General features: G+C 63.8%; 110 protein-coding genes (1 of these 110 running past the window's edge). 65 read left to right on the forward strand and 45 right to left on the reverse strand.

Translation table 11 applies throughout. The features are described 5' to 3' along the window. The first annotated feature begins 439 nt into the window (after positions 1–439). From RFM41_RS14230 to RFM41_RS14255, 6 genes are all read left to right on the forward strand, one after another. Positions 440–1,690 carry a lanthanide ABC transporter ABC transporter substrate-binding protein PedA1 gene (locus RFM41_RS14230; protein WP_320250134.1) on the forward strand — a complete coding sequence of 417 codons (1,251 nt, stop codon included), beginning with the start codon at positions 440–442 and terminating at the stop codon, positions 1,688–1,690. A gap of 67 nt (positions 1,691–1,757) precedes the next feature. Further along, entirely contained in the window at positions 1,758–2,684 is a 927-nt protein-coding gene (locus tag RFM41_RS14235) for a YVTN family beta-propeller repeat protein (RefSeq protein ID WP_320250135.1), read from the forward strand. A 32-nt stretch (positions 2,685–2,716) separates the two neighbouring features. Further along, positions 2,717–3,160, forward strand: coding sequence for a hypothetical protein (locus RFM41_RS14240; RefSeq protein ID WP_320249532.1), 444 nt, complete (start codon positions 2,717–2,719; stop codon positions 3,158–3,160). Positions 3,161–3,207: 47 nt separating this feature from the next. After that, on the forward strand, positions 3,208–3,996 hold the full coding sequence (locus RFM41_RS14245) for a lanthanide ABC transporter ATP-binding protein PedB/LutE (RefSeq protein WP_320249535.1): 789 nt from the start codon (positions 3,208–3,210) through the stop codon (positions 3,994–3,996). 41 nt (positions 3,997–4,037) lie between these two features. Further along, complete coding sequence (locus RFM41_RS14250) at positions 4,038–4,868, forward strand: lanthanide ABC transporter permease protein PedC (RefSeq protein WP_198541054.1); 831 nt, start codon at positions 4,038–4,040, stop codon at positions 4,866–4,868. After that, entirely contained in the window at positions 4,868–5,497 is a 630-nt protein-coding gene (locus tag RFM41_RS14255; protein ID WP_320249538.1) for a hypothetical protein, read from the forward strand. The genes RFM41_RS14250 and RFM41_RS14255 overlap by 1 nt, the downstream gene beginning before the upstream one ends. Positions 5,498–5,530: 33 nt before the next feature. Here the strand turns inward: RFM41_RS14255 and RFM41_RS14260 are convergent, their stop codons facing one another. Next, positions 5,531–5,731, reverse strand: a complete 201-nt coding sequence (locus tag RFM41_RS14260; protein WP_040983863.1) for a hypothetical protein — start codon at positions 5,729–5,731, stop codon at positions 5,531–5,533. A 227-nt stretch (positions 5,732–5,958) separates the two neighbouring features. Further along, positions 5,959–6,948, reverse strand: a complete 990-nt coding sequence (locus RFM41_RS14265) for a LysR family transcriptional regulator (RefSeq protein ID WP_320249543.1) — start codon at positions 6,946–6,948, stop codon at positions 5,959–5,961. A gap of 119 nt (positions 6,949–7,067) precedes the next feature. Between RFM41_RS14265 and RFM41_RS14270 the strand changes: the two genes are divergently transcribed. The 10 genes from RFM41_RS14270 to gph are packed head-to-tail and all read left to right on the forward strand — an operon-like array spanning position 7,068 to position 16,952. Then, positions 7,068–8,117 carry a class 1 fructose-bisphosphatase gene (locus RFM41_RS14270; RefSeq protein ID WP_320249546.1) on the forward strand — a complete coding sequence of 350 codons (1,050 nt, stop codon included), beginning with the start codon at positions 7,068–7,070 and terminating at the stop codon, positions 8,115–8,117. A gap of 9 nt (positions 8,118–8,126) precedes the next feature. Then, complete coding sequence (locus RFM41_RS14275; RefSeq protein ID WP_041006074.1) at positions 8,127–8,999, forward strand: phosphoribulokinase; 873 nt, start codon at positions 8,127–8,129, stop codon at positions 8,997–8,999. 10 nt (positions 9,000–9,009) lie between these two features. Beyond that, positions 9,010–11,016 (forward strand): transketolase, encoded by a 2,007-nt coding sequence (tkt, locus tag RFM41_RS14280; RefSeq protein ID WP_320249550.1) that lies wholly within the window; start codon positions 9,010–9,012, stop codon positions 11,014–11,016. Between the two features lie 11 nt (positions 11,017–11,027). Beyond that, positions 11,028–12,107, forward strand: coding sequence for a class II fructose-bisphosphate aldolase (gene fba / locus RFM41_RS14285; RefSeq protein ID WP_320249553.1), 1,080 nt, complete (start codon positions 11,028–11,030; stop codon positions 12,105–12,107). 33 nt (positions 12,108–12,140) lie between these two features. Further along, entirely contained in the window at positions 12,141–13,601 is a 1,461-nt protein-coding gene (locus tag RFM41_RS14290) for a form I ribulose bisphosphate carboxylase large subunit (protein WP_320249555.1), read from the forward strand. Between the two features lie 11 nt (positions 13,602–13,612). Then, complete coding sequence (locus RFM41_RS14295; protein WP_320249557.1) at positions 13,613–14,032, forward strand: ribulose bisphosphate carboxylase small subunit; 420 nt, start codon at positions 13,613–13,615, stop codon at positions 14,030–14,032. Between the two features lie 24 nt (positions 14,033–14,056). Continuing rightward, positions 14,057–14,995 carry a CbbX protein gene (cbbX, locus tag RFM41_RS14300; protein WP_320249560.1) on the forward strand — a complete coding sequence of 313 codons (939 nt, stop codon included), beginning with the start codon at positions 14,057–14,059 and terminating at the stop codon, positions 14,993–14,995. Next, positions 14,992–15,678 carry a ribulose-phosphate 3-epimerase gene (gene rpe, locus RFM41_RS14305; RefSeq protein WP_320249563.1) on the forward strand — a complete coding sequence of 229 codons (687 nt, stop codon included), beginning with the start codon at positions 14,992–14,994 and terminating at the stop codon, positions 15,676–15,678. Before cbbX ends, rpe begins: the two co-directional genes overlap by 4 nt. An 18-nt stretch (positions 15,679–15,696) precedes the next feature. Continuing rightward, positions 15,697–16,254, forward strand: a complete 558-nt coding sequence (locus RFM41_RS14310; RefSeq protein WP_320249565.1) for a thioredoxin family protein — start codon at positions 15,697–15,699, stop codon at positions 16,252–16,254. Next, a complete protein-coding gene (gene gph / locus RFM41_RS14315; RefSeq protein WP_320249568.1) occupies positions 16,251–16,952 on the forward strand; it encodes a phosphoglycolate phosphatase in 702 nt (233 codons plus the stop codon). The genes RFM41_RS14310 and gph overlap by 4 nt, the downstream gene beginning before the upstream one ends. A 95-nt stretch (positions 16,953–17,047) precedes the next feature. On the opposite strand, the gene RFM41_RS14320 is transcribed toward gph, so the two are convergent. Beyond that, positions 17,048–17,428, reverse strand: a complete 381-nt coding sequence (locus RFM41_RS14320; RefSeq protein WP_320249570.1) for a c-type cytochrome — start codon at positions 17,426–17,428, stop codon at positions 17,048–17,050. Positions 17,429–17,968: 540 nt separating this feature from the next. On the opposite strand from RFM41_RS14320, the gene RFM41_RS14325 reads away from it, so the two are divergent. The 3 genes from RFM41_RS14325 (at position 17,969) to RFM41_RS14335 (ending at position 20,491) form a co-directional block, all read left to right on the forward strand. Next, the gene (locus tag RFM41_RS14325) at positions 17,969–18,958 is read left to right on the forward strand and encodes an ABC transporter substrate-binding protein (protein WP_320249572.1); all 990 of its coding nucleotides are present in this window, start codon (positions 17,969–17,971) and stop codon (positions 18,956–18,958) included. 77 nt (positions 18,959–19,035) lie between these two features. Beyond that, positions 19,036–19,782, forward strand: a complete 747-nt coding sequence (locus tag RFM41_RS14330) for an ABC transporter permease (RefSeq protein ID WP_320250137.1) — start codon at positions 19,036–19,038, stop codon at positions 19,780–19,782. After that, positions 19,751–20,491, forward strand: a complete 741-nt coding sequence (locus tag RFM41_RS14335; RefSeq protein ID WP_320250139.1) for an ABC transporter ATP-binding protein — start codon at positions 19,751–19,753, stop codon at positions 20,489–20,491. The genes RFM41_RS14330 and RFM41_RS14335 overlap by 32 nt, the downstream gene beginning before the upstream one ends. Positions 20,492–20,543: 52 nt before the next feature. Here RFM41_RS14335 and RFM41_RS14340 read toward each other — a convergent pair whose 3' ends face one another. Then, positions 20,544–20,897 (reverse strand): hypothetical protein, encoded by a 354-nt coding sequence (locus RFM41_RS14340; RefSeq protein WP_320249574.1) that lies wholly within the window; start codon positions 20,895–20,897, stop codon positions 20,544–20,546. A 696-nt stretch (positions 20,898–21,593) separates the two neighbouring features. On the opposite strand from RFM41_RS14340, the gene RFM41_RS14345 reads away from it, so the two are divergent. From RFM41_RS14345 to pqqE, 8 genes are all read left to right on the forward strand, one after another. Beyond that, positions 21,594–23,513 (forward strand): methanol/ethanol family PQQ-dependent dehydrogenase, encoded by a 1,920-nt coding sequence (locus RFM41_RS14345; protein WP_320249577.1) that lies wholly within the window; start codon positions 21,594–21,596, stop codon positions 23,511–23,513. Between the two features lie 155 nt (positions 23,514–23,668). Continuing rightward, positions 23,669–24,193, forward strand: a complete 525-nt coding sequence (locus tag RFM41_RS14350) for a c-type cytochrome, methanol metabolism-related (protein ID WP_320249580.1) — start codon at positions 23,669–23,671, stop codon at positions 24,191–24,193. After that, complete coding sequence (locus tag RFM41_RS14355; protein WP_320249584.1) at positions 24,165–25,067, forward strand: substrate-binding domain-containing protein; 903 nt, start codon at positions 24,165–24,167, stop codon at positions 25,065–25,067. The genes RFM41_RS14350 and RFM41_RS14355 overlap by 29 nt, the downstream gene beginning before the upstream one ends. A gap of 184 nt (positions 25,068–25,251) precedes the next feature. Next, positions 25,252–25,347, forward strand: a complete 96-nt coding sequence (locus RFM41_RS34400) for a hypothetical protein (protein WP_116390075.1) — start codon at positions 25,252–25,254, stop codon at positions 25,345–25,347. A 126-nt stretch (positions 25,348–25,473) separates the two neighbouring features. After that, positions 25,474–26,412, forward strand: a complete 939-nt coding sequence (pqqB, locus tag RFM41_RS14365; RefSeq protein ID WP_320249590.1) for a pyrroloquinoline quinone biosynthesis protein PqqB — start codon at positions 25,474–25,476, stop codon at positions 26,410–26,412. Further along, positions 26,409–27,167 carry a pyrroloquinoline-quinone synthase PqqC gene (gene pqqC, locus RFM41_RS14370; RefSeq protein WP_320249593.1) on the forward strand — a complete coding sequence of 253 codons (759 nt, stop codon included), beginning with the start codon at positions 26,409–26,411 and terminating at the stop codon, positions 27,165–27,167. Before pqqB ends, pqqC begins: the two co-directional genes overlap by 4 nt. Beyond that, positions 27,164–27,460 carry a pyrroloquinoline quinone biosynthesis peptide chaperone PqqD gene (gene pqqD, locus RFM41_RS14375; protein ID WP_320249602.1) on the forward strand — a complete coding sequence of 99 codons (297 nt, stop codon included), beginning with the start codon at positions 27,164–27,166 and terminating at the stop codon, positions 27,458–27,460. The genes pqqC and pqqD overlap by 4 nt, the downstream gene beginning before the upstream one ends. Continuing rightward, a complete protein-coding gene (gene pqqE, locus RFM41_RS14380) occupies positions 27,457–28,593 on the forward strand; it encodes a pyrroloquinoline quinone biosynthesis protein PqqE (protein ID WP_320249605.1) in 1,137 nt (378 codons plus the stop codon). Before pqqD ends, pqqE begins: the two co-directional genes overlap by 4 nt. A 155-nt stretch (positions 28,594–28,748) precedes the next feature. Here pqqE and RFM41_RS14385 read toward each other — a convergent pair whose 3' ends face one another. The 13 genes from RFM41_RS14385 to uxuA all read right to left on the reverse strand — a co-directional run bounded on the left by RFM41_RS14385 (position 28,749) and on the right by uxuA (position 43,323). Continuing rightward, on the reverse strand, positions 28,749–29,597 hold the full coding sequence (locus RFM41_RS14385; RefSeq protein WP_320249608.1) for an SMP-30/gluconolactonase/LRE family protein: 849 nt from the start codon (positions 29,595–29,597) through the stop codon (positions 28,749–28,751). A 10-nt stretch (positions 29,598–29,607) separates the two neighbouring features. Continuing rightward, positions 29,608–31,395 carry a CoA-transferase gene (locus RFM41_RS14390; RefSeq protein ID WP_320249609.1) on the reverse strand — a complete coding sequence of 596 codons (1,788 nt, stop codon included), beginning with the start codon at positions 31,393–31,395 and terminating at the stop codon, positions 29,608–29,610. Beyond that, positions 31,392–32,405, reverse strand: coding sequence for a hypothetical protein (locus RFM41_RS14395; RefSeq protein ID WP_320249611.1), 1,014 nt, complete (start codon positions 32,403–32,405; stop codon positions 31,392–31,394). The genes RFM41_RS14390 and RFM41_RS14395 overlap by 4 nt, the downstream gene beginning before the upstream one ends. Then, positions 32,402–33,187, reverse strand: a complete 786-nt coding sequence (locus tag RFM41_RS14400) for an enoyl-CoA hydratase/isomerase family protein (protein WP_320249614.1) — start codon at positions 33,185–33,187, stop codon at positions 32,402–32,404. Before RFM41_RS14400 ends, RFM41_RS14395 begins: the two co-directional genes overlap by 4 nt. Next, positions 33,187–34,392 (reverse strand): CaiB/BaiF CoA transferase family protein, encoded by a 1,206-nt coding sequence (locus tag RFM41_RS14405; RefSeq protein ID WP_320249616.1) that lies wholly within the window; start codon positions 34,390–34,392, stop codon positions 33,187–33,189. The genes RFM41_RS14400 and RFM41_RS14405 overlap by 1 nt, the downstream gene beginning before the upstream one ends. A gap of 18 nt (positions 34,393–34,410) precedes the next feature. Beyond that, complete coding sequence (locus tag RFM41_RS14410) at positions 34,411–35,196, reverse strand: SDR family NAD(P)-dependent oxidoreductase (RefSeq protein ID WP_320249619.1); 786 nt, start codon at positions 35,194–35,196, stop codon at positions 34,411–34,413. A 1-nt stretch (position 35,197) separates the two neighbouring features. Then, positions 35,198–36,193: an ABC transporter permease gene (locus RFM41_RS14415; protein WP_320249622.1), complete on the reverse strand. Its 996-nt coding sequence runs from the start codon at positions 36,191–36,193 to the stop codon at positions 35,198–35,200. A gap of 63 nt (positions 36,194–36,256) precedes the next feature. Next, entirely contained in the window at positions 36,257–37,789 is a 1,533-nt protein-coding gene (locus RFM41_RS14420) for a sugar ABC transporter ATP-binding protein (protein WP_320249625.1), read from the reverse strand. Continuing rightward, positions 37,779–38,762, reverse strand: coding sequence for an ABC transporter permease (locus tag RFM41_RS14425; protein WP_320249628.1), 984 nt, complete (start codon positions 38,760–38,762; stop codon positions 37,779–37,781). Before RFM41_RS14425 ends, RFM41_RS14420 begins: the two co-directional genes overlap by 11 nt. Before the next feature lie 224 nt (positions 38,763–38,986). Next, positions 38,987–40,018: a sugar ABC transporter substrate-binding protein gene (locus RFM41_RS14430; RefSeq protein WP_320249630.1), complete on the reverse strand. Its 1,032-nt coding sequence runs from the start codon at positions 40,016–40,018 to the stop codon at positions 38,987–38,989. 27 nt (positions 40,019–40,045) lie between these two features. Continuing rightward, positions 40,046–40,897 (reverse strand): IclR family transcriptional regulator, encoded by an 852-nt coding sequence (locus RFM41_RS14435; RefSeq protein ID WP_040983826.1) that lies wholly within the window; start codon positions 40,895–40,897, stop codon positions 40,046–40,048. Then, positions 40,897–42,039 (reverse strand): ABC transporter substrate-binding protein, encoded by a 1,143-nt coding sequence (locus RFM41_RS14440; RefSeq protein ID WP_320249636.1) that lies wholly within the window; start codon positions 42,037–42,039, stop codon positions 40,897–40,899. Before RFM41_RS14440 ends, RFM41_RS14435 begins: the two co-directional genes overlap by 1 nt. A gap of 99 nt (positions 42,040–42,138) precedes the next feature. Beyond that, the gene (uxuA, locus tag RFM41_RS14445; protein WP_320249638.1) at positions 42,139–43,323 is read right to left on the reverse strand and encodes a mannonate dehydratase; all 1,185 of its coding nucleotides are present in this window, start codon (positions 43,321–43,323) and stop codon (positions 42,139–42,141) included. A 188-nt stretch (positions 43,324–43,511) separates the two neighbouring features. On the opposite strand from uxuA, the gene RFM41_RS14450 reads away from it, so the two are divergent. From RFM41_RS14450 to RFM41_RS14465, 4 genes are read left to right on the forward strand one after another with little or no spacing between them, the layout of a single operon-like run. Beyond that, complete coding sequence (locus RFM41_RS14450) at positions 43,512–44,246, forward strand: FadR/GntR family transcriptional regulator (protein ID WP_320249639.1); 735 nt, start codon at positions 43,512–43,514, stop codon at positions 44,244–44,246. Positions 44,247–44,259: 13 nt separating this feature from the next. Then, positions 44,260–45,045, forward strand: a complete 786-nt coding sequence (locus tag RFM41_RS14455; protein WP_320249640.1) for an SDR family NAD(P)-dependent oxidoreductase — start codon at positions 44,260–44,262, stop codon at positions 45,043–45,045. Positions 45,046–45,047: 2 nt separating this feature from the next. After that, on the forward strand, positions 45,048–46,163 hold the full coding sequence (locus RFM41_RS14460) for a mannonate dehydratase (protein ID WP_320249643.1): 1,116 nt from the start codon (positions 45,048–45,050) through the stop codon (positions 46,161–46,163). Continuing rightward, positions 46,163–46,864, forward strand: coding sequence for an RraA family protein (locus tag RFM41_RS14465; RefSeq protein WP_320249645.1), 702 nt, complete (start codon positions 46,163–46,165; stop codon positions 46,862–46,864). The genes RFM41_RS14460 and RFM41_RS14465 overlap by 1 nt, the downstream gene beginning before the upstream one ends. 118 nt (positions 46,865–46,982) lie before the next feature. Here RFM41_RS14465 and RFM41_RS14470 read toward each other — a convergent pair whose 3' ends face one another. Both RFM41_RS14470 and RFM41_RS14475 read right to left on the reverse strand, forming a co-directional pair. Beyond that, positions 46,983–47,351 carry a monooxygenase gene (locus RFM41_RS14470; protein ID WP_320249647.1) on the reverse strand — a complete coding sequence of 123 codons (369 nt, stop codon included), beginning with the start codon at positions 47,349–47,351 and terminating at the stop codon, positions 46,983–46,985. Between the two features lie 127 nt (positions 47,352–47,478). Continuing rightward, entirely contained in the window at positions 47,479–48,552 is a 1,074-nt protein-coding gene (locus RFM41_RS14475) for a class I SAM-dependent methyltransferase (protein WP_320250141.1), read from the reverse strand. 125 nt (positions 48,553–48,677) lie between these two features. Here RFM41_RS14475 and RFM41_RS14480 point away from each other — a divergent pair, with 125 nt between their 5' ends. After that, positions 48,678–49,781: an AraC family transcriptional regulator gene (locus RFM41_RS14480; protein ID WP_320249649.1), complete on the forward strand. Its 1,104-nt coding sequence runs from the start codon at positions 48,678–48,680 to the stop codon at positions 49,779–49,781. Positions 49,782–50,035: 254 nt separating this feature from the next. Here RFM41_RS14480 and RFM41_RS14485 read toward each other — a convergent pair whose 3' ends face one another. The 8 genes from RFM41_RS14485 to RFM41_RS14520 all read right to left on the reverse strand — a co-directional run bounded on the left by RFM41_RS14485 (position 50,036) and on the right by RFM41_RS14520 (position 61,407). Next, on the reverse strand, positions 50,036–50,944 hold the full coding sequence (locus RFM41_RS14485) for a DMT family transporter (protein ID WP_320249652.1): 909 nt from the start codon (positions 50,942–50,944) through the stop codon (positions 50,036–50,038). A gap of 210 nt (positions 50,945–51,154) precedes the next feature. Next, positions 51,155–52,948, reverse strand: a complete 1,794-nt coding sequence (locus tag RFM41_RS14490; protein WP_320249655.1) for a hydantoinase B/oxoprolinase family protein — start codon at positions 52,946–52,948, stop codon at positions 51,155–51,157. Positions 52,949–52,974: 26 nt separating this feature from the next. Then, entirely contained in the window at positions 52,975–55,035 is a 2,061-nt protein-coding gene (locus RFM41_RS14495) for a hydantoinase/oxoprolinase family protein (protein WP_320249658.1), read from the reverse strand. A 26-nt stretch (positions 55,036–55,061) separates the two neighbouring features. Next, a complete protein-coding gene (locus tag RFM41_RS14500; protein ID WP_320249661.1) occupies positions 55,062–56,051 on the reverse strand; it encodes an ABC transporter permease in 990 nt (329 codons plus the stop codon). Further along, a complete protein-coding gene (locus RFM41_RS14505) occupies positions 56,048–57,073 on the reverse strand; it encodes an ABC transporter permease (protein WP_320249664.1) in 1,026 nt (341 codons plus the stop codon). The genes RFM41_RS14500 and RFM41_RS14505 overlap by 4 nt, the downstream gene beginning before the upstream one ends. Beyond that, positions 57,070–58,557, reverse strand: a complete 1,488-nt coding sequence (locus RFM41_RS14510; protein ID WP_320249667.1) for a sugar ABC transporter ATP-binding protein — start codon at positions 58,555–58,557, stop codon at positions 57,070–57,072. The genes RFM41_RS14505 and RFM41_RS14510 overlap by 4 nt, the downstream gene beginning before the upstream one ends. A 163-nt stretch (positions 58,558–58,720) precedes the next feature. After that, positions 58,721–59,779 (reverse strand): TMAO reductase system periplasmic protein TorT, encoded by a 1,059-nt coding sequence (torT, locus tag RFM41_RS14515; RefSeq protein ID WP_320249669.1) that lies wholly within the window; start codon positions 59,777–59,779, stop codon positions 58,721–58,723. Positions 59,780–60,030: 251 nt separating this feature from the next. Next, positions 60,031–61,407: an aspartate aminotransferase family protein gene (locus RFM41_RS14520; RefSeq protein ID WP_320249672.1), complete on the reverse strand. Its 1,377-nt coding sequence runs from the start codon at positions 61,405–61,407 to the stop codon at positions 60,031–60,033. Between the two features lie 163 nt (positions 61,408–61,570). Here RFM41_RS14520 and RFM41_RS14525 point away from each other — a divergent pair, with 163 nt between their 5' ends. The 3 genes from RFM41_RS14525 (at position 61,571) to RFM41_RS14535 (ending at position 65,743) form a co-directional block, all read left to right on the forward strand. Beyond that, positions 61,571–62,260 carry a GntR family transcriptional regulator gene (locus tag RFM41_RS14525; RefSeq protein WP_320249675.1) on the forward strand — a complete coding sequence of 230 codons (690 nt, stop codon included), beginning with the start codon at positions 61,571–61,573 and terminating at the stop codon, positions 62,258–62,260. Between the two features lie 2 nt (positions 62,261–62,262). Beyond that, the gene (locus RFM41_RS14530) at positions 62,263–63,384 is read left to right on the forward strand and encodes an NAD(P)/FAD-dependent oxidoreductase (RefSeq protein ID WP_320249678.1); all 1,122 of its coding nucleotides are present in this window, start codon (positions 62,263–62,265) and stop codon (positions 63,382–63,384) included. A gap of 172 nt (positions 63,385–63,556) precedes the next feature. After that, on the forward strand, positions 63,557–65,743 hold the full coding sequence (locus RFM41_RS14535) for an alpha-ketoacid dehydrogenase subunit alpha/beta (protein WP_320249680.1): 2,187 nt from the start codon (positions 63,557–63,559) through the stop codon (positions 65,741–65,743). A 2-nt stretch (positions 65,744–65,745) separates the two neighbouring features. Here RFM41_RS14535 and RFM41_RS14540 read toward each other — a convergent pair whose 3' ends face one another. Together RFM41_RS14540 and RFM41_RS14545 are read right to left on the reverse strand one after the other, a co-directional pair. Next, positions 65,746–66,516, reverse strand: coding sequence for an SDR family NAD(P)-dependent oxidoreductase (locus RFM41_RS14540; RefSeq protein ID WP_320249682.1), 771 nt, complete (start codon positions 66,514–66,516; stop codon positions 65,746–65,748). Beyond that, complete coding sequence (locus RFM41_RS14545) at positions 66,513–67,433, reverse strand: aminotransferase class IV (RefSeq protein WP_320249683.1); 921 nt, start codon at positions 67,431–67,433, stop codon at positions 66,513–66,515. Before RFM41_RS14545 ends, RFM41_RS14540 begins: the two co-directional genes overlap by 4 nt. Before the next feature lie 134 nt (positions 67,434–67,567). Between RFM41_RS14545 and RFM41_RS14550 the strand changes: the two genes are divergently transcribed. Together RFM41_RS14550 and RFM41_RS14555 are read left to right on the forward strand one after the other, a co-directional pair. Then, the gene (locus RFM41_RS14550) at positions 67,568–68,122 is read left to right on the forward strand and encodes a VOC family protein (RefSeq protein WP_320249685.1); all 555 of its coding nucleotides are present in this window, start codon (positions 67,568–67,570) and stop codon (positions 68,120–68,122) included. A gap of 81 nt (positions 68,123–68,203) precedes the next feature. Next, entirely contained in the window at positions 68,204–68,884 is a 681-nt protein-coding gene (locus RFM41_RS14555) for a GntR family transcriptional regulator (RefSeq protein WP_320249686.1), read from the forward strand. Positions 68,885–68,899: 15 nt separating this feature from the next. Here RFM41_RS14555 and RFM41_RS14560 read toward each other — a convergent pair whose 3' ends face one another. After that, positions 68,900–70,333, reverse strand: a complete 1,434-nt coding sequence (locus RFM41_RS14560) for an NAD-dependent succinate-semialdehyde dehydrogenase (RefSeq protein WP_320249688.1) — start codon at positions 70,331–70,333, stop codon at positions 68,900–68,902. A 42-nt stretch (positions 70,334–70,375) separates the two neighbouring features. Then, the gene (locus tag RFM41_RS14565; protein ID WP_320249689.1) at positions 70,376–71,743 is read right to left on the reverse strand and encodes an aminotransferase; all 1,368 of its coding nucleotides are present in this window, start codon (positions 71,741–71,743) and stop codon (positions 70,376–70,378) included. Between the two features lie 103 nt (positions 71,744–71,846). Between RFM41_RS14565 and RFM41_RS14570 the strand changes: the two genes are divergently transcribed. The 3 genes from RFM41_RS14570 to RFM41_RS14580 all read left to right on the forward strand — a co-directional run bounded on the left by RFM41_RS14570 (position 71,847) and on the right by RFM41_RS14580 (position 74,610). Next, complete coding sequence (locus tag RFM41_RS14570; RefSeq protein ID WP_320249690.1) at positions 71,847–72,734, forward strand: transketolase; 888 nt, start codon at positions 71,847–71,849, stop codon at positions 72,732–72,734. Continuing rightward, complete coding sequence (locus tag RFM41_RS14575; RefSeq protein WP_320249692.1) at positions 72,731–73,708, forward strand: transketolase family protein; 978 nt, start codon at positions 72,731–72,733, stop codon at positions 73,706–73,708. The genes RFM41_RS14570 and RFM41_RS14575 overlap by 4 nt, the downstream gene beginning before the upstream one ends. Positions 73,709–73,932: 224 nt before the next feature. Then, positions 73,933–74,610, forward strand: coding sequence for a GntR family transcriptional regulator (locus RFM41_RS14580; RefSeq protein WP_041005993.1), 678 nt, complete (start codon positions 73,933–73,935; stop codon positions 74,608–74,610). A gap of 12 nt (positions 74,611–74,622) precedes the next feature. Here the strand turns inward: RFM41_RS14580 and RFM41_RS14585 are convergent, their stop codons facing one another. Next, the gene (locus RFM41_RS14585) at positions 74,623–75,849 is read right to left on the reverse strand and encodes an aminotransferase class III-fold pyridoxal phosphate-dependent enzyme (protein ID WP_320249694.1); all 1,227 of its coding nucleotides are present in this window, start codon (positions 75,847–75,849) and stop codon (positions 74,623–74,625) included. Between the two features lie 109 nt (positions 75,850–75,958). Here RFM41_RS14585 and otnK point away from each other — a divergent pair, with 109 nt between their 5' ends. The 10 genes from otnK (at position 75,959) to RFM41_RS14635 (ending at position 86,930) form a co-directional block, all read left to right on the forward strand. Then, complete coding sequence (gene otnK, locus RFM41_RS14590; protein ID WP_320249695.1) at positions 75,959–77,236, forward strand: 3-oxo-tetronate kinase; 1,278 nt, start codon at positions 75,959–75,961, stop codon at positions 77,234–77,236. After that, positions 77,236–77,886, forward strand: a complete 651-nt coding sequence (locus tag RFM41_RS14595; protein ID WP_320249697.1) for a class II aldolase/adducin family protein — start codon at positions 77,236–77,238, stop codon at positions 77,884–77,886. Before otnK ends, RFM41_RS14595 begins: the two co-directional genes overlap by 1 nt. Positions 77,887–78,021: 135 nt before the next feature. Then, on the forward strand, positions 78,022–78,732 hold the full coding sequence (locus tag RFM41_RS14600; RefSeq protein ID WP_320249699.1) for a GntR family transcriptional regulator: 711 nt from the start codon (positions 78,022–78,024) through the stop codon (positions 78,730–78,732). A 254-nt stretch (positions 78,733–78,986) separates the two neighbouring features. Then, entirely contained in the window at positions 78,987–80,474 is a 1,488-nt protein-coding gene (locus RFM41_RS14605; protein ID WP_320250142.1) for an ABC transporter substrate-binding protein, read from the forward strand. A 30-nt stretch (positions 80,475–80,504) separates the two neighbouring features. Continuing rightward, on the forward strand, positions 80,505–81,518 hold the full coding sequence (locus RFM41_RS14610) for an ABC transporter permease (RefSeq protein WP_320249700.1): 1,014 nt from the start codon (positions 80,505–80,507) through the stop codon (positions 81,516–81,518). Beyond that, positions 81,515–82,351, forward strand: a complete 837-nt coding sequence (locus RFM41_RS14615) for an ABC transporter permease (protein WP_140803201.1) — start codon at positions 81,515–81,517, stop codon at positions 82,349–82,351. Before RFM41_RS14610 ends, RFM41_RS14615 begins: the two co-directional genes overlap by 4 nt. Continuing rightward, a complete protein-coding gene (locus RFM41_RS14620; RefSeq protein ID WP_430691541.1) occupies positions 82,351–83,334 on the forward strand; it encodes an ABC transporter ATP-binding protein in 984 nt (327 codons plus the stop codon). Before RFM41_RS14615 ends, RFM41_RS14620 begins: the two co-directional genes overlap by 1 nt. Next, on the forward strand, positions 83,331–84,356 hold the full coding sequence (locus tag RFM41_RS14625) for an ABC transporter ATP-binding protein (protein WP_430691542.1): 1,026 nt from the start codon (positions 83,331–83,333) through the stop codon (positions 84,354–84,356). The genes RFM41_RS14620 and RFM41_RS14625 overlap by 4 nt, the downstream gene beginning before the upstream one ends. Before the next feature lie 26 nt (positions 84,357–84,382). Beyond that, positions 84,383–85,228: an SMP-30/gluconolactonase/LRE family protein gene (locus RFM41_RS14630; protein WP_320249707.1), complete on the forward strand. Its 846-nt coding sequence runs from the start codon at positions 84,383–84,385 to the stop codon at positions 85,226–85,228. Positions 85,229–85,262: 34 nt separating this feature from the next. Then, positions 85,263–86,930: a N,N-dimethylformamidase beta subunit family domain-containing protein gene (locus RFM41_RS14635; RefSeq protein ID WP_320249708.1), complete on the forward strand. Its 1,668-nt coding sequence runs from the start codon at positions 85,263–85,265 to the stop codon at positions 86,928–86,930. Positions 86,931–87,011: 81 nt separating this feature from the next. Here the strand turns inward: RFM41_RS14635 and RFM41_RS14640 are convergent, their stop codons facing one another. Genes RFM41_RS14640 through RFM41_RS14665 form a run of 6 tightly spaced genes read right to left on the reverse strand, consistent with a single transcriptional unit; the run spans position 87,012 to position 94,405 of the window. Beyond that, positions 87,012–87,488, reverse strand: coding sequence for a sarcosine oxidase subunit gamma (locus RFM41_RS14640; RefSeq protein WP_320249710.1), 477 nt, complete (start codon positions 87,486–87,488; stop codon positions 87,012–87,014). 31 nt (positions 87,489–87,519) lie between these two features. Then, a complete protein-coding gene (locus RFM41_RS14645; RefSeq protein ID WP_320249711.1) occupies positions 87,520–90,462 on the reverse strand; it encodes a sarcosine oxidase subunit alpha family protein in 2,943 nt (980 codons plus the stop codon). Then, a complete protein-coding gene (locus RFM41_RS14650) occupies positions 90,459–90,755 on the reverse strand; it encodes a sarcosine oxidase subunit delta (protein ID WP_320249712.1) in 297 nt (98 codons plus the stop codon). The genes RFM41_RS14645 and RFM41_RS14650 overlap by 4 nt, the downstream gene beginning before the upstream one ends. Before the next feature lie 10 nt (positions 90,756–90,765). Beyond that, complete coding sequence (locus tag RFM41_RS14655) at positions 90,766–92,022, reverse strand: sarcosine oxidase subunit beta family protein (protein WP_320249713.1); 1,257 nt, start codon at positions 92,020–92,022, stop codon at positions 90,766–90,768. Between the two features lie 17 nt (positions 92,023–92,039). After that, positions 92,040–93,227 (reverse strand): M24 family metallopeptidase, encoded by a 1,188-nt coding sequence (locus tag RFM41_RS14660; RefSeq protein WP_320249714.1) that lies wholly within the window; start codon positions 93,225–93,227, stop codon positions 92,040–92,042. A gap of 11 nt (positions 93,228–93,238) precedes the next feature. Next, positions 93,239–94,405 carry a M24 family metallopeptidase gene (locus RFM41_RS14665; protein ID WP_320249716.1) on the reverse strand — a complete coding sequence of 389 codons (1,167 nt, stop codon included), beginning with the start codon at positions 94,403–94,405 and terminating at the stop codon, positions 93,239–93,241. A 251-nt stretch (positions 94,406–94,656) separates the two neighbouring features. Here RFM41_RS14665 and ehuB point away from each other — a divergent pair, with 251 nt between their 5' ends. Genes ehuB through RFM41_RS14690 form a run of 5 tightly spaced genes read left to right on the forward strand, consistent with a single transcriptional unit; the run spans position 94,657 to position 98,455 of the window. Further along, positions 94,657–95,514: an ectoine/hydroxyectoine ABC transporter substrate-binding protein EhuB gene (gene ehuB / locus RFM41_RS14670; RefSeq protein ID WP_320249717.1), complete on the forward strand. Its 858-nt coding sequence runs from the start codon at positions 94,657–94,659 to the stop codon at positions 95,512–95,514. A 55-nt stretch (positions 95,515–95,569) separates the two neighbouring features. Further along, positions 95,570–96,298, forward strand: a complete 729-nt coding sequence (gene ehuC / locus RFM41_RS14675) for an ectoine/hydroxyectoine ABC transporter permease subunit EhuC (RefSeq protein ID WP_320249718.1) — start codon at positions 95,570–95,572, stop codon at positions 96,296–96,298. Beyond that, complete coding sequence (gene ehuD, locus RFM41_RS14680) at positions 96,295–96,954, forward strand: ectoine/hydroxyectoine ABC transporter permease subunit EhuD (RefSeq protein ID WP_320250144.1); 660 nt, start codon at positions 96,295–96,297, stop codon at positions 96,952–96,954. The genes ehuC and ehuD overlap by 4 nt, the downstream gene beginning before the upstream one ends. Then, positions 96,951–97,730, forward strand: coding sequence for an ectoine/hydroxyectoine ABC transporter ATP-binding protein EhuA (ehuA, locus tag RFM41_RS14685; RefSeq protein WP_320249719.1), 780 nt, complete (start codon positions 96,951–96,953; stop codon positions 97,728–97,730). Before ehuD ends, ehuA begins: the two co-directional genes overlap by 4 nt. Then, positions 97,727–98,455: a GntR family transcriptional regulator gene (locus RFM41_RS14690; RefSeq protein ID WP_320249721.1), complete on the forward strand. Its 729-nt coding sequence runs from the start codon at positions 97,727–97,729 to the stop codon at positions 98,453–98,455. Before ehuA ends, RFM41_RS14690 begins: the two co-directional genes overlap by 4 nt. Before the next feature lie 83 nt (positions 98,456–98,538). Here the strand turns inward: RFM41_RS14690 and RFM41_RS14695 are convergent, their stop codons facing one another. From RFM41_RS14695 to RFM41_RS14715, 5 genes are all read right to left on the reverse strand, one after another. Next, on the reverse strand, positions 98,539–98,766 hold the full coding sequence (locus RFM41_RS14695; RefSeq protein ID WP_320249722.1) for a hypothetical protein: 228 nt from the start codon (positions 98,764–98,766) through the stop codon (positions 98,539–98,541). 111 nt (positions 98,767–98,877) lie between these two features. Continuing rightward, positions 98,878–99,045, reverse strand: a complete 168-nt coding sequence (locus RFM41_RS14700; protein ID WP_320249725.1) for a hypothetical protein — start codon at positions 99,043–99,045, stop codon at positions 98,878–98,880. A gap of 474 nt (positions 99,046–99,519) precedes the next feature. Continuing rightward, positions 99,520–99,801, reverse strand: coding sequence for a hypothetical protein (locus RFM41_RS14705; protein WP_320249727.1), 282 nt, complete (start codon positions 99,799–99,801; stop codon positions 99,520–99,522). 117 nt (positions 99,802–99,918) lie between these two features. Beyond that, entirely contained in the window at positions 99,919–100,350 is a 432-nt protein-coding gene (locus RFM41_RS14710) for a hypothetical protein (RefSeq protein ID WP_320250145.1), read from the reverse strand. A gap of 491 nt (positions 100,351–100,841) precedes the next feature. Further along, positions 100,842–101,408, reverse strand: coding sequence for a sigma-70 family RNA polymerase sigma factor (locus RFM41_RS14715; RefSeq protein ID WP_320250146.1), 567 nt, complete (start codon positions 101,406–101,408; stop codon positions 100,842–100,844). A 264-nt stretch (positions 101,409–101,672) separates the two neighbouring features. Between RFM41_RS14715 and RFM41_RS14720 the strand changes: the two genes are divergently transcribed. Next, entirely contained in the window at positions 101,673–101,810 is a 138-nt protein-coding gene (locus RFM41_RS14720) for a hypothetical protein (RefSeq protein ID WP_320249728.1), read from the forward strand. A 170-nt stretch (positions 101,811–101,980) separates the two neighbouring features. Here the strand turns inward: RFM41_RS14720 and RFM41_RS14725 are convergent, their stop codons facing one another. Both RFM41_RS14725 and RFM41_RS14730 read right to left on the reverse strand, forming a co-directional pair. Beyond that, on the reverse strand, positions 101,981–102,487 hold the full coding sequence (locus RFM41_RS14725) for a YciE/YciF ferroxidase family protein (RefSeq protein ID WP_320249730.1): 507 nt from the start codon (positions 102,485–102,487) through the stop codon (positions 101,981–101,983). A gap of 351 nt (positions 102,488–102,838) precedes the next feature. Next, positions 102,839–103,816 carry a DMT family transporter gene (locus RFM41_RS14730; RefSeq protein ID WP_320249732.1) on the reverse strand — a complete coding sequence of 326 codons (978 nt, stop codon included), beginning with the start codon at positions 103,814–103,816 and terminating at the stop codon, positions 102,839–102,841. Between the two features lie 354 nt (positions 103,817–104,170). On the opposite strand from RFM41_RS14730, the gene RFM41_RS14735 reads away from it, so the two are divergent. The 9 genes from RFM41_RS14735 to RFM41_RS14775 all read left to right on the forward strand — a co-directional run. Then, on the forward strand, positions 104,171–105,148 hold the full coding sequence (locus RFM41_RS14735) for an NAD(P)H-dependent flavin oxidoreductase (RefSeq protein WP_320249734.1): 978 nt from the start codon (positions 104,171–104,173) through the stop codon (positions 105,146–105,148). 144 nt (positions 105,149–105,292) lie between these two features. Then, the gene (locus RFM41_RS14740) at positions 105,293–106,321 is read left to right on the forward strand and encodes an ABC transporter substrate-binding protein (protein WP_320249736.1); all 1,029 of its coding nucleotides are present in this window, start codon (positions 105,293–105,295) and stop codon (positions 106,319–106,321) included. Between the two features lie 132 nt (positions 106,322–106,453). Then, positions 106,454–107,551, forward strand: coding sequence for an ABC transporter ATP-binding protein (locus RFM41_RS14745; RefSeq protein WP_320249737.1), 1,098 nt, complete (start codon positions 106,454–106,456; stop codon positions 107,549–107,551). A 2-nt stretch (positions 107,552–107,553) separates the two neighbouring features. Next, a complete protein-coding gene (locus RFM41_RS14750; protein ID WP_320249739.1) occupies positions 107,554–108,471 on the forward strand; it encodes an ABC transporter permease in 918 nt (305 codons plus the stop codon). 10 nt (positions 108,472–108,481) lie between these two features. Continuing rightward, complete coding sequence (locus RFM41_RS14755) at positions 108,482–109,288, forward strand: ABC transporter permease (RefSeq protein WP_320249741.1); 807 nt, start codon at positions 108,482–108,484, stop codon at positions 109,286–109,288. Then, complete coding sequence (locus RFM41_RS14760; RefSeq protein ID WP_320249743.1) at positions 109,281–110,108, forward strand: enoyl-CoA hydratase-related protein; 828 nt, start codon at positions 109,281–109,283, stop codon at positions 110,106–110,108. The genes RFM41_RS14755 and RFM41_RS14760 overlap by 8 nt, the downstream gene beginning before the upstream one ends. Before the next feature lie 42 nt (positions 110,109–110,150). Then, positions 110,151–110,939, forward strand: coding sequence for an enoyl-CoA hydratase/isomerase family protein (locus tag RFM41_RS14765; protein ID WP_320249745.1), 789 nt, complete (start codon positions 110,151–110,153; stop codon positions 110,937–110,939). A 10-nt stretch (positions 110,940–110,949) separates the two neighbouring features. After that, entirely contained in the window at positions 110,950–112,110 is a 1,161-nt protein-coding gene (locus RFM41_RS14770) for an acyl-CoA dehydrogenase family protein (RefSeq protein WP_320249747.1), read from the forward strand. A 35-nt stretch (positions 112,111–112,145) separates the two neighbouring features. Beyond that, positions 112,146–112,484, forward strand: the 5' portion of a protein-coding gene (locus RFM41_RS14775) for a TetR/AcrR family transcriptional regulator (protein ID WP_320249749.1). The gene runs 333 nt beyond the window's last position; 339 of the gene's 672 nt are visible here — the first part of the coding sequence; it begins with the start codon at positions 112,146–112,148; its stop codon lies off the right edge, out of view.

The raw sequence follows: 112,484 nt of genomic DNA on the forward strand, positions 1-112,484 counted from the left end.
ACCAGAACCTCGCCCTCGCGCGGGCCCTCGAGGTCCACCTCCATGATCTCCAGCGGCTTTCCAGCGCCAACGGCTACAGCGGCACGCGTCTTCATGAGGCACTCCTCCCAAGCAGTCGAAAAACTTCATGTCCCGGCGGGCCTGAGGTCCGCCTCGCAACAAAAATACCGTTTCCAAGCCGTAGTGAGGTGGCAATAATCGAACGGTCTCCCTGATAAGTCTATTCTACCAAGGTCCTCATCCGCACAGTCTCGGCATGCGGTGGTCCGCTCGATCGCCGGCCTGCTTTGCCGGCGGCAAATAGGACTAAAGCAGAAGTGGCAGGTCAGCTCACAAGGTTTGATAAATCCAGCACTTCCGCTAAGTTTCTCCGCGGGCACCTTGGCTTGGCGCTGGTCCGACAGGATTGGACTGGGCACGAGAGTGGGTAATGTTATGGATGACGAGCGCGGTGCCGAGCACTCTCACGACCTTTTTGTGCTTTCTTTTCCTGGCCGCCAATTTTTCCGGTGCGGTGGCTCAGGAATCGGCGAGCAAGCAACCGGCTGCAACGGCCAAGCCGGAAAAGAAGATCGCTGAAATCAAGATAGGCTATTTGCGGGCATATGCGCCGCAACTGACGCTTTCCCTGCTTGATCTGCCGCCTAGGGACGAGGGTGTTGCCAGCGCCAAGGTGGCGATCGGCGACAACAACACGACGGGAGCGTTCCTCGGCCAGAAATTCAGCCTCGATATCACTGAAATAAAGCCGGACTCCGATGCGGTTCAGGCATTCGACGGCCTGATCGCCAAGGGCGACCGCTATGTGGTCGCGGACCTCTCGGCCAAGCAGTTGCTGTCCATCGCCGACATCGCGCGCGACAAGGGCGTGCTGATCTTCAACATCGGCGCTACCGACGACAGCCTGCGCGAGGAGGACTGCCGCATAAACGTATTTCACATCGCGCCGACGCGCAGCATGCTGGCCGACGCGCTGGCGCAATACCTCATGGTGAAGAAATGGCCGAACTGGGTGCTGCTCTACGGTTCGCATGAGCAGGACCATCTCTACGCCGATGCGTTGCGCCGCGCGGCTGCCCGTTTCGGCGGCCAGATCGTGGCGGAGAAGGAGTTCAAGGACAGCGGCACCGCCAGACGCACCGACACGGGCGCCACGCAGATCCAGCAGCAGATTTCCGTGTTCACGCAGGACCTGCCGGAGCACGACGTGGTGCTGGTCGCCGACGAGAGCGAGGTATTCGGAACCTATGTGCCCTACCGCACCTGGACGCCACGGCCGGTCGCCGGCACGGCCGGGCTCGTCGCATCGTCATGGCACCCCGCAAGTGAGCAGTGGGGCGGCATCCAGATGCAGAGCCGTTTCCTGAGGACGACGGGTCGCAGAATGTTGTCCAAGGACATGTCGGCCTGGACGGCCGTGCGGGCCGTCGGCGAAGCCACCACACGCACCAATGGCGACGATCCGAAAAAGATCAGCGACTACATCCGCTCGGACGATTTCTCGGTCGCCGCCTTCAAGGGCCAGAAGCTGACCTTCCGCAAATGGAACCTTCAGCTGCGCCAGCCGATCCTGCTCAGCGACGCCAAGTCGGTCGTCTCGACCTCGCCGCAGGAGGGCTATCTCCATCAGGTTTCCGAGCTCGACACGCTCGGCGTAGACGAACCGGAGACCAAATGCGCCCTTAAGTAGAAAGCAATCGGGAGGAGTTTCGGTGCAAGGACGAGCTTGTGCACTCGCCATTCTCGCGGCCGGCCTCATGGCCGGTCCGGCATCGGCCTATACGGCCTATGTCTCCAACGAGAAGGACAACACAATGACCGTCGTCGACACGGCGACGATGAAGGTGATCAAGACCGTCGATGTCGGGCAGAGGCCGCGCGGCATCACGATCTCGCCCGACGGCAAGTTCGTCTATCTGTGCGCCAGCGACGACGACACCGTCCAGATCATCGATACGTCGAGCCTTGACGCCGTTGGCGATCTGCCCTCGGGGCCTGATCCTGAATTGTTCGTGCTCTCCCCCGACGGCAAGACGCTTTACATCGCCAACGAGAACGACAATCTGGTCACCGTCGTCGACGTCGCGAGCAGGGCGGTGCTTTCGGAGATCCCGGTCGGCGTCGAGCCGGAAGGCATGGGTGTCAGCCCCGACGGCAAGACCATGGTCAACACCTCCGAAACCACCAGCATGGCGCATTTCATCGACACCCAAAGCCATGAGGTGACTGACAACGTGCTGGTCGATACGCGCCCGCGCTTCGCCGAATTCAAGCCCGACGGCTCCCAGGTCTGGGTCAGCGCCGAGGTCGGCGGCACCGTCAGCGTCATCGACAACGCCAAGCGCCAGGTGGTGAAGAAAATCCAGTTCGCGATCAATGGATTGCGGGCTGAGACCATCCAACCCGTCGGCATCGCCATAACCGCCGACGGCAAGAAGGCCTATGTCGCGCTCGGTCCGGCGAACCATGTCGCGGTGATCAACACCGAAACCTACGAAGTGGAAAAATACATCCTCGTCGGCCAGCGCGTCTGGCATCTGGCCTTCACCCCCGACCAGAAGACGCTGATCACCACGAACGGCAACTCGAACGACATCACCTTCATCGACACGGCGACCGATGAACCGGTCCAATCGCTCACCGTCGGCCAGCAGCCGTGGGGCGTGGCCATATCGCCCAACTAGCGATGCCCCAAGCAAGCCGGGAGGTTCATTCCATGAAGATCAACCGCACGATTTTCTTCGCCGTCCTGGTCGGACTGGCGGTTGCTCCGCTCGCGGCGAGTGCCGACGACGATGCCCCGAAGGTGACGCGATCCAGCAAGCCCCTCCCCGAGCTGGTCCTGGGTTCGGACAAATCCAGCTATGACGTCAACCGGACGGATTTCGAGCTGGTCGCCGGCCAGGGCTATCGCTGGAAGATCACGTCTCACGGCGGCTTCGAATACAAGTTCATGACCGACCTCTGGCGAAACGTCTGGATCGACCAGATCGTCATAAACGATCTCGAAGTGCATATGGCCGGCGCGCCGGCCTGGCTCGAATTCGACGAAGCGGGAACCATATTGGTTCAGTTCCACACCGTGCGCCCCGGCGAGTACACTTGGTCCGTCCCCGACCTTGCCGACAAGGGACTCAAGGGAAAGATCACGATCAAATGAGAACTGGCAATTGAGAACGGCGCACATATGAGAACAGGGTGATCGGCGTGCAGCACGTACGGACCGGCGGATCGGGAAATGAGGTGGCGGCGCTCGACGTCGCCGGCGTCAGCCATTCCTACGGTCCCAAACGGGCGCTGAACAACGTATCCTTCTCGATCGCGCCGGCGACTTTCACAGTTCTGCTCGGCCTCAACGGGGCCGGCAAGACGACCTTGTTCTCCCTGATCAGCCGCCTTTACGACACGCGCCATGGATCGATCCGCATCTTCGGCCACGACATCCGCCGCGCTTCCGGCGAAGCGCTCAGATGTGTCGGCATCGTGTTCCAGGCACGGACCCTCGACCTTGACCTCAGCGTGCACCAGAACCTCTCCTACCACGCCTCGCTGCACGGTATTGGTGGACGCGAGGCCCGGCAGCGCATCGCCGCCGTACTCGAAACGGTCGATATGCAGGGCCGTGAGTATGACAAGGCCCGCTCTCTCTCCGGCGGCCAGATGCGACGGATCGAAATAGCCAGGGCGCTGCTGCACCGCCCCTCCCTGCTGCTGCTCGACGAGGCAACCGTCGGTCTCGACATCCAGTCGCGCGCCGGCATCCTTGCCACCATCCGCAGGCTCGTCGAAACCGAAGGCATCGGCGTTTTGTGGGCCACGCATCTGATCGACGAGGTCGAGGACGGCGATCATGCCGTCGTGCTGCGACAGGGCAACCTTGTCGCCAGCGGCACGGTCTCCGATCTTATCCGGGCCAACGGCGCCGATTCGATCCGCGACGCCCTCTCGAAGCTCAACCGCGCAGAGACAGCCGGCATTGCGGAGATTTCGCCATGAGCACTTCCGCAATGCCGCAGCAGGTCGCCTCCGTCACGCCGATGAGGTCCGGCGCGTTCGGCCTCCGTCACTATCTCATCTGCCTCAAGGGCGTCGTCCTGCGCGAGTGCCTGCGTTTCCTGCATCAACGCGAGCGTTTCATCTCCTCGCTGGTCAGGCCTCTCGTATGGCTGTTCATCTTCGCCGCCGGCTTTCGCCAGGTGCTCGGCGTCTCGATCATCCCGCCCTATAAGACCTACGTGCTCTACGAGGTCTACATCACGCCCGGCCTGTGCGGCATGATCCTGCTGTTCTCGGGCATGCAGTCTTCGCTGTCGATGGTCTACGATCGCGAGATGGGCAATATGCGCACCCTGCTCGTCAGCCCGTTTCCGCGTTGGTTCCTGTTGGTGTCGAAGATGCTCGCCGGCGTCGCCGTGTCGATCGCGCAGGTCTACGCGTTCCTGATCGTGGCGTGGTTCTGGGGCGTCAAGGCGCCGCCCCTCGGCTACCTGTTCGTGCTGCCGGCGCTGTTTCTGTCGGGCATGATGCTTTGCGCCCTGGGCATGCTTTTGTCCTCCATGATCAAGCAGCTCGAAAACTTCGCCGGCATCATGAACTTCGTCATATTCCCTGGCTATTTCGCCTCCCCGGCCCTCTATCCGTTGTGGCGCATCCAGGAGGCTAGCCCCCTCCTGTACAAGATCTGTCTCGTCAATCCGTTCACCTATGCGGTCGAGCTGATCCGCTTCGCTTTTTACGGGCAGGTCGACTGGGTGTCGCTGGGCGTCGTCGCCGGATGCACACTGCTGTTTCTGGCCGGAGCCATCATCGCCTACGACCCCTCGCGCGGCCTGATGACCCGCAAGCAGGATACGGGAGGAAATGCCTGATGACGCGATTGGCCTTTGCTCGCAGCCTGCTTGTGGTCGCCGTGCTCGCGACGGGCACGAACGCCGGGGCGGCGACCGCCGATCCGGACTGGCCTTGCGTCCAGCGCAAGGTGCCGCAATTGTCGCTCGGCCAGGTCTGGAACGGGCCGGACCTTCCGCCCTCGGCCAAGGACTGGTCAGACGACGCATCGGTCTCCGCCCTTGTCGAGGACGTCGCGGCGCGGCGTCTGCCGCTCGGCGATGCTCAGAAGAAGATCCGGGATTTTGCGGCGTCCCTGCCGGCCGAACAGCTTGCGCCGAAAATGGCGATGGTCATGCAAGGCATGTTCGACCACATGGACGCCGAGCGCTCGCACGTGATTTCCGGCATTTCCCGTTATGCCCACAGGCAGCTCGAAATGGCCGCCGACTTGCGCAAGCAGGCGTCCGATGTCGATGCGTTGCGCGCAAAACCCGACGCGGATCCGGACGAGGTCGAGCGGCGGACCGACCAGCTGAATTTCGCGACGCGCATCTTCACCGAGCGCGCGCAATCGCTGACCTACGTCTGCGACGTGCCGACGATCATCGAGCAGCGGCTTTATCAGCTAGCCAAGACCGTCTCGGAAACGCTTGCCGCCAAGAAATAACGCATGTCGCAGCGGTCTCGAAACGAGTCCCGTTCAGCTGCTTCGTCCGGGCAGCACGCGCCAGCGCTGCACGAAATAGCCGGGATGTGTTTCCAGCCAATGCGCGACCAGCGGCTGCGCCTGCATGAAGGCAACTCCGGGATTCATGGCCAGGCCGTCCGCCATTTCCTCGCGTTGCTCACAGGTATGCGGCATGGCCGACATGCAGACCATCATCACGATTGTATAAAGCATTGCCCCTTCCCCTTCGAAATCCCGAACCCCACGCCGGAACGCATAGCGATCCACCGGCAGGGTTGGCTACCCTTCCGCCTTGCTGAGAGTGCGAATTGCCGCCCCACACTTCTATTAGCAATATGCAATATAACATGCGAACCGGCCGATCGCCATGACGGAGACCCATTGCTCACGCCCTTTTCGAACCTTTTCGCACGATCTCGACGGTCGATATGTCAGGCGTTTCACTTGAGCCGCCTTGCAGGCGTTCTCGCTTGCCGTGTCGGCGCTGCTTCATCCGCTTCGGCGTGCGGATACAGCTTGCCGAACAGAGGCAGGTAAGTCGCGCCCTTGCGCATCAGGAAATCGTTGAAGGTCGCCATGGCCGGCGAGATCACATGATCGGTGCGCATCACCGAAAACCATTGCCGGCGGATCGGCATGCCGGCCACGTCGAGAATGACGAGCCGGCCGGCCTCCGTTTCCGCGGCGATGGTGTGGGCGGAGATGAAAGCGATGCCGAGCCCTGCCATCACCGCCTGCTTGATCGTCTCGTTCGAGCCCATCTCGACGCCGAGATCGTCGATCCGGCCGGGGACGTCGCTCAGGAATATCTCCAGCGAGATGCGCGTGCCCGAGCCTGGCTCGCGGATAAGGAAATGCTCCTCGGCGATCCTTTCCTTGGAAATGTCGCGTGCCGAAACCAGCTTGTGCTCGGGCGGCGCGATGATGACCAGCGGATGGTCGCCGAAGACGGAAGCGCGCACCGAAACTTCCTTGGGCGGACGGCCCATCAGCGCGATGTCGATGTCGTGGTTCTTCAGCCTGTCGATCGTCTCGGCGCGATTGCCGATGGCCAGCCGCATGTCGATATCGGGATGCTCCTTCATGAAGCCGGCCATCAGCCGCGGCGCGAAATACTTGGCGGTGGAAACGACGCCGAGCCTCAGGCTGCCGGTGCGCACGCCCTTGATGGCGTCCATGTCGTCTTCGAGCAGGCGCAGCCGCTCCTCGATAGCTTGAGCAGCCTCGACAAAGGCCAGCCCTGCGGCGGTCGGACGCATGCCGTCCGACGTCCGGTCGAACAAGGCCAGCTGGAACTCCTCCTCCACCTGTCGCAACTGGATCGTAACCGCTGGAGGAGAAAGGCCTAACACCTTGGCTGCGTTCACGATTTTCCCGTGGCTGACGATGGCCTGCACAGTCTTGAATTGCTTGAGCGTGAGATTCCTCATAGGGCATACTAAATTAATTTTAGTGTCTGGGTAAAGTTATTGAATTTTACTTAGCACCGATCGTTTGGTTTCATCGCTCCATCCGGCGCCTGGAAGATACGCCGGACCGGGAGGTTACGATGCCAGCGGCAACGCTCGACGCTTTTTTGAACTCCTATCTCGGCGACCAGCCGGACGAACGCCGCTCCGCGGTCGTTGCTACCATCCGTCAGTTCACGCAGGCCGCCACCAAGGTCCGCAATGCCATCAACCAGGGGGCGCTCGGCGTCGCTTTTGCCGGAACCCGCGGCGCCAATGCCGGCGGCGATGTCCAGAAGGATCTCGACGTCTTCGCCGACGAGATCTTCCTCGACGCCATGCGTCGCGCTCCGGTCGCGCTCTATGCTTCCGAGGAGCTGGAGCAGCCGGTCCTGCTCGACAGGCAAGCCCCCCTCGCAGTGGCCATCGACCCGCTGGACGGCTCTTCCAACATCGACACCAACGTGTCGGTCGGAACGATTTTCTCGCTCCTCCCTGCAACTGGCGCGCCGGATGCCGATCCGGCCGCCCCTTTCTTGCAGGCAGGCGCGAACATGCTTGGCGCCGGCTTCTTCATTTACGGGCCGCAGCTGGCGCTCGTTCTGTCGCTCGGCAGCGGCACGCATGTCTTCGTGCACTCGACCAGGCTGGGCACGTTCGTCCAGGCCTATGAAAGCCGGATCATCCCGGAGCGGACCCAGGAGTTCGCCATCAACGCCGCCAACTACCGACACTGGGACGAGGCCGTGCGCCTCTATGTCGACGACTGCCTGGAAGGCAGCGAAGGCCCAAGGGAGAAGGATTTCAACATGCGCTGGATCGCCTCGCTGGTTGCCGAATGCTATCGCGTATTGATGCGCGGCGGCGTGTTTCTGTATCCCGGCGACCAACGCCGGGGTTACAGCCAGGGCCGGCTTCGTCTGGTCTATGAGGCCAATCCGATTGCCTATCTGGTCGAACAGGCGGCCGGGGCCGCGACCGATGCGATCACCCGCATCCTGGAAATCGAACCCGAAAGCCTGCACCAGCGCGTGCCCGTGGTCTTCGGATCCGCGCGGGAAGTCGCGCGGATCGCCCGCTACCACACCGAACCCAGCGCCATCGGCGAGCGTGCGCCGCTATTCAGCCGCCGCGGACTCTTCAGGGCTTGAGCGGGAACCATGTCGGCGAAGCACCCCATCATCACCATCACCGGATCGTCGGGCGCGGGCACGACCTCGGTCAAGCGCATCTTCGAGCAGATCTTCCGGCGCGAGAACATCGAGGCTGCCTTCATCGAAGGCGATGCCTTCCATCGCTACGATCGCGCCGCGATGAAGGCGGAGGTCGCCGCGCAAGAAAAGGCGGGCAATCCGAACTTCACGCACTTCCATGCCGAGGCCAACGAGCTCGGGATCCTCGAAGGCGTCTTCGAGGAATATGGCCGTCGGGGAAGCGGAAGGACCCGCACCTACGTCCATGACGAGGACGAGGAGAAGCAATACGGCACGCCGCCCGGCAATTTCACCGAATGGCGCGAATTCGCGCCGAGCGACCTGCTCTTCTACGAAGGCCTGCATGGCTGCGTCGTCACCGACAAGATCAACCTGGCCAGGCACGCGGACCTCAAGATCGGCGTGGTGCCGGTCATAAATCTCGAATGGATCCAGAAGATCCATCGCGACCGCGCCACGCGCGGCTATTCCACCGAGGCGGTCATGGATGTGATCCTGCGCCGGATGCCGGACTATGTCCGCTACATCGTCCCGCAATTCTCGCAGACCGCGATCAACTTCCAGCGCGTGCCGATCGTCGACACGTCGAACCCGTTCATCGCGCGCTGGATCCCGACCCCCGACGAATCGATGCTGGTCATCCGCTTCGCCAATCCTCGCGGCATCGATTTCCCCTACCTGCTTTCGATGATCCACGACTCCTTCATGTCGCGGCCGAATTCCATAGTGGTGCCGGGCAACAAGCTGGACCTTGCCATGCAGCTGATCCTGACGCCGCTCATCCTGCAATTGATCGAACGCAAGAAACGTGTGTCGTGAGGAGGATGCCATGACCAGCCTGGCAGCATTGAAGTCCGTCGCCGCCGCCGTCGCCGAGCGCGACATGGCCAACGCCATCCGCGCCCTTGCCATGGACAGCGTGCAGAAGGCCAATTCAGGACATCCGGGCATGCCGATGGGCATGGCCGATGTCGCGACGGTCTTGTTCGGCCGCTTCATGAACATCGACCCGACGGCGCCGAACTGGCTCGATCGCGATCGCTTCGTGCTATCGGCCGGGCATGGCTCGATGCTGCAATATGCGCTGCACTACCTGCTCGGCTACGAAGACATGCCGATCGAGGAATTGCAGCGGTTCCGCCAGCTGGGCAGCCGTACCGCCGGGCATCCCGAGCATGGCCACGCGCTCGGCATCGAGACGACGACCGGTCCGCTCGGGCAAGGCATCTCGACCGCTGTCGGCATGGCGCTGGCGGAGCGCATGCTTGCCGCCCGCCACGGCGCCGATCTCGTCGACCATTACACCTATGTGATCGCCGGCGACGGCTGCCTGCAGGAAGGCATCAGCCACGAAGCGATCGACCTCGCGGGTCACCTGAAGCTTTCCCGCCTGATCGTGCTTTGGGACGACAACGCGATCTCAATCGACGGGCCGACCTCGCTGTCGACATCGATGGATCAGCCGACCCGGTTCAAGGCCGCCGGATGGCATGTGCAGTCGGTGGACGGCCACGACATGGAAGCCGTCGCCGCGGCGATCGAGGCCGCGCGGCGGTCGGACCGGCCGTCGCTGATCGCCTGCCGCACGGTGATCGGCAAGGGCGCCCCCAATCTGGGCGGTTCGGAAAAGATGCATGGCGCGCCGCTGGGCGATGCGGAGATCGCCGCTACCCGCGAAAACATCGGCTGGGCCCACGCGCCGTTCGAGGTTCCGGATGACATCCTTTCAGCCTGGCACGAGGTTGCCGCACGTGGCCAGGCGGCGCGGCGCGCCTGGGAGCGGCGGCTTGCCGCCGCGCCGCGGCGCGAGGACTTCGAGCGCGCGCTTTCGGGCAAGCTGCCCGATGCAGTCTTCGAAGCACTGGACGCCTTCCGAAAGGAGCATGTCGAGAAGGCAACCAAGGTCGCAACGCGCAAGGCCTCCGAAATGGCGCTTGCCGCGATCAATGGCGCGACCGAGCTTACGGTCGGCGGCTCCGCCGATCTCACGCATTCGAACCTGACGATCACCAAGGGCATGGATCGCATAGCGCCTGACGACTACGCAGGCCGCTACATTCACTACGGCATCCGCGAGCATGGCATGGCCGCGGCCATGAACGGCATCGCGCTGCATGGCGGCTTCGTGCCCTATGGCGGCACCTTCCTCTGCTTCGCCGATTACGCGCGTGGCGCGATGCGGCTCTCGGCGCTGATGAACCAGCGCGTCGTCTATGTGATGACGCATGATTCCATCGGCCTCGGCGAGGACGGCCCGACACACCAGCCGGTCGAGCACCTGGCGATGCTGCGGGCGACACCGAACCTCAACGTCTTCCGCCCGGCCGACATCATCGAAACGGCGGAATGCTGGGAGCTGGCGCTGAGGAGCGAGGCACGGCCCAGCGTGCTGGTGCTCTCGCGGCAGAACCTGCCGATGCTGCGCCAGGCACACGGCCACGAGAACCAGACGGGCCAGGGCGCCTACGTCTTGCGCGAGCCGTCCACGCACCGCGCCGTGACGCTGATCGCCACCGGCTCGGAAGTCGAGATCGCCGTTGCCGCCGCCGAACGTTTGGAGGCCGAACACGGCGTCGCCGCCGCTGTCGTCTCGATGCCGTGCTGGGAACTGTTCGAGGAACAGGACGCAGACTACCGCAAGTCCGTTCTCGGCTCGGCGCCGCGCGTCGCCGTCGAGGCCGCCGCCCGCCTCGGCTGGGACCGCTGGATCGGCGAGACGGGCGCCTTTGTCGGCATGACCGGCTTCGGCGCAAGCGCCCCGGCTCCGGACCTCTACAAGCATTTCGACATCACACCCGAAGCCGTCGCCGCGGCGGCGCTGAAGCTCATCTTCTAGGAGGACCGACAATGGCCCGTATCACCCTTCGCCAGCTTCTCGACCATGCCGCCGAGCACGGTTACGGCGTGCCGGCATTCAACATCAACAACATGGAACAAGGCCTCGCCATCATGGAAGCGGCCAGAGCCTGCGATGCGCCTGTCATCATCCAGGCCTCGCGCGGCGCCCGCTCCTATGCCAACGACATCATGCTGGCCAGGATGATGGAGGCGTTGACCGAGATGCATCCGGCCATTCCGCTGTGCATCCACCAGGATCACGGCAACAACGAAGCCACCTGCCTTTCGGCGATCCGCCACGGCTTCACCTCGGTGATGATGGATGGGTCGTTGATGGCGGACGCCAAGACCCCGGCGAGCTACGACTACAACGTCGCCATCACCGAACGCGTCGCGCGCATGGCGCATTGGGTCGGCGCTTCCGTCGAAGGCGAGCTCGGCGTGCTCGGCTCGCTGGAAACCGGCCAGGGCGAGGCCGAGGATGGTCACGGCGCCGAAGGCGCGCTAGCCCATGACCAGCTTTTGACCGACCCCGATCAGGCGGTCGACTTCGTGACAGCCACCAAGGTCGATGCGCTGGCGATCGCCTGCGGCACATCCCACGGCGCCTACAAGTTCACGCGCAAGCCGGACGGCGACATCCTGGCCATGCAGGTGATCGAGGCGATCCACGAGAAGCTGCCGAACACGCATCTGGTCATGCACGGTTCGTCCTCCGTGCCGCAGGAGCTGCAGGACATCATCAATGCATATGGCGGCGAGATGCCCCAGACCTTCGGCGTTCCGGTCGAGGAGATCGAGCGCGGCATCCGCCACGGCGTGCGCAAGGTCAACATCGACACCGATTGCCGCATGGCCATGGCCGGACAGTTCCGCCGTGTCGCGACACAGGATCCGCGCGAATTCGATCCGCGCAAATTCCTGAAACCCGCCATGGACGCCCTGCGCGACCTTTGCCGCGATCGTTTCGAACGCTTCGGCACCGCGGGCAACGCCTCGAAGATCAAGGTCATCGCCATGGACGAGATGGCCAAACGCTACGCCGCGGGAAAGCTCGACCCGCAGATCGCAACCGCGAAAGCCGCCTGAGCGGCGGTCCGCCAAAAGGAAAGGACCAGCGTCATGTCCAACAAATCCGAAACCGTGACCGGCAAGGAACGCTACAGATCCGGCGTCATGGAATACAAGAAGATGGGCTATTGGGAGCCCGACTACGAGCCGAAGGACACCGACATAATCTCGGTGTTCAGGATCACGCCGCAGGACGGCGTCGACCCGATCGAAGCTGCTGCAGCCGTCGCCGGCGAATCCTCGACCGCGACCTGGACGGTGGTCTGGACCGACCGGCTGACGGCGTCGGAAAAATACCGCGCCAAGGCCTATCGGGTCGACCAGGTGCCGAACGCGCCCGGACAGTACTTCGCCTACATCGCCTACGACCTCGACCTGTTCGAGCCGGGCTCGATCGCCAATCTTTCGGCCTCGATCATCGGCAACGTGTTCGGCTTCAAGCCGCTGAAGGCATTGCGGCTGGAGGACATGCGCTTTCCCGTCGCCTATGTGAAGACCTTCCAGGGTCCGGCAACCGGCATCGTCGTCGAGCGCGAGCGCCTCGACAAGTTCGGCCGCCCGCTGCTCGGCGCCACCGTCAAGCCGAAGCTCGGCCTTTCCGGCCGCAACTACGGCCGTGTCGTCTACGAGGCGCTGAAGGGCGGGCTCGACTTCACCAAGGACGACGAGAACATCAACTCGCAGCCCTTCATGCATTGGCGCGAGCGCTTCCTCTACTGCATGGAGGCGGTCAACAAGGCGCAGGCCGACACGGGCGAGATCAAGGGCACCTATCTCAACGTCACGGCGGCCACCATGGAGGACATGTACGAACGGGCCGACTTCGCCAGGGAACTCGGTTCCAACATCGTCATGATCGACCTCGTGATCGGCTATACGGCCATCCAGTCGATGGCGAAATGGGCGCGCAGGAACGACATGATCCTACACCTCCATCGCGCGGGACATTCGACCTACACGCGCCAGAAGTCGCACGGCGTCTCCTTCCGCGTCATCGCCAAATGGATGCGGCTTGCCGGCGTCGACCACATCCATGCCGGCACCGTGGTCGGCAAGCTGGAAGGCGATCCGGCGACGACTAGGGGCTACTACGACATCTGCCGCGAGGATCATAACCCGATGAAGCTGGAGAACGGCATCTTCTTCGACCAGCACTGGGCCTCGCTCAACAAGCTGATGCCGGTGGCGTCCGGCGGCATCCATGCCGGCCAGATGCATCAGCTCATCGACCTGCTCGGCGAAGACGTCGTGCTGCAGTTCGGCGGCGGCACAATCGGCCATCCAATGGGCATCGCCGCTGGCGCCACCGCAAACAGGGTGGCGCTCGAATGCATGATCCTCGCCCGTAACGAAGGCCGCGACTACCTGCGCGAAGGCCCCGAGATCCTCGAGCACGCCGCCCGGTCATGCCTGCCGCTGCGACAGGCGCTCGATGTCTGGAAGGACGTGACCTTCAACTACGCCTCGACCGACACGCCGGACTTCGTCCCGGTGGCGACGGCAGCCGAATAAGGAGAACAATCATGCGCATCACCCAAGGAGCCTTTTCCTTCCTGCCCGACCTCACCGACGACCAGATCCGCGCGCAGGTGCAGTATTGCATCGACAACAAATGGGCCGTCAGCCTCGAGGTCACCGACGACCCGCACCCGCGCAACACCTATTGGGACATGTGGGGCCACCCGATGTTCGACAATCCCGACGCGGCGGCGCTGATGATGGAGCTGAACGCATGCCGCAAGCTCTATGGCGACCGCTATATCCGCGTCGTCGCCTTCGATTCCTCGCATGGCTGGGAATCGGTGAAGCTCTCCTTCATCGTCAACCGCCCGGCCGAGGAACCCGGCTACCGGCTCGAGCGGCAGGAGGCTGCTGGCCGCATGACCCGCTACACCACCAGGCCCTACGCCGCCGACAAGCCGGCCGGAGCGAGGTACGGCTGATCATCGGGACAGGAGGAAAATGCCATGCCGGCGCCAGCCTTTGTCGAAACGGACGTGCCTAAAGCCGCCGCCCCAGCGGCGATCGATCTGCGCGAGGAATTCGAGACCTCCGGCGTCAAGGACGTCCTGGCCGAGCTCGACCGCGATTTGATCGGGCTTGCCCCGGTCAAGCGGCGCATCCGCGAGACGGCGGCGCTCCTGCTGGTCGAGCGGGCTCGCCGCCGCATGGGCCTCGCGCATGAAACGCCGACGCTGCATATGAGCTTCACCGGCAATCCAGGCACCGGCAAGACCACCGTTGCGCTGCGCATGGCCGACCTGCTGCATCGGCTCGGCTATATCCGCAAGGGCCATCTGGTTTCGGTGACACGCGACGACCTGGTCGGCCAGTATATCGGCCACACCGCGCCCAAGACCAAGGAGATCCTGAAGAAGGCGATGGGCGGCGTGCTGTTCATCGACGAGGCCTATTACCTCTACCGCCCTGAGAACGAGCGCGATTACGGCCAGGAGGCGATCGAGATCCTGCTGCAGGTGATGGAGAACCAGCGCGACGACCTCGTGGTGATCCTTGCCGGCTATGCGCAGCGCATGGACCGCTTCTTCGAAAGCAACCCGGGATTCCGCTCGCGCATTGCCCATCATATCGACTTTCCCGACTATTCCGACGCCGAGCTTCTCAGGATCGCGGAACAAATGCTCGAAAAGCAAAATTACCTGTTCGACACCAAGGCAACGACCGCGATGGCCGACTACATTGCACGCCGGCGCGCGCAGCCACATTTCGCCAATGCCCGCTCGATCCGCAACGCGCTCGACCGGGCTCGGCTGAGGCAGGCCAACCGCCTGTTCGAGAGCGCCAAGGGACCGCTTGATCCGAAGGCGCTGTCGACGATCTCGGCAGAGGACATCACCGCCAGCCGGGTCTTCGCGCTGAAGCGTGGGGAAGGAGAAAGCAAATGACCGCAAAGACCATCATCGCCCCGTCCGTCCTGTCGTCCGATTTCTCGCGGCTCGGCGACGAGGTCGAATCGGTCGCACGCGCGGGCGCCGACTGGATCCATCTCGACGTGATGGACGGGCATTTCGTGCCCAACATCACCTTCGGCCCGCCGGTGATCAAGGCGATCCGCGATCGAACGGACAAGGTCTTCGACTGCCATCTGATGATCGCGCCGGCCGATCCCTATCTGGCCGCCTTCGCCGACGCCGGTTGCGACATCATAACGGTGCATGCCGAGGCCGGGCCGCATCTCGACCGTTCGCTGCAGGCCATCAGGAACCTCGGCAAGAAGGCCGGCGTGTCGCTCAACCCGTCGACGCCGGAAAGCGTCATCGAATATGTCCTCGACCGGCTCGATCTGGTGCTTCTGATGACGGTCAATCCGGGTTTCGGCGGCCAAGCCTTCATTTCGGCGGTCATCGACAAGGTCAGGCGTGTCAAGGCGCTCGTCGGCCAGCGTCCGATCGACATCGAGATCGACGGCGGCGTCACGCCCGAGACAGCTCCCCTTGTCACCGCGGCCGGCGCCAATGTGCTCGTCGCCGGATCCGCCGTCTTCAAGGGTGGCGCCGAGGCCGCCTATCGCGCCAATATAGGCGCGATCAGACAGGCGGCCGACGGCGCGGTCCGGCGGGCCGCATGAACCACGTGCGAGGATGACATGGCGGCAATCCCACCGGTCTGCGATTTCGGGTGGCACGGCGTCGACGCCGTCTTGCCAGGCATCGACGGCGGATCGCATTCGATCCTCGGCCAGGCCGGGCCCAACGGGCTGGTCGTCGCCTTCATCTGCAATCACTGCCCCTATGTGAAGGCGGTGATTTCGCGCATCGTGCGCGACGCCGACGACCTCAAGGCCGAGGGGATCGGCTTTGTCGCCATCAACGCCAACGATGCCGAAGCCTATCCGGACGATGGCTTCGACAATATGAAGCTCTTCGCCAGGGCGAACGCCTTCACCTTCCCGTATCTTCACGACGACTCGCAAGCGGTAGCGCGCGCCTATGGCGCTGTATGCACCCCGGATTTCTTCGGCCTCAACAGCGCGTTGACGCTGCAATATCGCGGCCGGCTCGATGCATCGCGACGGGAGGCCGGACTGCCTGGGCTGAGACGCGATCTGTTCGAGGCGATGAAGCAGGTTGCCCGAACCGGCAACGGACCGGTCGATCAGATCGCTTCGATTGGCTGCTCGATCAAATGGAAGGAGGCCATATGAACGTCGGCGCAAGCAAGCGGTTTCGGTCGCCGAGAGCGATCCTGTTCGATCTCGACGGCACGCTGATCGATTCGGCGCCCGATATCGCGGCGGCCGTGAACGAGCTGCTGGCCGGCCGCGATCTGCCGCCGCTCAAGGTGGACCAGGTCAGGGCGATGATCGGCGGCGGTGTCATGAAATTGGTCGAGCGGGCCTTCGCAGCTTCAGGGTCGCCGCTTCGGGGCGGCGCCCTCGAGGAGGCCAACCGCGACATGGCGCCGATCTACCGCAGGCATCTGACCGGCCTGACGCGGCTGATGCCTGGCGTCAGGCAGGTCCTCACCCACTTTCACCTGAACGGAACGGCCATGGGCGTCGTCACCAACAAGCCGCAATTGGCGACCCGCGAAATCCTGCTGCACTTCCACTTGACGGAATATCTCGGCGCGATCGTCGGCGGAGACGCGGTGACGAAGCTGAAACCGGCGCCCGACGCTCTGCTTTTGGCGCTCGACCAGCTTCAGGTCGAACCGCACCAGGCGCTGATGGTTGGAGACAGCATCAGCGACGTCGGCGCCGCGCGCGCGGCCGGCATGCTGGTCGCTCTGCTGCGCGGCGGCTACACTCAGGTCCCCGTCGAAGAGCTTGGCGCGGACCTCGTCTGCGACAGCCTGCTCGATCTGCCTTCCGCGATGCAGAGGCTGCAAGCCGCTGCCTGACAGGTGGCGTCGATTGCGGAGGCTTCGCCGGCCGATCGAAAAGCGAACGGCCTGCGAACCCGTTACTTCGAGAATTGCCTATTTTGAGAACTGCCCTACTTCGAGAACTGCTTGAGATAGGCGATGACGTTAGCCACGTCCTTGTCGTCCTTGAGGCCGGCAAATGCCATCTTTGTGCCTTTCACCATGGCCTTCGGATCATGGAGATAGGTCGTCAGCGTCGGTTCGTCCCATTTGACGCCGGACTTTCCAGCCGCGACCATCGCCTGGGAATAGCTGAAACCAGGATGTGTGCCGGCCGTGCGGCCAATGACGCCATTCAACGACGGACCGACCTTGTTCTGGTCCTTGTCCGCGACGTGGCAGACCTTGCATTTGGTGAAGACTTTCTCACCTGCCGCCGCATCCTGCGCGTAGGATTGGTCCGTGATGAAAGTAACCAGGAATGTGACGGCGAAAAACGCGATAGCGCGCATGGCAATTCCTCATTGATCGTCAAATGCCCGGTGCCTGAAAAAAAGCTAACCGGAGGACGGCGGAAGTCAATCATACGAAGGTCCAGACTCCGGCATCGACAGATGCCCATCCTGTACTTTCGCCTTTGTTGACGGTTTTGGGACTAGCGCGTAGCTTCGGATCGTTCTGGATTTCCAAGGGCACCTCGGGACGTCGGCCAGGCTGGCTTCATCCAGGCTGAGAATGGCCCAGGCAACGGGGTCGGCGGCATTTCGCCGGAGCGGGCATCTTCGCGCGCGAGAGGTGCTGAATGAATATGGTCGACCTCATCTTGACGGTTTGCCTGAGTGCCAATCCCGGCGATTGCCGAGACGAGCATCTCTATTTTGAAAGCCGCGGCTCCCTGTTCCAATGCATGATGCTGGCGCCAAGCGAAATCGCGAAATGGTCGCAGGAACATCCGGCCTTGAAGGTCAGGCGCTGGAAATGCGCTTTCCCAACGAAGGACCGGGCGATCTGACCGGCGCCCTTGGTTTGTTGCAGCCCCGGGAGGACGCGTCATGATTTCGCGGCGGGAAGCGCTCCGTTTGGCGGCCCTTGGAACGGCGACGATTCTCGGCGCACACCCTATTGCTGCTTCCGCCGCGTCCAAGCTTCGCATCGGCGTGCTGAAGTTCGGCACGGTGAGCTGGGAGCTTGACACGCTGAAGCATCACGGATTCGACGCGGCTAACGGGATCGAGCTGGACGTCATCTATTTCGCCGGGGAGGATGCGACCAATGTGGCGATGCTGGCGGGCGCGATCGACATGATCGTCACCGATTGGCTGTGGGTGTCGCGCCAGCGCTCGGATGGCGGCGATGTCACATTTGCCCCTTATTCGACGGCCGTCGGAGCGATCATGGTGAAAGACGCGTCGCCGATCCGCACGATCGCCGACCTCAAGGGAAAGAAGCTCGGCGTCGCCGGCGGAGCGCTCGACAAGAGCTGGCTGCTGATACAGGCGCTGGCCAGGCGCGATCACGGCCTCGACCTGCCGTCGGTGAGCGATGTCGTCTTTGGCGCGCCGCCGCTGATTTCGCAAAAAGCCATCCAGGGCGAGCTCGATGCGGCGCTCAACTTCTGGCATTTCTGCGCCCGGCTCGAAGCCGGCGGCTTTCGCCGGCTGATCGGCGCCGACGACGCGCAGACAGCGCTCGGAGCCTCGGGGCCGGTATCCGCGCTTGGCTATGTATTCCACGACAAATGGGCGAACGAGAACCCGCAAGCCGCCCGCGGCTTCCTCAAGGCTTCCGCGCAGGCCAAGGATCTGCTGGCAAGGTCCGACGAAGAGTGGCTGCGCCTCGCGCCGATCATCCGCGCGGAAGGGCCGGAGCTGGCAAAGCTGCGCGACCGCTACCGCGAGGGCATCCCCAGGCGGCCGGTCGCCGAGGAGGCGGCCGATGCCGGCAAGCTCTATCGGGTGCTGGCCGGGATCGGCGGTGAGAAGCTGGTCGGCAGCGCGCCGGAGATGGCGCCCGGCACATTCTGGCTGGAGCCACCGCAATGACCGTGGGAGATGGCAGCGAGCACACGCTTGGTGAAACGGCCGGCATTTCCAGGCATTCCGCCCCCGCGGCGGCACTGATGCCCACGCTGACGGTGACGATCTCCCTGCTCGGGCTCGGCCTGCTGTGGAGCCTGGCTGCGAATGCATGGCCGAGCCGCGCCTTTCCGGGACCGGGACGGGTCTGGCAGGTGTTGCTGAGAGAGGCGGCGAGCGGCGACCTTTTCTACCACCTCGGCGCGACCCTCGGCCGGGTCGCCGCCGCCTATATCGTCGCGATGATCGTCGGATCGGTGATCGGCATCCTCCTCGGCAGCTACCGTCGCGCGGACCGGTTCTTCAACCCCTGGGTCATCCTGTTCCTCAATATTCCCGCGCTGGTCATCATCGTGCTGGCTTACATCTGGTTCGGCCTCAACGAGGTGGCGGCGATAGGCGCGGTGGCCGTGAACAAGATCCCGAATGTCGTGGTGACGATGCGCGAGGGCGCCAGGGCACTGGACCCGAGCTACGCCGAAATGGCGGCTGTCTATCGCTTCGGTCCGCTCGAGCGCCTTCGCCACATCCTGCTGCCGCAACTGCAGCCCTATCTGGCGGCGGCCTCGCGCTCCGGTATCGCTCTCATCTGGAAAATCGTTCTGGTGGTCGAACTGCTCGGCCGCTCCAATGGCGTGGGCTTCCAGATCCATCTCTATTTCCAGCTTTTCGACGTCGCCGCCATTCTTGCCTACACGCTGGCATTCGTGGCGGTGATGCTCGTGATCGAACTTCTTCTGGTGCAGCCCGTTGAACGACATGCAACCCGTTGGCGCCGTCGCCCCGCTTAGGGTCGACATTGCCGAGAAGACCTTCAGGTCCGCGCAGGGCGTCTCGGTCACGGCGCTCAAAAACCTTTCCTTCGAGGTCCGGCAAGGCGAATTCGTCTGCCTGCTCGGGCCATCGGGCTGCGGCAAGACCACGACGCTGCGCATCCTGCTTGGGCTAGACAGGCAGTTCTCCGGTTCTTTCCAGTTGCCTGAAGGCGGCTCGAACCGCATAGCCGCCGTATTCCAGGAACCCACCTTGCTGCCCTGGCGTACAGTGGAGCAGAACGTCAGGCTGGCGCTGCCGAAAGACCTACGCATGAAAAATCTCGACGCGCTGTTTGACACGCTCGGTCTCAGCGGCATGCGCTCGCTCTATCCGGCCGAGCTCTCGCTCGGTCTTGCCAGAAGGGTAGCCCTTGCGCGGGCCTTCGCGATCGAGCCGGCGGTGCTGTTCCTTGACGAGCCCTTCGTCTCGCTCGACGGACGGACCGCCGGGCAGCTCCGGCGCCTGCTTCTTGACGTCTGGTCGGCCCGGCCTACGACCGCCCTGATGGTGACACACAACCTGACCGAGGCCCTGGCGCTGTCGGATCGCATCATCGTGCTTGCGCCGCGGCCCTCGCATGTGCTCGGCGTCTTCGACATAGGATTGCCAAGGCGACACCGCAGCCCGGAGGCGACGAACGACCTTTTGCGATCGTTCCATCAGAAATTTCCAGGCGTGGCCTGATCATCCTGATCCATGCAATTGCGGACGGAAGACCGCTGCCGGCTTTCCTGCTTCAGAAGCAACGCACGTCGGCTTCCGCCTGCGCTTGCTTCAACTCCGTGCGCGCGGCTTTCGCCGGCGCGCTTTCGCGGAACAGACCTGCATTCTCCCCTGTCGTCAGGGACATGCTCTTGAAGGTCTCGGCCCTCTCATAATGGTCGTAGGGCAGGATCGAGGCGATGACATCGATCGAGCATGAACAACTCTCCAGCGCCTGGCGCGTCTGGCCGTTCGTCCGCATGCAGCCGAGCACATAGTCGACGACCGTCGCCGTCGGATAGTCTCCTGCGGCGCCGGCAGGGTTTGCAACGACCGTTGCCGACGAAAAGAGGAGCGTCAGGATCGAAAATCCAGCATATCTGACCATGAGAAATTCCTCCTATTGCCCGCGCGTGCCGCAGCGGGGCAGCACGATCGATCCCAGTTGGCGGCATGTGGCCATCCCGGTCAAGTTCCCACCGCCCCGGTATAGGACCAAAGGAGGAATGCGTTGGCCGCCGACAGCAGCGCTCCAAGGCGGCTTCACGGCTCGCCCCAGCGCCCATCTTCGCGAGTACTGTTTCATGACCGCATCAATACGGGGAACCAAGAGTGTCAATTGCAGAAATTTTAAAGAATATCTAAAAATACAACCCGATATCAATCCGCCTCACAATACACATCTATAAGATTTTATATATACAATCTCTCAATATTACACTCAACGACGGCACGAAATCTCGAAATTATTTTATATCATGATTTTGTATTGCAGTGCATTAAATTTATGTTGCACCGCACAATTTCAGCGGGGGTTTTTCCTTGCCTGACATTTTGCAATGACATAGCCTTACCCTGTTTCCGGCTTCAAGGACTTCGCTGTAATTAGGGAGCGGCGGTAGTCTTTCGTAGGCCAACCGGGCGGGTGCAGGCTAGGCTGATTTGGTGGAGGACAGAAACGTTCCTCTGCTATTTGCAGCTTAGGTCGTGACAGCTGCCGGAAATACTTCCCACGATGAATCACTTGAGCAAGCTCTTGCGAGCTTGTGTACCGGTTTCTTGTTGTCAACTCGGGAGGAATTTGATGCGCGCACTTACGCAAGCTACCTACATCGCAACAACCACTGCGCTACTGTCGTTAGGCGCGCTCTATACAGCGTCAGCCAACGAAGAACTCGCGAAAATGGCTAAAAACCCGAAAGATTGGGTGATGCAGACGGGTGATTACGCCAACACCCGTTATTCCACGCTCAAGCAGATCACCAAGGACAACGTGAAGAACCTGCAGGTCAAGTGGACCTTCTCGACCGGGGTGCTGCGCGGCCATGAGGGCGGGCCGCTGATCATCGGCGATGTGATGTATGTTCACACGCCGTTCCCGAACACCGTTTATGCTTTGGATCTCAACAAGGACGGAAAGATCCTCTGGAAGTACGAGCCCAAGCAGGACACGAACGTCATTCCGATCATGTGCTGCGACACGGTCAATCGTGGCGTTGCCTATGCGCCTGCCGATGGTGACCGCCCGGCGCTGGTCATTCTCAACCAGGCCGACACCACCGTCGTCGCGCTCGATGCCAAGACCGGCAAGGTCGCTTGGTCGGTCAAGAACGGCGAAAACATCGACGGCGGTAAAGGCGAATCCGGCACGTCCGCGCCGGTTGTCGTCAAGGACAAGGTCCTCGTCGGCGTCTCGGGCGCGGAGTTCGGCGTCCGCGGCTGGCTGGCCGCCTACGATCTGAAGGACGGCAAGCTCGCCTGGAAGGCCTATTCGGAAGGTCCGGACGCGGACACCCTGCTCGATCCCGAGAAGACCACGCAGCTCGGCAAGCCGGTGGGCAAGGACTCCGGCACGAACACCTGGGAAGGCGAGCAGTGGAAGACGGGAGGCGGCACGACATGGGGATGGTATTCCTATGATCCCAAGCTGAACCTCATCTACTACGGCACCGGCAATCCCTCGACCTGGAACCCCGTCCAGCGCCCCGGAGACAATCGCTGGTCGATGACCATCTTCGCCCGAGATGCCGATACCGGTAAGGCCAAATGGGTCTACCAGATGACCCCGCATGATGAATGGGACTATGACGGCATCAACGAGATGATCCTCGTCGACGGCATGGAGGTCAAAGGCAAGAAGCACGACGTGCTGGTGCATTTCGACCGTAACGGCTTCGCTTACACCATGGATCGCGCCACCGGCGAACTGCTCGTCGCCAAGAAGTATGACCCTGCGGTGAATTGGGCGACCGAAGTCAATATGGACCCCAACAGCAAGGAATACGGCCGTCCGCAGGTCGTGGCGAAATATTCGACGCAGCAAAATGGCGAGGACACCAACTCGTCGGGTATCTGCCCCGCGGCGCTCGGAACCAAGGACCAGCAGCCGGCCGCCTACTCGCCGAAGACCGGCCTGTTCTACGTGCCGACCAACCATGTCTGCATGGACTATGAGCCGTATAAGGTGAGCTACACGGCCGGCCAGCCTTATGTGGGCGCCACCGTGTCGATGTATCCCGCGCCCGGCGGCGACGGCAACATGGGCAACTTCATTGCCTGGGATGCCGCCAAGGGTGAGATCGTCTGGTCGAAGCCCGAACAGTTCTCGGTGTGGTCGGGCGCATTGGCGACCGCCGGCGACGTCATCTTCTACGGGACGCTCGAAGGCTACATCAAGGCAGTCGATGAGCACGGCAAGGAACTCTACAAGTTCAAGACCCCGTCCGGCATCATCGGCAACGTCACGCCCTTCGAGCACAACGGCAAGCAGTACATCGCCGTTCTGTCCGGTGTCGGCGGATGGGCAGGTATCGGCCTCGCCGGCGGACTGCTGTCACCCGACAACGCCGCTGCCTGGCACGGCGCCGTCGACCAGGGCCGCGCGCAAGGCGATCAGGCCGCGGTCGTTGGAACCGCCGGTCTCGGAGCGGTCGGTGGCTACGCAGCACTCGCCGACTATACGACGCTGGGCGGCCAGCTCACCATCTTCGGTCTTCCGGATTGATCTCCGGAAACCTTAAGACCGAAGGCTGAAAGATCGAGAGCCCGGACATCCCCAGGCAACAGCCGGGCTCTCGATCTGAAGCACCCCCGAACACCGGTCGACGCCGCTTCGCAACGGCACCCCTTCGTCCTTTGGCAAAACAAGGAAGCGTCTGAATGTCCATCCGCATCGCAATTTCCATTCTCGCCCTGGCCATTCTGCCCTTGGCTAGCCTGACTTCGGCGCAAGCCGAGGACAGTGCTGACAAAGCCAAGGCGGTGAAGGACGAGGGTGGCAAATATTTGGATGCGGATGGAAATCCAACCTACAAGATCGAGAACGGAACCGTGGATTGGTACACATTCAGCGGCTATCGCCGCTATCACTCGGACTGCCATGTCTGCCACGGACAGGACGGGATGGGTTCGACCTATGCCCCGGCCCTGGCGAACAGCCTTAAAACAATCGACTACCCGACCTTCCTCTCGATCGTCGCACAGGGCCGCAAGAACACCGCCAACGGCAAGGAGAATGTCATGCCTGCCTTTGGCGACAACAAGAACGTCTACTGCTACCTGGATGACCTCTACGTCTATCTGCGTGCCCGCGCCGACGGCGCCGCGCCGCGCGGGAGGCCACCCAAGCACGAAGATAAACCCCAGGCGGCCAAGGATGCCGAAAAATCCTGCATGGGGGGATGACGTGACCGGCCGGGTTGCATCGAAGCCACGTTTCATTCTGCCCCTGCTCGGCGCGCTCGCCTTGCTGCCGTCGGCAGCCTGGGCGCAGGGCGCCGGCCTCGGCGCCGCGGGAGAGCTGGTCGATCCCGACATCCTGCGGGTCTGCGCCGATCCTTCGAACATGCCCTTCACCGACCAGAACGGCCAGGGATTCGAAAACAAGCTGGCCGAGCTGGTCGCCAGGAAGACGGGCCGGAAATCGGTCGCCTACACATGGTTTCCGACGGTCATGGGCTTCGTGCGCAACACGCTTGCCGCCAACCGATGCGACATCATCATGGGCTATGCCCAGGGCGACGAGCTGGTGCAGAACACCAATGCCTATTATCGCTCGTCCTACGTGCTTGTGCACCCGAAGGGCGACGACCTCGAGGGTGTGGAGACGATCGAGGATCCGAAACTCACCGGCAAGCGGATCGGCGTCGTCGAGCGCACGCCGCCAACCGCCAACATGGCCGCCAACAAGCTCTTGCGGACGGCGAAGATCTATCCGCTTGCCGTCGACACGCGCGTCACCCCGTCGATGGGAGAAGTCGTGCTCAAGGACATGCTTGCCGGCAAGATCGACGCGGCGATCCTGTGGGGACCTATGGCAGGCTATTACGCCAAGCAGCTCAACGCGAATGTCACGATCGTTCCGCTGGTCAAGGAAAAGACCGGTTCGCGCATGTCCTACCGCATCACCATGGGAGTGCGTCCATCCGACCAGGAATGGAAGCGCACGCTCAACAAGGTGATCCGTGAGAACCAGGCGGAGATCAACAAGCTCCTGCTCGACTACAGCGTGCCGCTGATCGACGAGCATGACAACCCAATCACGGCGACGCCGGGGTGAGCGCGAAAACGAGAGGCGATGGAGGAAGGAACCGATTTTTGATGCGGATAGTTTCTTTTAGTTGTTTGAAAACCCGGTGTTTCATTTGTCCATTTGTGAAGTGATGGACGAGCCATTGCACCCGCCCGCAATGGCACCAACGAGATGACCAGCCCCCTTCGGGTTGGCAGAAGAGGAGAATGCGATGAAGAAAAGCTGGAAGAAACCGACCATGTGCCAGGTTGCTGCGGGCTTCGAAATTTCGCGGTATCTGCCTGCTGAAATTCCTCCCAGGAAGTAGGCCGCAAGGGTGCATGTCCCTGGCAGCAGGGGCATGCACCCCGCCGCATGTGAGGGCTTTGCAGCGGGAAACACCGATACGAATCTGTCTGCCGCCGAAAAGCCGGCCGCGGGGCGGGCATTTGCTATGCGCATGAAGATCATCGGATCGGCGGCGGGAGGCGGCTTTCCGCAATGGAACTGCAATTACCGCCTGAGCCGCGCGGCCCGCGCCGGTATGCCCGGCGTGCATTCGCGTACCCAATCATCCATCGCCGTATCGGCGGACGGGACAGGTTGGGTTCTCTTTAACGCATCGCCCGACATCCGCCAGCAGATTGCGCAAGCGCCGGAGCTGCAGCCCGCGGCGGACGCGCCGCTGCGCTCTACGCCGATCCGCGCTGTGGTGCTGACCAATGCCGACGTGGATCATGTCGCCGGCCTGCTGAGCCTGCGTGAGCGACAGCCTTTCGCGATCTATGCGACGGCGCAGGTGCTGGCGACGCTGGAGGCCAATTCGATCTTCAATGTTCTCGATCCGGCGATCGTGCCCCGGCGCCTGCTGGCGCCGACGGAGGAAACGGCGATCTGCGGCGCGGACGGCCGCCCGACCGGCGTGGTCGTCGTCAGCTTTCCTGTGCCAGGCAAGGTCGCGCTCTATCTTGAGCAAAGAGACGATTCCAGCGCCGATTTCAGCTCCGACACGGGCGACACGATCGGCGTCCGTATCAGCGGGACCGACGGTCGTGGCGCCGTTTTCTACGTTCCGGGCTGCGCGCGCGTCGATACCGCGCTGCGCGCGCGCCTGGCGGATGCCGCCTGCCTTCTGTTCGACGGCACCGTCTATACCGACGATGAGATGATCATTGCCGGCGTCGGCCAGAAAACCGGCGTGCGCATGGGGCACATCGCAATGTCCGGAGAAGCGGGGTCGATCGCCGGCCTGGCCGATGTGAAGATCGCTCGCCGTATCTTCATCCATATCAACAACACCAATCCGGTTCTGGACGAGAATTCCGCCGAACACGCGGCGGTCAAGGCGGCTGGCTGGGAAGTTGCCAGCGATGGCATGGAGATGGAATTTTGAGCGATTTCCACGACGCGGCCCGAGGCGGACTGTCGAAGAGCGGGCTCGAGGCCGTGCTGCGGCAGGTCGGTGACGAGCGCTACCACAACCGCCATCCTTTCCATCACAGAATGACCGGCGGCGCGCTGTCGAAGGCCGAAATGCAGGCCTGGGCGCTGAACCGTTATTGCTACCAGGCCGTTATTCCGCGCAAGGACGCCATGATCCTGGCACATGCCGAAGATCCGGCGTTCCGAGCCGCCTGGCGCAAGCGTATCGAGGACCATGACGGCGAGGACGGCTGGAGCGGCGGCATCGCGCGCTGGCTGCATCTGGCGACCTCGCTCGGGCTTGATGCCGAAGCGGTGAAGAGCGAAAGGCTGGCGCTGCCGGCGACCCGTTTCGCCGTCGGCGCCTACCTGTCCTTCTGCACGAACCGTACACTGATCGAGGCGGTCGCGTCGTCGCTGACGGAAATGTTCTCGCCGCTTATCATCGGCGAGCGGGTACCGGCGATGCTGGCGAAATACGACTACATCACCGAGGACACGCTGGCCTATTTCAGCCGGCGACCCGAACAGGCGTCGCGCGACGCCGACTTCGCCCTCGCCTATGTGCTCGCCCATGCCGACACACCCGAGCGCCAGCAGCAGGCGATCGATGCGCTGGTGTTCAAATGCGATATACTATGGGCCATGCTCGATGCGCTCCAGCATGCCTATGGCGCGCCGGGAAACATACCGCCCGGCGCCTTCCGCCCGGAGGCGGCGTCATGACGGCGCTGCGCGAAAGAGCCATCGTGTCGTTGCGGTCGGCGCCGTCGCTGCCGAAGCATGTGCGCATCCAGTACGATCCCGTGCGGCAGGCCTTCGCCGTGCTTTCGCCGGAGAAGGTCTTCTGGCCGAACGAGATCAGTCTCGACATACTGCGCCGCTGCGATGGGCAGGCCAGCGTCGAGCGCATCATCGCCGGTCTTGCGGCCGATTATGACGCGGATCCGCAGGACGTGGCGACCGACGTAGTCGCCTTCCTGCAGGAATGGTCGGACAAGCTTTTGGTGAAGCTATGAGCGCCCCTCTCCTGCCCCCGATCGGCATGCTGGCGGAACTGACGCATCGCTGCCCGCTGCAGTGCCCTTATTGCTCCAACCCGCTTGTGCTGCTGAAGGCCAACCGCGAATTGGACACGCAGACCTGGCTCGATCTCTTCTCGCAGGCTGCCGATCTCGGTGTCCTGCAGGTGCATCTTTCCGGCGGTGAACCGACACTCCGCCGCGACCTCGAGCAATTGATCGCCGGGCTTTCGGCGCGCGGCGTCTACACCAACCTCATCACCGCCGGCGTCGGCATTGCCGAAGGCCGCATCGAGGCCTTTGCCGAAGCCGGCCTCGACCACCTGCAACTGAGCTTCCAGGGCGCCCGCCCGGTGACCACCGACCGTATCGGCAACCACCAGGGCAGCCACGAGAAGAAGCTGGAGACGGCGCACCGCGCCCGCGCGGCCGGGCTGCCCCTCACCATCAACGCGCCGGTCCATCGGCATAACATCGAGGAAGTGCCCGAATTCATCGATCTCGCCCTCTCCTTGGGCGCGGAGCGGCTTGAGATCGCGAACGTCCAATATGCCGGTTGGGCGCTGGCCAACCGCGACAGGCTGATGCCCGACCTGGCGGCGGTCAACCGGCAGGCGGACATCGTCGCGGCGGCGCGCGAAAGGCTTGCCGGCATCATGACCATCGATTTCGTCACGCCGGATTATTTCGCCATCTATCCCAAGCCATGCATGGGCGGCTGGGCGCGTGACGCCTTCATGGTGGCTCCTGACGGCACCGTGTTGCCGTGCCATGCCGCCCAGACGATTCCTTCGCTCCGCTTCGAGCGCTTCGGAGAACGCAGGCTGGCTGAAATCTGGACCGACTCAGAGGCATTCAACGCCTTCCGCGGCACCGACTGGATGCAGGAGCCGTGCCGGAGCTGCGAGCGCCGCGAGGTCGATTGGGGCGGTTGCCGGTGCCAGGCGATGGCGATTGCCGGCGATGCCTCGGCGACGGATCCGGCCTGCGTCAAGTCGCCGATCCACGCCCGAATGGCGATGCTGACCGACGCGGCGCAGGCAGAGGCAGCGCCGGAGGGAAATGAAAGCTTCATTTATCGGCGGACAGGCGCCACGGCCCGACTTGCGCTTGAGCCTGCCGACCGATAACGGCCCGAAGGATATCCTCGCCCTTCGCGCCGGCGCGATTGTGTCTTTCGCCGGTTAGAGCAATTCCAGGAAAAGTGTGAGCGGTCTTCCGTCCGGAATTGCGCAAAAACAAAGAGATAGGGCGTTTCGCCGTTTCCGCGAAACGGTGAAACGCCCTAGGCGCCGCTCAAACCCGGAATCGTTGCCAGATCGATCTCGGTAATGTGCCAGCGGCCGAGGTTCGCGGTGTAGAGCTTGTCCCCTTTGAAGGCGATGTTGGTGGGATGCGCCAGCGTCGTCGCCGCCGGATCCTCGATCAGCACCTCGAGACCTCGGTCCTTTCGCCAGCGATAGATCCGGCTTGGCTCGTAGCATGAGATGAGCAGCGAGCCGTCGGGCGCGAAGGCGAGCCCGTCGGGAACATTGCGCACATCTTCGACGACGACCTGCCGGGCCCCTGCCGCACCATCGGCGAGGATCGGCACATAGCTGATGCAGGGCGCATCGCTCTCAACCACATAGAGCCCGCTGCCGTCCGGCGCCATGGCCATGCCGTTGGCGAAGGACATCGCGTCCCGGCACCACAGGCCGCCCTCGCCCGTTCTGAGATCGTAGCGGAAGATGCCCGAGCGTTTGTCCTCTCCGACGCTGTCCGACACGTAGAGCCAGCCTCTCGCCTCGTCGATGACCGGATAGTTGGGCACGCGGATGCCGGATGAAGCGAAGCGCTCCATGTGGCCTGTCGCGGCGTCCCGGCGAAAGATCGCGGCATGCTTCAGATCGCAGGCAAAACAATTGCCGGCGCTGTCGAAGGCGATGCCGAGCAGAAAACCATCGGTGCCACCCATGCACTCGACCGAACCGCCGTCTGCGGCGAGCCGCAGGAGATCGCCCGTTTCGGTGCCGCACCAGATCGATCCGTCGCGGTGGACAGCCACGCCCTCCGGATGCGCGACGCGCGGATTGGTGAAGATGCCGTCGAAGAAGACGCGGGCGGCGGACATGTCGAGCAACGGCTTTGCCATGGAACGCTCCTCAGCTTGCGGCAGGCGACCTTTGCGCGGCGATACAGCGCTCGACCATGGCGCGGTCGGCCGCGAGGATCTCGGCGATGAGCACGCCACGCTCCTTGGCGCTGACGAATTCCAGGCGACGCAGGCCGAGCGGGTCGATGCGATCTCGAAGCACCGCAAGCGTATCGCTGGAGGGCACCGGCAACTCCCGGCAATCGGCGTCGAATGTGACTTCGAATCCGGTGGCGTCACGGACCTGCTGCCGGGTAACGCCCGGCATGGTCTCGATGACGATCAATTCCCGTGTTGCCTGATCGAGCCGAAAGATACAGAGATCGGTGAAGACCAGCGCCTTGCCTGTCCGATAGCCCATCGGCTCGCGTTCGGCCGGCGTCAGCAGACCACGCGCCGAGCTGACGATTTCGACCTCCCCAACCAGCGACTGGACCGAATGGCGGGGGACATAGAGCAGGTAGTCGCGATGCATATTGGCGACATCGGCCATGCCGCCCTGCCCGGGGAGCCGGATAAGGCCGCCGCTCGGCTTGCGCAAGGCGATGGTGTTGACACGGCCGTGCCGGTCTACCTGCGCGGCGCCCACGATCTCATGCGTCACGGCGCCCGCCTGATAGTAGGTCGAATAGGTGTCGTCGCCGCCGGCATACGCCACCGCCGTCTCGCAATCGAGGCTTTCGATCAGCGACAGCACCATCGGGCTCGGCGCGATGTCGAGGTGGCCGCAGCTCATCGTCGCGATGATCATGTCCGGCGCGTGCGTCGCCTTGGCCAGCCGGTAGGCGACGTTGGCGAGTGGCGACACCGCGCCGGCGCTGGCGAAGCTCTCATTGTCGAGCTCGGCGGCTATCCGCGCGGCGATGATCTCGTCGACGGATGCTTTCTTCTCGCCATGCGCGAGCGCCGGCATCGCGAGGACTGTTTCGGCGCTAACTTTGGCCGCCTTTCGAAGCCGCTCCGGCAGGCCGGCCGCGGGCAGGCGGAGCTTGTCCGGTAAGGGTGCCTCCCTCGTCGCGAAGGCCTCCGACAATGCCTGATAGTCGGTGACGTAGAATGGCAGGCACGAGGCCGGATAGGCGCCGCCCGGCGCCAGGGCTATCGCCGAAACCTGGTTGCGGGTGAAGATGCTCTGCCGGCCGTCCCGCCGCAGCGCCCCGACCGGCACGATCTCCTCGACCGTGACCAGCACCTGGCGTGCCGCGCCCGCCATGGCGAAGTCCAGCGCCCGAGGCCCGATGATCTCGACATTGCCGCTTTCATCGGCGCGCTGGGCGTGGACGATGAAGGTGTCGAGTCTGAGCGGCGGGACAAACCCGGTATCGGTCCTGGCAAGCGGATCGGGCCTGGCGAACGCACCCGGCACGCGCGCCAGCATGTCGGAGCCCTGAGGCAACTGGAACGGCATCGAGGGCAGGTTCTGCTGCGCCGCCCGCAGCGCCTGGATCATGGCCAGGGCCGTCCAGTCACGGACGGGGATTGCGCCGCCTTCGGCCGCCGCGCGGAACTTCGGCGGCAGGCCGAAGATGTCGAGGCTGGAAAAGCAGAGCTCGATCTCCGCCACCGCATCCGCTTCGAGCAGCAGCTCGAGCGGCAGCCCGCCGGCCCAAGAAACGTAACGCAAATTCTTGGCGCCTGACCCGGCGATCGCGCGCAGCAAGGCGATCGGCAACCTGGCGAAGTGATGGCCGCCGACGCCGAAAGCGTCGCCGTGGCCGACCATCGCCGCCAGACCCTCGATATCGGTGAAGCGGGGCCGGTTTGGCTTGACCAGGGAGACGGACCTGCGATTTGTCACAGCGCGGATGCCTCGATGCGGTAGCGGGTGACGAAGGGTTTTTCGGGCGAGAATTCCAGCGCCGTCGCAATGCCGGATTGCGCGATGGGATTGTCGGCCAGCGCGGTCGCCGGGCCGAGACCGAAGGCCGAGCAGATCGGCTCGATGCCGATGGCGACATGACGCCCATTCCAGGGTGCCGCCTTGCGTCCGCGATTGGAGTACCAGAGCAGAAGGCTCGGGAAATGTTCCTTCTGCCAGGAAAGCTCTACCCGATATCCGTCTTCGTGGTTGGCAAGCGCCGCCATGCCGCCGACGCCTTCGATCTGCAGCAACTCCTCCGTGGCGGCCGCCAGAGGCAAGCGGGAGGCGTCGATCGTATTCCCAGAGCGCGCCGGCACGGCTGTCAGTTCGAAGAACGTCTTGTTCCTGGCAAACAGCTCCGCCCCTGGTTCGACGTCGTGCGGATAGGTGCGACCTTCGTCGAAGCCGCCAAGCTCCAGTGTCGCGGCACCCCTCTCGAAAGGCAGCCGGAACACGGGATGCAGGCCGATCGGCAGCCGGCAGGCGTGACGGACGAATATCCTGAATTCGATGTCGACGGCCGGCGCCGACGGATCGGGCGTTATCGTCCGCTCCACGCGCTCGACCGGGCTTGTCTCAGGATAGGCAAGCGCCAGCGAAAGCGACCCAGGCTGGCTGTCGCTCCAGGTCCAGTCATTGTTGGAGCTGTGGCCATGAACTTCTTCGTCAGGACCCGGCGGTCCCATGACGCGCGTCCAGCTCTCGGGCCATCCCTCGACAGCCACCGAATAGCCGAAGGGCACGCAGGGCCATTCGCCGCGCAGCTTGCGCAGGATGCCGGGCAGCGCTTCCGATTCCGGCTCATTCGCCCAGGGCGCGACATGCATCGGCGAAACCTGCCGGCCATCGGCCAGCACGAATGTGACCGGCGCCAGCATGGCGCCGAGCCGCTGCACGGTCAGCGCGCCATGCGCCCAGCCGAGGCCGCGATAGTCCTCGCCACTCATGAGCCGGCCTTCTTCACGGCGCTCCTCTCGGCGAACTCCTTGACGCGCCGTTGGCCGATCTCGCTGCGATAAAGGCCGCCCAATATGTTGCGCTCCATGGCGAGGCCTTCAGCCAGGTCGCCCGACACGGCATGCGCCGTCAGGGCTTTCAGGCCTTCGATCGCGGCGGCGGGTTCGGCGGCGATCATCCCGGCCAGTTCCAGCGCGCGCGGCATCAGCCTATCGACATCGACGATCTCATTGACCAGGCCGGCGCCGACGAATTCGGAGGCCGGCACGATCGCGCCTGTCATCAGCAACAGATTGGCGCGGTTGCGGCCGAGCTTGGCAACGCTGCGCTGGGTGCCGCCGCCGCCGGGGATCAGCCCGAGCTTGATCTCCGGCAGGCCGAGCTTGGCGAACTGGTTGGCGATGACGATGTCGCAGCACAGCACCAGCTCCATGCCGCCGCCCAGCGCGAAGCCGTTGACCGCCGCGATCACCGGCTTGCAATTGTTCTCGATCGCCGCATACATGCGCGTGCCGGCAGCCTGGAACGTGTCGAACTCGGCGGCCGTCTGCGCGGCATATTCCTTGATGTCGGCGCCGGCCATGAAGCCGCGCCCCTCGCCTGTCACCACGATCGCGCCAACATCGTCGTCGCCCGACAGCGCCTCGAAGACCTCGGTGATCTCGCCCTGCATCAGCCGGTTCATGGCGTTGAGCTGGTCGGCGCGCCGGAAGGTGACGACCGCGACCCGGCCCTGGGTTTCGACCGTGAGTGTCTGGTAAGAGCCCATCATCAGGCCGCGTCCACGGTCATGTCGCCGGACGCCTCGAGCGCCGCGATCTCATCCTTCGACAGGCCGAACTCGGCTAGGATCTCGCGGCCATGCTGGCCGACCAGCGGCGCCGGCCGTTCGATGGTCGCGGGCGTCTCGCTCATCTTGACCGCGGGCGCCACCACCCGCACCTTGCCGCCGCGCGGATGATCGTAGCTGGTGATCATGCCCATATGCGTGACCTGCGGGTCCTCCGCCGCGCGGCGGATGTCCTTCACCTCGGCGCACCAGATGTCGGCCTTGAGCAGCCGCGCCAAGAGATCCTCCGTGCCGAATTTCTTCGTCTCTGCGTTGACCTTCTCGAACACCTCATCGCGCTTGTCGAACAGGGTCTTGAGATCGTCATAGACGGCGAGCTGCGGCGCCTCCAGCACCTCGTAGAGCGTCTTGAACGGGCTCATGGCGATCGACACGTAACCGCCATCCTTCGTCTCGTAGATGCCGAACGGCGCCTGCATGCCGGGATGGCCGATGCCGGAATTCGGCCGCACGAAATCCTCGCCGAGATTGAGCACGGCGACATATTCCTGGTTGAGATGCGCCAAGAGGCCAGCCAGCAGATTGACCTCGATCTTCTGCCCCTTGCCCGTCTTCTCGCGATAATAGAGCGCCGACAATATGCCGTAGACCATGTTCATGGCGCCGATCTGGTCGGCGAGCCCGGCGCCTGCCGGAACCGGCGCTTGGTCGCCGCGGCCGGTGTTGGCGATCAGCCCGGCAAGCCCCTGGATCAGCATGTCCTGTCCGGGGCGTTCGACATAAGGGCCTTCCTCGCCATAGCCCGAACCCGAGCAGTAGATGATGCGCGGATTGACGGCCTTGAAGTCCTCGTAGCCATAGCCAAGCTTGGCCAGCACACCCGGACGGAAATTCTGCACCACCACGTCGGCACTCTTCGCCATCTCCATGATGATGGCATGCACCTTGCGGCTCTTCAGGTTGAGCGCGATCGAGCGCTTGTTGCGGTTCCAGGCGAGGAAGTTCGGGCTCTCGGAGCCGCCGACCCATTTGGCGAAGAAGGTCATGCCGCGGAACATGTCGCCGGCACCGGCGCGCTCGATCTTGATGACATCGGCGCCCATGTCGCCGAGCAGCTGCGTGGCGAACGGCCCCTGCAGCAGATGGCTGAAGTCGAGGATGCGGACGCCTTCGAGGGCCTTGTTCATTTCATGTCTCGTTTCGTTTCAAAGCAGTTCGGGAACGTAGCGCGGCGCGGCGGTCAGCCCGCCATCGACGCGCAGATCGGTGCCGGTGGTGAAGCCCGCCGCATCCGAGGCAAGGTAGACCGCCGCCTCGGCCACTTCGGAAGGCTCGCCGATGCGGCCGAGCGGATGCATCTTGACCCAGGCCTTGGCGAGGCTGCCGCCGATCTCCTTGATCAGCCGATCGTTCATCGGCGTGTTGATGGTGCCCGGCGAGATCGAGTTGACGCGGATGTTCATCGGGCCGAACTCGACCGCCATCTGGCGCGTCATCGCCATCACCGCGCCCTTGGCGCCGGCATAGGCGGTCCAGCCGTCGAGGCCGATATGGCCCTGCGCCGAAGCCATGTTGATGATCGATCCGGACTTCTGCGCGATCATGTGCGGCAAGGCGTATTTGCAACCGCGGAAGACGCTGGTCAGGTTGACGGCGATCAGCCTGTGCCATTGCTCGTCGGTCATCTCGTGCACCGGCATGCCGCCGATGGCGATCGCGGCATTGTTGACCAGGATGTCGAGATGTCCGGTCTTCTTCGCCGCGCTGTCGATCAGGCCGGCGATGTCGGTCTCCTTCGAGACGTCGCAATGGAGATAGTCGGCGCGGCGGCCGGCCGCGCGCAGTGCTGCGGCGAACTTCTCGCCGGCCTCATCGGCGATGTCGCCGAGGAAGACATGCGCCCCTTCCCGCGCCATCGCCTCGGCGATCGCGTGCCCTATGCCGTCGGCCGCACCGGTGATGACGGCGGTTTTCCCTTCGAGACGAGCCATGTCAGCCTCCATTCGCGCGCCGGCGCTTCGCCTCGTCGAAGGCGACCGCGGCGATGATGATCATGCCGGTGATGACCAGCTGCCATTCGGTCGGCAGGCCAAGACCGCGCAGGCCGTTGGACAGGAACTGCAGGATCAGGACGCCGAGCGCCATGCCGGTCAGGCTGCCGATGCCGCCGGCAAGGCTCACGCCGCCGAGCACGGTCGCCGCAACGACCTGGAATTCGAAATTGAGCCCCGCCGTATGCTGCGCCGAGCCGACACGCGCCGCCAGGATGATGCCTGCAACCGTTGCCAGCAGCGCGCTGATGATGAAGCAGATGAACTTGACGCGCCGCACGTCGTAGCCGGCTAGCCGCGCCACTTCCTGGTTGCCGCCGACGGCATAGATTTGCCGCCCGAACGGCCGGTGCTGCATCATGTAGCCGAAGACGGCGAGCAGCACGATGGCGATCACCGCCGAATACGGGATGATGTTGAACAGGCGCCCGTCGGAGAGCGCGATGAAGCTATCGAGGCTGGCGTCGTCGGGGATCGCGCGCTGGCCGGTGTAGAGATAGACGCCGCCGCGCATGATGAACATCGTGCCCAGCGTCACGATCAGCGAATTGATGCCGGCATAGGCGACGAGATAGCCGTTCACCACACCGATGATCAGGCCGAACAGCAGCGCGCCGCTGACGCCGAGCAGCAGAGAATTGGTGTCGTTCATGATGATGATCAGCGGCAGCGCGATGGTCGCCAGCAGCGAGCCGATCGAGATGTCGACCTCGCCGGAGATGAAGACGATGGCGCAGCCGATGCCGGCGGTGAGCGCCAGCGAGGCTTGGCCCAGCACGTTGGTCATGTTGCGCAGGGAGAGGAAATTCTCGACGGTTGCGGAAAAGAACGCCAGCACCACAACGAGGCAGACGAGCAGCGCCAGCTCCTGCCGGGCAAAAAGGCGCGCCAGCAGCGATGGCTGGTCTTTTGCGGAAGCCGTGCTTGCAATACTCATCGCTTGCCTCCTCCGAAGGGATGGCGCGTATCGCAAGGAATGCCGAGACGATGTGCCATGGTTCTATCCGATCGCCGCATTGAGGATCTTCTCCTGCGTGGCTTCCTCGCGCGGCATGACCGCAGTCAGGCGGCCCTCGCACATCACAGCGATACGGTCGGCGAGGCCGAGCAGTTCCGGCATTTCCGACGTCATCATGACGACCGCCAGGCCTTCACCGGCGAGCCGGTCGATCAGCGCAAAGATTTCCGACTTGGCGCCGACATCGATGCCGCGCGTCGGCTCATCGACGACGATGACCTTCAGGCCGCGCATCAGCCAGCGTGAGATCAGCACCTTCTGCTGGTTGCCGCCCGACAGGTTCTTGATCTGCTGGAACAGGCTGGGCGTCTTGATGCGGAAGCGGTTGACATAGTCTTGCACCGCCTGATGCTCCTTCGCCTTGTCGACGAAGCCCAATCGGGCGAATGCGCCGAGCGAGGCGAGGCTGGCATTCTGGTAGACGGGCAGTTCGCCCATCAGGCCTTCGCTCTTGCGATCCTCGGTGAGCAGGCCGATGCCAAGCCGGACTCCCGTGCGCGTGTCGTGCGGCGCTAAGCGCTGACCGTCGACCGTGATCGTGCCAGACGTAATCGGATCGTAGCCGACGATCGCCTTGGCGAGCTCGGTCCGGCCGGCGCCCATCAATCCGAAGAAACCGAGCACCTCGCCGGCGCGCGCCTCGAAGGACACGTCGATGAGCTTCTTCGCCGTGCTGAGCTTGTCGACGGACAGCGCCACCTTGCTGCCCGCAGCGCCGCGCTGGCGGGGAAAGAGGTTGTCGATGCGGCGACCGATCATGTCCTGGATCAGCGTGTCGTTGGTGTGCTCGCCGATCGGCCTGGTCGAGATGTGGCGTCCGTCGCGCAGCACCGTCACCGTGTCGGCGATCTCGAACACTTCGTCGAGCTTGTGGCTGACATAGACCACGGCGATGCCGAGGGCCGCCAGGCGGCGAATGACCGTGAACAACAGCGAGACTTCGTTCGGCGTCAGCGAGGACGTCGGTTCGTCCATCACCACGACGCGCGCCTCGTGGGCGAGCGCGCGGGCGATCTCGACCATCTGTTGCTGGCTGACCGGCAGCGATCCCGTGCGCGCTGCCGGATCGACGTTGAAGCCGATGCGGTTGAACAGCGCCGCCGAGTCCGCGCGGATCTTCTTCCAGTCGATCGAGCCGGTCCTGCCGGTCGGATAACCTTCGAGGAAGATGTTTTCCGCCACGGTGAATTCGGAGATCAACGCGATCTCCTGGAACACGACCTTGATGCCTTCCTTCAAGCTGTCGCGTGGCGACTTGATGTCGACCTCGCGTCCGCGCATGCGGATGGTGCCGGCGTCTTTGCCGTAGACGCCGGCCATGATCTTGATCAGCGTCGACTTGCCGGCGCCGTTCTCGCCCATGAGGGCGTGGATCTTGCCGGGCTCCAGGGTGAAGTCGACATTGTCCAGCGCCACCACGCCCGGAAACCGCTTGCCGATGCCGCGCATTTCCAGCGCCGGCACATTCGTGTCGATGGCCGCGTCTTCGCCGGGATGAAGGAAATCAACGGACATTGGCTTTGTTCCGGATGATGTCGAGATAGGTCGCCAGGATGATGACGATGCCCGGCACCACCATCTGCAGGTCCTGGTTCCAGCCGAGGATGATGATGCCGTTGTCGATCACCTTGAGCACCAGCACGCCGAGCAGCGTGCCGAACAGCGAGCCGCGGCCGCCGAGCAGGCTGGTGCCGCCGAGGATGACGGCGGCGATCACCGTCAGCTCGAAACCGCGCCCGGCGGTCGGCTGGCCGGCATTCATCAGTGAGGACAGGATCATGCCGGCGACGCCGACGCACAGCCCCGTGACGACGAAGGCAAGCAGCTTCAGCCGTTCAGACCGCAGGCCGGACAGGCGCACCGCCTTCTCGTTGGCGCCCACCGCGTAGAGGTAGCGGCCGAGCGTGGTGAAGCGCAGCGTCACATAAGCGAAGACGAAGATCAGTGCCGCGATAATGACGGGGACGGGCACGGCGCCGACGTAGCCTGCGCCGAGGTCGGTGAAGCTTGCCAGTTGATTGTGGTTCTGCACCGCCTCACGCGTGAACAGATAGACGCCGCCCTGCAGCATCATCATGGTGCCGATGGTGGCGATCAGCGAGTTCACCCTGAGCCTGGTGACGACGAGCCCGTTGAACAGGCCGACGCCGCCGGCAAAGGCAAGCGCGGCCAGCATGCCGAGCGCAAGGCTGTGGGTGGAATTGAGCACCGCCATGCCGATGCACCCGACAAAGGCAAGCGAGGCGCCGACCGAGAGGTCGACCTCCGCCGTGATGATGAGCATGGTCATGCCCGAGGCGACGATCAGCACCAGCGCGCATTGGCGCAGGATGGCGATGATGTTGGCCTCCGAATAGAACTGCGGCGCCGCGATCGAGATGGCAATGCAAAGCACCGCCAGGATGGCGCCCAGCACCAGCTGGCTGCTGCCGAGAAGCTGGCCGCCGATAGGACGCTTCTGCGCGGAAGCGTGTGTAAGCTCGCTCATGTCAGTCCGTTCCCGTCGCTAGAGCATGATGCCAAAAAGTGTGAATCGGTTTTCGGACGACATCATGCTCTATCTCTTGGATTTAGAGACGGATTCAGATTTCAGGTCGAACAGACCTGAAATCATCCGGCTCTAAGGTCAGGCGCCGGCGCCGTATCCTTGCCGGCCATCGGCGCCTGGCAGGTAGCCCTTCCCGCGTCGCGGGAAGGGCCGTGTCGGTCGACCTACTTCTTCAAGTCGGCGGAGGTCTTCATGCACTTTGCCGGCGGCTGCAGCGCATTGACGGCATCCCATTTGATGGTGCGGGTCTTGCCGTCATAATCATAGTATTTCTTCCAGTCGTCGCCAGTCATCGGCGCGGTCGGGCTGACGATGTGTTCCGGCACCTGCTCGTTGTTGAACAGCTTGACCGCCGCATCGATGGTGGTGAAGCCTTCCTTCTCCGGGAACATGGCGGCCTCGATGCGGTAGGACGGCTCGTTCTGCATGGCGTTGATGAAGGCAAGCCCTTCGCCGCCGGTGCCGACCGTCAGCAGGCCGTCCTGCGACTTGCCGGCGGCCTTCCAGGCCTGCAGACCGCCGAGCGAGGAGGAGTCGTTGATGCCGTAGATGATGTTGACGTCGGAATTCTTGGCGAGCGCCGCCGAGGAGACTTCCAGCGCGCGGTCCGGATTGCCACCGCCGTCGAGGTCATGCACCATGACCGCGTCGGGGATGATGGTCTTCAGCCCATCCATGAAGCCGTGCGAGCGCAGCACCGTCGCCGACAGCAGCGGCAGGCCGACATTCATCACCTTGGCGACGCCGCCGAGCTTTTCCTTGGCATATTTGCCGGCCTCGACGCCGGAGAAGTAGCCGGTGTCGTAGTCGCAGATGGCGACCATCGTGGTCATGCCCTTGACGGGGTTGCCCTCGAGCACCACCGGGATGTTGGCGGCTTTGGCCTGACGCAGCAGCGGCACCACGCCTTCCTCGTTCACCGGGGTGATGATCAGCACGTCGACGCCCTTGGCGATGAAATCTTCGGCCGCGGCGACCTGCTTGGCAATATCGAGATTGGCGTCCTGCACCTCGACGTCGATTCCAAGTTCCTTGCCGTGCGCCTTCATGCCCTTGATGACGTTCTGGTACCACTCATGCGTGGCGTAGTTGGTGACATAGCCGATGTGCTTGGGCATGTTCTCGGCATGCGCCGCCACCGCGCCCATGGCCAGCATGGCCGCGGATGCGAGCAGGATTGATTTGGACCAGTGCATTTTTCTCTCCCAGGGTTTTCGTTTGTCTCAGTCGCTGAACGGGTAATCCCGCCGTTCCGGGTCGGCACGTGAAGAGCTATTGGCTTCGCCCCAACCGAGCGCGGCCGATATCTTCTCGGCGGCGGTCCGGGTCCGTTCGAAGACGGTTTGGCGGTCGAAGCGCGCCGCCTTCTGCGGCAGCAGCGGGACCGTGAGCGCGGCGATGACGGCGCCAACATGGTCGCGCACGGGCATGGAGATGTTGGTGCAGCCCTCGACGGCCAGCGACGCGCGCATCTCATAGCCGAGCCTGGCAACCTCGTTCAGCCGCGCCTCGATTTCCTCGCGCGTCCCCTGCCCTTCGCCGGCAGCGACGATCCGCTCGACGATGCGGTCGCGCTCGGCCCGGTTCGAATGGGCGAGCAGCACCGCGCCGGAACTGGTTTCGAGGATCGGGAAATGCGATCCGAGCGCAACCGAGTAGCGCATCGGCAGCGGCGAATCGATTTGCAGCACCACCAGCGCATTCTGCCCCTCGCGCACCACCAGGTGGCAGCTCTGGTCGGCATTGGCGGTCAGTTCGCGCATCACCGGCAGCGCGCATTCGACCAGCCTGTTCACCGGCGGATGCATATGCGCCAGCTCGAACAGTTTCAGCGACAGCCGGAATCGGTCCGATTGCGTACGGAACAGGTAGCCGCGCTTCTCCAGCAAGAGCAGGATGCGATAGATCTCGTGGATGGACCTGCCTAGGCCGGTCGCTATCTCGGTCTGGGTCATCGCATCGGCGCTTGCAGCCATGAACTCCAAGACGTCGAGCGCCTTCTCCACCGCCGGCACGCGATATCCGTTGCGGCCGCTTTCGCTTTCCTCGAGCGTTTCGGCAATACCGGCAGCCATCACGCGGCGCTCCGTTCCGGTTGCCTGGTTTCGCGATAGAGGCGGTTCAAATGGTCGGCGAGTTCCGTGGCCGAGATATCGCCGGCGATGGCAGCGGCCGCGCGCGGCGCGCAGTCGCCGAAAAAGGCGATGAAGCCCGGATGCGTCGGACGCAGATAGGACGAGCCGATCGTGCGCAGCGTCGAGGAGAAAAAATCGCCGGAAAGGCGATTGACCTCGGCGTCCGTCCAGGCCGCCAGCGATCCCGGCTGTCCGCCCGCCTTCACATAGTCGCCGCGCTGATAGTCGGGCGAGCACAGGAACAGGGCGTAGTCGATCGCCTCCTGCTTATGCTTCGACTGGGCGCTGACGCCGATGCCGGCGCCGCCGAGCAGCGCCCCGGCAGATCGCGCGGTCGGCACATCGGCAAAGCGCAGGTACGGCCTGTCGGTTTTCGCGGCGTAGTTCACATAGCCGAAGGCGAACGGCACATAGATGACGTCGTCATGCGCGATCATGTGGTCGTAGCAGCGGATCGGATTCCATTTGGGCGAATTCGGATGCGACAGCGCGGCAAGCTCGCGCAACTGCTCGACCACCTTCTCGACCATGTCCGGCGCGATGAAGTGCTCGCCGTCCTCCTGTGGATCGCCAAGCGTCAGAAGCAGGCACATCGCGTCCGTCGGCACGGAAGGCAGGCCGAGCCACTTGCCGTCCTTGCGCGCGAGGCGTCCGAGCTCGACCACCTCTTCATGCTTGCGCGGCACCGGACCGTAGCGCTCCAGAAAGTCCGGGCGATACGAGGCGACGTGGCAGGCGGCATCGATGGGCAATGCCCATTGGCGCCCGTTCTTTGCGTAGGACCGCCAGGACGGACCGACCGAATCCTGTTCGAAGAAACGGACCTGCTCCGCCGACAGATACGCGTCGAACGGCACCATCAGCTCGTCCTGCGCGATGTCGCCGATGAAGGGATGGTCGAACACCACAAGATCGTAGGCCGAGAGCACGGGGCCGAGCGCGCCCTCGCCGAATTCATAGAGGCTGCGGCGGTCCCATTCGATTTCCAGGCCGGGATTGGCTGCGCGATAAGGCGCCACGCTGGCATCCAGCGGCCCCCAGCAACGTCGATGATCCCACGCAAGACCGCGCAGTCTTGTCATATCCGGCAATTCCTCCCTGGGACCGGGCATGTGCCCGGCCCGCAGACCACTAGCAGGTATTTTTACCTGGGCAAATAGTTTTTACATACGCAAAACAGCCTAAGCCAGCCCGAACCGCTCGACGGCGCGCATAATGCCGCGCAACTCGGCGAGGCCCTTCAGCCGCCCGATCAGCGAGTAGCCAGGATTGATCCTGGTCTTGCCGATGTCGTCGGCGAGCAGATGCCCATGATCGGGCCGCATCGGAATGCGCCAGTCGGCGCGGCCTTCCTTGCGGCGGCGCGCCTCCTCCCGCATCAGCGCGAGAATGACATGCGCCATGTCGGTGCCGCCTTCGAGATGCTCAGCCTCGTGAAACGAGCCGTCATCCTCGATGGTGACGTTGCGCAGATGGACAAAATGGATGCGGTCGGCAAACTCCTTGACCATGGCGACAATGTCGTTGTCGGCGCGCGTGCCGTAGGAGCCGGTGCAGAAGGTCAGCCCGTTGGCCGGGCTGTCGACGGCCTTGAGGATGAAGCGCGCATCCTCGGCGGTCGAGACGATGCGCGGCAGGCCGTAGAGCGAGAAAGGCGGATCGTCGGGATGGATGCACATGCGCACCCCTTCCTCTTCGGCCACCGGAATGATCTCGCGCAGGAACCAGGCGAGGTTTTCGCGCAATTCCTTCGGCCCGATCGAATCATAGTCGGCCAGGGCCTCGCGAAAGCTGTCGCGGTTGTAGGCGCGTTCGGTGGCGGGCAGTCCGGCGATGAGGTTGCGCTCGATCCTGTCGATCTTCTCGTCGCTGAGTTCCTTCAGCCGCGCTTCCGCCTCGGCGATGCGGGCGGGCGTATAGCCGTCCCGGGCATTCCGGCGCTTCAGCACGAACAGGTCGTAGGCCGCGAAATCGATCGCGTCGAAGCGCAGAGCGTAACCCGTGGTCGGCAGGCGGTAGGCCAGATCCGTGCGGGTCCAGTCGACCACGGGCATGAAATTGTAGCAGATCGTCGCGATGCCAGCCTTCGCCAGGGCGCGGATCGTGTCCTTATAGAAGCCCACGTAGCGGAGCCGTTCCGGCGAACCGATCTTGATCGAATTGTGGACTGGAATGCTCTCGACCACCGACCAGGTCAGCCCCGCTGCCTCGATGATCCGCTTGCGCTCCAGGATGTTTTCAAGCGGCCAGACGCGGCCGTCATAGATGTCGTGCAGGGCCGAGACCACGCCTGTCGCGCCCGCCTGCTTGACCTGATCGAGTGTCACCGGATCGTCCGGGCCATACCAGCGCCAGCACTGTTCCATTGCCGTTTCCCTCTGTGAATGGCCGGAACTTATTGTTGGACCACAATGAGAGTCAAATTAAAAATTTGGGCGCTCCGAAAGGTTCGCTCTCGCCCAAATATCCATGAATTGGCCGGAGCAGCGCCTGAAACCTGTTGTTTTCCTCGATCCTTGCGATATGTTGGTCCAACAATTCAGGAGGATCGACGTTGGAAGACACTCAGGCCGCGCACGACAACGCCATCGCCCGCCGCGCCGGCGGCAGGTCCGCGGTCGACACGGCTGCGGGACGTATCCTCGAGCTTATTCGCGCGCGGCAACTCAATGTCGGCGACGTGCTGCCGACAGAGCGCGAGCTCAGCGAGATCACCGGCGCCAGCCGCAACACCGTGCGCGAGGCGCTGCGCACCATCCGCACCTACGGGCTGATCGAGCCCAAGCCGCGCGTCGGCGCGGTGCTCGCCGACGGGCAGAGCATCGCCATCCAGAATTTCTTCGCCGCGCATATGGATGTCTCGCGCTCGTCCTTCGCCGACATCCAGGGTTTCAGGCGCATCATCGAGGTCGGCATCGGCGACCACATCGTGCTGAACGCCACAGGCGAGCAGATCGAGGCGCTCGACGAGATCAACGCCCGGATCGTCGAGAGCCGCTCGATCGAGGAGGCCGCTGAGAACGACTTCAATTTCCACATGGCGCTCATCGGGCTGGCGGACAACCGCATGCTCACCGACATGTATTCCTTCCTCTCACCCGTGATCCTGCGGATCATGACCATCGGCAAGGAAATGCGGCCCGTGCTGGCCGACACCCGCGCCGCGCATGGCGAGATCATCGCCGCCCTGCGTGCACGCGACAGGCTGGCTTACGCCTATCTGATGAGTCGCCATCTCGATTTCGCCCTGCGCTTCCTGCCGGAAGAGCCGGCTTCCAACAGCGACTGAAGGAGTTCCCGCAATGAAGGATTTTGAAGGCAAGGTCGCGCTGGTGACCGGGACGACCGGGATCGGTCTCGCAACCGCCAGGCGCCTCGCCGCCGGTGGTGCGGCGATCATCGCCTGCGGCATCGACCGCGCGGCCAATGCCGCGATGAGGGCGGAGCTTGGAAACTCTGGCGCCGGCGTTCTGGCCGTGGACGCGGACGTCTCCGTGTCGGATCAGGTCCGCGACGCCGTCGCGGCCGGCGTCGAACGCTTCGGCGGCCTCGACGTGATCGTCAATTCGGCGGCGGTCCATCCCTATGGAACCGCGACGACGACCGACTGGGAGACCTGGAACAAGGCGATGACGGTCAATGTCGGCTCGATCTATCTGACCGCCCATTTCGGCATTCCGGAAATGATCAAGCGCGGTGGCGGCGCGATCGTCAATGTCGCCTCTGTGCAGGGTTTCGCCTGCCAGCAGAACGTCGCGGCCTATGCCACCACCAAGGGCGCCATCCATACGCTGACACGTTCGCTGGCACTCGACTACGCGGGCGCCGGCGTCCGGGTCAATTCGGTCAGCCCGGGCTCGATCCGCACGCCGATCCTGGAGAAGGCCGCGCGCGGCGACAACGGCAGCGATGCCGATGTCGAGGAAGCCTACAGGCGCTTCGGCGCGGCCCATCCGCTCGGCCGCATCGGCGAACCGGAGGAAGTGGCGGAACTCATCGCCTTTCTGTGCTCGTCCAAGGCCGGCTTCTGCACGGGCGCGGACTATAAGATCGATGGCGGCCTGACCGCCGGCATCGGTGTGAAATGACCATGAAGATCGGTCTTGGCCTTTACCGGGAGTCGCTGACACCGGACAATTTCCGCTTCGCCCGCCAGGCGGGCGCCACACACATCGTCGCCCACCTCACCAACTACTTTCGCGGGCGCGATCCTTCCCTGTCTGCCGGCAGCGAGAAGGAGGGCTGGGGCGACTGCTCCACCGACGAGCTATGGAACTATGAGGACTTCGCCGGCCTGGTGAAGACCGTTCGCGACAACGGGCTGGAAATCGCCGCGATCGAGAATTTCTCGCCGCGCTTCTGGTCCGACATCCTGCTCGACGGTCCCGATCGGCCAAAGCAGATCGAGGGATTGAAGCGGCTTATCCGCGATGCCGGGCGCGCCGGCATCCCGTGCATCGGCTACAACTTCTCCATTGCCGGCGTCTGGGGCTGGTCGCGCGGGCCCTTCGCGCGCGGCGATGCGATGTCGGTCGGGCTCGACCTTGCGGCCATCGACCCCGACCTGCCGCTGCCCGACGGCGTGGTCTGGAACATGCGCTACCGCGCCGGCCGGCCGGATGCCGAACCGGTGAGGGTGAGCAGCGATGAGCTCTGGCAACGGCTCGGCGCCTTCCTGCGGGAAGTCGTTCCGATGGCCGAAGAATCCGGCGTCGTGCTCGCCGCCCACCCTGACGATCCGCCGGCCGAAGCGCTGCGCGGCACGGCGCGGCTGGTCAACCGTCCAGAGAAATACGACCGGTTGATGGACATCGTCGAGTCGCCCTCCAACGGGCTGGAGCTCTGCCTCGGCTCGCTGCAGGAGATGCCGGGCACCGACGAGATTTACGGACATGTCCGGCGCTTCGCCCGGCGCGGGCGCATCGGCTACATCCATTTCCGCAACGTGCGCGGCAAGGTGCCGAACTACCACGAGACCTTCGTCGACGACGGCGACATCGACATGGCCGAGATCGTCCGCATCCTGCGCGACGAAAACTATGACGGCGTCATCATCCCCGACCATACACCGGAAATGTCCTGCGACGCCCCCTGGCATGCCGGCAAGGCCTTCGCGCTCGGCTATATGCGCGCGCTGGTGCAGAATGCCGCGGCGCTGGGACCTTCGCGGACCATTCAATCCACCAACATCCGGATGCAAGCCTGATGACCAGATCGCCGCGCCTCTATGCCGACGACTCCGAAATGTACCGCCTGTTCGAGGAGGAGCTCTTCGTCGCTGTGGTCGGCGACGTGATGGACACGATCGGGCTGCAGCATCAGTTCCTGCCGCCGGTGTTTAGGCCGGTCGACGAAAAAACGCGCCTGCTCGGCCGGGCCATGCCGGTGCTCGAGACCGACATCTTTCCGTCCGACGGACCGACGCAGAACCCGCTGATGAGCAAGCCGTTCGGGCTGATGTTCGAGGCGCTGGACGATCTGAAGCCGGGCGAAGTCTACGTCGCAAGCGGCGCCTCGCCCCGCTACGCGCTGTGGGGCGAGTTGATGTCGACGCGCGCGAAGATCCTTGGCGCGCATGGCGCGCTGGTCGACGGCTTCGCCCGCGATACGGATGGCATCAAGGCGCTGGGATTTCCCTGCTTCTGCACCGGCTTTTACGCGCAGGATCAGGGCGTGCGCGGCAAGGTCGTCGACTATCGCTGCGCGCTCGAGATCGGGGGCGTCCGCATAGAGCCCGGAACGCTTCTGTTCGGCGACAAGGAAGGCGTCCTTGTTATCCCAACTGAAGCCGAGGAAGAGGTGGTGCGCCTCGCCCTCGAAAAAGTCCGCGGCGAAAAGCTCGTCGCCAAGGCGATCCGCGACGGGATGAGCGCAGTCGAAGCCTACAAGACCTTCGGCATCATGTGACAGGGGATTGCCGAGACGCGCCGGGTCCACCAGCGAGTTCATGGCGCGGATGTCTGAGGCGACATGGATGACCGGCACCCTAGATCAGGATGACGCTTCGTTGAATCGTCACCCTGATCTATCTCCTTATTGGAGCATGATCTTTTCCGAAAACCGGTTCCCACTTTTCGGGATCATGCTCTAGCGCGGCTCCCGCCATTGTCAGAACCGACAGCTCGGAATTGACGCAGAAGGCGTTTGCCGTGACGCCGCTGAGCCCCATGGCCGAGAGGCGGCGCTCATGCTTCTCGCGATAGCGCTCGGCGGCAGCGGCCTCTTCGAACAGGTAGATCCCGCCAGCATGGCCGGCTGCACGGTCTTCCAGCCAGATCTTCCAGACGAGCCCCGGCTCTGTAGCGATGTCACGGGCGAGCCCGTGGGCTGCTTCGGTCAGTTCCTTTCCCCAGGGACCGGGGAAAGGAAAACGAAACAGGAGTGCGGTCAACATATCAATTCACCTCAGGCAGTGAGCAGCGGCATGGCGTCTATCCGGAACAGCAGCATCAAATTGGAGAGGCGATGCCGAGCCCGCGGCCCGAGGGATTCGCATCGATTTGGGTTGCCGACGCCGCTCGTCAGGGGGTCAGTTCAAGGATCAGGTTAACCGGCGTCTGGGCGGCGCAGCGCAGGCTGGAAAACCCGGCCTCCCGCGCAATCTTGCGCAGGCGCTCTTCGCCCGCCTGGGCCCCAAGGCCGAGCCCGACCTCCTGCGACAGCGAATTCGGCGTGCAGGCCATGGCCGAGGCGGCGTAGTACATGCGGCCGATAGGGTTCAGGTTCTCCTCCAGCCGGTCGCCGGCATAAGGCTCGACCAGCAGCACCTTGCCATCCGGCTTGAGAGCCCCGCGACAGCGAGTGAGCGCGCCGACGGGATCACCCAGATCGTGCAAGCAGTCCATGAAGCAGATGAGGTCGAAGTCGCGCTCGTCGAACTCCGTTGCGGACTTGACCTTGAACGCGGTGTTACCGGTCACGCCCTGCTCGGCCGCGCGGGTGCGCGCGGTCGTGATCGACCCGTGGTGATAGTCGAGGCCGACGAAACTCGACTTGGGAAATGCCTGCGCCATCAGGATGGTGGAGGCGCCGTGCCCACAGCCGATGTCGGCGACCCGGGCGCCGCGCTTCAGGCGCTCGACGATACCGTCCAGCGCTGGAAGCCAGTCGGCGACCAGATGCGTGCGATAGCCCGTGCGGAAGAAACTCTCGGTGCCGCAGAACAGGCGATGGTTATGGGCATGCCAACCCAGCCCTTCGCCTGAGCGGAAGGTTTCGACGATCCGATCTTCGTCGAGCCAGAATGAGGCCGCGACTTCGAAAGCCGGCGCCATGAAGATCGGGCTATGCTCAAGCGCCAGCACCATCGCCTGTGCCGGAGGCAAGGCGTAGGTCTGCTTGTTTGCATCGTAGGCGACATAACCGCCGGCCGCCTGGTTGGCGAGCCACTCGCGGACATAGCGCTCGCGGATGCCGGTGGCCTCGGAAAGCGAATTCGACGTGCAGGTGCCGAGGTCAACCATCGCCTGATACAGGCCAAGTTTGCGGCCGACATTGACCAGCACGCCGGAGAAAGCAGCGCTGAGGTCGGTGACAACCTGGCCGACGAAAGCTTCGACTTCGCTCGGCGCAGGCGGTGGTGTAAATTTGGTCATGATGGATCCCTTCCTTTTCGAATGACACGACCGCGATCGGCCGTCTTTCAGTGCCGCCTGGGTATTCGTCAAAGAAGGGGGGACCGTCTTGATATACCCCGCCAAAGCCTTGCGAGGTCGCGCCAATGACGACGGAAAGACGCGCCGCGGCCAAGCTGGCCACGCCAACCATCAATCTGGCGAGCATCGTCTACGGGCTCGATGCCTATATGCGCTCGCGCGGGGCCGACGTGGGCGAAGCCTTGCGCCGTGCCGGGCTCGAAGCCGAGGATCTGATCGACCCGGATCGGCGCGTGCCGCTCATCCGCTATCTGGAGCTCCTGGAGATTTGCGCCGATATCCTGCCGGATCGGCAGTTCGGCTTGAAGTTCGGCGCGCAGTACGAACCGAGACACGCTGGCGTCGTCGGCAATGTAGCCCTAGCTTCGCGCACGGTAGGCGAGGCCTTCGCAACGGTCGGCCGTTATTTACCGACCATGGTCGACGCGACTGTGCATGGCGTGGAAGTCAGCGACGGGATCGCTTTCGTGTATTCCTATTACATCGATCCGCTGATGATGGCCTACCGGCAGAAAGTCGACTGGGCGATCGCCTTCGGATGCAACCTTATGCGCGTCGGGCTCGGCGATCCGCGTTGGACGCCGCAGGAGGTCCTGCTGCCGCAATTGGCGGACGAGACGCCGGCGGAACGACGCACCCGCACGGAAATCATGGGCAACAACATCCAAGCCGGCCATCCCTGGGCGGGCATCCGGTTTGATGCCGCTCTGCTCGGGCGACCCATGGCGACGGCCGACGGCATGATCGAAAGCCTGATGCGCCACTACGGCGATCTTCGACTCGCCGCTTTGCCGGACCAGCGCGGTGAGATCGAGCAGCTGCGGCGCGAGATCGCCCGCCTGCTGGTCAAGGGCGAAACGGGCATCGAGCACCTCGCCAAGGCGACAGGCACCTCGGTGCGGACGCTGCAGCGCCGCCTTAAGGATGCCGACATGAACTACTCCGAACTTCAAAGCGACGTACGCAAGACACTGGCGCTGAACCTCCTGGAGAACGAGACGCTGGCGCTTGGGGAGATAGCGTTTTCCCTCGGCTACTCCGAAGTCAGCGCGTTCAACCACGCGTTCCGACGCTGGGTCGGCCAGTCGCCGGGCGACTTTCGCCGCTTGCGGGCGGCTCGTTCCACAGCCGCAATGGCCAGGAAATCAGAGCCGTCCGCCACCGAATAGATTTTGAACCACTGGCCTTGGGGTCTCGAGTTCGAGCACCGCGTCGACAGGCCTGAGGCTTGTCGGGTCCGTTCGACACTATCTGCGCGAGCAAGCCTAGAGCAATTCCAGGAAAAGTGTGAGCGGTTGGGCTCGGCGGCTTGGCCGTAGCCTTCCGTCCGGAATTGCGTAAAAACAAAGAGATAGGGCGTTTCGCCGTTTCCATGAAACGGTGAAGCGTCCTAGGCAGCGCACGGTTGGGTAAACGGCAATGGTCAGTCTGGCTTGCGCGACAGCACCAGGTACATGGCTGCAAGCATCAGGAGCAGGGCCAACCAGAACGAGGCGGTCGGTCGTTCGTCGAAGACGGCCAGGCTCCAGAGAATGCCGGCGGCAACGGCCAGATAGTTGAAGATCGAAAAGCGCGCAGGTCCCATCCGAGCGACCAGCTCGAAGAACAGGACGAAGAAGACGGCATTGATCGTCGTGGCGAGAGCGAGCGGCATCAGGGTCCTGCCCGTCCACTCGGAAGGCAACACCGCCCCGCCGAGCGCAAGCATGACGACGCCGGCAACCACGGCCCCTCCCAGCAGCGTTCCGGCCGCCATCATCAAGGAGGACGCACCTTCGGGACGCAGCCATTTGGCGCAATTATTGGCGCCCGCAAACATCACCGGGGCGATGAGCGCCACCAGGAACCAGACGATGCCGTCCGACCTCACAGCGCCCGCATCGGGCAGCGCGAGGACAGCCACGCCGGCCACGCCGAGCAGCATGCCGGCGAAAGTACGCCTATCGAAGCGATCGATGCCCGCCAGCGTGCCAATGGCGAGGGTGAACAGCGGAGAAAGGCAGAGCACTAGGGTCAGCACCGAGGCGTCGACATGCGGAGCGGCCGAGACCAGGATGCCGATCGGCAGGCCAACCACCAGACCGCCTATGATGAGGTATGTGCGCACCTGCCCGGCGGTGACGGCAAACCGACCGCCGGCTACTGCCGCCAGAGCCAGGATCACGCCTGCCGCAAGCGATTGGGCGAAAGCGAAGCCCACAGGCGGCCATTGCGTTTCGGCGGCCAGCCGGTTGACCGGAAAGATGCCGCCATAGATCGCTGCCGCCAGGAGAAGAAGAACAGCGTCCGTCGGCAACAGGCCGCTGCCCGGCGCAGGTCGATCGTCACGCATGGCACATCGCCGGGCAGGCGCTCCCTCTCCAATCAATAGTCCGGAATTCGAGGTCTCTTGCGGACCTGTTCCGCGCCTAGAGCAATTCCAGGAAAAGTGTGAGCGGTTGGCCTCGGCGGCTTGGCCGTAGCCTTCCGTCCAGAATTGCGTAAAAACAAAGGGATAGAGCGGTTCGCCGTTTCCGTGAAACGGTGAAACGCTCTATCGGCGTCAAACCTTCCTGAGGGCGGCTGTACGGGTTTCGTCGACCTTGAGCAGGCCAGGCTCGTCGGCATCGACCAGAACCACCTTGTAGACCGACTCGGCATCCTCGCGGCTCAGCCAGCCGCGATTGACGGTCGCCGCGACCCGCCTCGGATCGCGCTTCAGCGGATCGCCGTATCCGCCGCCGCCGCAGGCAGTGAACTCGATACGGGCGCCATCCTCGATCGTCTCTTCGCTGAAGGCCGGCAGCACGATCTTCTCACCGGCCCGGAGCTTGATCGTCTCGCTTTCCTTGCCATCGCCGCCGCCCAGCACGCCGCGCGGGGGGAAGCTGGTGCCGTCGGCCGCATAGACGATCGTCATGTCGTGGTCGAGCGGATAGAAGACGCCGCCGGTCGCCGGCGCGCCCTCGAATTCGCCGAAACCCTGCGACCCAGGCAGCACGCCGCGGCGCTCGATGACGATCGGATACATCGACTCGTCGACCTCGACCGAGTCGAGCTGGATCAGGCCGGCATTGGCCGGGCCGCAATAGGTCAGCCAGCCGTCGAAGCCATGGCGGGCGCCGCCGCCGGCATAGCCGACGAAGACCTGGTTGACATAGGACTTGCCATGCTTGAACGGATCCTCGCCGGAGATGACGCCAACACCCGCCGGCAGATGCGAGCCGCTCTCGGCCTGGCCGTAAGGCGCGCCCATGCGCGAGAAGACGCAGTTGCCGGCAATCATCAGACGGTCGTTGACATTGGTGGTGGCGACCGAGGTGCCGACCGGATATTTCGGCTTGCCGATGGCGCTGCCTTCGCGCAACAGCACCTTGATCTGCGACTTCGCGCCCTCATTGTGTGGGATGCTTTCGTCGAGATTGTTGAAGACGCCTATGCGGCAGGAGCCGGTTGCGGTGTTTTCCGACAGGTTGAGGCCGCCCGGCACATTGTCGATGTTGTCGCGCGCGTCGACGACGATCTCCCCCTTTTCCGGATAGACATTGATCGTCACTTTGACCGGAATGCCTTCGTCAGCGACGCCGGGCACCGGGTCATGGCGGGTCTCGTAGCTGTAGCTGCCGGCCGGCAGCTTGGCGATCGCCGCCTTGGCGCAGCGCGCGCCATAGTCGAACCAGTCCTCGACGAAGCCCAGGATCGTGTCGCGGCCGTAGCGCGCGAACAATTCGCCGATACGCCTTTCGCCGGTGCGGCAGGCGCCGATCTGCGCGCGCACGTCGCCCAGCCACATGTCCGGCACGCGGTTGCGCATCGTGCCGATGCGCAGGATGTCCTTCTTCTCCTCGTAATTCTGCGCGACGCGCACGCAAGGGAAATGCATGCCCTCCTCGAAGATGTTCTTGGCGAAGGGCAGATAGGTCGAGGGCACCGGCGCGCCGGTGTCGGCGTGGTGCGACAGCGCCACGACCCAGAACAGCGGCTCGCCCTCGAAGAACACCGGCATCGCCATGATCAGGTCGGCATGGTGTGTGCCGCCGGTGTAGGGGCAGTTGTTGAGGAAGATGTCGCCCTGCGTGATATCGTCGAACAAGTCGGTCAGCGGCCGCGTCGCCATGTCCATCGACATGACGTGGATCGGCAGCGCATCCTCGACCGAGACCAGCCTGTGATCGTAGGTCAGGATGGCGCAGGAGAAGTCGCGCGCGTTCTTGATCACCGCCGAGCGGCTGGCGCGCATGACGACCAAGGTCATCTCGCGCACGATCGCCTCGAAGCGGCTTTTCAGAACCGACATCAGGAAGGGGTCGACCCGCCGGTCCGCGACGTCGAGCTCGAGCCTGTTGATGGAGTCCATAGGATCGTTCCCTTGTGTAGATATGACTAGGCGATGTTGACGACGAGATTGCCGTAACGGTCGATCTGGCCCTGATGCTGGTCCTTGAGATAGGCGGTGAAGGTCTCGGCCTCGACCAGGCACGGGCCGGCAAGCTGCGCGCCCGCGCGTAACTGCGCAAGTTCGTAGACCGGCACCGTTTCGACGCGCCCGCTCTCCTGCTGGTAGATGCCGCGCCTGGCCTTCAGGTCGATCGCTCCGACCTGGTCGGGCAGCGTGTTCTTCTGCCAGATGTCCTGGCCCGAGCGCTTGCCGATGGCGCGCAGCTTCCAGGCCGTGAACTCGACGACGTCATTGTCGGCGCGGATCGAATAGATGCGCTCATGCATCTTGTGGAAGGCCTCGACCAGACCCGGAAGATCGTCCTCCGACACGATCCCGTCCTCAGCTTCGAACGGCACCTCGATCTCGAAGGACTGGTATTCATAGCGGCCAAGGAAGGAGAACTCGAACTGGCGGTTCTCTGGCATAACGCCGGCCTCAGCGAGGAAGTTGTTGCCGGCCTGCTTGAGGCGCGCCAGCGCATCGTTGACGCCGCCGACGTTGAAATCGGCATCGGAAGTGAGCAGCACCGCGCTTTCTTCCGAGCGGATGTCGGAGATCAGGCCGCCAAAGGCGCTGAGGCCTGCCATGAAACGCGGCACCATGTAGCGCTTGAGGCCCAGGATGTCGGCCATCTCGGCGATGTGGATGGCGGTGGCGCCGCCGCCGCAGACGAAGAAAGAGTCGCGTGGGTTGATGCCTTCGCGCACGGTGATCTCCTCGATCGCCGCCACCATGTTGTGGTTGCTGGTGGTGTAGATGGCGTACGCCGCCTCCTCGCGTGAAACACCGAGCCGCGCGGCGATCTTGTCGACCGCAGCCTCAGCCAGTTCACGCTTAAGCTGCATCTTGCCGCCCAGGAAGTAATCCGGATCGACGATGCCGAGCACGACATTGGCGTCAGTCACCGTCGGCTCGGTGCCGCCCTGGCCGTAGCAGGCAGGACCCGGCCGTGCGCCGGCGCTGCGCGGACCGACCTGCAGCAACCCGCCTTCGTCGACGAAGGCGATCGAGCCGCCGCCGGCACCGACCGAGCGCACGTCGACCTTGGGAATGCCGAGCGAATCGTCATGGATCATGCTGTCGGGCGTGACGATGATCTGGTGGTCGCGCAGCGCCGAGACGTCGAAGGTCGTGCCGCCCATGTCGCCGACGATGATATCGGGCTCGTCGGAAAGCGCCAGCGCCGCCATCGGCGCCAGCGTCGGGCCGGACATGACGCTGTAGATGGGCTTCCGGATCATGTCGGCCAGCGGCATCATGCCGCCGACGCAATTGGCAAGCAGCAGTTCGCCCTCGAAACCTTCCTCGTCGAGCGCGGTCTTCAGCTTCTCGATATAAGTGCGCACGATCGGGTTGATCGAAGCGTCGATCGCGGCCGCGATGATGCGCTTGTATTCGCGTGGCATCGGGTTGATCTCGTGGCTGAGCGTCACCGGAATGCCCGGCAGCTCTTTCTCCAGAATCTCCCGCACGACAAGCTCATGCGCCGGGTTGACCACCGACCATAGCAGGCCGACGGCGATCGCCTCGACCCCGAGGCCGCGGAATTCGGCGGCGGCCTTGCGCACGTCGTCCAGCGACAGCGGCGCCAATTCGCGGCCGCGCGCATCGATGCGGCCGGCGACCGTCTTGGTGAGATGGCGCGGCACATAGGGATCGGGATAGTTCAGCCGCCACTGGAAAGCGCCTTTTCGCGGACCTTCGCGCAGCACAAGGATGTCCTGGTGGCCAGCGGTCAGGATAAGGCCGACCTTGACCGTCTTGCGTTCCACCAGCGCGTTGGTGGAGACTGTCGAACCGTGCACGATGAGGTCGATCTCTCTCATGAAGTCGGCGCCGCTCAGGCCATAGCCCTCGGCCGCGACATGCAGCACGTTGATGAAACCTTTCTCGAATTCGCCTGGCGTCGTCGGCGACTTGAAGATCGCGATCTCGCCCTTGCTGTTCGAGACGAGGCAATCGGTGAAGGTGCCGCCGATGTCGATGCAAACTTGATAGGCCATACGAGCTTCCCGAAGAGGTTGGAGTATCAGCGCCTGGCTTCGTCGCGATTGACGATCAGGCTGACGATGATGATGACGCCCAGGCAGATCTGCTGCAGATAGCCGTCGATCTGCACCAGGTTCATGCCGTTGGAGAGCACGGTGACGAACAGCGCGCCGAGCACGGCAGCGCCCACGCCGCCCTCCCCGCCCGACAGCCGAACGCCGCCGACGACGGCCGCCGCGATGGCTTCCAGCGTGAGATTGCCGCCGAGGTTCGGCTCGCCCGAGCCCGTGCGCGCGGTGAGCAAAAGCGCGCCGAGCGCTGCCAGCAACGCGCAAAGCATGTAAGCCAGCACCAGCACCGGCATGGTGCGGATGCCTGCCGCCACCGCCGCCTTGGGATTGGCGCCGATGATGTAGAGGCTTCGGCCGAAGCGCGTCGCCTTGAGCGTCAGGAAAAGAAGCACGAATACCAGCGCGGCGATCCAGATCGGCATCGGGATGGCGAGCAGCGAGCCCTCCGCGAATTCGGCGGTGAGGCTCTTCGGCAGGCCGGTGACCGGAAAGCCGCCGCTGATCGTCGAGGCAAGTGCCAGCACCATGTTGGCCATGCCGAGCGTCGTCACCAGCGGATTGATGCCGATGCCGGCAATGAGGAGGCCATTGGCGAGGCCGATCGCGCCGGCGATCAGCACCGCCGCGCCGACGCCATAGAGGATCGAAACGTCGCCGCCGCCCATCGCCACCATCGCCATCGAGGCGGCGACGCTGACCAGCGACACGGTATAGCCCAGCGACAGATCGAAGCCGCGGGTCAGAAGCACCATGGTCTGCGCCATCGCGAAGATGGCGAGGTAGCTCGCCTGCAGCGCGATGTTGCGGAAATTGCCGAAGGAAAGCACGCGCGGCTCGACCAGGCCAAACAGGACAAGCACCACGACAATGGCGATCGGCAGGCGCGCGGCGCGCAGGATCTCTTTCAGCGAGAGGCCGGAAGGCTTGGCCATCGGTTGTGTCTTGGCCTCCGTGCTCATGCCTGCCGCTTTCTCAACAGAAGCCGTTCAATGGCCAAAGCCACGATCAGCACCGCGCCAAGCACCAGCGTTTGATATTTGCTGTCGACCTGCACCAGGTTCATGGCGTTGGCGATCACCGACAGGAACAGCGCCGCCAGCGCCACCAGTTCGGCGCGGCCGACACCGCCGCGCAGCGACACGCCGCCGATCACTGCGGCGGCGATGGTTTCGAGCGCCAGCGTCCCGCCGATGGTGGATTGGCCGGAGCCGAGCCGCGACGTCATCAGGAAGCCGGTGAGCGCGGCGAGCAAGCCGGCGAGCATATAGGCCGCAATCAGCGTGCGGCCTGTGGCAACGCCCGACAGGCGCGCCGAACGCTGGTCGCTGCCCACCGCATAGATATGGCGGCCGAGCGCGGTGAAACGCTGCATGACGATACAGGCGGCAAGGACGCCGAGCGCCACCCAAAGCACGATCGGCAGGCTCAGGAACTGGCCGCGTCCGACATTGGCGATGAAGGAATCGGCCACGCCATAGATCGGGATGCCTTGCGTGAAATAGAGCGCGATGCCCATCAGCACCGACATCATCGCCAACGTCACCATGAAGGGCGAGAGCGAGAAGGCCGAAACCAGACCGGCATTGACGAGCCCGACAAGCGCCCCGACACCGAGAGCAATCACCAGCGAGGCGATGATGAGGGCCAGTTCCATGCCGGGAAAATAGCCACTGCCGACCAGCATCACCGCGGCCGTCACCACCGAGGTCGCCGCCACCACCGCACCGACCGACAGGTCGAAGCCGCCGGCCGTCATCACCAGCATCTGTGCCAGCGACGGGATGAGCAACAGCGCGAAATTGCGCATGACGTTGAGCAGGTTGAGCCGGTTGAGGAAGCGCGGCTCGATCAGCGCCGTCGCGACCACCGCCACGACCAGGAAGGTGATGACGATGCCGCCTTGCATGAGAAAACGGTCGAGCCGGCTCGCGCGATGCGTCGGCGCATTGGCGGCGGTGATGGTCGCCGTCTCCGAACTCATGCGCGCCCTCCGAAATAATGCGACAGCACCTGCGCTTCGCTGAGCTCGTGCTGGGCAAGCTCGGCGACGATTTTGCCTTCATGCATGACATAGACACGCGAGGCGAGATTGATCAGCTCCGGCAATTCGGACGTCGAGACGACGACCGAGGCGCCGGCCTCGACCAGGGACTTGATGAGATTGTAGACGTCGGCCTTGGCGCCGACATCGATGCCGACGGTGGGCTCGTCGAACAGATAGACATCGAACGGCTTCATCAGCCCGCGCGCCAACATCAGCTTCTGCTGGTTGCCGCCGGAGAAAGCGGACGCCTTGCGCTCGGGTGCCATCGGTCTCAGCGCGAGATTGCCGAGCGGTCCCCTGATCACCTCGTTCTCGCGCCAGAACTTCAGCACCGGCCCGGACGACAGTTGCGGCAGGTCGAGCGAGCTCATGGTCGCGTTCTCACGCGCCGAACGCGCCAGCGCCAGGCCTTCCGACCCGCGATCGGCCGGGAAGTAGCAGACATTGGCGGCAAGCATCGACGCCGGCGTCGGCCGCTCGACCGGCTTGTCGCCCAGGCTGATCGTGCCCGCCTCGATCGTCTCCAGGCCGAAGACGGCACGGCAGAGCTCGCTGCGCCCGCAGCCGACAAGGCCGGCAAGACCGACCACCTCGCCCGCACGCGCGGTGAAGGAAGCGCCGATGACGGAGTGCTTCTGCGTCGTGAGATCGCGCACCTCGAGCCTGACCTCGCCGGGCCTGTGCTCGATCTTCGGGAACAGTTGTTCGACGGGACGACCGACCATCATCTCGATCAGCCCCTCGTCCGAAATCTCGGCGGTGACCACCGTGCCGATCTTTTTGCCGCCGCGCAGCACGGTAACGCGGTCGGAAAGATTGCGGATCTCGGTCATGCGATGCGAGACATAGATGATGCCGACGCCGCGCGCCTTGAGCAGCGCAATGGCGTTGAAGAGTTTTTCCGCCTCGCCGTCGGTGAGCGACGCGGTCGGCTCGTCGAGGATGAGCACCTTCGGCCGCATGCGCAGCGCCTTGGCGATCTCGACCATCTGCTTTTGCGCGCGCGACAGGAAGGCGACCTTCTCGTCGAGCGGCAGATGGAAGCCCAGACTGTCCAGCAGCTCGGCCGCGGCCTGGCGCATCTGCTTGCGTTTCAGGAAAAGGCCGGACGACTGCTCCCGGCCAAGGAAGATGTTTTCGACCACGGTAAGGTCGGGCACCAGGCTGAATTCCTGGAAGACTGCGGCAATGCCGATCTCCTGCGCCACCTGCGGCGTCAGACTGGTGATGGTGCGGCCGTTGATGCGATAGACGCCTTCGGCCCAGGGAAACGTGCCGGCAATGAGATTGATGAGCGTCGACTTACCGGCACCGTTCTCGCCAAGCAACGCATGGACCTCGCCCTCGTTCAGGGAGAAGTCGACATTGTCGAGCGCGGCAATGCCGCGGAATCTCTTGGTGAACCCTGTAACTTCCAGCATCTCGTCCAAAGGCCCAAAGCCGGCAGGAGCAACTCCAGGAAACTGCGCGGCGGTTTCGCCCCGGAATTGCATCAAGTCGCCTGACCGCCTTCTGGAAGGCGGTCAGGCCGGGAGGATCGCGATTTGATCGCGAAGCTGAAGGCCGCGGCCAGCGGCCTCGTTACTATTCGACCGAGAACACCGGGCGCCAGTTGTCCGGCGCGAAGATCTGGGTCGTGTCGATCTTATCGACATTGTCCTTGGTGACGATGCCGGGGGCAACCAGCAGGACCTTTTCGTGGTCCTTCTTCTCCAGCGCGCGCACCGCGAGGTCGACGCCGATGCGCCCCATGATGACCGGGTATTCCGTGGCGAAGCCCAGCACCGAGCCGTCCTTGACGGCCTTCAGCATGGTCTGGTTCTCATAGGAGGACATGATGGTGACGTTGCTCAGGCCGGCGTCGGCCACGGCGCCGATCGCGGCTTCAGCCGTCGGCGCGCCACCCCAGATCACGTTGACGTCGGGATGGGTCTGCAATGCGTCTTCGACCAATTTGAGCTGCGCCGGCACGCTGGCCTCGCCGAACATCTCGCCGACCAGCTTGATGTTGCCGGCCTTGGTGCTGTCGCGGAAGCCGTTCATGTAGGTCTCGGCCCAGCCGCTGCCCTGCGGTCCAGGGAACGCCACGGCTGTGCCCTGCTTGTCGCCGAGATATTTCTTCACATATTCGCCGGTCTGAAAACCCTTCTGATAGAAGTCGGGCGTGATGCGGGCGGTGATCGGTGTCTCCAGGATCGGATTGGCGACGGCGATGTTGACGATGCCCTTGCCCATGCCTTCGTTGATCTTGGCGGCCACGCCGGCTTCCGAGATCGCCGAGATCAGGATGGCGTCGGCGCCCGAGGCGACGCAGTCGTCATATTGCGAGATCTGCTTCGGCAGCGCGGTGTATCCACCCGCCTGCAGCACAGTCACCTTGACGCCAAGACGCTTCGCTTCCTCGACGATGCCATAGTCCACCGAAACCCAATAGCTGTCCTGCAGATGCGGGAAGAGTACACAGAGCTTCCAGGGCTTCTCGGCCTTGTCGAGCGGCTTGTACTCGATCTCCCCCACCTTCTTGAGGTCGCCATCCTTCGCCGAAGCGATCTTGAACGGCCACCAGTCGGCGGCATGCGCCATGCCGGCCGACAGCACCGTCGCCGACAGCGCCAAAGCCAGTGTCTTCTTCAATCCACTCATATCGGTCTCCCATTTGAACAAGCTGCCCTGCGAGGGCTTGGAGTTGTCTACTCAATCGATCGGTTAAGCCCGATTCCTCAGTTTTGTATCCAATCTGCCACTTCTTCGTTGGCATTTCAAACGTCAAAGCGGGAATTTCGTATAAATGTATCCATTCATCTCGCTTGTAACAACTTACATCTTATATCTTATGTGTCAATGCGCGATGAGCCCTTCACCCGGCAAGGCGCTTCGACTGCGGTAGCCAGGGTTCAGCCCTGAGCCCGAACCTGCGGCAACGCGGCGTCGAGCGACCGCTCGAACGCATCGACCAGAGCGTCGACCTGCGCCTCGGTGATGATCAGCGGCGGGCAGAAGGCGATGGCGTCGCCCATGTTGCGCGAGATGACGCCGTTCTGCTGCAGGAAGCCGTTGACCAGCGCGCCGAGCGCCGCCGGCTTGCCCCAGGGCGCCTTCGTCGCCTTGTCGGCGACGAGCTCGACGGCGGCGATGAGACCGACGCCGCGCACCTCGCCCACCAGCGGATGCGAGGCGAGCTTGCGCAACCGAGCCTGCAGATGCGCGCCGACCTTGCGCGCATTGCCGACGAGGTCGCGCTCCTCGATCAGCTTGATGTTTTCCAGCGCGACCGCCGCAGCGACCGGATGACCGCCGCCGGTGAAGCCGTGGCCGAACGTGCCGATGCGGTCGCTCTCGTCGGCGATCGGCTCGAACACCTTGTCGTTGATAATCAGCGCCGAGATCGGCAGGTAAGAGGACGAAATCTGCTTCGACAGCACCATGATGTCGGGCTTGATGCCGAAGGTCTGCGAGCCGAACATCTCGCCGGTGCGGCCAAAACCGCAGATCACCTCGTCGGCCACCAAGAGGATGTCGTATTTCGCCAGCACCGCCTGGATCTTTTCCCAGTAGCCGGCAGGCGGAACGACGACGCCGCCGGCGCCCATGATCGGCTCGCCGATGAAGGCGGCGATTGTTTCGGGCCCCTCGGCGAGGATGAGCTTTTCCAGGTCATCGGCAAGCCGCGCGGAGAACTGTTCCTCGCTCTCGCCGGACTCGGCGTCGCGCCAATGATGCGGCGTCGAGGTGTGCAGGATGTTGGCGATCGGCAGGTCGAAGGAGAGATGGTTGTTGGGCAACCCGGTCAGGCTCGCCGAGGCGATGGTGACGCCGTGGTAGCCGCGCTTGCGGCTGATGATCTTCTTGCGCGCCGGCTGGCCGAGCGCGTTCGACCGGTACCAGATCATCTTGATCGCGGTATCGTTGGCCTCTGAACCGGAGTTGGTGAAATAGGCCTTGCTCATCGGCACCGGCGCCATCTGCACCAGCTTCTCGGCGAGGTCGATCAGCGGCGAATGCGCCTTCGAGCCGAAATCGTGATAGAAGGGCAGCTTCGACATCTGCCTTGTCGCGGCGTCCACCAGCCGCTTTTCCGAGAAGCCGACGGCGACGCTCCACAGGCCCGCCATCGCCTCGATGTAGCGATTGCCGGCGATGTCCTCGACATAGACGCCATCGCCCTTTTCGATCACCAGCGGCCCGGTTTCCTGATGCTTGCGGGCGTTGGTGTAGCCATGCAGGTGGTAGCGGATATCGCGGGCTTCGGGGGAATTCGGTCGGGCGTCCATCATGGCTCCTGTCTGCAGGCGTCCAAGCGGGAACTGCCCTGCTTCCCCTCTTCAAAGGGTCCGCAGTTCCCTCTTGCATTGTGCTGTTTGATGCATCATGTTTCTTATAAGATATACTGTCAAGCCCCTTTGGGCGATGACTGAACCGGGGACGGAAAACGGCATGACGGGCTTCAGCTTCGAGACGCTCGAGCGCGAAAATCTCGGCGAGACCGTCTATGCGCGCGTCGCCGAGGCGCTGATCAAGGGGCGCTTTGCGCCGGATGCCAGGCTGACCATCCGCGACCTCGCCCAGTCGCTTGGAACCAGCGTCACGCCGGTCCGCGACGCGATCCTGCGCCTGATCCAGGACGAGGCGCTGGTGCAGAAATCGGTGCGTGAGGTGCGCGTCCCCATCATCACGCTGGAACGCTATCGCGAGATCCGTCAGATCAGGCTGAAGCTCGAAGGTCTTGCCGCGCGTGAGGCTGCGCTCAAGGCGACGACCAGGGATATCGAGCGGCTGCGCGATCTGATCGCCCGCAACGAGCGCGCGATTGCCGACAGGAACTGGACCGAAGCGCTGGAGCTCAACCAGACCTTCCACTTCGCGCTCGCCGACATCGGCGACATGGTGGTCCTGCGCGGCATCCTCAACCGGCTGTGGCTGCAGATGGGCCCGCTGATCGCGGAATCCTACCATGAAGGCGGACGCGCCATGATCGACAATCACCACGCGGTGTTTGCCGCGATCGAAAAGGGGGATGCCGATGCCGCCGAACGTGCGATCATCGCCGACATCACCGAGGGTGGAAACGTGATTCTCGAACGGCTGCTCGGCAGGCGCGCCGCCGACACGGCCAAGGCGGGCTGAGCATGGAACAGGTCGACTGCATCGTCGCCGGCGCCGGCGTCGTCGGTCTTGCAATTGCGCGCAAGATGGCCGCACGCGGCCTGGACACGCTGATCCTTGAGGCCGCGGATGCCATCGGCACCGAAACCAGCTCGCGCAATTCGGAAGTGATCCATGCCGGCATCTATTATCCGCAAGGGTCGCTGAAGGCCCGGCTCTGCGTCGCCGGCCGCGACATGCTCTACCGCTACTGCGCGGAACGCGCGATCCCGCATCGCCGCTCGGGCAAGCTGATCGTCGCGACCGACGCGGCCCAGGAGCCCGTGCTTGCCACGATCCGGGACGGCGCAGCGGCCTGCGGCGTGGACGATCTGCGCTTCATTTCCGCCGCCGAGGCGCAGAACCTGGAGCCGGCGCTTCATTGCACCAAGGCGCTGCTCTCGCCCTCCACCGGTATCATCGACAGCCACGCGCTCATGCTCGCCTTGCTCGGCGACGCCGAGGAAAACGGCGCGATTCTGTCGCTCAACACGCGCATCGCTTCGGGCCGCATCGATGCCGGCCGCATCGTGCTCCAGACGATGGACACGGCGAGCGGCGAGGGTTTCGAGATCGCCACGGCGCGCTTCATCAACGCGACCGGCCTTGGCGCCGTTGCGCTGGCGGGCTCGCTCGAAGGCTTCGACCAGCGGTTTTTGCCGACGCTTCGCTATGCCAAGGGCAATTACTTTTCGGTGGCGGGCCGGGCTCCCTTCTCGCGGTTGATCTACCCCGTGCCTGAACCGGGCGGCCTTGGCGTCCACCTGACACTTGATCTCGGCGGCACGGCTCGGTTCGGGCCCGACGTCGAATGGACGGACACGCTCGACTACCGCGTCGATCCGGCGCGCGGCAAACGCTTCTACGATGCGATCCGCCAATACTGGCCCGATCTGGCCGACGACAGCCTGCAGCCGGCCTATAGCGGCATTCGGCCGAAACTCTCCGGCCCGGGCGAGGCCAACAGCGACTTTGTCATCCAGGATGCGGCGACCCATGGAAGCGCCGGCCTAGTCAATCTCTTCGGCATCGAAAGCCCCGGCCTGACCTCCAGCCTGGCGATTGCCGAACAGGTGACGCGCATCCTTGCGCCTGAGGCGGACTGACGGCGCCGACCCTCGGTATCGAGGGCCGATCGCATCGTGCGCCACCTCGGCGAGAGGCTGGCGATTCCACTGAATGTATCCAACGATAGTTAATAGTGGCAATTTTTGCCTTCCAAACGGCATCTTTCGTCGTTATCGTATCCAATAGCCACGACCTCACCAGGAAGCCCTGATGCCCGACTACGCGACATTGGCCCCATCAGCCCCCTGGCGGGAACTGCGCACGACGCGCGCCGACTGGGACGACGCCGATCCGGCCGCGCTGGAATCGATGCTGGTTTCGGCCCATCTCATCCGCGCCTTCGAGGAGAAAGTGCTGGAGCTCGCCGGCCAGGGCCTGGTGCATGGTCCCGCCCATTCCGCAGTCGGCCAGGAAGGCGGCGCCGTCGGCTCGGCCGCCCTCATGCGCGCGACCGATCAGATCAATGGATCCCATCGCGCGCACCACCAGTTCCTCGCCAAGTCGATCCGCTATGTCGCGCCGAGGGGATTGGCACCCGCCGAAGACTTCTCGCCGGCCATTCGCGGCCTGGCGCAAAGATCTCTGGCCGAGATCCTCGGTCTCGCGCAGGGTTTCTGCCGGGGTCGCGGCGGCTCGATGCATCTGCGCTGGGCCGAGGCCGGCAATCTTGGCACCAATGCCATCGTCGGCGGCGGCGTGCCGCTGGCCGCGGGCGCAGCCTGGGCGCACAAGCGCGCCGGCAAGGGCGATGTGGCCTTTGCCTATTTCGGCGATGGCGCCGTCAACATCGGCTCGGTGCTGGAGACGATGAACATCGCCGCAGCCTGGAAGCTGCCGCTCTGCTTCTTCATCGAGAACAACCGTTATGCCGTCTCGACCCATGTCGAGGAAGCGACCGCCGAGCCCCGCCTCTCGGCGCGCGGATCGGCCTTTGCCATTCCGGCCTGGAAGGTCGACGGCATGGATCCCCTCGCCGTCTATCTTGCGACGAAGGAAGCCATGGAGCTGATGCGCAATGGCGGTGGGCCGGCCATCATCGAGGCCGACGTCTACCGTTACTTCCATCAGAACGGTCCCCTGCCCGGCAGCGCCTTCGGCTATCGCGACAAGGCCGAGGAAACGGCGTGGCGGGCGCGCGATCCGCTCGACCGGCTGGCGAGCGAAATGGAACAGCGTCAGATCATCGGCAGCTCGGGCGTGGCCGCTCTGCGCGAACGCTCGCTTGCGCTGATGGCCGAGGTCGCCCATGAGCTCGTCGAGCAGGCGGACGGCAAGAACCGTATCAAGCCGGCGCTCTGGCCGGACGAAGGGTTTCGCGATCACGGCATCCGCGGCGATCTCTCCGAGCTTTCCGGCCAGCGCACGGAGGAACTCGAAACCTTCAGTGGCGCGATCGACGGCAGCGCCAAATTCATCGACGCGGTCGCCAACGTCATGCAGCGGCGCATGGCGACGGACGACCGCATCGTCGTCATGGGCGAGGATGTGCACCGGCTGAAGGGCGGCACCAATGGCGCGACGCGCGGCCTTGCCGCGGCCTTCCCGGACCGGGTGCTCGGCACGCCGATCAGCGAAGCCGCCTTCACCGGGCTTGGCGGCGGCATCGCCATGGATGGCCGCTATCTTCCGGTCGTCGAGTTCATGTATCCGGACTTCATGTGGGTGGCCGCCGACCAGGTCTTCAATCAGATCGGTAAGGCCCGCCACATGTTCGGCGGCGATATCGACGTGCCACTGGTGCTGCGCACCAAGGTCGCCATGGGCACCGGCTACGGTTCGCAGCACTCCATGGACCCGGCCGGCATCTTTGCCACCTCGCCCGGCTGGCGCATCGTCGCCCCCTCGACGCCGTTCGACTATGTCGGCCTGATGAACAGCGCGCTGCGCTGCAAGGATCCGGTGCTCGTCATCGAGCATGTCGAGCTCTACAATTCCACCGGCCCGGCGCCGGTCGACGATCTCGACTACTTCATCCCGCTCGGCAAGGCCAAGGTCGTGCGCAAAGGCACGGCGATGACCATCCTCACCTATCTCGCCATGGTGCGGCCGGTGCTCGAAGCGGTTGAACGCCTCGGCGTCGATGCCGAGGTCATCGACCTGCGCTCGCTCGACCGCGCCGGGCTCGACTGGCAGGCTATCGAAGCCTCGATACGCAAGACCGGCAATGTGCTGGTGGTCGAACAAGGCGCGCGCGGCACGTCTTATGGCGGCCTGCTCGCCGCCGAGATCCAGAACCGCTGCTTCGACTGGCTCGACCAGCCGGTCCAGCGCGTGCATGGCGGCGAAGCCTCGCCAAGCATTTCCAAGGTACTCGAGGCCGCCGCTTGCGCGCGCCCCGCCGATATCGATCGCGGCTTGCGCCAGGTCATGGCCGACCAAGGTAGGCCGCTGAGCTGAGGTCAGGCCTTCACATCGTCGCGCGGCGTCATGAAGCCGGCGGTCTCGCCGCCGTCGATGCTGAGCACCGCGCCGTTGATGAAGCCGGCGGCGGGAGAGAGCAGCCAGCCGACCGCCTCGGCGACATCTTCCGGCGTGCCGAGGCGCGCCGCGGGAATGCGCTTTTCCAGCTTCTCGCGCCGCCCCGGAATGGCCAGCGTCTTTGCCATCATCTGCGTGGCGATCTGGCCCGGGCAGACGGCGTTGAAGCGCACCTCCGAGCCGTATTCGAGCGCCAGCGCCTGTGTGAGGCCGATCAGCGCCGCCTTGGAGGCGGTGTAGATCGCAAGCCCCTCCTCGCCGACCAAGCCGGCCACCGACGAGATCGTCACCACGGCGCCGCGCGCGGCCCGCAGGCCCGAAAGCGCATGACGCGTGAACAGATAGGCCGAGGTGGCGTTGGCCGTCATCGTCCTGTTCCAGTCGTCGAGCGTCGTCTGGTCGAAGGCGCCGCGCCCGCCGGCGCCGGCATTGTTGACCAGGCCGGCGATACGGCCCTTGCCGAGCTCCAGCGCGACGTCGACCGCGCGCTTGCAGTCGGCCTCGCTGGTCGCGTCGCCGGCGGCGAAGACGGCGCCGGGAACCGCGGCGATCACATCGTCGGCAGCGGCCCGGTCGCGCCCTGTGAAGACGACTCGCGCGCCATCCGACGCCAGCCGCTCGACGCAGGCCGCGCCGATGCCACGCGTGCCGCCGGTCACCAGGAAGACGCGTTCAGCCTCTTTGGCGCTCATGCCGCCGCTCCGTAGTCGACGAGGGTGCAAAGCGGCCCTTCCCTGTGCGCTGCCCAATAAAGATCGTGGATGAGGTTGGTGACCGGTCCGGGCTTGCCGTTGCCGTAGATGCGGCCATCGAGCACCGTCACCGGCATGATGCCGCCGGCGGAGCTGGAGATGAAGATCTCGTCGGCGTCGCGCAACTCCTCGATCGGCAGCGGCCGCACCTCACAGGTCACGCCTGCTTCGCCGGCCATCTCGATCACCGTGCGGCGCGTCATGCCCTCGAAGACGCCGCGGTCCGGCGTGGTGATGACGTTGCCCTTCACCGAAAAGACGTTGAAGCCCGCGCCTTCGGTGACATTGCCCTTGCCGTCGTTGAGCACGGCGACGATGGCGTCGTTGTCGTAGGCCTCGAAGATGCCCATCGTCAGGTCGAGCCAATGGAAGTTCTTCAGGCGTGGATCGAGCGATTCCGGCGGGATGCGTTGCACCGAGCTCACCACCATCTTCAGCCCGTCGCGGCGCTGCTCGTCATTGGCGATCCACACGAACGGTTGCGCGAAAGCATAGAACCGGTTCTGGCAAAGCCGCGGATCGCGCGTGCCGGCCGGCGGCACGCCGCGCGTGCAGGTCATCTGCACATAGGCATCGCGAAGCCCGGTCCGGCGAACGCATTCGACCAGGATGTCGGCTATCTCGGCCTTGGACAGCGGCAGGCTCATGCGCAGGCCGCGCATCGAGGCCAGGAAGCGCTCGATATGGTCGTCGAGCCTGAAGAAACGGCCCTTCCAGACATGGGTGACGTCATAGGTCGCATCGGACCGGACGAAGCCGCGGTCAGTAATTGGAACGGCCGCCTCCGCGAGCGGCATATAGCTGCCGTTGACATAGGCTATGCCCAACGCCGGATCGTAAGCGGTCCTGTGTGTCATGAAATCCTCCACTGATGTTGAATCTTATTATTGGATACAATCGTGCGAATTTATTCGGCCAGATCGCCTAAATAGCTTGCCAATCTCCATCTATTGGATACGGTCACATCGGAATTATAAATACCGAACCAGCAATGCTTCGTGATACCAACCATGCTCGCAACGGCCTTCCGGGCCTGCGCGGCACCGATCATATCGGCTTCACCGTTCCCGATCTCGACGAGGCCGTCCATTTCTTCGTCGAGGTCATCGGCTGCGAGCCCTTTTACGAGCTCGGACCCTTCCGCTCCGACGGCGACTGGATGGAAACCCATCTCAACGTCCATCCCCGTACAGTAATGAAGCGGCTCAAATTCCTGCGCTGCCGTCACGGCTCCAACTTCGAGATCTTCGAATACGCCGCTCAGGACCAGAACGGCACCCAGCCCAGGAACAGCGATGTCGGCGGACACCACCTCGCCTTCTATGTCGACGATATCGATGATGCAGTCGCCTATCTCAGGTCGCTGGGCGTGCGCGTGCTCGGCGAGCCGACGGTGCGCACCGAGGGACCGAGCGCCGGTCAGAGCTGGGTCTATTTCCTGAGTCCCTGGGGCATGCAGCTCGAGCTGGTCTCGTTCCCCACGGGCAAGGCCTATGAGCACGGGACGGACCGCCGGCTCTGGCACCCGGCCAACCCTCATTTGTGAGCGGTTGGTTCGTGCCGATTCCCACCCGCGCGCCGATGCACTAACATCCTGGGGATCAACACGATGCGGGGAACTGAGATCATGGCCGGCAGACGCACAGGCGGCGGAACCGAAGGCAACGGCGCCGCCCTGGCCAGTGGCCGCGTCACCGATGCGCTGCGCGACGCGATCCTGTCGGGGCGGCTGCGGCCGGGCAGCCGCATCCGCCAGGAGGAGCTCGCCGAAGAATACGGCATCAGCCGCATCCCCGTGCGCGAGGCGCTGAGGCAACTGGAAAGCGAAGGGCTGGTCATCCTCGTGCCCAACAGCGGCGCCTGGATTTCCAAGCTCGACCGCGCCGAATGCATCGAGATTTACAAGATCCGCGAGCGGCTGGAGCCGCTGGCGCTTTCCGAAAGCAGCGCCAACCTTTCGCCCGAAACGCTTGCGCGCCTGGAAGACCTCGTCTCGCGTATCGAGGCCGTCGACAGCATCGACGAGTTCCTGCAGCTCGACCGCGAGTTTCATCTCCTGAGCTATGAGGGCGCGCGCATGCCGCAGCTCGTCCAGATGATCCACAAATTCTGGAACACCACCCAGCAGTACCGCCGCGCTTTCGCCGGATCGGTCGGCAAGGCCGGCATGGCGGCGGTGCATCACGAGCATCGGCTGATCCTCGAGGCGCTGAAGCGTCGCGACGGCGAACAGGCTGGTCTCATCCTCTACGGCCACATCCGTCGCACCCGCCTGCAGCTCGAGCAACATAGCGAGATGTTCGCCTAGCCCAGGCGGGAGACACTAGAATCCCGCCTGGCTGATGAACTTGGTGACGAGATAGGCTTCCAGCGCTTCCGAGCCGCCTTCGGAGCCGTAGCCGCTGTCCTTCACGCCGCCGAACGGCACTTCCGGCAATGCCAGGCCGAGATGGTTCGTCGTCAGCATGCCGGTCTCGATCTCGGCGCCAAGCTCGGTCGCCGTCTTCAGCGAACGGGTGAAGGCGTAAGCCGCGAGCCCGTAGGGCAGCCGGTTTGCTTCGGCCACCGCCTCGTCGAACGTCGCGAACGGCATGACCAGCGCCACCGGACCGAACGGCTCCTCGTTCATGATGCGCATGCCGGGGCTGAGGTCGCTGAGCACGGTCGGTTCGAAAAAGGCGCCCTTGTTGACGATGCGCTTGCCGCCGGTCTCAAGCTTGGCGCCCTCGGCCACTGCCTCGGAGATCATCGCCTCGACGGCCTGCAGCCGCCGCTCGTTTACCAATGGTCCCATGCAGGTGCCCTCAGTCAGCCCGTCGCCGACCTTCATCGCGCGCGCATGGCCGACAAGCTTCTCGACGAACGGCGCATAGGATTTCTCCTGGACAAGGAAACGCGTCGGCGAGACGCAGACCTGGCCGCCATTGCGGAACTTGGCCGGCGCCAGCAGGCTCGCGGCGTTGTCGAGGTCGGCGTCGTCGAAGACGATTGCCGGCGCATGCCCGCCGAGTTCCATCGTCACGCGCTTCATATGCTGGCCGGCGAGCGCGGCGAGTTGCTTGCCGACCGGGACGGAGCCGGTGAAGGACACTTTTCGGATCACCGGATGCGGGATCAGGTAGCTCGAAATCTCCGGCGGATTGCCGTAGACGAGGTTGAGCACGCCGTCGGGAAGCCCGGCATCCTTGAACGCGTCGGCGAGGCAGGCCGGCGAGGCAGGCGTTTCTTCCGGCGGCTTGACGATGATCGAGCATCCGGTGGCCAGCGCGGCGCCGATCTTGCGGATCGTCTGCGACACCGGGAAATTCCACGGCGTGAACGCCGCCACCGGCCCGACCGGCTCGCGCACGACCAACTGATGGACGTTGCTGGTTCTCGCCGGCACGATGCGTCCATAGGTGCGGCGCCCCTCCTCCGCGAACCAGTCGAGGATATCGGCCGAGGCCAGGACTTCGGTCGTCGCCTCGCCCAGCGGCTTGCCCTGTTCGAGGCTGAGCAGCCTGGCGATCCTGCCCACACGCTCGCGCATCAGCCGCGCCGCTTCGCGAATCACCTTGCCGCGCTCGAAGGCCGAGACCTTGCGCCAGACCTTGAAGCCGCGTTCGGCCGCTGCCAGCGCACGGTCGAGATCGGCGGCGCCAGCCACGGCAACCGAACCGATGACTTCGTCGGTGGCCGGATTGCGAACCTCGAGCGTCTTGCCGCCGGCCGCCGGGGTCCACTTGCCGTCGATGAAAAGCCCGACTTCCGGATACATGCTTTTGTCCTGTCTGATGGTGATTGTCACGGCAGCCAAGCCTCAGAGTGAGAGGCTCTCCCTTGTGTCTTCGATGGCGAGGAAAAGCGCGCGGACGAGTTCGTCGATCTGGTCCGGCTCGATGATGTAAGGCGGGCAAAGGGCCAGCACGTCGCCCATGTTGCGTAGGATGATGCCGCGTTGCCGGCAGGCGCGTTCGACCTGCGCGCCAACCCTGGCCTCGGTCGGAAAACCCTGTTTCGTGCGCCGGTCCGCGACCAGCTCGACGCCGGCCAGCAGGCCGACGCCGCGGATCTCGCCGACCATCGGATGATCGGCGAGCGCGTTGCGCAGCGCCCCCAGCATCTGCGCGCCCAGCGTCCGGGCGCGACCGACGACATCGATCTCGTGATAGATGCGCAAGGCTTCGGCAGCGACAGCCGAGGCGACCGGATGGCCCGAATAAGTGAAGCCGTGCCCGAAGACGCCGTTCCGGTGCCCCTCGTCGGCGATCGACTGGTAGGTCTTGTCCGACACGACCACCGCTGCGATCGGCAGATAGCCGGAGGACAGGCCCTTGGCGACCGAGAACATATCGGGCTTGAAATCGAAAGTCTGGCTGCCGAACCAGTTGCCGGTACGGCCGAAGCCGCAAACCACCTCGTCGGCCAGAAGCAGGATATCGTATTTGTCGAGCAGCGCGCGCAGCTTCGGAAAATACCCCGTCGGCGGCACGATGACACCGCCCGCCCCCATCACCGGCTCGGCGATCATGGCGGCGACCGTCTCAGGACCGGCCGCCAGGATCATCGCCTCCAGTTCGGCGATCAGCCGGTCGGCGAACGCCTCCTCGCTCTCGCCGTCACGCGCCTCTCGATAGAAGTGCGGCTTGCCGGCAAAAAGGATGTCGTCGGTGTTCATGCCGAACGAACGGTGCATATGCGGCAAACCGCTCAGCACCGCGCCCATCACCGTGCTGCCGTGGAAGGCGCCGTTGCGGCTGATGATGCGGCGCTTCTCCGGCTTGCCGCGCGCCGCCTGATAATACCAGGCGAGCTTGACCATGGAATCGTTGGCTTCCGAGCCCGAATTGGCCAGGAATATCCGGCAGCCCGGAATTGGCGAGACCGCTGCGAGTTGCTCGATCAGGTCGATGCAGGGCTCATTCGAGCGATGGTTGAAGGTGTGGTAGTTGGCGAGCTTGGCGAATTGGGCGGCAGCCGCTGCGGCCAGTCTCTGATCGTTGAAGCCGAGCGACGCCGTCCATAGGCCAGCCATACCTTCGATATAGCGGTTTCCGGCATCGTCGCGGACATAGACACCCTCACCGCCCGAGATGATCAGCGGCCCATCCTGCTCGTGCCGCCGCGGATCCGTCTGCGAATGCAGATGCAGGCTCATGTCGATGGCCCGGGCCGAATTGTGCAGCATTTCCTGTTCCCTAAGCCGGATGATTATTCTTGCGGCTCAACCAAATATCTTATAACTTATAAGTTGTCGAGGGTCAGATAAACGGAAATGGAGGAGATCGACCATGGCGTCCTCAGGCGCAAGCCGGTGGCCGAGCAACAGCGGCAATGACGGGATATCGGACGAGCAGGCAGTCCGCCTGCGCGAGCGCGCACGCTTCGTGCGGCTGGAAACGATCAGGCTGATTTCGATCGCCAAGGTCGGCCACTACTCGTCGGTCTTCTCCTGCGCCGAGATCTTCTCGACGCTCTACTACGACACGATGCGGCTGCGTCGCGGCGAGCCGGACTGGCCGGACCGCGATCGCTTCCTGATGGGCAAGGGCCATGCGGCGGTCGGCCAGTTTCCGATCCTCGCCGATCTCGACTTCTTCGACCGTTCCTGGCTCGACGACTACACCCGCCTCGGCAGTCCGCTCGGCGATCATCCTGATATGCGCAAGGTGCCCGGCGTCGACTTCAGCTCCGGCTCGATCGGCCATGCGCTGTCCAACGGCGTCGGCATGGCGCTCGGCGGCCGCTTCCACGGAAAGGACTTCAACGTCTTCGTGCTCCTCGGCGACGGCGAGATGCAGGAAGGACAGGTATGGGAGGCCGCCATCAGCGCCGCCACCCACCGGTTGGGCAAGCTCGTCGCGATCGTCGATCGCAACGGCTACCAGCTCGACGGCAAGGTCGACGACGTCGCAGCGGTCGAGCCGCTGGACGAGAAGTGGCGCGCCTTCGGCTGGGAGGTGCATGAGGTCGACGGCCATGACGTCGTCGCGCTCGCCAACCTGCTGCGAAAGGCCAAGGCCGACACCGGCCGCGAAAAACCCTGCTGCATCATCGCCAAAACGCTCAAGGGCAAAGGCATCGACTACATGGAAACCGAACCCGGCTGGCACCTCGGCTATCTCGCGCCGGAAGACGAAGCGCGCGCCCGAGACACGATCCTGGAAAGTGCGGAATGAGCGCGGCCCTGCATCCCGACAGCTGGCAGTATCGCGAGCTCAACAAGCGGGCGCCCTCGCTCGCCACTTTGGCCGACACACTGATCGAGCTTGCCGAAGCCGGCCATCCGATTGTCGCCGGCACCGCCGATCTGCAGCACTCCAACGGCCTTGTCGGCTTTGCCCGGCGCTTCCCCGAGCGCTTCACACAGTTCGGCATCTCTGAGCAGAACATGGTCTCGGCCGCGGCCGGCATGGCCACGACCGGGGTCATGCCTTATGTCGCGACCTTCGCCTCCTTCCTGGCGCTGCTTTGCTGCGAGCAGATCCGCATGGACGTTGCCTATTGCGCGCAGCCGGTTCGCCTGATCGGCCACCACACCGGCATCTCGCTCGGCTTCTACGGCACCTCGCACCATGCCACGGAGGACATCGCCATCATGCGCTCGATCGCCGACCTCACCGTCGTCTCGACAGCGGACGGCCCGCAATTCGCCGCGGCGCTGCGCGCTTCCGTCAAGCATCCGCAACCGATCTATTTCCGCATCTCGCGCGGCCACGATCCGGTCGTCTATGCCAAGGATGCGCCGTTCGAATTCGGCAAGGCGGTGGTCCACGGCATCGGCAACGACATCACCCTCATCGCCTGCGGCATGGCGGTGCACTCGGCAAAACTGGCGATGGAAGCCTTGAACGGCAAGGGCCATTCCGTCGGCCTCATCGACATGCACACGATCAAGCCGCTCGACCGCGAGGCGGTGATGGCGGCGGCGCGCAAGTCGCGCATCATCCTGACCGTCGAGGAACACAACATTCTTGGCGGCCTGGGTGGCGCCGTCGCCGAAGTGCTGGCCGAGGAAGGCGGCGGCGCACGGCTTGTGCGGCACGGCATCAAGGACGAGTACAGCCTCATCGCGCCGCCGACCCATCTCTACCGTCACTACAAGCTCGATGCGGCCGGCGTCGAAAGCGTCGCGCAATCCTTGCTTGCTTAGAGCATGATCCCGAACCGCAGGTCAGCGTAGCAAAAAGTGGGAATCGGTTTTCGGGAAAGATCATGCTCCAACAAAGAGCTAGAGCAGGATGGCGATTCAACGAAACGTCATCCTGCTCTAGCAGGCACAGCAATACAGTGAAGGAAAAAGCGTCTATTGGTTATATCTTGTAGAATCACCGCCGGCAGAAGACGCCACACAACAATGCCGAGGAGACCTTTGCCGTGAACATTCAGCCGCTCGAGCAAGGCAACCTGTCCGCACGCGCCTATGTAGCCCTTCGCGAAGGGTTGATCGCGGGGCAGTTCCGGCCGGGGCAGCGCCTGGTGATGCAGGATCTCGCCGACCAGCTCGGCACGAGCGTCACCCCTGCCCGCGAAGCCTGCCTGCGGCTGGTCAGCGAGCGCGGCCTGGAGCTGCGCTCGGGCCGCTTCGTCACCGTGCCGGCGCTGACGCTGGCGCGCTACATGGAGGTCCGCACCATAAGGCTGTCGCTGGAGGGCCTTGCCGCAGGGCTTGCCGCCCAGAATGCGACGAAGGAAGACATAGACAAGCTCACCGCCATCCAGAAGGTGTTCGAGAAGGCCGATCGGGCCGGCGATCCGGAACTCTCATTCCGCTACAATCGCGACTTCCATTTCACCGTTTACCGGCTGTCCGGCATGGAAATGCTGGTCGCCCATATCGAGAGCCTGTGGGTGTCGATGGGGCCGATGCTGACCGTCTTCTTCAAGGAAGGCGAGCACAAATATGTCGGCGCCGCCGAGCATCTGACGGTGATCGAGGGCCTGCGCGAGAAGAATTCGGAAAAGGCGCGCGCCGCCATGGAGCGGGACCTAATCCTGGGCGGCGAGGATTTCCTTCGCTTCCTGCAGGGGCACGAAGGCTTCGTCGCGCCATAACCTTTCTCAGGCTTATAGCCGCGCGACCGCTGCCAGGGCCTCGTCCGTCGCCGCCAGCGCCTTGTCGATATCGGCCTCCTGGTGGGCAGCCGACAGGAACAGCGTGTGTGCCGGGTGCAGGTAGACGCCCCTGGCGAGCGCCTCCAGGCAGAACGTGTCGCCGAGCTTCCGATCCACGTCGTTCTCGAACAAAAGCACCGGCATCTGCACCGGCCCGCTTTGCCGCAGGGGCACGCCGTGCTTCTTCGCCTGCGCGTCGAGACCGTCGCGGAAACGCTGGCCCATGGCCCGCATATGCTCAACCGCATCGACGGCACGCAGCTTCCGGATCGTGGCGATCGCGGCGGCCATCGACACGCCCGCGGTCCAGAAGGAGCCGGTGGTGAAGATGCGTGTTGCTCCCTCGCGAAAACGGTCGTTGCCGGTGACGGCCGCCAGCGCATGGCCGTTGGCGATCGCCTTGCTCCAGGCAGCCATGTCGGGCCGCACGCCGACCGGTTCCCAGCTGCCGCCCATATCGAGGCGGAAACCTGCGCGCACGTCGTCGACGATCAGCGCGGCATCGGCGCTGTCGGCCAGCGCGCGTGCCTTTCGCGCGAACGCCACGGTCGGCAATTCATGCGGCTTGCCAAGATCGTGCTTGAAGGCCGAAACCAGTATCGCCGCGAGGTCGCCCCTGCACAGCTCAGCCGCGGCCTCGAGGCTCTCGACGTTGTTGTAGTCGTAATGGACAAGATGCGCGCGGTCTTCCTCGGTGACCCCGGCGACCGAAGGCGAGCACCACGGAATGGCGCCGTGATAGGCGCCGCGCGCGACCAGGATCTTGCGGCGCCCGGTGCCCGCGCGGGCGATCGTCAGGCAGGCGGTCGTGGCGTCGGTGCCGTTCTTCGAGAACATCGCCCAGTCGGCATGCGGAACGGTCTCGACCATCAGTTCCGCTAATTCGACAAGCCGCTCGCTCGGCCCGTTCATCGCATCGCCAAGCGCCCGCTGCCGGTCCGCCGCGGCCTCGACGTCGGCATCCCCATAGCCCAGGATCATCGGCCCCCAGCCGCAGAGGAAGTCGATATACTCGCGTCCGTCCACGTCCCAGGTGCGGCATCCTCGGGCGCGCGAGAAATATTGCGGATAGCCGGCCGGCAAGCGCGGTGCATTCTGATGCCCCCACATTCCGCCGGGGATGACGCGCTTCGCCCGGGCACGCAAGGCGCCGTCGATGCTCTTCGAATGTTGGTCCATGGAAGGATGCCCCCGTCTGGCGCCGTTCCGCCCGACTCGCCAAGACTTGTTTGCACCATTCGATATATCATGTATCATCCGCGCACAATAGTTCGGGGACGCGGAGAAAATGCAGCCCATCATCGGCATCGTCGCCGACGATCTCACCGGCGGCATGGAAACGGCCGCGATGCTGGTGGCGCTCGGCGTCGACTGTGGTTTCGTGACCAGGCCTGCCTTGGTCCGGCATTTCGCCAACTCGCCCGCTGTGGTCGTCGCGCAGAAGACCCGCGTCGTTCCAGCCGCCGAGGCCGTTCGGAAATCGGAAGATGCGGCGCAGCGGCTGCTCGACATCGGCGTGAGGCGGCTATTCTTCAAATATTGCGCCACCTTTGATTCCACCGACGACGGCAATATCGGCCCGGTGGCCGACAACCTGCTTGCCCTGACGCGGGCCACGCACACTGGCTTCTGCCCGAGTTCCGGCGATCTCGCGCGCAGCGTCTTCCAGGGCCATCTCTTCGTCGGCGCGCAGCTCGTTTCGGAATCGCCGAAACGGTTCGATCCGCTCACCCCGATGACCGATCCCGACCTTGTGCGCGTGCTGCAGCGGCAGTCAAAACTCCCCGTCGGCCTTTTGCCGCATAATGTCGTGCGGGCCGAGCCTTTCACCCGGCAAGCCTATGTCGACCAGCTAATCGCGCAAGGCATTCGGCACGTCATCCTGGACGCGATCTATGCGGAAGATCTTGCCGCCGTGGCGGCGCTCACCGTCGACTGGCCGCTGATGACCGGCAATGCGCCGGTGATCCGCCAGTATCCCGCGCTCTGGCGCGAGCGCGGCTGGCTGGACGACGCGCCGCCGAAGCGGCCGCTGCCGGCGGTGGAAAGCCCGGGCGTCGTGCTGGCAGGCAGTTGCGCCGAACGGACGCTGGAGCAGCTTGCTCAGTTCGAGCTGGCAAGGCCGGTGCATCGCATCGACATTGCTTCGGCCGGAAGCGTCGATGCGGCGGTTGAGCAGGCGCTCGCCTGGGCGGGCACGCATCTCGACGACGGCCCGATCGCGATCGCCACCTCCGCCGGTCCGGAGCAGGTCGGCGCCGCGCAGGCAAGACATGGGCGCGAAGGCGCAGCAAGCTTCGCCGAGGCTATTCTCGGCAGGCTCTCCGTGGAATTGCGCAAGCGCGGCGTCAGGCGCTTCCTCGTCGCGGGCGGCGAGACGTCGGGATCGGTGGTCGAGCAGCTTGGAATAGATCGCTTGAGGATCGGCGCCTACCAGGGTCCAGGCATTGCGCGTGCGACGACGGAAGAAGGCGAGATCGTCGCGCTCAGCCTCAAATCCGGAAAGCTCGGGCCGCCTGACATGTTTTTGCCGACGCTGGAATCCATGAGGCATCCGGAGCACTGATGATCAACGAAGACAATCTGCCCAACGCGATTGTCGAGACGGTCCGCCGTCTTCAGGACAAGGGCTTCAATCACGGCAACAGCGGCAATGTGAGCCGCCGGGTATCGGGCGGCATGCTGATCACGCCAACAGGGGCGAACAGCAGCAATCTCGCGCCGGACCGGCTCGTCCATGTCGATGCCAACGGCACCGTGTTGGGCGAAGGCATCCCGTCCAGCGAATGGCACATGCATGCCGCGATCCTCAATGCCTGCCCGGCCGCCAACGCGGTGATCCACACCCATGCCGATGCCTGCGTGGCGCTGGCATGCCTGCACAAGCCGCTGCCGTCGTTCCACTACATGGTCGCGACCTTCGGCGGCACCGATGTGCGCTGCGCCCGTTACGCCACCTTCGGCACGGTCGATCTCGGGGCGTCGGCGGTCGAGGCGCTCAAGGATCGCACCGCCTGCCTGCTCGCCAATCACGGCATGATCGCCATCGGCAAGACGCTGGAGGCCGCCTTCCAGACTACGGTGAAGCTCGAAACCCTGGCGCGCCAGTATCTGATGGCGCTGCAAGGCGGCGCCCCGGTGCTGCTCCCGGAAGAGGAAATGGCGCGTGTCGGCAAGCGTTACGGCAATTATGGAACGGGTTTGCTGCCCGGCTGACGAGCATGACCGCAAGAAGCGATGGCCGTCGTTATGAACCGGATTTTCGAACGCTCCCCGGGCCGCGATATGGACATGCCTGGCGCTGTATGATCATGAGGGCAGTCGGCCAGATGCAAAAGCGAGTCCGCTGAAATGCAGAACCTGCCTGAGATTCAGGCGACAAGCCTGTCCTCGCAGATCTACCTGCGCCTGCGCCAGGAGTTGATGTCGGCGCGGCTCCATCCCGGCGACCGGCTGAAGATCCGCGACCTCGCCCAGCAGCTCGGCACCAGCGAGACGCCGGTGCGCGAGGCCATCTTCCAGCTCGTCAAGGACGGCGCGCTGGAGATGAAGCCGGGCTACTACATCCGCGTGCGGCGGATCAGCCTCAAGGAATATCTGGAGCTGCGCGACATCCGGCTGGTGCTCGAGCCCTATGCCGCGGCAAAGGCGATGCCGCATATCGACGAGCCGTTCCTGAAAACCCTCGAAGATATCCATAAGAAGCTGATCGAGGCCGAGCGCACCAAGGACTACGCGGCAGCGCTTCAGCACAATTACGATTTCCACTTCGCGGTCCATCGCAAATCGGAAATGCCGCATCTGATCGAGATGATCGAGAGATTGTGGATCCAGGCCGGCCCGTTGCTCAGCCTGCTCTACCCGCACGGCCACCCGACCTATGAAGGCCAGCACCAGCACGTCAATGTGATCGCCGCCCTGCGCGCCAAGGACGAGGCGGCGCTGCGGCGCGCCTTCGAGCAGGACCTGATCGAAGGCGGCCGCAAATTCGTCGAGCACCTCGCCGCCATCGAGAGCAAGGAAGACGCCGAAGACGAGCCTCCGCGGCGGTCGCGGCGCTAATCGGCTACCAAAGAAAACCCCGACATTCAGGTCCCGCTCCATCCGAGGAAAAATCTCTGGATAGGACGTGACGGCCTTGCCTTTCCGACGTGTCTCAACGCCGAGGTTCGCCGCTCGCCACGCGGCGTGGAAACGTCATCATGCGCGCTTGCGACCTTCATCATATATGATATATTCTATTTCCAGCGACCAAAAATAAGGGGAGAACAATGAAGCTTCGCAATGGGATTTTGGGATTGGCGCTCGGCCTTCTGATGGGCGGCGTCTCCTATTCGGCCTTCGCCGACGACGCATCCACCTTCGTCTACGCCGATGCCGGCGAGCCGAGCACCATCGACCCGGCCAAGGCCAACGTGAACTGGGAGTTCACGGTCACCCGCAACATCTATGATCGCCTGGTCGACTTCGACCTCAACGATCCGTCCAAATTGCTGCCGGCGCTGGCGACGGAATGGAAACAGGACGGCAAGGTCTGGACCTTCAAGCTGCGCGACGGCGTCACCTTCCACGACGGCACCGCCTTTGACGCCAACGACGTCAAGGCGACGCTCGACCGGCTGCTGAAGATCGGCCAGGGGCAATCCTATCTGGTCGACGACATCGCCAGCGTCACCGTGGTCGATCCCAAGACCGTCAAGATCGAGACCAAGGCGCCGACCGTCTTCCTCGCCTCCAACCTCAGCCGTATCGAGATGCTGTCCGACGAGGACATAGCCAAGCACAAGGACGACCTCGGCCAGGCGTGGTTCAACGAGAACGCCAACGGCACCGGTCCCTACGAATTCGTGTCCTGGACGCGCGGCACCCAGATCGAGTTGAAGCGCAACGACAAATGGTGGGGCAAGTTCCCGGAAAAGCCGTTCGACCGCGTGCTCGACCGTTTCGTCACCGACGGCGCCAACCGCGCCCGCGGCCTTGAAGGCGGCGAGTTCGACCTCGCCAATTTCGTGCCGCTCGACGAGGCGCTGCGCATCGGCACCAGCAGCGGCTTCCATCTCGTCGAAGGCAACAATCTGTGGGCCTGGCCGGCGATCTATCTCAACATGGATCTGGCGCCAACCGACAACAAGGATTTCCGCGAGGCGCTGGTCAAGGCGTTCGACTACAACGCCATGGTGCAGTCGTTCCAGGGCAAGGCTGAAGTCGGCCGCGGTCCGGTCCCGTCCTGGTTCCCCGGCAGCCCGGAAAAGGAAGAGGCCGAGATCAAGACCGATCTCGACGGCGCCAAGGCAGCGCTTGCCAAATCGGGTCTCGCCAACGCCAAGATGAAGTGCTCGGTGCCTGCCGGCTTCCCGGAATTCCGTTTCGCCGCGACCGTTCTCCAATCGTCGGCCCAGCAGCTTGGCGTCACCGTCGAGATCGAGGAGCAGCCTTTCGTCGAGGCGATCACCGCCATCAAATCCGACAAGAGCAACTGCTTCGTGCTCGGCAATGCCAACCTCAGCCCGTCCGACGCGACCAAGTTCTTCGCGGCCCACTATCTCAAGGGCGGCTTCTACAATTCCGGCAAATTCTTCGACCAGACGCTGCAGGACCTCGTGGCCAAGTTGCCGACGATTTCCGACGCTGCCGAGCGCGGCAAGCTGCTGAAGCAGGCGGCCGATATCGTGGTGGACTCGCACTACATCATCTGGACCGCGCGGCCGAAGACCGTGGTGCCAGAACCTGATCGGATCGGCGGCTATCGCATCGACCCGGCCGAGTACATCAACGCCCGCTTCTGGGAAATGTACAGCAAGTAACAGCGGGGTGAGCATACGGACGGCACGGTTGTGATCGCTTTCCTGTTCAAGCGTCTGGTCTGGGGCCTTGTCGTCCTCATCGCCGTCGCGATCATAACCTTCTTCCTCAGCCGTGTCGTCCCGGCCGACCCCGCCGCCTTCCTGGCCGGCCAGAACGCCTCCGAGGAGACCGTGCAGCGCATCCGCGTCGAGCATGGTCTTGACCGCCCGCTGCCGGAGCAGTTCGCCTCCTACATGATCGGCCTCGCCAAGGGCGACCTCGGCGAGTCCATCCGCACGCGCCGCAGCGTCAGCACCGACCTCAAGCAGTATCTGCCGGCAACGCTGGAGCTGCTGATCGTCAGCTTCGTCCTCTATCTGGCGATCAGCTTCTCGCTGGCGGTGCTCGCGGTCCGCCGCCCCGGCGGCGCGGTGGACGGCGCAATCCGCCTCATCACCATGATCGGCACCGGCATCCCGGTATTCTGGCTCGGCATGACGCTGCAGTTCTTCTTCTTCTACAAATTGCATTGGCTGCCGCTCGGCGCGCGCTTTCCGATCCGCGAGACGGCGCCGCCCGTGGTCAGCGGCTTCCTGCTGGTCGATTCCTTGCTGGCCGGCAGCCTCTCGGCCTTTCTCGCCAGCCTGAAGCACCTGGCGCTTCCCGCCGCGACCATCGTCATCAACCTGCTCGCGGTCGGCACGCGGCTGTCGCGCGCAGCCCTCATCCAGGAGCAGAGCCGGCTCTATGTGCGCACGGCGCGTGGCAAGGGCCTGTCGCCCAACCGCATCCTGTTCAAGCACATCTTGCGCAATGCGCTGTCGCCGATCCTGACGGCGACCACCATGCAGTTCGGCTACATGATCAGCTGGGTGATCCTGGTCGAGGTCATCTTCGACTGGCCCGGCATCGGCCTCTATGCCTACCAGTCTTTCCAGGTCTTCGACTATTCGCCGGTGATCGCGCTGGCGATCGTCTCGACGGCCGGCTTCGTGATCATCAACCTGGTGATGGACCTGCTCTATCCGGTGATCGATCCGCGCGTGCAGAGTGTCGGCTCATGAGCATTTCCACCCAGCCCGCGCGCCGGACCATCGCAAGGCCGAAGGGCGTGCTGCTGCCGCTCGCGCTGCTGGTGCTGGTGATCCTGGCAGCCTTCACGCTTCTGCCCGGCCTGATCGCGCCGCACGACCCGATCGCGCTTGCCATGGCCGACCGGCTGAAGCCGCCGAGCCTCACGCATATCTTCGGCACCGACGAGGGCGGCCGCGATGTCTTCTCGCGCATCGTCTACGGCACCCGCTATTCGCTCGGCGTGGCGATCGCCATCGTCTTCGCTTCCGCCCTGTTCGGCGTGATCTATGGCGCGGTCTCCGGCATGGCGCGCCAGGGCATCGACAATCTGATGATGCGCATCGTCGACCTGTTCTTCGGTTTCCCGGCGCTGGTGCTGGCGCTCGCCGTCGCCGCCTCGATCGGACGCGGGCTCGACAGCGTGGCGCTGTCGCTCGCCATCATCTGGTGGCCGGGGTATGCGCGGCTGGTGCGCGGCGAGGTGCTGCGCCTGCGCGAGCGGCCGCATGTCGAGGCCGCCCGCGCGCTCGGCGTGTCCGAGATGACCATCCTGCGCCGCCACATCATCCCCTTCGTCGTCCAGGAGGTGAATGTGCGTATCACCACCGACATCGGCTACGCGCTGGTCGCCGTCACCGCCCTTTCCTTCCTCGGCCTCGGCGCCAATTCGCCGACGCCGGAATGGGGCTTGCTGATCCGCGACTCGCGCCCCTATTTCGGCTCGGCCTGGTGGTATCTGGTCTTTCCCGGCACCATGATCATGCTGACGGCCACCGCCTTCTCGCTGATCGGCGACGCGCTCGCGTCGAGGCGGGCCGCATGATCCTGTCGGTCCGCGACTTTGCAATCGGCTTCCAGCGCGAGGGTCAGAACCTCGTCGCGGTGGACGGCATTTCCTTCGACGTCGCCGAGGGCGAGACCTTCGTCATCATCGGCGAGTCCGGCTCGGGCAAGTCGCTGACCGGCATGTCGATCGCCGGGCTGCAGCCGCCCACCGCCTTCGTCTCCGGCTCGATCCGCTTCAAGGACCGCGAGATGCTGAAGCGGCCCGACGCCGAACTGCGCAGGCTGCGCGGCCCGGAGATCGGCCTCATCTATCAGGACCCGCTGAGCTCGCTCAACCCGGTCTGGCCCGTCGGCGACCAGATCGCGGAGACGCTTGTCGCGCATAACCTTGCCGGCCGCGCCGAGGCAAGAAAGCGCGCCGTGGAGATGCTGGAGCGCGTCCGCATTCCCGACCCCCGCCGCGTCGCTTCCGCCTATCCGCACGAGATCAGCGGCGGCATGCGGCAGCGCGCCATGATCGCGATGGCGCTCGCCGCCGGCCCGAGCCTGCTGATCGCCGACGAGCCGACGACGGCGCTCGACGTCACCATCAAGGCGCAGATGCTGGAGCTGCTTGCCGAACTGAAGCGCGAGCTGGCGCTGACGATCATCCTGATCACCCACGACATGGGCGTCGTAGCCGAGGTGGCCGACCGCATCCTCGTGCTCTATGCCGGCCGCATCGCGGAACTCGGGCCGGCCGACTCCATCATGCTGCAGCCCTCGCATCCCTACACCGCAGCGCTGATGACCAGCGCCATGATCTCGCAGACGCCGGCCAAGCAGGAACTCAACGCCATCGTCGGCGGCGCGCCAGGGCTGGGCACCTTTCCGTCCGGCTGCCGCTTCCATCCGCGCTGCCCACGCGCGCAGGACGACTGCAAGGCCATTGAGCCGCCGCGGCGCAAATTCGGCGCCGTGGAGCTCGCCTGCCATCATCCGATCGAGGCAGCGGTGCCTCTAACAGCGGTGAGGAGCTGACCATGGCGCTTCTCGAGCTCGACGCCGTCTCGAAAACCTTCGCGCAGCGTCGCGGCGGCCGTGCCGTTCAGGCTGTGGCCGGTGTTTCGCTCACCGTGAGCAAGGGAGAGACGTTGGGGCTGGTGGGCGAAAGCGGATGCGGCAAGTCCACTCTCGCCCGGCTGGCGCTCAAGCTGGTCGACGTGACGGACGGGCGCGTGCGCTTCGACGGCGTCGACGTGACCGGGTTCGCCAGCCGGCGCATGTTGCCGATCCGCCGTCGCCTGCAGGCCGTGTTCCAGGACCCGCTCGCCTCGTTCAACGCGCGCATGACGATCGCCGAAGTGATGCGCGAGCCGTTCGACACGCATGGCGTCAAGTTGGGCGCTGGGCTTGAGCCACGCATCCGCGAGCTTCTCTCCTTCGTCGGCCTGGAGAACATCGACATCCAGAAACTGCCGGGTCAGTTTTCCGGCGGCCAGCTGCAGCGCATCGCCATCGCAAGGGCGCTGGCGCTCGAACCTGAAATCATCGTCGCCGACGAGCCGACCTCGGCGCTCGATCCGTCGATCCAGGCGCAGATTGTCAACCTGATGCTGCAGATCCAGCGCAAGCGCGGCATCTCCTACCTGATCATCTCGCATGACCTAGACGTCATCGGCCATGTCGCCGACCGTATCGCGGTGATGTATCTCGGCACCATCATCGAGCAGGGAACCGCCGACGAAATCATGCGGCGGCCGCTGCATCCTTACACGCAGGCGCTGCTGTCGGCCGCGCCGACGCTTGCCGCGCGCCGCCAGGTCGGCTGGAAGCGCATCATGCTCACCGGCGATCCGCCCAATCCGGCCGACGTGCCATCCGGCTGCCGGTTCCACCCGCGCTGCCATCTGGCGCGCGACATCTGCCGGGAGAAAGTGCCGCCGCTGCGCGCCATGCCCGGCACCGGCCAGTTGGTGGCCTGCCACCTCGCGCCCGACGAGACAGCGCAAGCTGGCGCCGAGGTCGGACGCGCCAGGCGTGGGCTGGCCGTCGCCAGCTAGAAGCACATCGAAGGGAGGCAGGAGTGATGAAACGGTCGAGGGAAATCCATGTGACGGGCCTGGGCTTTCCGGAGGGACCGGTGGCGCTCCCGGACGGTTCGATCGCCTTCGTCGACCTGCTGCACGCCAAGGTCCGCGCCTTCAAGGACGGTGCCGTGCGCGAGTTGGCCACCCTTTCAGGCGCGCCGAACGGCATGCGGCTCGGTCCCGACGGCGCGCTCTACATCTGCAACAATGGCGGCCTTGCGCCGCAATCGCTGGAGACCCTGCATTTCGCCGAACCGATGATCCCCGGCTGCATCCAGCGCCTGCAGCTCGAAGGCCGCTGGGAGAATTTCGCCGACCAATTGCCCGGCGCAAAACCATCGCGGCCGAATGATCTCATCTTCACGCCGGAAGGCGGGATCGTGTTCACCGATCCGCAGAACTGGGAGGTGCTGGGCGCCGACGCCGGTGCCTATCATGGGGGTCAGCTGCTTGCTGCGGGACGGGACCGGAAGGTCAGCTTGCTGGCCAAGATGACCGGCTTCCCGAACGGGCTGGTGTTCCACCCCGACGGCTCGCTGATCGTCGGCATCACCATGGAGCATTGTCTGCTGCGCTTCGAGTGGAAGGACGGCAGTGTCGGCGCGATGACCGAATGGGTCCGTTTCGACGGCCGCTTCAATCCGGACGGCATGGTCTTCCACGAGGGCCTGCTCTACGTCACCGGCAGCACCGGCGACCGGGTCGCCATCCTCGACACCGCCGGCAGGCTGGTCGAGATGATCGATTGCGGCGAGGGCAGCGACCCGACCAATTGCTGCGTCCATGACGGCCGGCTCTGGGTGACGCTCGGCCTGCCCGGCCAGCTCGTCTCCTACACGCTTTGAACCTCCCCTGCTGATGATCTGAGTGAGCAAGCCCATGTCCCGTGAAGACGATTTCGTTCCGCCCGAGCTCGGCCCCGTCAACATCCGCCCGCGCAAGGCCTGGGCCATGTCCGCCGACGAGCATTGGCACTCGAACCCCTGGTACGAGGCGCCGCGCGGCGACCCCGCCATGCCCGAGATCTACACCTATACGGACACGATGTCCTATGACCCGGGCGACGAGGTCGTTTTCCATTCCTCGACCACCGCGCCGCAGTGGACGCTGGAGATCTACCGCGACGGCTATCGGCCGGAGACCGTCCACAAGGTCGAGGACATCGCCGGCGTCTTCGCGCCGACGCCGGCGGATGCATACCGCTCCGGCTGCGGCTGGCCCGTCAGCCACCGCTGGCGCATGCCGGCCGATCTGCGCTCGGGCTTCTACCGGGTCGTCTCGACCTGCGCCCGCGCCAATGGCGGCAAGTTCGTCCAGCATCATTTCTTCGTCGTGCGTCCGACGGCGGCCACGCGCCGCGCCAAGATCCTGATGATCCTGCCGACCGGCACCTGGACCGCCTACAATGATTTCGGCGGCGCCAACCACTATTTCGGCGTTGTCGGTCCGGGCAAGGACCAGCCCTCGCCCGTGCTTTCGCTCGAGCGCCCGTGGACCCGCGGCGTCGTCTGGCTGCCGCCCGGGGCGCCGCGCATTTGCGCCGACCCGCTGCCGGAGTTCGGCGACGCGCCGCGCTACCCGATGAAGGAATGGGCCTATGCCAACGGCTTCGGCCAGTATTACGCCGCCGCCGGCTGGGCGCAGTTCGACCGCCATTTCGTGCTGTGGGCCGAGAAGGAAGGCTACGAGCTCGACATGATCACGCAGACCGACCTGCACTACAGGCCGGAACTGCTCGACGCCTATCCGTGCGTGACCATCGTCGGCCACGACGAATACTGGACCCGCGAGATGCGGCTGGCGATCGAAGCCTATATCGAGCGCGGCGGAAGGCTTGCGCGCTTCGGCGCCAACTTCCTCTGGCAGATCCGCCTGGAGAACGACGGCAAGCGCCAGATCTGCCACAAGTTCAACGCCATCAACAACGATCCGGTCGCCGGCACCGACAAGGCGCATCTGCTGTCGACCGCCTGGGAGGACAAGAACGTCGCCTGGCCGGGCGCCTCGACCGTCGGCGTCAACGGGCTGCATGGGCTCTATGCGTCCTGGGGCGGCTTCGCGCCGCACGGCCAGAAAGGCTTCACTGTCTACCGGCCGGAGCACTGGGTGTTTGCCCGCACCGGACTGCACTATGCCGACATCTTCGGCGACAAGGAGCGCATCTTCGCCTACGAGGTCGATGGTCTCGACTACACATTCAGGCATGGCCTGCCCTACCCCGTCCCCGTCGACGGCCAGCCGGAGACGATCGAGATCCTCGCCATGGCGCCGGCGGTGCTTGCCGAGGACGAGCCGGACGGCGAAGGCTTCCGCTACTACGTCCGCGGCAGCGACCATGAGGGCCTGGTGAAATGCGTCACCGGCGAGGTGACGCCGGAAAGCCTCGCCCGCTACAAATACGGCGCCGGCATGATGGTGCACATGACCCGCGGCAAGGGCGAAGTGGTGACCGCCGCGACATGCGAATGGGTCATGGGCCTCAAGCGCGGCGACCGCTTCACCGAGCAGATCACCCGCAACGTGCTTGATCGGTTCACAAGCTCATAAGGTCAGTTGCCGGAAAACCACGACGCAAGAAAGCCAGGTCTTGCACGGCTGGTTACGAGGCTACCCAGCCACGACGGCCGCTCATTTCAGTTCAAATATTTCAGGAGCGGCTATGTCCGTCAGCCAATCGACCAGGCTGTGCGCAAAGCTGCGCGGCGCAAGAATATCGCAGGCGTCGGCCGCGGTACGCAGGAGGAGGACCGGTACGTGATGGAAGCCGGTCTGCAGCGCGCTCCTCAGCTTCGCTTGCGGTGAATCCCAGTCGATCGCGACGCAGGCTTTCAGGATGTCGAAGGTGCGCGGGCCGCTAAGCCTCAGCCGCATCCGGCCATCGCCGAGCGACAGCGAGCAGCCAAGGGCCGGATCGATCGTCAAACGCGGCCGCGATCCATCCTCTGCGATCAGCCAGAACCGGCGCGGCGCGGTACGAACCGCAAGCCAGCCGCCGGCGGGCACCGCCTCGCCGAAGGCCACCGGCAGCGCGGCGCCCAACTGGCGCGACAGCTCGGCCTCAAATGCCGCTTGCGTGTCCGGCCAAGCCTCGAGCTGCAGGATCATGCAAGCCTCGACGGATATCGTGAAGTCGGCTTCAGCCATGGAGCCGCTCTCCCTCCGGATCGAGAAACACCGGCGAGACGACGTGAGCGCGGACTGCCTCGTTCTTCATCATGTGGACCGCCACCACCTCGTCCCCCATCGCCACATCGCCGGCGAGCAGCGCAAGGCCGACATAGGCTCCGAGCGTCGGGCTATAAGTCACTGAGGTGATGCGGCCGCGGCCGTGCCCCTGCCGGGTCTCGTCCTGCTTGAAAAGAATAGCGCCGCCGCTCAGGCGCGTTCCCGCCTCAAGGCATTTCAGCCCGACCAGGCGCTGACGGTTCGGGTCGCTGAGAGCAGGGCGCCGGCGAAGCACGTCGCCGACGAAGCCGGAGCGCTTTCCAGCCATGCGGCCAAGGCCGAGATCGTCGAGCGTCGTGCGGCCGTCGATCTCGGGGCCGGCGACATGGCCCTTCTCGACACGCAGCGCGCCCAGCGCCTCGACCCCGTAGGGCTTCAACCCGAGCCGCTCCCCAACCCCCACCAGCCGGCGCCAGGCGGCTTCGCCCGCGCTCGCGCCGACATAGACTTCGTAGGCCCGCTCGCCGGAATAGCTCAGCCGGATGATCCGCAGCGCGCGGCCGTCGAACTCCCCTTCAATGAAGCCCATATGCGGCAGGGCCTCGTTGGAGAGGTCGAGCGCAGGAAAAGCGGCGGCGAGAACTCGCCTGCTCCTCGGCCCGGCGACCGACATCGCCGCCCATTCGTCGGTCACCGAGGTGACGGCGACGCGCAGGTCCGGCCAGGCGGTGTCGAGCAGGAATTCCAGCCGCGACATCACGTCGGCCGCCTTGGCGGTCGACGTCGTCATGAAGAAACGATCCTCGCCAAGCCTCGTCGTGGTGCCGTCGTCGAAGACGATGCCGTCGTCGCGCAGCATGACGCCATAGCGGGCGCGGCCGACCGGCAGCTTGGCGAAGCCGTTCGCGTAGACCCGGTCGAGCAGCGTGGCGGCATCGGGACCCTGAATATCGATCTTGCCGAGCGTCGAGATGTCCATCAGTCCGGCGGCTTCGCGCACGAAACGCATCTCCGCGACATAGGCCTCTTTCACGTCGCGGCCGGCGCCGCGATAGAAATAGGGCCGCATCCAGAGGCCGACTTCCAGCATGTCGGCGCCGTTGGCGACGTGCCAGTCATGCATCGGCGTGCGGCGGGTCGGCTTGAAGTGATGGCCGACGGCGCGCCCGGCAAGCGCGCCGATCGCGACCGGCGTATAGGGCGGCCTGAAGGTGGTGGTGCCCGTCTCGGGAATGGTCTTGCCACGCAACGCCGCCATGGCCGAGAGCGCCGGGAAGTTGCTGGTCTTGCCCTGGTCCGTCCCCATGCCGAGCGTGGTGTAGCGCTTCAGATGCTCCACCGATTCGTAGCCCTCGCGGTGCGCAAGCGCGATATCGCCGGTGGTGACGTCCATCTGGATGTCTACGAAGGCCTTGCCGCGCGCCGGCGGAACATTGCGGAACGCGGCCGCGGGCAGCTCCGCGGATTGGAACTGGACAGCGGCCGGTACGGGCTTCGTCTTTCCGCAAGAAGCGGCTGCCTCGATGCCGGCGCGATGGCCGGTCTCGATCGCTTCCGCCGTGGTGTAACCGCCGACCACGGAACCGGCGCCGAACTGGCCGGCCGCGAAGAGGCCGGGGACGAAGCCGTCTATGTCCTCGCGATACACCGGTTTGACGCCAAGCTGGGAGGTGAGATGGACCGTCGGCGACCAGCCGCCGGAAACGCAGACCAGGTCGCAGTCGACCTCGGTCTCCGCGCCCGCACCCGCAAGCCTGGCCGCCTTGACCGCACGGCTGCCGCGCAGGTCGGCAATATGCGTGCCGGCGTGAACGGCGATGCCGAGGCGCGAAGCTTCAGCCTGCAGGGCGGGTGGAACGGTAGTCCGCAGATCCGCAACGGTGACCCGGGCTCCCGCAACGGCGAGATCGAAGGCCGCACGCCAGGCGCCGTCATCCGTCGTGGCCACCACGGCCTTTCTTCCAGGCAGCACGGCGAAGCGGTTGACATAGGTCCTGGCCGCCGACGCAAGCATCACACCGGGACGGTCGTTATTCGAAAACACCAGCGGCCGCTCGATGGCGCCGCTGGCAAAGACGATCGCGCCGGCCCGAAGGATCGTGAAGGCCTGGCGGGCCTGGCCAGCGGCTTGCGCATCGTCCCGCCGCTCGACAAGGCCAAGCACCTTGCCGTCGTAGAGGCCGACGGCGGTTGTCCGCCCCATGAGGTCGACGTTGCCGAAATCCCTCAGCTCGGTTTCCACTCCTTGTAGCCAGGTCGCGGCCTCCGAACCGGGACGCTCGGAGAGAAGCTGTCCGCCGACCTGAAAATCCTGCTCGATCAGCGCCACCCTCGCCCCGGCGTTTGCCGCGGCGCGCGCGGCGGACAAGCCCGCAGGCCCGCCGCCGACAATGGCGACGTCGGCGAAGGCGTGGCGAACCTCGTAGCGGTCGGGATCAGCCTCCAGGCCGGCCTTGCCGAGCCCCGCCGCTCTCCGGATGAAATGCTCGTAGAACATCCAGGCACGACGGGTCGGACCCATGAAGGTCTTGTAGTAGAAGCCGGCGGACAGGAATGGCGCGAACAGGCTGTTGAGGCTCTGCACGTCGAAGGCAAGCGAAGGCCACCGGTTCTGGCTCTCGGCGACCATGCCGTCGGCAAGCTCCAGCATCGTCGCGGGCAGGTTCGGCTCGCGCCGCCCGCCCGCGCCAAGCGTCACCAGCGCATTGGGCTCCTCGTCGCCGGCCGAGAAGATGCCGCGCGGCCGGTGGTATTTGAAGCTGCGGCCGATGAGCGAAATACCGTTGGCGAGCAACGCCGAGGCCAGCGTGTCGCCCTGGAAGCCGGTCAACTTGCTTCCGTCGAAGCTGAATTCAAGCGGCCGGCCGCGATCGATGCGGCCGCCCTCGGCCAGCCGCTTGGAGTTGGAACTCATTGAGTTGGTTTCCTGGCAGGCGATTTCTTCGCAGGCGGTTTCCGGGCGAGAGCGACAGAGGCGATCGAATGGTTGCGGGTGTCACGCTCGACGATCAGCCACTGCCGGCAGCCGAGAACGTGCTGCCAGTGTTCCCGGTGCGCTCCGGCCGGGTTCTTGCGGACGAAGACATAGCGGTACCAGGCTTCTGGATCCGCATCGTCGTGGGCGGGGCGGATGACCGAGGCGTCGCCGCCATAACGGAACTCATCGTGGTCGCGTGGGCCGCAGCAGGGGCAGTCGATACGCAGCATGTCCCGGCCCCTATTGCAGCCACGCGAACGGGCCGACGCCGGCCTCGTCGAGCGTGCGGCCGGTGCGGAAGCGGTCGAGGCTGTAGGCAGCGTTGAGCGGATGCGGCTTGCCGGTCGCGATCGTGTGCGCGAAGCACCAGCCGGAAGCCGGCGTCGCCTTGAAGCCGCCGTAGCACCAGCCGCCATTGAGGTAGAGCCCGTCGATCGGGGTTGGGCAGATGATCGGGCTGGCGTCAGGCGTCATGTCCATCACGCCACCCCAGTGGCGCAGCAGCCTGACCCGCGAGATGCAGGGCATCAGCGCGATCGCCGCTTCCGCGACCTCGCGCACGACACCGAGATTGCCGCGCTGGGCGTAGGAATTGTAGCCGTCGAGATTGCCGCCGAAGACCAGCCCGCCCTTGTCGGACTGGCTGACATAGAAATGGTCCGCGCCGTAGGCGACGACCTGATCGACCATCGGCTTCAGCGGCTCCGTCACGAAGGCCTGCAGCACATGGCTTTCGATCGGCAATTCCAGGCCCGCCTTGTGGCCGAGAACCGAGGTATGCCCGGCCACGGCCAGACCGACCTTGCCGGCGGCGATCGGGCCCTTGGCCGTCTCGACGCCGACGATCCTTTCGCCCTCGCGCAGGAAGCCCGTCACCTCGCAATTCTGGATGATGTCGACGCCGTGGCCGTCGGCGGCGCGGGCATAACCCCAGGCGACGGCGTCGTGGCGGGCCGTGCCGGCGCGGCCCTGCATGATCGCGCCATGGACCGGAAAGCGCGCCGTGTCGGAATAGTCGAGATAAGGCACCAAGCGGCGAAGGTCGTCGTGGCTCAGGATCTCGGCGTCGATGCCGTTCAGCCGCATGACATTGGCGCGGTAGCTGAAAAAGTCGAGCTGGTCGGCCGAATGGGCGGTGACGATCTGGCCCCGCTGCGAGAACATGACGTTGAAGTTCAGCGCATGCGTCATGCCTTCCCACAGCTTCATCGAGAATTCGTAGAACTGGGTATTGCCGTCGAGCAGGTAGTTCGAGCGGATGACGGTTGTGTTGCGGCCGACATTGCCGCCGCCGACATAGCCCTTCTCGATCACCGCGACGTTGCGGATGCCGTGGTTCTCGGCGAGGTAGAAGGCCGTCGCCAGTCCATGGCCGCCCCCGCCAATGATGACGACGTCATAGGAGCGCTTCGGCTCCGGCGCGCGCCAAGCGCGTTGCCAGTGCCTGTGGCCGGCAAGCCCGTTGGCGAGAAGGGAAAGAGCCGAATAGCGGCGCATCGGAGGCTTCTTGGGTTCTATTTGACGAAGAGGCGGCGCGGAAAATCGCAGAAGGCTTCGACGCCGGTCTCGGTGATGCGGATCGATTCCGAAATGGCGATGCCCCAGTCGTCCAGCCACAGGCCCGGCATGAAGTGGATCGTCATATTCGGTTCCAGCACCGTCTCGTCGATCGAGCGCAGCGAGATGGTCCTCTCGCCCCAGTCCGGCGGGTAGCCGAGGCCGATGGAATAGCCGCAGCGCGAATCCTTGAAGAAGCCGTGCCGCTCGATGGCCTTGGTCCATGCCGCGTGCACGTCGCGCGAGCCGGCACCGGGCTTCGCCACGCCGAGCGCTGCCTCGAGCCCCTCGACGACCACGTCCGCGGCCTTGCGCATCTTTTCCGGCGGCGTGCCGAGATAGATCGTGCGCGTCAGCGGCACATGGTAGTGGTGCCTGACGCCGGCGATCTCGACCGTCGTGCCGGCCGGCGACGCGAACGGATCGTCGCGCCAGGTCAGATGCGGACAGGAGGTGCCGACGCCGGTCGGCATCAGCGGCGCGATCGCGGCGTAATCGCCGCCAAAGGCCTCGGTCCCGTGCGTGGCGGTGGCAAGGATTTCGGCGGCGGCGTCGCACTGGCGAACGCCGGGCCCGATCACCTCGATCGCCCGCGCCATCGTCTTTTCGGCGATGCGCGCCGCCTGCTGCATCAGCCCGATCTCGGCGTCCGACTTGACTGCGCGGACCCAGTTGACCAGCGTGCCGGCATCGACGAAGCGGGCGTTCGGCAGTTCCGCCTTCAGCACGTCAAGCGACTTCGCGGTGAAATAGAAGGAATCCGCCTCGACGCCGATCCTGGCGCGCTCGAGGCCGCGCTCGCGCATCACGCGCGCCACCGCCTGCAGCGGGTGCTTCGCCTGCGACTGCACATGGTCGTCGGAATAGCCGACGATGTTTTCCTCCGGCAGGATCGTCGTCAGCCGCGCGCCGTTGACGTCCTGGCCGCGTCCGATCCAGACCGGAAGTGCGGCGTCCTGCGCGACCAGCACGCCCTGATGGACATAGAAGGACCAGCCGTCATAGCCGGTAAGGTAGTTGAGGTTGGCGGGCTCCGAGACATAGAGCGCGTCGAGCCCCGCTCGCGCCATGCGCTCTTTGGTCTTCGCCAGCCTGGCGGCGAACTCCTCCCTATCGAACGGCGTGTTGTTCTTGCCGAACTGCATCGCCAATGTCCTCAGCGCACGGTGACGCCCGAGGGCGTCCTGGTCAGTACCTCCGCGCCCGAGGGACCCAGAAGCACTGCGTTGGACATGAAGAAATCGCCGCGGCCGGTGCCCATCAGCCAGGAGAGCACGTGGAAGCTCATTCCCGTCTTGAGCATGATGTCGCTGTCGCGGCGCAGACCCGTGACCTTGTTGCCGCCGGTCCAGCTCGGCGGCAAGCCGATGCCGACCACATAGCCGCAATGATGCCGGCGGTAATGCGACAGGCCGGCGCGGTCAACCACACCCTGCCAGGCCGCGTAGACGTCGCGGAACAGGACGCCCTCGCGCATCGCGCCGACCACCGCCGCAAAGGCATCGGCCGTGAGCGCGGCCATCTCATAGGTCTCTTTCGCGGCGTGGCCCAGATGGATGAGGCGCCCGAGAGGCGCATGGTAGCGGGCAACGCAGCCGGTCAGTTCCAGGAAGACCGCGTCGCCAGCGCCGAACCGGTCGCTCGTCCACGTCGTATGCTCCTCGCCGAGCCGGCGGGTGGAACGGATGAACGGACCGAAGCCGGGAAACGTGCCGCCCGCCTCGATCATGGCGCGCTCGGCCTCGGCCGCGACATGGCGCTCGCTCGCCCCCTCCGCGATCGCTTCGATGGCCGCCTGCGCGCCGGCGTCGGATACCTTGGCGGTCGCCCGCATCAGGGCTTGCTCGGCCGGGCTCTTGACCATGCGGATGTCGTCTATGATGCCCGAGGCATCGACCCAGCGCGCGGCGCTCAGGCGCTCTTTCAGCGACTCGGCAAGCCCGTGCGGCAGGCCGGACGACCATGCCTCGATGCCGACGGAGCCCAGCCTGCCGGAAAGCACGCGCCCCAAAAGGTCGGCGACCGTCTCGCTATCATGGTGCCCCTCGAAGCGCGCGTTCCTGACCTGGTTGGCAATGGTCACTTTTTCCATCGCGCGCGTCAGCAGGATCATTTCGCCGTCGGCCGGAACGACCAGGATATGCGGCGCGAAATAGCCCCAGTGATCGAGGCCGGTCAGATAGAAGATGTTCTCGGGCGCCGAGACGAGAAGCGTGTCGATGCCCCGCCCGGCCATGGCATGCCGGACGGCATCGCGGCGCCGGTCGAATTCCTCGCTCTCGAAATAGGGCGCGACCGCTTCGCCGCTGCTTTTTTCCAGCATATCTCCCCCTCCGGAGCCGTTGCCCCGCAGCTTCATTTTTGCTCGCCTTCAGTTGAAGCACGTTGTGTACAACTGCCGCCAATATCGATCTCGGATTTCGACTATGTCAAGGATTTTTCGTTTTTAGACCTCCGATGATGTGCACATCTATTGAAACGCATCGAAAAATCTGCAACCATACGTTCAAGCTGCTCAATGCCGAAAAAAGGGGTCGGGTTAGGCGGCGATTTCGCAAAAATGGGAGCAAGATGATGACGATCAGAATTTCGCGCCGCACCGCGCTTGGACTCGGCGCAGGGCTTGTCATGTTGTCCGGCACCGGAGTGGCGCTGGCCGAGACGACGCTGGAGCGCGCCAAGAAGGACGGCTATATCCGGGTCGGCTTCGCCAACGAGGCGCCGTTCGGATACGCCACGCCCGACGGCAAGCTGACCGGCGAGGCGCCGGAAGTCGCCAAGGCGGTGCTGGCCAAGATGGGCATCAAGCAGGTCGACGGCGTGCTGACCGAGTTCGGCTCGCTCATCCCGGGCCTGAAGGCCGGGCGCTTCGACATCATCGCCGCCGGCATGTTCATCAATCCCAAGCGCTGCGCCGAGATCAACTTCTCCGAGCCGTCCTACGGCATCGGCGGGGCGATGCTCGTGCCGAAGGGCAATCCGAAGAAGGTGAAGGACTATTCGACCTTCAAGGACAATTCCGACCTCAAGCTGGCGGTCATGGCGGGAGCCGTCGAGGGCGGCTACGCGAAGGATGCCGGCGTGGCTCAGGGCCAGCTCGTGGTCCTGCCGGACCAGTCAAGCCTGGTCGCCGCGGTCCAGTCGGGCCGCGCCGACGCTGCCGCGCTGACGGCGTTGTCGATCGCCGACATGGCCAAGAAGGCCGACGGCGTCGAATCCACCAAGCCTTTCGGCGAAGTGAACGGAAAGTCGGTGAAGGGCCATGGCGGCTTCGGGTTCCGCAAGGAAGATACCGACCTGCTCAAAGCCTTCAACGCGGAGCTGAAGAAATTCATCGGCTCGCCCGAGCACATCGCCCTCGTCGAGCCGTTCGGCTTCGGCAAGGATTACCTGCCGAACAAGACGACCGCCGAGCTTTGCGCCGGCAAGTAAAAGTCCCAACTCCGGGCGGCGCTTCGGCGCCGCCTCCTTTTCTTCGGAGAGGCCGATGGGCATCCGGACGCTTGTTGGCATGTTGGTTGCCGCATTGGCGGTGATCGGCCTGCTCGCGACGCAGACCTCCTACAGCCTGTTCCTGCCGGGACTGCTGGAGGGAGCGCTGCTGACGATTGAAATTGCCGTGTTGGGCAGCGTGCTGGCCGTGGTCATGGGCGTGCTGGCGGCCCTTGCCCGCCTCTACGGGCCGGCTCCGCTGCGCTGGCTGGCGACGGTCTATGTCGAGATCTTTCGCGGCACCTCCGCGCTGGTGCAGCTCTTCTGGCTGTTTTTCGTGCTGCCGCAATTCGGCTTGCTGATGGATGCCTTCACGGTGGCCGTGCTGGCGCTCGGCCTGAATGTCGGCGCCTACGGATCGGAAGTGGTGCGCGGAGCGATCCTCGCGGTGGCGCAAGGCCAGTGGGAGGCGTCGATCGCGCTCAACATGAGCCGCGCCCAGATGCTGCGCAGGATCATCCTGCCGCAGGCCTTCATCGCCATGATCCCGCCTTGGGGCAACCTGTTCATCGAGCTGCTGAAATCGACCGCGCTGGTGTCGCTCATCACGCTGACGGACCTTGCCTTCAAGGCCCAGCAGATGAACCAGAGCACGCTGAAAACCGTTCCCATCTTCACGCTGGTGCTTCTGATCTACCTCGTCATGTCGCTCGTGATCACGATCGGCATGCGGTTCCTCGAGCAACGGGCGTCCGCCGGGCTCTCGCGAGGGAGGGCCGCCTGATGTGGGATTGGTCCTTCACGCTTGAAATCCTGCCGACGCTGGCAAGCGCGGCGATCATCACCATCGAGGCGACGCTGATCGGGTTCGTCATCGCGGCCCTGCTCGGCCTTGCGCTCGCCCTGGCACGCATCGCCATTCCGTGGACGGCATGGCCGATCTCGGTGCTGGTCGAGCTGATCCGCTCGACGCCGCTGCTCATCCAGATCTTCTTCCTCTATTTCGTGTTTCCGAAATTCGGGGTCGTGCTGGACGCCTTCACCGCCGGCGTGATCGCGATCGGACTTCATTACGCGGCCTACTGCTCCGAGGTGTACCGCGCCGGATTCGACAACATCCCGCGCGGCCAATGGGAGGCGTCGATCGCGCTCAACCTGCCGCAATGGGCGACTTTCCGCGATATCATCATCCCGCAAGTCATCCCGCCGATCGTTCCGGCGCTCGGCAACTACCTGGTCGCGCTGTTCAAGGAGACCCCCCTGCTCTCGGCCATTGCCGTTCTCGAGCTGATGCAGACGGCCAAGATCATCGGCTCCGACACTTTCCGCTATACCGAGCCGATGACGCTCGTCGGCCTATTTTTCCTGGTGATGAGCCTGGTGTCGGCAGCGCTCATCCGTGTTGTCGAACGCTTGCTCAACCGGAGGACCTCACGATGACGGACCAGCCCATGGTGCGCTTCGACAATGTGTCGAAACGTTATGGCGCGTTGACGGTTCTCGACGGCCTCAGCCTCGACATCGCGCGCGGCGAGAAGGTGTCGATCATCGGGCCTTCCGGCTCCGGCAAGACGACGGTGCTGCGCATGCTGATGACGCTCGAGACGATCAATGACGGCGTCATCTGGGTCGAGGGCGAGCCGCTTACGCATATGGACAAGGGCGGCAAGCTGGTTCCTGCCAATCTCGCCCATATCAGGCGGGTGCGGGCCAAGATCGGCATGGTCTTCCAGTCGTTCAACCTATTCCCGCATATGAGCGCGATGGCCAACTGCATCGAGGCGCCGATGACGGTGCTCGGCATGAAGCGCGCCGATGCCGAGGCGCGCGCGGCCGAGCTTCTCGACATGGTCGGCCTGTCGCAGAAGAAGGGCCATTATCCCTCGCAGCTCTCCGGCGGGCAGCAGCAGCGCGTCGCGATCGCGCGCGCGCTCGCCATGCGGCCAAAGGTCATGCTGTTCGATGAGGTGACGTCGGCGCTCGACCCCGAGCTTGTCGGCGAAGTGCTGCAGGTGATAAGGCAGATCGGGCGGGAGCATGACCTCACAATGCTGATGGTCACCCATCAGATGGGTTTCGCGAAGGAATTCTCGGATCGGGTCTGCTTCTTCTACCAGGGCAAGATCTGCGAGCAGGGACCTCCAGGCGAGTTGTTCGGCGCGCCGAAGAACGAACGGACGCGGCAATTCCTGCGCGCGGTGCTGGAGGCGGGATGACCCGCAACGACGATGCGGTGACAGAGCAGGCCACGACCGGCCCAACGCGACCGCCTTCGGCGCGGGAGAGGTCGGAACGCATCTACAGGATCCTGCGCGACCGCATCTGCATGCTGCAATATCCCCCCGGAAGCCACCTTTCCGAAGAAGAGCTCGCTCAGGAGTTCGACGTCAGCCGGACTCCGGTCAGGCGGGTGCTGGCGCGGCTGGAATCGGAAGGCCTAGTCCAATCCGTCCACGGCGTGGGCACGATCGTCACCGACGTGGACATAGAGGAGTTGGAGCAGGTCTATCACTTGCGCATGGAACTGGCGGAGCTGATCGGTAAATTGTCGCCGATCCCGCGCACCGCCGCCGACCTCGACCGCATACGCGCGCTGAAGGAGCGCTGCGACGCCCATATCCTCAGCCCGGACCAAGGCGCGTTCCTGCGGCTCAACATGGACTTCTTCTACGAGCTCAGCGCCATGACCGGCAACCAGCCGTTGCGCGACATCAGCGAACGGCTCTACTTCCAGGTCGCACGGGTCGTGCTGAAAATGATGCCCCGGCTTGGGCTGGCCGAGGAGTTCGCCGCGTTCCGGCGGGAAATCGCGGAGGTGCTCGCGGCGGCCGAGATCGGCGACTGGGCCTCGATCGGACACATTAGGCGGGCGCATATCTCGATGAGCTTCCGGCGCATGATGCTGCATCGGAACGACAAGCGCGAAACCTTGCGTACCTAGGCTTCAATCAAGCCAGCGCCATAAAGCCTGTCCGACTAGTGGCTTCTTTCGGGCGCCTGCCTGCTCGGACTTGGATCGGATGATTAGGTCGCTTCCGGGCAGCCAATCAAAACAATTGCCAAACGGGCGAAACAATAACTCCGGCAGCGTGTTCTGTCTTCGATGGGTGTGGGCATTTTCTTATCTGGAGGCGATGATGAGCGCATAGGCGGCTTCCGCTGCCGGCGTGGGCCTTCTGCGTAGCCGGCGCAGTCGGCAAAGACGATGATGGAGGCCGGATGGTCGATGTTCATCTCGGTGGTCGGCGCCATCCGTGACCGGGAAATCCTGGCGGCGATGGGGGGAGGTTCCACGCGAGGCCTTTGTCGATCCCGGCCACGAGGAATTCGCTGCCTTCGATATCTCCGATTGAGCCGTCCGGCTCACATGCCTCGGTCCGGAACATAGAGGCAGAAGGAGTGCTGGGAACTGGCGTCGCCGCCCGGCTTGCATTCGTGGAAATATTCGTCGCGGGATCGCTTGATGCGGTGATCGGTGTAAGGGATCAGTTCGCCGGTCGAAAGCTGGTAGCCGTATTTCGTCTCCTTCACATCCGAGGGCGGCGCCTGGTAGCAATCCACCCCCGCGCAACAGGAAGGATCGTACTGCCAGCCCGCCGGCGCTTGGTGCGCCGATGCCGGGGCGCAAAGGAAACTTGCGAGGACGCTTGCAGGCAAAACCAGCCATGCCTTCGATCGGCGCCAATTGGGCGAGCGGCGCGTCACCGCCGCGCCCGTCCGTCTCTGGAGGTGCCCGCTCAAGACTGTTCCGTTCATCGCCGGTCCGCCGTGTTTGCCGCAGCCCCGGAAAAATCCGGGGCCCTCACAATCCGCCGCCGGGATGCAGGGATCGCCGGCGGACGGCCTTACCGAACTTGGAAGTCAAAGCTATGTTCCATGTGCCCGGCTGCGCTCATTCCTTCACAAGGGCGCCGGGCTGTCGGCCGCGCCTGTGCGCCTTGCCATCCCCGGCTTGCCATCCCCCGAATGCTGGACGATCACCTGGCCGGGCCGGCTACCAGGTGATCAATTCCCGGTGTTCTCCGCTCCCCGCTTCAGCTTGGCAGCCTCGCGATCGAGAACGTTCGGGTCGTTGCCGTATTTCAGAATGAGGGCCAAGGCCAATCCAATTGGAATACCGGCTCTTTGCGCCAGATTGCGAACACGTTCGGCATTTTTGCGCTCGTTGTCGTCTTCAGAGGCTTCGCCATACGATGTCATGGTGGTGGTTCCCGGCCGACTCCGCCCGGGCACCGAACTGCGGGCCGGCGGAATAGTTCCATGCAGCCCGATCCGATCGATGCGCATGGACGAGACGTCCGGAACGGTTCCGCCATCGCGCGTTCCACTGCCGGCGCTGATGTCGGCGCGGCGTCGCAGGGCACCGTGTTGGCGGCGACCTGCGTTCGCCGGATGACCAGCTTTTCAGTGCGCGAAGCGGCTTCTGAGCCAAGCAAAGAAGGGGTTGCCGTTTATCAGCCTGCGGACCCGCGCCGCGGCCCAATTGGCCTGCATCGTCGCGCCGACATGACAGCTGCAGACGACCTCGTGCAACTGCCAATCGGAAAGCTCGAAGAAACGCTTCGCCTCGCCATAGGTATCCGATTGCAATCCGGCGGCGCGCAGCAGTGGATCCTCGAACGCAACCGTGAGCGGAGATCCGGCCGCCCGCGCTTCCGCGCGAACCTCTGGATCGACATATTCGGTGCCCACCAAAGCCGCCAGGCTCCGGACGGGATTTCGATCGAGCAACGCCGCCCAGCGCTCTATCCGCTGCCTTCTTGTTGCAAGAGGGACTGGTCCAAGCCGGTCGATGACCGCAACCGATTGAAGTTCATGCGCTGTCTGATGCTTCATTGCTGTCTCCTGTGGTTGTGGTGGCGACATTTTCGCAGCGGCGCGGCAGGTCCGGCCGGAGCCTGAAGCCAGCGCCTGCGAGGGACAGGCGCGGACCGATCAGGTGTTGCCCACCGATCTCGACAGATGCCTGTCAGGGCATCTGCAGCAAAACCCGAACTGCGAGCGGTCTCCTATGTTCCAGAGCAGCCTTCGCGACGATGAGGTGGCGCGTGAACCGGCAACAATGGAGCACCGGGCAGATTGCTGGATTAAACACTCTGGCCAGTCGCTTGAACCGCGACGGCATGTCAGCTCACCCGAGAAAAGCGAGCCGCCTCCTCACCCTCTGCCCGCCGCTACCGCCTATTGGCGGCATTCCAAGATCGGCTTCCACCGCCCACCCCGCCAAAGCATGTCTCCCGAAAGTGGGAACCGGTTTCGGGATAAAGACATGCTTAAAATCAAAAACCAAAAGCGCATGGAGCGAATCTGAAAGATCGCGACGCGGTCTAGCGCCGACCTGGCGATTGACCGAAAGGCAATGGGGCATGGGTGGGGGGCTCTACGGCTGCAGCTGAAGACGCCTCTCCCAGGTCTTCAAGCAATGACATTCGTGCACGGTTCAAACGACTTTTGATGGTACCGATGGCGCAGCCGCAAATGCTCGCCGTTTCCTCATAACTTACGCCGAGGATCGCGATCAGCACCAAGACCTCCCGCTGCTGGGGAGGCAATTTGCCGATAGCGGCATGAACCTCTTGGCTACGAATATGCCATTCCTGGTCACCATAGGTGATTGAACGGGCCGATACGCAATCATTCACTCCTGGCGCCTCGCGCGCATAGACCTTGTGCTTCGTGTAGAAGGTATTGCGCATGATCGTGAACAGCCACGACTTGATCCGGGTGCCAGGTTCGAATTGATCGATATGCGCTATCCCCCTGAGCAGGGTTTCTTGCACGAGATCGTCGGCGTCGGTCTTGTCCCTGCAGAAGGTACGCGCGAAAGCTCTCAAAGCCGGGATCAGATCGACGATCGTCGCCTCATTCTGGAGGGCCGACGAGCCGGAATTCATCGTCCGCAAAAATGCCTCCGCAGGGAACAGTTTGGATTGGATGAACAGGGAGCTAATGCGCTGCGAGCGCGTAGGTTCCTGTTGCCTCAACAATCGTTGCTCGTTTCCGGTCATAATTTCGCGCGTCGTCTTTTGCTCCGGGCAGCGGCCGGATCTTCGGCTCTGACGTCAGCCCTCGTCCGAAGCTGACCGCGAAATGTGCTGTCTTGAGATGACCGGAAGGGCACCGCCAGCACCGCAGGGATACCGAACGGGGATGCGTCAATGCAGCTTGCCGTCGGCGTCCTTGACTTTCAGTTGCCCGGCCGCTTCGAGCTCGCGAGCCAGTTCGAACAGCCGTCGAGGAGTTGGTTCGTCGGCAATGGCTTCAAATGCGACAGCCAGGTCCTGATCCAGCGCTGACCGCTTGGGAGCAGCTTTTTGAGGCAATGGCGATATTATGCCGTGTCGACGGAAAGACCTACTCATGACATATGCTAACACAACCGCCGCAACCGACAATCAGGACGAAGTTCCCTTTACTTGCCTTTGGATAACGGCATCGCGGCCGCATTGAACCCGAAGCCCAACAGTCATTCCGCCGCCATGGCGTTGACCTTCCTCTCGGCAATCTCCGACAGCTTGTCATCCGCCGCTTTCTCCTCCTTAAGATTTTCCGCCAGGATGGCGGCGCAGTCGTTTCGACCAAGCTGCTTGGCCCAAGCGATAAGCGTCCCATATCTGGTCATTTCGTAGTGCTCTACGGCTTGAGCGGAAGCGATCAGAGCCGCGTCGAGCACTTCGTTATCCTCGACGTCGGCGCTCACATCGTCGGCCTCCTCGAGAATGCCGTCGATGGCCGGACAGTTGGTGGCCTTGATTTTCTGACCGTGCATTTCGAAGACCTCTTCGACCCGAGCGACGTGGCCTTCCGTTTCGCGCAAATGCTTCTCGAACCCAGCCTTCAAATTCTCGTCTGAAGCCTTATCGATCATCTTGGGAAGCGCTTTTAGGATCTGCCGCTCCGCATAATAGATGTCTTGGAGGGTGTGAACGAACAGGTCGTCCAACGTTTTGATGTCTTTCGAGAAAAAGCCCATGGTGCTCGCCTTCTGTTTGTGATCGCGTTGAAAAGCTCCGGGGCGCCAGCAATCCGGAGGCCAGCCTAATCTCGGAATGGACGGAATGTTCCGGTTGCCCAAAGGCGCCCTCGCCTCAGTTACCGAGGACCGGCTTTTTTGCTTTGGGCGGATGAAACCCCAGCCGCCAAAAGCCGATCGAAGATCAGCGTGCGGCAAGCACTGTGCTCACAACCGCGCCGCGCCCAAGACTCGGGTGGGCTCCGCCGACCGGCCAGGCGGACCTGTTCTTTGATGTCGACCGCAAGGGGCGTCGGTTGGCCGCCGCAATCGCGACCGAGGCGCTCGGCGACTGCCAGCGAACCGGATCGCTCAGGGACAACGTTTGCTACGCTTGGACCTTAAGTGAAAAATGCTGCTGGTGGTGATTATGAATGCGCCGACAAAGGTCCAGACACCCGGCACCATACCCCAGATCAACCATGTCACGCCGAGGGACCAGATCAGACCGAAATATCCGAACGGCGCAAGATTGGAAGCTGCCGTGGATCTGTAGGCGACCGCGCTAAGGCCAACACCAAGACTTGAGCAGAAAGCGGCGCCCACGAAAAGCAGCAGGTCGTCAAATGCGAACGGAGCCCGATCGGAAATAGCCACCGGGGCAACGTAGAGCGCGGAAAAGGCGGCATTGAAAAAGCTGACGGTCCATAGATTGTCGCCTGGAGGTATCCAGCGTGCCGTCAGGGAATTTGCCGCGTAAAGAAAGCTGGAAGCGAAGATGAACAATGAGGCCGGCCTGAATGCGGCCACGCCAGGTTGAATGGCAATCAGAACGCCGATGAAACTGACCAGCACGGCACCCCAGGTGCGCCAGCCAACCGTCTCTTTGAAGATGATGGCAGACGATGCGGTGATGATGAAGGGAGAAGCGTAGAGGATCACCGTTGCCTCTGCAACGCTGAGATACGCCAGTCCTTTGATATATAGATAGGCCGCACTCAGATTGATCGCGCCACGCAGAGCGTAAAACAGGATTTTTCCCGACCATCGGACGCGTTGGTGGCCAATCAGTATGCCCGTGAAAAACAGGAGCGGCATGGCGAACATGCTGCGGACGAATATGATTGTGGTGATGTGATAGTGATTAAGAAGGAACTTCGTCAGCGTATCGTTCAACGTATAGCATAACGACCCCAGGCATATCATAGCTATTGCGCGGATCGTCTTCGATGCATCGGACGTATTGCGGCCACGATCATCCGAAGCGGCGCTTATGCCTTCGGCGGGCTCTGTAGCGCCCGCGCGCGGAACCAACACGACGTTGCCGTCGGGACGAGAGGCCTCTTTCACATCATTTGTCCTAGAAAGACGATGGAACGAGGAAGTGCGCCCGATCGCGCCGTGCCTGTCCCGTCAAGCTGGCGGTCCGCGGTCCTGGTCCATTTCCGATCGGTTCGGTCTCGATGAGCCGGCCTTGGCTCCTGTCCAAATGCAGCCCCGTATTTTTGGAACGGCGCGAGCGCCCTGCCTGCATGGGGCCACGGCGAGCCGGGATCTGCATCATTTTAGCCCCTCAAAAGCACTGTCCCGCCTCTGGCCGACGACAAGTTGTCCAATCGTCCAAAAAATATGTTGAACGTCCAGCCAATGGACGCTAGGGTTATCAAACTTTTCGGTGACTAACAAATAAAAACAATGGGAGGAGTGATGCGGACACGCGTCACGGAGCTTCTTGGTATTCGCTATCCCATCGTACAAGGCGGTATGCAGTGGGTAGGTCGAGCGGAACTCGCTTCCGCCGTCTCTAACGCTGGCGGCCTGGGCATATTGACTGCGTTGACCCAACCGAGCCCAGAGGCTCTTGGCAAGGAGATAGATCGCTGCAGGAGCCTGACGGATAAGCCGTTTGGGGTGAATCTGACGATCCTGCCATCCACGAATCCGCCGCCCTACGCGGAGTACCTGGACTCGGCGCTGGCATGCGGTGTGAAGATCCTGGAAACGGCTGGGCGCAGTCCCAAGGAGTTTATCGCAAAGGCAAAAGCGGCCGGCGCCGTCATCATCCACAAATGCACGGCGGTGCGGCACGCGCTCTCGGCCGAACGCGCGGGAGTGGATGCGATCTCGATCGACGGTTTTGAGGCTGCAGGCCATCCCGGCGAAGATGACGTCGGCGGCCTCGTGCTATTCGCGGCCGCGGCGCGCTCGGTGAAAGTGCCCTTGATCGCCTCGGGCGGCATTGGCTCGGGCCAGGGTATGGCGGCGGCCATGATGCTTGGCGCGGAAGGGGTGAACATGGGGACCCGTTTCTGCGCAACAAAGGAAGCTCCAATCCACGACGCCATCAAGCAGGCGCTGGTCAACGCCTCGGAGCGCGACACGAACCTGATTTTCCGGACCATGCGAAATACGGGGCGCGTTTTGAAGAACCGCGTTTCCGATGAAGTCGTGCAAACGGAAAACCGGGCGGGCGGCTGTGAATTCGCCGATATCCAGCCGCTCGTGGCGGGTGCTCGTGGAAAGGCCGCGCTCGAAGCGGGAGCGGTTGACGATGGCCTCGTATGGGCGAGCCAGGCGATCGGCCTGGTGGACGATATCCCGACCTGCGCGGAGCTTGTCGAGCGGATGGTCGTCGATTGTCGGGCGGCAATGCAAAGGGGGATGGAGGCATTTGTCGCGTAAGGCTCGCAACCTGGTTGCGGGCGCAGCAGAGAATGCAAGGAGGCCCACTCACCCAAAAGAATAAAAATCGAAGGTAGCAAAGGCCGCCACCGGACGGCGACCATTCTGCCTTTCCACAGACGCGTTACTCAATGGGAGGAATCCATGAAGGTAAAAATTGTTGCCGCGGCAATGCTGCTTAGTGCAGCGACGCCATCTCTGGCGGACGAAACTGTAAGCTATGCCTCGTATGGCGGCGCTTACCAGGAGGGCGTGCGAAAGGCCATTCTCGATCATCTTCCGGCCGATCAGGGCATGAAGGTCACGGATTATGTGCTGGCGAACGGCATCCAGGACATCCGCACCAAGGTCAAGGCGAACGCCGTCGACATCGACGTTGCCGAGCTCTACGGCGGGCTGTGCGACCAGGCGGTCAAGGAAGATCTGATCATTCCGCTGGATTACTCGAAAATTCCGAACGCCTCCGGCATCCCGGAAAACCTGCGCAAGAGCCACTGGATCGGATTCACCGCCTATTCGACGGTGCTTGCCTATAACAAGGAAACCTACGGTGCCAATCCGCCGAAGAACTGGGCCGATTTCTTCGACGTTCAGAAATTCCCTGGAACCCGGTCCATGGGCGGAACCTATCCTTCGACAAACCTGGAAATCGCCCTGTTGGCCGATGGGGTGCCGAAGGACAAGATATATCCGGTCGATATCGACCGGGCGATCAAGAAGTGGGTCGACTTCAAGCCGAACATCAGCGTTCGCTGGGGCACGGGCGCGCAGGCCACACAGCTGGCCACGTCGCAGGAAGCCGACATGATGACGATCTGGGCTGCCCGCATTGAAGCGGCCATCAAGGATGGCGCGCCCTATGCCTATACCCTTAATGACGCTGTGATGGACGTGGAATGCCTGGTCGTTCCGAAAAACTCGCCCAATCCGGAAGGAGCGATGCGTCTGATCAACAACCTGCTTGATCCGAAGTATCAGGCGAACCTGCCGGACTACATTCCCTACGGGCCGATGAACCAGGATGCCTTCAAGAAGGGCCTGATCAGCCCCGAGAAGGCGGCGAAAATCGTCACGAGCGTCGACAACATCAAGAAGCAGCTGATCACCAACATGTCCTATTGGGCCGATCACATCATCGAGGCCCAGACCAAGTGGGATGCGGCGATGCAGTAGGCGGCTGGCCGTCACGGCGTCCGGTCTTGTCCGGACGCCGTCCATCTCGATGACATAGGACAACGGGCTTCGCCGCTTACAGGGCATGCTGCCCAATGGCCATCGCCCGAGGATAAAATCGTAGGCTTTGAAATGGCACAACCTTCGACGACGGCATTGCCCGTCCAGCTGCAGTCGCTGTCAAAATTCTACGGTGCCGTTCATGCCGTCGAAGATGTTTCGTTCGACATCAAGGCGGGCGAATTCCTTACCCTGCTGGGACCGTCGGGATCCGGCAAGACCACGCTTCTCATGATGATCGCCGGCTTCAACCGGCCAACGAAGGGTTCGATCCGCATAGGCGGGCAGGAGATCGTGCATCTGCCTCCGCACAAGCGGAACATCGGCATGGTGTTCCAAAACTATGCGCTTTTTCCGCACATGTCGGTCGGAGAGAACATCGCCTATCCCTTGCGCCTGCGGAAGATCGGAAGGGCCGAGGTCGAAGATCGCGTTCGCAAGGCCCTGGATCTAGTCCAGCTCGGCGGTTACGCGGACAGGAGGACAAGTGAGCTTTCAGGCGGTCAGCGCCAGCGCGTAGCGCTTGCACGAGCTATTATTTTCGAGCCGCGAATACTACTCATGGACGAGCCGCTTTCGGCCCTGGACAAGCAGCTTCGCGAGACGATGCAGATCGAGATCCGCAAGCTGCATGACCGCCTCGGCATGACGACAATCTCTGTCACGCACGACCAGCGCGAGGCGCTGACGATGTCGGACCGGATAGCGGTGTTCTCCAAGGGCAGGCTTGCCCAGGTGGCCACACCGACTTGCCTGTACGACCAGCCGCAGAGCCAGTTCATTGCCGAGTTCATCGGCGAATCCAGTTTCCTGCCTCTCCGGAAGGCGTCCGGCGGGCTGGCCTATGGTGGCCAGGTGATACAATTTGCGGAAACCTCCCCGGACACCTTCGACAAACCGATGCTGATGCTGCGCCCGGAGCGTCTTCATCTCTGTGCCCTGGAGGAAGCGAACAAGGGAGCGGACGGCAATATTTTCGACGGACAAGTTCAGACCGTCGTCTTCCAGGGCGACAGCCTTCTCTATGAAGTCGTGCTCAGCGAGGGTCACAGGGTTGTCGTGCGGGTTCCAAACCGATCCGATGACCTTCGCCGGATGCCCCAGGCCGGCAATCGCGTAGCGCTGCGGCTTGATCGTGCCGACACACGAATTGTGCGGGCGGAGGGCTGACCATGTCGCAGGCCGTTGCCGACCGCGGGTTGCAGCTTCTCACGCAGGCGCAGCTGGAGAACAATCGCCTCGCCCTGGAAAAGGACAAGCGCTTGGAATCGCGTGCGTTGATGCGGCTCACCCTGCCGGCTCTGCTGATCGTGGGACTGCTGATGGTGGCGCCGATAGCGTGGCTGCTTTCAATGTCCCTCTTCGGGCAGAACGGCGAACTCAGCTTCGAGAACTACAGCCTGTTCTTCGACGAGCCCGTCTACAGGGACATGTTCCTCAACACGTTCGAAGTTGCGTTCCTGGTGACCCTGGTCACTGTGTTGCTCGGCTATCCGGTTTCCTATCTGCTGGTCATCCTGCCGGCGCGTTGGTCCGGCCTGCTGATGCTTGCAGTGCTGGTTCCGTTCTGGACGTCAGGGCTGGTGCGGACATTTTCCTGGATCATCATCCTGCAGCGGAACGGGGTGATCAACTCGCTCCTTGTCCATCTGGGGATCATCCATCATCCCATCCCCCTGGTCTACAACATGACCGGCGTCATCGTTGGCATGGTGCACATCATGGTGCCATTCCTGGTGCTGCCGCTCTATGCGTCCATGAAGGCCATCGACGGCAATCTCCTGAGGGCCGCGGCCAATCTCGGGGCGACACCCGCCCACGCATTCCGCACGATCTTCCTGCCGCTTTCCATGCCCGGCCTGATCGCGGGAACGATCATGGTTTTCGTGATGTGCCTCGGCTACTACATCACCCCCTCGATCCTGGGCGGCGGCAAGGTCAAGATGATTGCCCAGCGCATCCAGGAGTCGCTTTCCCTCTATCCGACATGGGGTCCGGCCGCGGCGCTTGCGGTGCTGCTTCTCGCAGTGACCGCGATCTGTCTGGGCGCCAGCCTGTTGCTGGTGCGCCAACTGTCCTCCAGCCGGTGAGGAGACGCTGATGGAATCCTACATTCCGCACCGCCAGAGACTATGGCTCTACATCCTTGTGGGGCTGGTGATCTTTTACCTGGTCGTGCCAACCCTGATCGTTGTGCCGGTGTCGTTCACGTCGACGACCGCGCTTCTGTTTCCGCCGCCAAGCTGGTCGACACGCTGGTACGAGGCATTCTTCCAACAGGAAAAGTGGACCGGGTCGCTGTGGGTATCGATCCGCGTCGGCTTTGGCACGATGGTCCTGGCAACGGTGACGGGGATTGCTGCCGCCTACGCGTTGCACGTGTCCGCAATCCGGATGCGCGGCCTCATCAATTGGACCCTCATCTCTCCGCTTGCGGTTCCCTCGATCCTGATCGCGGTGGGCATCTTCTTCGTCTACGCCAAGATTGGAGGCTTGCTCAACACGATCACCGGGCTGATCCTGGCGCATACGGTCGTCGCCATGCCATTCGTGATCCTGACCATGGCGGCGGGCTTCAAGACCTATGACATGACCCAGGAAATGGTCGCCCGCAGCCTGGGTGCCGACCGTTTCAAGGCGTTCATGACCGTGACCTTGCCGCAACTGAAGTTCTCGGTTGCGACGTCGATGCTGCTGGCTTTCCTGATTTCCTTCGACGAAGTGATCATCTCCCTGATGGTCTCTTCCGGACCGGTCTCGACGCTTTCACGGGTGACGTTCTCGACACTTCGGGACGACGTCGACCCCACCCTGGCGGCGGTGTCGACGCTGATGCTCGTCGTGACGAGCGTCCCGCCGTTGCTCCTTCACATCGCCGCGAACCGCGCGAGGCGTAAGAATGCCTGAACGGTTGGACGAGTTGAACCGAGAGCTTGACGGGTTCGTGTCGCTGCACCGCCAAGGTGACGTGCTTGAGATCCGAATGGTCAAACCAAAGGTGAATGCAATTTGCCGGCGGTTCAGCCGAAGCATGGAGCGCGCGGCCCTTTACCTCCAGGGCGATCCCGATCTTCGCGTTGGAATCCTGTCAAGCGGCAGCGACAAGGCCTTTTCGGCAGGTCTCGATTTCCATGAAGCGACCTCGCAATCGGGTGAGAGCGTCTCCGGTGCGACAGCGGGCGGGTTCGGTGGGATCACGACGCTGTGGGCGCTGAAGAAGCCGTTGATTGCAGCAATCAATGGACCCGCGATCGGTGGCGGGCTTGAGCTTGCTCTGTCTTGCGACATCCTGCTGATGGCGAACGGTGCCTACGTTCAGTTGCCTGAGCTTCAACGCGGCCTCCTCCCGGATGGCGGAGGACTGCAACGTCTTTCGCGCCGGATACCCTACCATGTCGCCACCGCCATGATCTGGACCGGCGATCGGATGACCGCCGCCGAAGCCTATCGCTGGGGTCTCGTCTACCAGACGGCTGAGCGTGACGAGTTGATGCCGCTTGCATGGGACATCGCACGGCGCGTCGCCCGCGGGGCGCCCCTCGCGCAACAGGCTCTGAAGGAGACGCTACGCTTCGTGAGCGGCCTTTCCGACGAAGCGGCGATGGGACTGCGGCGGGATTCGAAAGGCGACCTCGCAAGTTACCGGCGGATGCTGGACTCCCAGGACATGATCGAAGGCCAGCGGGCCTTCCTGGAAAAGCGTGAGCCGAATTGGCGGGGCTGCTGAAGAAACATCGTCGGTCGAAGGATCGGATCACAGGAGGAATGGATGTTTAAATTCTTAGAGTTGGAACGGCACGGCGCTGTCGGCGTGATTGCACTAAATCGCCCCGAAGCGCGCAACGCTCTCGGGATGGGGATTACGATCGAGCTGCGTCGGGCTCTACGCGAAGCGGCAGCCGATACCACCATGCGGGCTCTCATACTGACCGGCCGTGGAGGCGCGTTCTCCGCGGGCGCCGACGTGAAGGAATGGGCCGGAAAGGCAGCAGGCGACAATCCCTGGCCTGATATGAACTGGGTCGAGGAATCCCTCAAGCTTGTCCAGCAGGTTCACGAGATGCCCAAGCCGACGATCGCAATGGTCGACGGCGCGGCGGTTGGCGCAGGGCTTGATATGGCCCTGGCCTGCGACTTCCGATATGCGTCGGAGAAGTCCAAGTTCATCTGCTCCTACACCAATGTCGGCTTCAATCCCGATTGCGGGGGCACCTGGCTTCTGCCGCGCGTTATCGGGCTGGAGGCAGCCAAGCTCTTCGCATTCACGGGCGAACTCTGGACTGCGCCTGTCGCGCTCGAGAAGCGCCTAGTGTCCCATGTCAGCCCCAACGACCGGCTCTGGGAGGACACCCTCGCCTTCGCTCAAAAACTGGCGTCCGGGCCGACGGTAGCCATCGCTCAGACGAAGAAGCTTTTGAACACGGCCCACAAGCGCAGCCTGTCCGACCAGCAGCTGGAGGAAGTCGCTGCGGGCAAGATCTGTGGCCAGACCAAGGATCATGCCGAGGGCCTTGCCGCAGCCAATGAGCGCCGCGCCCCACGCTTTGTTGGCGCCTGAGGAGAATACAATGGATTTCGGATTGAGCTTTGAACAGCAGTCCCTGGTGGATTCGCTGGAAGAATTCTGTAAACGCGAGCTCTACCCTCACGAGGCTGTCGTCGAAGAGCTCCGCTATATCCCGGATGAGATCAAGCAGGAGATCCGCCGAAAGTCACAGGAACAGGGGTTCGAAGGGATGAACCTGCCTGAAGAATGGGGCGGCCCCGGTCTCGACAAGCAGACGAAGATGCAGGCCGAACGCGTGATGGGCAAGCCCTCGTCGGCGCTGGGACAATGCATGAACCGGGGCGTGACGGGCATCCTTTTCAAATGCAAGGACGAGCAGGTCGAGGAATATCTTCTTCCTTCGATTCGCGGCGAGCGTAAGAACGCATTCGCGTTGACGGAGCCCGGCGCCGGGTCCGATGCGCGCGCCATCGTCACGAAGGCCGAACGCGTGGGCAACGAGTGGGTGATCAACGGTGTAAAGCAGTTCATCTCAGCGGCGGACACCGCCGATTTCATCATCCTGATCGCCGTTAGCGGGGTTGACCAGACCGACAAGGGGCCGCGAAAGCGCTTCACCACTTTCCTGCTCGACAAAAGCCTCCCGGGCCTGCGCGTCGAACCCATGAAGTCCATCGTCACTCGTGGGTACAACCCGACAATGGTCTACCTGGACAATGTCCGCGTTCCAGACAGCAAGATACTTGGAGAGGAAGGCCAGGGGTTCAACACTGCCAATGAATGGCTTTACGACGGCCGCGTCGGGCTTTCGGCGCACTGCGTCGGCCGCGCCGAACGCATTTTCGATATGACCAAGGAGTGGGCCGGCACGCGGCGGGCTTTCGGCAAGACGATCGGAGAATTCCAGGGCGTCGGATTCAAGGTGGCCAATATGGCTGTCGATATCAAGCTCGGTGACTTGATGGTGAAGGAAGCCGCGTGGAAGATCGAGAACAATCTCATGAACCGGACCGAAGCTTCAATGGTCAACTACTACTGTTCGGAGATGGTGTTCCGCGTTGCCGACAATGCAGTACAGATTTTTGGCGGGATGGGCATGATGGAGGACTTTCCGATCCAGCGCTTCTGGCGCGACGCCCGTATCGAGCGGATATGGGAAGGGACATCGGAAATCCACCAGGATGTCATCGCCAAGGACCTTCTTCGACCTTACAGAAACTGACTTCCGGCTGACCTGGCCGGCAAAGAGGGCAGCGCATGGCGAGTGCACCGAAACAGAGACAGATCCAGGACATCCGGAAGGGGGAGCTCATCGTCGCGACGTTGAACTCGATCCGCAAACACGGCTATCTGAATTCGACGATAAGCACGATCGCCGAAGAGTCAGGCTTGTCGAGAGGCCTCGTCGGTCACTATTTCGGAAACAAGGATGATCTGCTTATCCTGGCGCACAAGTATTACCTTCAGAATATAGACGACTTCTTTCGACATGTTGTCGTCTCCACGAAGACCGGTCATTTCGGGAAATTGATGAATTCGGTCTTCGTCCCCTTTCTGAGGGATACCGGCTATCAGCGCATGATGATCCACTACCTG

It is taken from the genome of Mesorhizobium vachelliae (assembly GCF_033977325.1).
GTDB lineage: Bacteria > Pseudomonadota > Alphaproteobacteria > Rhizobiales > Rhizobiaceae > Mesorhizobium > Mesorhizobium vachelliae.

What these genes read in the sequence shown, in the direction of transcription:
- RFM41_RS14240 (WP_320249532.1), top strand. Translation starts at nt 2,717, where the DNA reads ATGAAGATCAACCGCACGATTTTCTTCGCCGTCCTGGTCGGACTGGCG.
- RFM41_RS14440 (WP_320249636.1), bottom strand. Translation starts at nt 42,039, where the DNA reads ATGACAAGACTGCGCGGTCTTGCGTGGGATCATCGACGTTGCTGGGGG.
- ehuA (WP_320249719.1), top strand. Translation starts at nt 96,951, where the DNA reads ATGACGGACCAGCCCATGGTGCGCTTCGACAATGTGTCGAAACGTTAT.
- RFM41_RS14330 (WP_320250137.1), top strand. Translation starts at nt 19,036, where the DNA reads ATGCCCACGCTGACGGTGACGATCTCCCTGCTCGGGCTCGGCCTGCTG.
- RFM41_RS14480 (WP_320249649.1), top strand. Translation starts at nt 48,678, where the DNA reads ATGACGACGGAAAGACGCGCCGCGGCCAAGCTGGCCACGCCAACCATC.
- RFM41_RS14270 (WP_320249546.1), top strand. Translation starts at nt 7,068, where the DNA reads ATGCCAGCGGCAACGCTCGACGCTTTTTTGAACTCCTATCTCGGCGAC.
- RFM41_RS14230 (WP_320250134.1), top strand. Translation starts at nt 440, where the DNA reads ATGACGAGCGCGGTGCCGAGCACTCTCACGACCTTTTTGTGCTTTCTT.
- RFM41_RS14415 (WP_320249622.1), bottom strand. Translation starts at nt 36,193, where the DNA reads ATGAGTATTGCAAGCACGGCTTCCGCAAAAGACCAGCCATCGCTGCTG.
- rpe (WP_320249563.1), top strand. Translation starts at nt 14,992, where the DNA reads ATGACCGCAAAGACCATCATCGCCCCGTCCGTCCTGTCGTCCGATTTC.
- RFM41_RS14530 (WP_320249678.1), top strand. Translation starts at nt 62,263, where the DNA reads ATGGAACAGGTCGACTGCATCGTCGCCGGCGCCGGCGTCGTCGGTCTT.
- RFM41_RS14690 (WP_320249721.1), top strand. Translation starts at nt 97,727, where the DNA reads ATGACCCGCAACGACGATGCGGTGACAGAGCAGGCCACGACCGGCCCA.
- RFM41_RS14630 (WP_320249707.1), top strand. Translation starts at nt 84,383, where the DNA reads ATGAAACGGTCGAGGGAAATCCATGTGACGGGCCTGGGCTTTCCGGAG.
- RFM41_RS14715 (WP_320250146.1), bottom strand. Translation starts at nt 101,408, where the DNA reads ATGAATTCCGGCTCGTCGGCCCTCCAGAATGAGGCGACGATCGTCGAT.
- RFM41_RS14595 (WP_320249697.1), top strand. Translation starts at nt 77,236, where the DNA reads ATGATCAACGAAGACAATCTGCCCAACGCGATTGTCGAGACGGTCCGC.
- RFM41_RS14250 (WP_198541054.1), top strand. Translation starts at nt 4,038, where the DNA reads ATGAGGTCCGGCGCGTTCGGCCTCCGTCACTATCTCATCTGCCTCAAG.
- RFM41_RS14260 (WP_040983863.1), bottom strand. Translation starts at nt 5,731, where the DNA reads ATGCTTTATACAATCGTGATGATGGTCTGCATGTCGGCCATGCCGCAT.
- RFM41_RS14705 (WP_320249727.1), bottom strand. Translation starts at nt 99,801, where the DNA reads ATGCGCATCGATCGGATCGGGCTGCATGGAACTATTCCGCCGGCCCGC.
- RFM41_RS14235 (WP_320250135.1), top strand. Translation starts at nt 1,758, where the DNA reads ATGGCCGGTCCGGCATCGGCCTATACGGCCTATGTCTCCAACGAGAAG.
- RFM41_RS14760 (WP_320249743.1), top strand. Translation starts at nt 109,281, where the DNA reads ATGCCTGAACGGTTGGACGAGTTGAACCGAGAGCTTGACGGGTTCGTG.
- RFM41_RS14640 (WP_320249710.1), bottom strand. Translation starts at nt 87,488, where the DNA reads ATGATCCTGCAGCTCGAGGCTTGGCCGGACACGCAAGCGGCATTTGAG.
- RFM41_RS14435 (WP_040983826.1), bottom strand. Translation starts at nt 40,897, where the DNA reads ATGGCTGCCGGTATTGCCGAAACGCTCGAGGAAAGCGAAAGCGGCCGC.
- RFM41_RS14405 (WP_320249616.1), bottom strand. Translation starts at nt 34,392, where the DNA reads ATGAACAAGGCCCTCGAAGGCGTCCGCATCCTCGACTTCAGCCATCTG.
- RFM41_RS14455 (WP_320249640.1), top strand. Translation starts at nt 44,260, where the DNA reads ATGAAGGATTTTGAAGGCAAGGTCGCGCTGGTGACCGGGACGACCGGG.
- RFM41_RS14660 (WP_320249714.1), bottom strand. Translation starts at nt 93,227, where the DNA reads ATGCAGTTCGGCAAGAACAACACGCCGTTCGATAGGGAGGAGTTCGCC.
- RFM41_RS14385 (WP_320249608.1), bottom strand. Translation starts at nt 29,597, where the DNA reads ATGGCAAAGCCGTTGCTCGACATGTCCGCCGCCCGCGTCTTCTTCGAC.
- gph (WP_320249568.1), top strand. Translation starts at nt 16,251, where the DNA reads ATGAACGTCGGCGCAAGCAAGCGGTTTCGGTCGCCGAGAGCGATCCTG.
- RFM41_RS14520 (WP_320249672.1), bottom strand. Translation starts at nt 61,407, where the DNA reads ATGGACGCCCGACCGAATTCCCCCGAAGCCCGCGATATCCGCTACCAC.
- RFM41_RS14465 (WP_320249645.1), top strand. Translation starts at nt 46,163, where the DNA reads ATGACCAGATCGCCGCGCCTCTATGCCGACGACTCCGAAATGTACCGC.
- uxuA (WP_320249638.1), bottom strand. Translation starts at nt 43,323, where the DNA reads ATGGAACAGTGCTGGCGCTGGTATGGCCCGGACGATCCGGTGACACTC.
- RFM41_RS14505 (WP_320249664.1), bottom strand. Translation starts at nt 57,073, where the DNA reads ATGAGTTCGGAGACGGCGACCATCACCGCCGCCAATGCGCCGACGCAT.
- RFM41_RS14320 (WP_320249570.1), bottom strand. Translation starts at nt 17,428, where the DNA reads ATGCGCGCTATCGCGTTTTTCGCCGTCACATTCCTGGTTACTTTCATC.
- RFM41_RS14560 (WP_320249688.1), bottom strand. Translation starts at nt 70,333, where the DNA reads ATGTATCCGGAAGTCGGGCTTTTCATCGACGGCAAGTGGACCCCGGCG.
- RFM41_RS14585 (WP_320249694.1), bottom strand. Translation starts at nt 75,849, where the DNA reads ATGGACCAACATTCGAAGAGCATCGACGGCGCCTTGCGTGCCCGGGCG.
- RFM41_RS14740 (WP_320249736.1), top strand. Translation starts at nt 105,293, where the DNA reads ATGAAGGTAAAAATTGTTGCCGCGGCAATGCTGCTTAGTGCAGCGACG.
- RFM41_RS14295 (WP_320249557.1), top strand. Translation starts at nt 13,613, where the DNA reads ATGCGCATCACCCAAGGAGCCTTTTCCTTCCTGCCCGACCTCACCGAC.
- RFM41_RS14615 (WP_140803201.1), top strand. Translation starts at nt 81,515, where the DNA reads ATGAGCATTTCCACCCAGCCCGCGCGCCGGACCATCGCAAGGCCGAAG.
- RFM41_RS14635 (WP_320249708.1), top strand. Translation starts at nt 85,263, where the DNA reads ATGTCCCGTGAAGACGATTTCGTTCCGCCCGAGCTCGGCCCCGTCAAC.
- RFM41_RS14340 (WP_320249574.1), bottom strand. Translation starts at nt 20,897, where the DNA reads ATGGTCAGATATGCTGGATTTTCGATCCTGACGCTCCTCTTTTCGTCG.
- RFM41_RS14310 (WP_320249565.1), top strand. Translation starts at nt 15,697, where the DNA reads ATGGCGGCAATCCCACCGGTCTGCGATTTCGGGTGGCACGGCGTCGAC.
- RFM41_RS14755 (WP_320249741.1), top strand. Translation starts at nt 108,482, where the DNA reads ATGGAATCCTACATTCCGCACCGCCAGAGACTATGGCTCTACATCCTT.
- ehuC (WP_320249718.1), top strand. Translation starts at nt 95,570, where the DNA reads ATGGGCATCCGGACGCTTGTTGGCATGTTGGTTGCCGCATTGGCGGTG.
- RFM41_RS14710 (WP_320250145.1), bottom strand. Translation starts at nt 100,350, where the DNA reads ATGAAGCATCAGACAGCGCATGAACTTCAATCGGTTGCGGTCATCGAC.
- RFM41_RS14650 (WP_320249712.1), bottom strand. Translation starts at nt 90,755, where the DNA reads ATGCTGCGTATCGACTGCCCCTGCTGCGGCCCACGCGACCACGATGAG.
- RFM41_RS14265 (WP_320249543.1), bottom strand. Translation starts at nt 6,948, where the DNA reads ATGAGGAATCTCACGCTCAAGCAATTCAAGACTGTGCAGGCCATCGTC.
- RFM41_RS14335 (WP_320250139.1), top strand. Translation starts at nt 19,751, where the DNA reads ATGCAACCCGTTGGCGCCGTCGCCCCGCTTAGGGTCGACATTGCCGAG.
- RFM41_RS14550 (WP_320249685.1), top strand. Translation starts at nt 67,568, where the DNA reads ATGCTTCGTGATACCAACCATGCTCGCAACGGCCTTCCGGGCCTGCGC.
- RFM41_RS14275 (WP_041006074.1), top strand. Translation starts at nt 8,127, where the DNA reads ATGTCGGCGAAGCACCCCATCATCACCATCACCGGATCGTCGGGCGCG.
- RFM41_RS14770 (WP_320249747.1), top strand. Translation starts at nt 110,950, where the DNA reads ATGGATTTCGGATTGAGCTTTGAACAGCAGTCCCTGGTGGATTCGCTG.
- RFM41_RS14475 (WP_320250141.1), bottom strand. Translation starts at nt 48,552, where the DNA reads ATGACCAAATTTACACCACCGCCTGCGCCGAGCGAAGTCGAAGCTTTC.
- RFM41_RS14325 (WP_320249572.1), top strand. Translation starts at nt 17,969, where the DNA reads ATGATTTCGCGGCGGGAAGCGCTCCGTTTGGCGGCCCTTGGAACGGCG.
- RFM41_RS14720 (WP_320249728.1), top strand. Translation starts at nt 101,673, where the DNA reads ATGCAGCTTGCCGTCGGCGTCCTTGACTTTCAGTTGCCCGGCCGCTTC.
- pqqB (WP_320249590.1), top strand. Translation starts at nt 25,474, where the DNA reads ATGCGCATGAAGATCATCGGATCGGCGGCGGGAGGCGGCTTTCCGCAA.
- RFM41_RS14725 (WP_320249730.1), bottom strand. Translation starts at nt 102,487, where the DNA reads ATGGGCTTTTTCTCGAAAGACATCAAAACGTTGGACGACCTGTTCGTT.
- RFM41_RS14510 (WP_320249667.1), bottom strand. Translation starts at nt 58,557, where the DNA reads ATGCTGGAAGTTACAGGGTTCACCAAGAGATTCCGCGGCATTGCCGCG.
- RFM41_RS14460 (WP_320249643.1), top strand. Translation starts at nt 45,048, where the DNA reads ATGAAGATCGGTCTTGGCCTTTACCGGGAGTCGCTGACACCGGACAAT.
- pqqE (WP_320249605.1), top strand. Translation starts at nt 27,457, where the DNA reads ATGAGCGCCCCTCTCCTGCCCCCGATCGGCATGCTGGCGGAACTGACG.
- RFM41_RS14745 (WP_320249737.1), top strand. Translation starts at nt 106,454, where the DNA reads ATGGCACAACCTTCGACGACGGCATTGCCCGTCCAGCTGCAGTCGCTG.
- RFM41_RS14430 (WP_320249630.1), bottom strand. Translation starts at nt 40,018, where the DNA reads ATGCACTGGTCCAAATCAATCCTGCTCGCATCCGCGGCCATGCTGGCC.
- RFM41_RS14345 (WP_320249577.1), top strand. Translation starts at nt 21,594, where the DNA reads ATGCGCGCACTTACGCAAGCTACCTACATCGCAACAACCACTGCGCTA.
- RFM41_RS14600 (WP_320249699.1), top strand. Translation starts at nt 78,022, where the DNA reads ATGCAGAACCTGCCTGAGATTCAGGCGACAAGCCTGTCCTCGCAGATC.
- RFM41_RS14290 (WP_320249555.1), top strand. Translation starts at nt 12,141, where the DNA reads ATGTCCAACAAATCCGAAACCGTGACCGGCAAGGAACGCTACAGATCC.
- RFM41_RS14410 (WP_320249619.1), bottom strand. Translation starts at nt 35,196, where the DNA reads ATGGCTCGTCTCGAAGGGAAAACCGCCGTCATCACCGGTGCGGCCGAC.
- RFM41_RS14665 (WP_320249716.1), bottom strand. Translation starts at nt 94,405, where the DNA reads ATGCTGGAAAAAAGCAGCGGCGAAGCGGTCGCGCCCTATTTCGAGAGC.
- RFM41_RS14255 (WP_320249538.1), top strand. Translation starts at nt 4,868, where the DNA reads ATGACGCGATTGGCCTTTGCTCGCAGCCTGCTTGTGGTCGCCGTGCTC.
- RFM41_RS14575 (WP_320249692.1), top strand. Translation starts at nt 72,731, where the DNA reads ATGAGCGCGGCCCTGCATCCCGACAGCTGGCAGTATCGCGAGCTCAAC.
- cbbX (WP_320249560.1), top strand. Translation starts at nt 14,057, where the DNA reads ATGCCGGCGCCAGCCTTTGTCGAAACGGACGTGCCTAAAGCCGCCGCC.
- RFM41_RS14605 (WP_320250142.1), top strand. Translation starts at nt 78,987, where the DNA reads ATGGGCGGCGTCTCCTATTCGGCCTTCGCCGACGACGCATCCACCTTC.
- ehuB (WP_320249717.1), top strand. Translation starts at nt 94,657, where the DNA reads ATGACGATCAGAATTTCGCGCCGCACCGCGCTTGGACTCGGCGCAGGG.
- RFM41_RS14750 (WP_320249739.1), top strand. Translation starts at nt 107,554, where the DNA reads ATGTCGCAGGCCGTTGCCGACCGCGGGTTGCAGCTTCTCACGCAGGCG.
- RFM41_RS14500 (WP_320249661.1), bottom strand. Translation starts at nt 56,051, where the DNA reads ATGAGCACGGAGGCCAAGACACAACCGATGGCCAAGCCTTCCGGCCTC.
- RFM41_RS14495 (WP_320249658.1), bottom strand. Translation starts at nt 55,035, where the DNA reads ATGGCCTATCAAGTTTGCATCGACATCGGCGGCACCTTCACCGATTGC.
- RFM41_RS14425 (WP_320249628.1), bottom strand. Translation starts at nt 38,762, where the DNA reads ATGAGCGAGCTTACACACGCTTCCGCGCAGAAGCGTCCTATCGGCGGC.
- fba (WP_320249553.1), top strand. Translation starts at nt 11,028, where the DNA reads ATGGCCCGTATCACCCTTCGCCAGCTTCTCGACCATGCCGCCGAGCAC.
- RFM41_RS14555 (WP_320249686.1), top strand. Translation starts at nt 68,204, where the DNA reads ATGGCCGGCAGACGCACAGGCGGCGGAACCGAAGGCAACGGCGCCGCC.
- RFM41_RS14765 (WP_320249745.1), top strand. Translation starts at nt 110,151, where the DNA reads ATGTTTAAATTCTTAGAGTTGGAACGGCACGGCGCTGTCGGCGTGATT.
- RFM41_RS14485 (WP_320249652.1), bottom strand. Translation starts at nt 50,944, where the DNA reads ATGCGTGACGATCGACCTGCGCCGGGCAGCGGCCTGTTGCCGACGGAC.
- RFM41_RS14540 (WP_320249682.1), bottom strand. Translation starts at nt 66,516, where the DNA reads ATGAGCGCCAAAGAGGCTGAACGCGTCTTCCTGGTGACCGGCGGCACG.
- RFM41_RS14420 (WP_320249625.1), bottom strand. Translation starts at nt 37,789, where the DNA reads ATGTCCGTTGATTTCCTTCATCCCGGCGAAGACGCGGCCATCGACACG.
- RFM41_RS14395 (WP_320249611.1), bottom strand. Translation starts at nt 32,405, where the DNA reads ATGAGTGGCGAGGACTATCGCGGCCTCGGCTGGGCGCATGGCGCGCTG.
- RFM41_RS14655 (WP_320249713.1), bottom strand. Translation starts at nt 92,022, where the DNA reads ATGCGCCGCTATTCGGCTCTTTCCCTTCTCGCCAACGGGCTTGCCGGC.
- RFM41_RS14535 (WP_320249680.1), top strand. Translation starts at nt 63,557, where the DNA reads ATGCCCGACTACGCGACATTGGCCCCATCAGCCCCCTGGCGGGAACTG.
- RFM41_RS14695 (WP_320249722.1), bottom strand. Translation starts at nt 98,766, where the DNA reads ATGGCGCCGACCACCGAGATGAACATCGACCATCCGGCCTCCATCATC.
- RFM41_RS14545 (WP_320249683.1), bottom strand. Translation starts at nt 67,433, where the DNA reads ATGACACACAGGACCGCTTACGATCCGGCGTTGGGCATAGCCTATGTC.
- RFM41_RS14645 (WP_320249711.1), bottom strand. Translation starts at nt 90,462, where the DNA reads ATGAGTTCCAACTCCAAGCGGCTGGCCGAGGGCGGCCGCATCGATCGC.
- RFM41_RS14565 (WP_320249689.1), bottom strand. Translation starts at nt 71,743, where the DNA reads ATGCTGCACAATTCGGCCCGGGCCATCGACATGAGCCTGCATCTGCAT.
- tkt (WP_320249550.1), top strand. Translation starts at nt 9,010, where the DNA reads ATGACCAGCCTGGCAGCATTGAAGTCCGTCGCCGCCGCCGTCGCCGAG.
- RFM41_RS14355 (WP_320249584.1), top strand. Translation starts at nt 24,165, where the DNA reads ATGCCGAAAAATCCTGCATGGGGGGATGACGTGACCGGCCGGGTTGCA.
- RFM41_RS14470 (WP_320249647.1), bottom strand. Translation starts at nt 47,351, where the DNA reads ATGTTGACCGCACTCCTGTTTCGTTTTCCTTTCCCCGGTCCCTGGGGA.
- RFM41_RS14570 (WP_320249690.1), top strand. Translation starts at nt 71,847, where the DNA reads ATGGCGTCCTCAGGCGCAAGCCGGTGGCCGAGCAACAGCGGCAATGAC.
- otnK (WP_320249695.1), top strand. Translation starts at nt 75,959, where the DNA reads ATGCAGCCCATCATCGGCATCGTCGCCGACGATCTCACCGGCGGCATG.
- RFM41_RS34400 (WP_116390075.1), top strand. Translation starts at nt 25,252, where the DNA reads ATGAAGAAAAGCTGGAAGAAACCGACCATGTGCCAGGTTGCTGCGGGC.
- RFM41_RS14350 (WP_320249580.1), top strand. Translation starts at nt 23,669, where the DNA reads ATGTCCATCCGCATCGCAATTTCCATTCTCGCCCTGGCCATTCTGCCC.
- RFM41_RS14490 (WP_320249655.1), bottom strand. Translation starts at nt 52,948, where the DNA reads ATGGACTCCATCAACAGGCTCGAGCTCGACGTCGCGGACCGGCGGGTC.
- torT (WP_320249669.1), bottom strand. Translation starts at nt 59,779, where the DNA reads ATGAGTGGATTGAAGAAGACACTGGCTTTGGCGCTGTCGGCGACGGTG.
- pqqD (WP_320249602.1), top strand. Translation starts at nt 27,164, where the DNA reads ATGACGGCGCTGCGCGAAAGAGCCATCGTGTCGTTGCGGTCGGCGCCG.
- RFM41_RS14525 (WP_320249675.1), top strand. Translation starts at nt 61,571, where the DNA reads ATGACGGGCTTCAGCTTCGAGACGCTCGAGCGCGAAAATCTCGGCGAG.
- RFM41_RS14400 (WP_320249614.1), bottom strand. Translation starts at nt 33,187, where the DNA reads ATGATGGGCTCTTACCAGACACTCACGGTCGAAACCCAGGGCCGGGTC.